The organism is Streptomyces sp. NPDC030296 (assembly GCF_055572815.1).
Map to the genome: position 1 here is coordinate 115,343 of NZ_JBVICQ010000012.1, position 113,223 is coordinate 228,565.

General features: G+C 71.1%; 100 protein-coding genes, 5 tRNA genes and 1 pseudogene (2 of these 106 only partly in view). 33 read left to right on the plus strand and 73 right to left on the minus strand.

Annotated elements, in window-relative coordinates:
• From ACZ4Z3_RS30905 to ACZ4Z3_RS30930, 6 genes and pseudogenes are all read left to right on the plus strand, one after another.
• Positions 1 to 449, plus strand: partial view of an aspartate aminotransferase family protein gene (locus tag ACZ4Z3_RS30905; protein ID WP_468504120.1) — the end only. The gene continues 916 nt to the left of window position 1, outside the view; 449 of the gene's 1,365 nt are visible here — the last part of the coding sequence; its start codon lies off the left edge, out of view; its stop codon occupies positions 447 to 449.
• A gap of 190 nt (positions 450 to 639) precedes the next feature.
• Positions 640 to 1,362: pseudogene (locus ACZ4Z3_RS30910) on the plus strand (ABC transporter ATP-binding protein); the annotation flags it as partial.
• Between the two features lie 380 nt (positions 1,363 to 1,742).
• On the plus strand, positions 1,743 to 3,026 hold the full coding sequence (locus ACZ4Z3_RS30915) for a hypothetical protein (RefSeq protein ID WP_468504121.1): 1,284 nt from the start codon (positions 1,743 to 1,745) through the stop codon (positions 3,024 to 3,026).
• Positions 3,027 to 3,175: 149 nt separating this feature from the next.
• Positions 3,176 to 3,583: a VOC family protein gene (locus ACZ4Z3_RS30920; RefSeq protein WP_468504122.1), complete on the plus strand. Its 408-nt coding sequence runs from the start codon at positions 3,176 to 3,178 to the stop codon at positions 3,581 to 3,583.
• A 55-nt stretch (positions 3,584 to 3,638) separates the two neighbouring features.
• Positions 3,639 to 4,763 (plus strand): LOG family protein, encoded by a 1,125-nt coding sequence (locus tag ACZ4Z3_RS30925; RefSeq protein WP_468504123.1) that lies wholly within the window; start codon positions 3,639 to 3,641, stop codon positions 4,761 to 4,763.
• Positions 4,764 to 5,025: 262 nt separating this feature from the next.
• Positions 5,026 to 5,676, plus strand: a complete 651-nt coding sequence (locus tag ACZ4Z3_RS30930; RefSeq protein WP_468504124.1) for an LAETG motif-containing sortase-dependent surface protein — start codon at positions 5,026 to 5,028, stop codon at positions 5,674 to 5,676.
• Positions 5,677 to 5,766: 90 nt separating this feature from the next.
• On the opposite strand, the gene ACZ4Z3_RS30935 is transcribed toward ACZ4Z3_RS30930, so the two are convergent.
• The 5 genes from ACZ4Z3_RS30935 to rlmN all read right to left on the minus strand — a co-directional run bounded on the left by ACZ4Z3_RS30935 (position 5,767) and on the right by rlmN (position 11,820).
• Positions 5,767 to 6,582 carry a maleylpyruvate isomerase family mycothiol-dependent enzyme gene (locus ACZ4Z3_RS30935; RefSeq protein ID WP_468504125.1) on the minus strand — a complete coding sequence of 272 codons (816 nt, stop codon included), beginning with the start codon at positions 6,580 to 6,582 and terminating at the stop codon, positions 5,767 to 5,769.
• 11 nt (positions 6,583 to 6,593) lie between these two features.
• Positions 6,594 to 7,628, minus strand: a complete 1,035-nt coding sequence (locus ACZ4Z3_RS30940; RefSeq protein ID WP_468504126.1) for an ABC transporter ATP-binding protein — start codon at positions 7,626 to 7,628, stop codon at positions 6,594 to 6,596.
• The gene (locus ACZ4Z3_RS30945; RefSeq protein WP_468504127.1) at positions 7,628 to 9,370 is read right to left on the minus strand and encodes an ABC transporter permease; all 1,743 of its coding nucleotides are present in this window, start codon (positions 9,368 to 9,370) and stop codon (positions 7,628 to 7,630) included. The genes ACZ4Z3_RS30940 and ACZ4Z3_RS30945 overlap by 1 nt, the downstream gene beginning before the upstream one ends.
• Positions 9,346 to 10,425, minus strand: coding sequence for a thiamine ABC transporter substrate-binding protein (locus tag ACZ4Z3_RS30950; RefSeq protein ID WP_468504128.1), 1,080 nt, complete (start codon positions 10,423 to 10,425; stop codon positions 9,346 to 9,348). The genes ACZ4Z3_RS30945 and ACZ4Z3_RS30950 overlap by 25 nt, the downstream gene beginning before the upstream one ends.
• Before the next feature lie 288 nt (positions 10,426 to 10,713).
• The gene (rlmN, locus tag ACZ4Z3_RS30955; protein WP_468504129.1) at positions 10,714 to 11,820 is read right to left on the minus strand and encodes a dual-specificity RNA methyltransferase RlmN; all 1,107 of its coding nucleotides are present in this window, start codon (positions 11,818 to 11,820) and stop codon (positions 10,714 to 10,716) included.
• 117 nt (positions 11,821 to 11,937) lie between these two features.
• On the opposite strand from rlmN, the gene ACZ4Z3_RS30960 reads away from it, so the two are divergent.
• Positions 11,938 to 12,378 carry a hypothetical protein gene (locus tag ACZ4Z3_RS30960; protein WP_468504130.1) on the plus strand — a complete coding sequence of 147 codons (441 nt, stop codon included), beginning with the start codon at positions 11,938 to 11,940 and terminating at the stop codon, positions 12,376 to 12,378.
• 181 nt (positions 12,379 to 12,559) lie between these two features.
• Positions 12,560 to 15,928, plus strand: coding sequence for a S8 family serine peptidase (locus ACZ4Z3_RS30965; protein WP_468504131.1), 3,369 nt, complete (start codon positions 12,560 to 12,562; stop codon positions 15,926 to 15,928).
• Positions 15,929 to 16,049: 121 nt separating this feature from the next.
• Here the strand turns inward: ACZ4Z3_RS30965 and ACZ4Z3_RS30970 are convergent, their stop codons facing one another.
• The 6 genes from ACZ4Z3_RS30970 to rpsB form a co-directional block, all read right to left on the minus strand.
• Positions 16,050 to 16,499 (minus strand): SRPBCC family protein, encoded by a 450-nt coding sequence (locus ACZ4Z3_RS30970; protein WP_468504132.1) that lies wholly within the window; start codon positions 16,497 to 16,499, stop codon positions 16,050 to 16,052.
• A 193-nt stretch (positions 16,500 to 16,692) separates the two neighbouring features.
• Positions 16,693 to 17,820: a phosphatidate cytidylyltransferase gene (locus tag ACZ4Z3_RS30975; protein WP_468504133.1), complete on the minus strand. Its 1,128-nt coding sequence runs from the start codon at positions 17,818 to 17,820 to the stop codon at positions 16,693 to 16,695.
• Positions 17,820 to 18,377: a ribosome recycling factor gene (gene frr / locus ACZ4Z3_RS30980; protein WP_159773483.1), complete on the minus strand. Its 558-nt coding sequence runs from the start codon at positions 18,375 to 18,377 to the stop codon at positions 17,820 to 17,822. The genes ACZ4Z3_RS30975 and frr overlap by 1 nt, the downstream gene beginning before the upstream one ends.
• Positions 18,378 to 18,532: 155 nt before the next feature.
• Positions 18,533 to 19,291 carry a UMP kinase gene (gene pyrH / locus ACZ4Z3_RS30985; protein WP_468504134.1) on the minus strand — a complete coding sequence of 253 codons (759 nt, stop codon included), beginning with the start codon at positions 19,289 to 19,291 and terminating at the stop codon, positions 18,533 to 18,535.
• 190 nt (positions 19,292 to 19,481) lie between these two features.
• Positions 19,482 to 20,318 (minus strand): translation elongation factor Ts, encoded by an 837-nt coding sequence (gene tsf / locus ACZ4Z3_RS30990; RefSeq protein ID WP_468504135.1) that lies wholly within the window; start codon positions 20,316 to 20,318, stop codon positions 19,482 to 19,484.
• A gap of 180 nt (positions 20,319 to 20,498) precedes the next feature.
• Positions 20,499 to 21,380 (minus strand): 30S ribosomal protein S2, encoded by an 882-nt coding sequence (gene rpsB / locus ACZ4Z3_RS30995; RefSeq protein WP_468504136.1) that lies wholly within the window; start codon positions 21,378 to 21,380, stop codon positions 20,499 to 20,501.
• An 861-nt stretch (positions 21,381 to 22,241) separates the two neighbouring features.
• Between rpsB and ACZ4Z3_RS31000 the strand changes: the two genes are divergently transcribed.
• Entirely contained in the window at positions 22,242 to 22,778 is a 537-nt protein-coding gene (locus ACZ4Z3_RS31000) for a peptidoglycan DD-metalloendopeptidase family protein (RefSeq protein ID WP_468504243.1), read from the plus strand.
• 464 nt (positions 22,779 to 23,242) lie between these two features.
• Here the strand turns inward: ACZ4Z3_RS31000 and ACZ4Z3_RS31005 are convergent, their stop codons facing one another.
• The 18 genes from ACZ4Z3_RS31005 to proS all read right to left on the minus strand — a co-directional run bounded on the left by ACZ4Z3_RS31005 (position 23,243) and on the right by proS (position 38,299).
• The gene (locus ACZ4Z3_RS31005) at positions 23,243 to 23,800 is read right to left on the minus strand and encodes a TetR/AcrR family transcriptional regulator (protein ID WP_468504244.1); all 558 of its coding nucleotides are present in this window, start codon (positions 23,798 to 23,800) and stop codon (positions 23,243 to 23,245) included.
• 180 nt (positions 23,801 to 23,980) lie between these two features.
• Positions 23,981 to 24,817 (minus strand): RNA polymerase sigma factor WhiG, encoded by an 837-nt coding sequence (whiG, locus tag ACZ4Z3_RS31010; protein WP_468504137.1) that lies wholly within the window; start codon positions 24,815 to 24,817, stop codon positions 23,981 to 23,983.
• 272 nt (positions 24,818 to 25,089) lie between these two features.
• On the minus strand, positions 25,090 to 26,250 hold the full coding sequence (gene dprA, locus ACZ4Z3_RS31015; protein ID WP_468504138.1) for a DNA-processing protein DprA: 1,161 nt from the start codon (positions 26,248 to 26,250) through the stop codon (positions 25,090 to 25,092).
• 34 nt (positions 26,251 to 26,284) lie between these two features.
• Positions 26,285 to 27,907 (minus strand): YifB family Mg chelatase-like AAA ATPase, encoded by a 1,623-nt coding sequence (locus ACZ4Z3_RS31020; RefSeq protein WP_468504139.1) that lies wholly within the window; start codon positions 27,905 to 27,907, stop codon positions 26,285 to 26,287.
• Entirely contained in the window at positions 27,907 to 28,272 is a 366-nt protein-coding gene (locus ACZ4Z3_RS31025; RefSeq protein WP_468504140.1) for a YraN family protein, read from the minus strand. Before ACZ4Z3_RS31025 ends, ACZ4Z3_RS31020 begins: the two co-directional genes overlap by 1 nt.
• 183 nt (positions 28,273 to 28,455) lie before the next feature.
• On the minus strand, positions 28,456 to 28,764 hold the full coding sequence (locus ACZ4Z3_RS31030) for a DUF2469 domain-containing protein (RefSeq protein WP_005311352.1): 309 nt from the start codon (positions 28,762 to 28,764) through the stop codon (positions 28,456 to 28,458).
• Positions 28,765 to 28,820: 56 nt separating this feature from the next.
• Entirely contained in the window at positions 28,821 to 29,306 is a 486-nt protein-coding gene (locus ACZ4Z3_RS31035) for an NUDIX hydrolase (protein ID WP_468504245.1), read from the minus strand.
• Positions 29,307 to 29,451: 145 nt separating this feature from the next.
• Positions 29,452 to 30,195: a signal peptidase I gene (gene lepB / locus ACZ4Z3_RS31040; protein WP_468504141.1), complete on the minus strand. Its 744-nt coding sequence runs from the start codon at positions 30,193 to 30,195 to the stop codon at positions 29,452 to 29,454.
• Positions 30,196 to 30,274: 79 nt separating this feature from the next.
• The gene (lepB, locus tag ACZ4Z3_RS31045; RefSeq protein WP_468504142.1) at positions 30,275 to 31,165 is read right to left on the minus strand and encodes a signal peptidase I; all 891 of its coding nucleotides are present in this window, start codon (positions 31,163 to 31,165) and stop codon (positions 30,275 to 30,277) included.
• Positions 31,131 to 32,249, minus strand: a complete 1,119-nt coding sequence (gene lepB, locus ACZ4Z3_RS31050; protein WP_468504143.1) for a signal peptidase I — start codon at positions 32,247 to 32,249, stop codon at positions 31,131 to 31,133. Before lepB (ACZ4Z3_RS31050) ends, lepB (ACZ4Z3_RS31045) begins: the two co-directional genes overlap by 35 nt.
• Complete coding sequence (gene lepB, locus ACZ4Z3_RS31055; RefSeq protein ID WP_468504144.1) at positions 32,242 to 32,988, minus strand: signal peptidase I; 747 nt, start codon at positions 32,986 to 32,988, stop codon at positions 32,242 to 32,244. Before lepB (ACZ4Z3_RS31055) ends, lepB (ACZ4Z3_RS31050) begins: the two co-directional genes overlap by 8 nt.
• 46 nt (positions 32,989 to 33,034) lie before the next feature.
• Positions 33,035 to 33,385: a 50S ribosomal protein L19 gene (gene rplS, locus ACZ4Z3_RS31060; protein WP_033526928.1), complete on the minus strand. Its 351-nt coding sequence runs from the start codon at positions 33,383 to 33,385 to the stop codon at positions 33,035 to 33,037.
• A 134-nt stretch (positions 33,386 to 33,519) separates the two neighbouring features.
• Positions 33,520 to 34,353, minus strand: a complete 834-nt coding sequence (gene trmD / locus ACZ4Z3_RS31065) for a tRNA (guanosine(37)-N1)-methyltransferase TrmD (protein WP_468504145.1) — start codon at positions 34,351 to 34,353, stop codon at positions 33,520 to 33,522.
• Positions 34,353 to 34,895, minus strand: coding sequence for a ribosome maturation factor RimM (rimM, locus tag ACZ4Z3_RS31070; protein ID WP_468504146.1), 543 nt, complete (start codon positions 34,893 to 34,895; stop codon positions 34,353 to 34,355). Before rimM ends, trmD begins: the two co-directional genes overlap by 1 nt.
• Positions 34,896 to 34,998: 103 nt before the next feature.
• Positions 34,999 to 35,238, minus strand: coding sequence for an RNA-binding protein (locus tag ACZ4Z3_RS31075; RefSeq protein ID WP_033526925.1), 240 nt, complete (start codon positions 35,236 to 35,238; stop codon positions 34,999 to 35,001).
• 2 nt (positions 35,239 to 35,240) lie between these two features.
• Positions 35,241 to 35,669 (minus strand): 30S ribosomal protein S16, encoded by a 429-nt coding sequence (rpsP, locus tag ACZ4Z3_RS31080; RefSeq protein WP_055517138.1) that lies wholly within the window; start codon positions 35,667 to 35,669, stop codon positions 35,241 to 35,243.
• Between the two features lie 358 nt (positions 35,670 to 36,027).
• Complete coding sequence (locus tag ACZ4Z3_RS31085) at positions 36,028 to 36,624, minus strand: hypothetical protein (RefSeq protein WP_055517136.1); 597 nt, start codon at positions 36,622 to 36,624, stop codon at positions 36,028 to 36,030.
• A 259-nt stretch (positions 36,625 to 36,883) separates the two neighbouring features.
• Positions 36,884 to 38,299, minus strand: coding sequence for a proline--tRNA ligase (proS, locus tag ACZ4Z3_RS31090; protein WP_468504147.1), 1,416 nt, complete (start codon positions 38,297 to 38,299; stop codon positions 36,884 to 36,886).
• Between the two features lie 202 nt (positions 38,300 to 38,501).
• Here proS and ACZ4Z3_RS31095 point away from each other — a divergent pair, with 202 nt between their 5' ends.
• Positions 38,502 to 39,362: an SAM-dependent methyltransferase gene (locus ACZ4Z3_RS31095; protein WP_468504148.1), complete on the plus strand. Its 861-nt coding sequence runs from the start codon at positions 38,502 to 38,504 to the stop codon at positions 39,360 to 39,362.
• Between the two features lie 372 nt (positions 39,363 to 39,734).
• Here ACZ4Z3_RS31095 and ffh read toward each other — a convergent pair whose 3' ends face one another.
• The 5 genes from ffh to nsdA all read right to left on the minus strand — a co-directional run bounded on the left by ffh (position 39,735) and on the right by nsdA (position 47,480).
• On the minus strand, positions 39,735 to 41,297 hold the full coding sequence (gene ffh, locus ACZ4Z3_RS31100; RefSeq protein WP_468504149.1) for a signal recognition particle protein: 1,563 nt from the start codon (positions 41,295 to 41,297) through the stop codon (positions 39,735 to 39,737).
• Positions 41,298 to 41,440: 143 nt separating this feature from the next.
• Positions 41,441 to 43,900: a [protein-PII] uridylyltransferase gene (locus tag ACZ4Z3_RS31105; RefSeq protein ID WP_468504150.1), complete on the minus strand. Its 2,460-nt coding sequence runs from the start codon at positions 43,898 to 43,900 to the stop codon at positions 41,441 to 41,443.
• Between the two features lie 26 nt (positions 43,901 to 43,926).
• Positions 43,927 to 44,265: a P-II family nitrogen regulator gene (locus ACZ4Z3_RS31110; RefSeq protein WP_003997576.1), complete on the minus strand. Its 339-nt coding sequence runs from the start codon at positions 44,263 to 44,265 to the stop codon at positions 43,927 to 43,929.
• Positions 44,262 to 45,557 carry an ammonium transporter gene (locus ACZ4Z3_RS31115; RefSeq protein ID WP_468504151.1) on the minus strand — a complete coding sequence of 432 codons (1,296 nt, stop codon included), beginning with the start codon at positions 45,555 to 45,557 and terminating at the stop codon, positions 44,262 to 44,264. Before ACZ4Z3_RS31115 ends, ACZ4Z3_RS31110 begins: the two co-directional genes overlap by 4 nt.
• Before the next feature lie 447 nt (positions 45,558 to 46,004).
• Complete coding sequence (gene nsdA, locus ACZ4Z3_RS31120; RefSeq protein WP_468504152.1) at positions 46,005 to 47,480, minus strand: transcriptional repressor NsdA; 1,476 nt, start codon at positions 47,478 to 47,480, stop codon at positions 46,005 to 46,007.
• A gap of 425 nt (positions 47,481 to 47,905) precedes the next feature.
• Between nsdA and ACZ4Z3_RS31125 the strand changes: the two genes are divergently transcribed.
• Positions 47,906 to 48,556: a bifunctional DNA primase/polymerase gene (locus ACZ4Z3_RS31125; RefSeq protein ID WP_468504153.1), complete on the plus strand. Its 651-nt coding sequence runs from the start codon at positions 47,906 to 47,908 to the stop codon at positions 48,554 to 48,556.
• A gap of 147 nt (positions 48,557 to 48,703) precedes the next feature.
• Here the strand turns inward: ACZ4Z3_RS31125 and ftsY are convergent, their stop codons facing one another.
• Positions 48,704 to 49,912 carry a signal recognition particle-docking protein FtsY gene (gene ftsY / locus ACZ4Z3_RS31130; protein ID WP_468504154.1) on the minus strand — a complete coding sequence of 403 codons (1,209 nt, stop codon included), beginning with the start codon at positions 49,910 to 49,912 and terminating at the stop codon, positions 48,704 to 48,706.
• A gap of 135 nt (positions 49,913 to 50,047) precedes the next feature.
• Here ftsY and ACZ4Z3_RS31135 point away from each other — a divergent pair, with 135 nt between their 5' ends.
• Positions 50,048 to 51,019 carry an LLM class flavin-dependent oxidoreductase gene (locus ACZ4Z3_RS31135; protein ID WP_468504155.1) on the plus strand — a complete coding sequence of 324 codons (972 nt, stop codon included), beginning with the start codon at positions 50,048 to 50,050 and terminating at the stop codon, positions 51,017 to 51,019.
• Positions 51,020 to 51,145: 126 nt separating this feature from the next.
• On the opposite strand, the gene ACZ4Z3_RS31140 is transcribed toward ACZ4Z3_RS31135, so the two are convergent.
• From ACZ4Z3_RS31140 to ACZ4Z3_RS31155, 4 genes are all read right to left on the minus strand, one after another.
• Entirely contained in the window at positions 51,146 to 52,564 is a 1,419-nt protein-coding gene (locus ACZ4Z3_RS31140) for a sugar porter family MFS transporter (RefSeq protein WP_468504156.1), read from the minus strand.
• A gap of 221 nt (positions 52,565 to 52,785) precedes the next feature.
• Positions 52,786 to 56,394, minus strand: coding sequence for a chromosome segregation protein SMC (gene smc, locus ACZ4Z3_RS31145; RefSeq protein WP_468504157.1), 3,609 nt, complete (start codon positions 56,392 to 56,394; stop codon positions 52,786 to 52,788).
• A gap of 238 nt (positions 56,395 to 56,632) precedes the next feature.
• Positions 56,633 to 56,836, minus strand: a complete 204-nt coding sequence (locus tag ACZ4Z3_RS31150) for a hypothetical protein (protein WP_009327638.1) — start codon at positions 56,834 to 56,836, stop codon at positions 56,633 to 56,635.
• A 399-nt stretch (positions 56,837 to 57,235) separates the two neighbouring features.
• Positions 57,236 to 57,517, minus strand: coding sequence for an acylphosphatase (locus ACZ4Z3_RS31155; protein WP_468504158.1), 282 nt, complete (start codon positions 57,515 to 57,517; stop codon positions 57,236 to 57,238).
• A 191-nt stretch (positions 57,518 to 57,708) separates the two neighbouring features.
• On the opposite strand from ACZ4Z3_RS31155, the gene ACZ4Z3_RS31160 reads away from it, so the two are divergent.
• Together ACZ4Z3_RS31160 and ACZ4Z3_RS31165 are read left to right on the plus strand one after the other, a co-directional pair.
• Positions 57,709 to 58,674 carry a CAP domain-containing protein gene (locus ACZ4Z3_RS31160; RefSeq protein WP_468504159.1) on the plus strand — a complete coding sequence of 322 codons (966 nt, stop codon included), beginning with the start codon at positions 57,709 to 57,711 and terminating at the stop codon, positions 58,672 to 58,674.
• Positions 58,675 to 58,787: 113 nt separating this feature from the next.
• Entirely contained in the window at positions 58,788 to 59,228 is a 441-nt protein-coding gene (locus ACZ4Z3_RS31165) for a winged helix-turn-helix transcriptional regulator (RefSeq protein ID WP_468504160.1), read from the plus strand.
• Here the strand turns inward: ACZ4Z3_RS31165 and mutM are convergent.
• The 8 genes from mutM to recG all read right to left on the minus strand — a co-directional run bounded on the left by mutM (position 59,201) and on the right by recG (position 66,768).
• Positions 59,201 to 60,061 carry a bifunctional DNA-formamidopyrimidine glycosylase/DNA-(apurinic or apyrimidinic site) lyase gene (gene mutM, locus ACZ4Z3_RS31170; protein ID WP_468504161.1) on the minus strand — a complete coding sequence of 287 codons (861 nt, stop codon included), beginning with the start codon at positions 60,059 to 60,061 and terminating at the stop codon, positions 59,201 to 59,203. The genes ACZ4Z3_RS31165 and mutM overlap by 28 nt on opposite strands.
• A gap of 245 nt (positions 60,062 to 60,306) precedes the next feature.
• Positions 60,307 to 61,149 carry a ribonuclease III gene (gene rnc, locus ACZ4Z3_RS31175; protein ID WP_468504162.1) on the minus strand — a complete coding sequence of 281 codons (843 nt, stop codon included), beginning with the start codon at positions 61,147 to 61,149 and terminating at the stop codon, positions 60,307 to 60,309.
• A 19-nt stretch (positions 61,150 to 61,168) separates the two neighbouring features.
• Positions 61,169 to 61,342 (minus strand): 50S ribosomal protein L32, encoded by a 174-nt coding sequence (gene rpmF, locus ACZ4Z3_RS31180; RefSeq protein ID WP_003951102.1) that lies wholly within the window; start codon positions 61,340 to 61,342, stop codon positions 61,169 to 61,171.
• Positions 61,343 to 61,344: 2 nt separating this feature from the next.
• Complete coding sequence (locus ACZ4Z3_RS31185) at positions 61,345 to 61,998, minus strand: YceD family protein (RefSeq protein WP_107464569.1); 654 nt, start codon at positions 61,996 to 61,998, stop codon at positions 61,345 to 61,347.
• 149 nt (positions 61,999 to 62,147) lie between these two features.
• A complete protein-coding gene (locus ACZ4Z3_RS31190; protein ID WP_468504246.1) occupies positions 62,148 to 63,245 on the minus strand; it encodes an ATP synthase F0 subunit B in 1,098 nt (365 codons plus the stop codon).
• A gap of 146 nt (positions 63,246 to 63,391) precedes the next feature.
• Entirely contained in the window at positions 63,392 to 63,871 is a 480-nt protein-coding gene (coaD, locus tag ACZ4Z3_RS31195) for a pantetheine-phosphate adenylyltransferase (protein WP_468504163.1), read from the minus strand.
• Positions 63,872 to 63,897: 26 nt separating this feature from the next.
• Positions 63,898 to 64,530: a 16S rRNA (guanine(966)-N(2))-methyltransferase RsmD gene (gene rsmD / locus ACZ4Z3_RS31200; protein WP_468504247.1), complete on the minus strand. Its 633-nt coding sequence runs from the start codon at positions 64,528 to 64,530 to the stop codon at positions 63,898 to 63,900.
• A gap of 24 nt (positions 64,531 to 64,554) precedes the next feature.
• The gene (gene recG, locus ACZ4Z3_RS31205; protein ID WP_468504164.1) at positions 64,555 to 66,768 is read right to left on the minus strand and encodes an ATP-dependent DNA helicase RecG; all 2,214 of its coding nucleotides are present in this window, start codon (positions 66,766 to 66,768) and stop codon (positions 64,555 to 64,557) included.
• 202 nt (positions 66,769 to 66,970) lie between these two features.
• Between recG and ACZ4Z3_RS31210 the strand changes: the two genes are divergently transcribed.
• The gene (locus ACZ4Z3_RS31210) at positions 66,971 to 68,815 is read left to right on the plus strand and encodes an HSP90 family protein (protein ID WP_468504165.1); all 1,845 of its coding nucleotides are present in this window, start codon (positions 66,971 to 66,973) and stop codon (positions 68,813 to 68,815) included.
• Between the two features lie 8 nt (positions 68,816 to 68,823).
• Positions 68,824 to 71,823: a tetratricopeptide repeat protein gene (locus ACZ4Z3_RS31215; RefSeq protein WP_468504248.1), complete on the plus strand. Its 3,000-nt coding sequence runs from the start codon at positions 68,824 to 68,826 to the stop codon at positions 71,821 to 71,823.
• A 203-nt stretch (positions 71,824 to 72,026) separates the two neighbouring features.
• On the opposite strand, the gene ACZ4Z3_RS31220 is transcribed toward ACZ4Z3_RS31215, so the two are convergent.
• Positions 72,027 to 73,745 (minus strand): DAK2 domain-containing protein, encoded by a 1,719-nt coding sequence (locus ACZ4Z3_RS31220; protein ID WP_468504249.1) that lies wholly within the window; start codon positions 73,743 to 73,745, stop codon positions 72,027 to 72,029.
• A gap of 298 nt (positions 73,746 to 74,043) precedes the next feature.
• On the opposite strand from ACZ4Z3_RS31220, the gene rpmB reads away from it, so the two are divergent.
• On the plus strand, positions 74,044 to 74,229 hold the full coding sequence (gene rpmB / locus ACZ4Z3_RS31225; protein WP_003993230.1) for a 50S ribosomal protein L28: 186 nt from the start codon (positions 74,044 to 74,046) through the stop codon (positions 74,227 to 74,229).
• A 190-nt stretch (positions 74,230 to 74,419) separates the two neighbouring features.
• Here rpmB and thiD read toward each other — a convergent pair whose 3' ends face one another.
• Together thiD and ACZ4Z3_RS31235 are read right to left on the minus strand one after the other, a co-directional pair.
• On the minus strand, positions 74,420 to 75,247 hold the full coding sequence (thiD, locus tag ACZ4Z3_RS31230; protein ID WP_468504166.1) for a bifunctional hydroxymethylpyrimidine kinase/phosphomethylpyrimidine kinase: 828 nt from the start codon (positions 75,245 to 75,247) through the stop codon (positions 74,420 to 74,422).
• Complete coding sequence (locus ACZ4Z3_RS31235; protein WP_468504167.1) at positions 75,244 to 76,209, minus strand: thiamine-phosphate kinase; 966 nt, start codon at positions 76,207 to 76,209, stop codon at positions 75,244 to 75,246. The genes thiD and ACZ4Z3_RS31235 overlap by 4 nt, the downstream gene beginning before the upstream one ends.
• Positions 76,210 to 76,427: 218 nt before the next feature.
• On the opposite strand from ACZ4Z3_RS31235, the gene ACZ4Z3_RS31240 reads away from it, so the two are divergent.
• Positions 76,428 to 76,661, plus strand: coding sequence for an Lrp/AsnC family transcriptional regulator (locus ACZ4Z3_RS31240; RefSeq protein WP_055512560.1), 234 nt, complete (start codon positions 76,428 to 76,430; stop codon positions 76,659 to 76,661).
• A gap of 366 nt (positions 76,662 to 77,027) precedes the next feature.
• On the opposite strand, the gene ACZ4Z3_RS31245 is transcribed toward ACZ4Z3_RS31240, so the two are convergent.
• The 3 genes from ACZ4Z3_RS31245 to ACZ4Z3_RS31255 are packed head-to-tail and all read right to left on the minus strand — an operon-like array spanning position 77,028 to position 80,064.
• On the minus strand, positions 77,028 to 78,185 hold the full coding sequence (locus tag ACZ4Z3_RS31245) for a D-alanine--D-alanine ligase family protein (RefSeq protein ID WP_055541930.1): 1,158 nt from the start codon (positions 78,183 to 78,185) through the stop codon (positions 77,028 to 77,030).
• Between the two features lie 59 nt (positions 78,186 to 78,244).
• Positions 78,245 to 79,255, minus strand: a complete 1,011-nt coding sequence (locus tag ACZ4Z3_RS31250) for an NAD(P)H-dependent glycerol-3-phosphate dehydrogenase (RefSeq protein WP_468504168.1) — start codon at positions 79,253 to 79,255, stop codon at positions 78,245 to 78,247.
• Entirely contained in the window at positions 79,252 to 80,064 is an 813-nt protein-coding gene (locus ACZ4Z3_RS31255) for a lysophospholipid acyltransferase family protein (RefSeq protein WP_468504169.1), read from the minus strand. Before ACZ4Z3_RS31255 ends, ACZ4Z3_RS31250 begins: the two co-directional genes overlap by 4 nt.
• Before the next feature lie 170 nt (positions 80,065 to 80,234).
• On the opposite strand from ACZ4Z3_RS31255, the gene cofC reads away from it, so the two are divergent.
• Positions 80,235 to 80,909, plus strand: coding sequence for a 2-phospho-L-lactate guanylyltransferase (gene cofC, locus ACZ4Z3_RS31260; protein ID WP_468504170.1), 675 nt, complete (start codon positions 80,235 to 80,237; stop codon positions 80,907 to 80,909).
• A 9-nt stretch (positions 80,910 to 80,918) separates the two neighbouring features.
• The gene (locus ACZ4Z3_RS31265; RefSeq protein ID WP_468504171.1) at positions 80,919 to 81,122 is read left to right on the plus strand and encodes a hypothetical protein; all 204 of its coding nucleotides are present in this window, start codon (positions 80,919 to 80,921) and stop codon (positions 81,120 to 81,122) included.
• Between the two features lie 137 nt (positions 81,123 to 81,259).
• Here the strand turns inward: ACZ4Z3_RS31265 and ACZ4Z3_RS31270 are convergent, their stop codons facing one another.
• From ACZ4Z3_RS31270 to leuC, 4 genes are all read right to left on the minus strand, one after another.
• Positions 81,260 to 81,910, minus strand: a complete 651-nt coding sequence (locus tag ACZ4Z3_RS31270) for an HU family DNA-binding protein (protein WP_055512546.1) — start codon at positions 81,908 to 81,910, stop codon at positions 81,260 to 81,262.
• Between the two features lie 137 nt (positions 81,911 to 82,047).
• Positions 82,048 to 82,278 (minus strand): SCO5555 family protein, encoded by a 231-nt coding sequence (locus tag ACZ4Z3_RS31275; RefSeq protein WP_468504172.1) that lies wholly within the window; start codon positions 82,276 to 82,278, stop codon positions 82,048 to 82,050.
• Positions 82,279 to 82,565: 287 nt separating this feature from the next.
• A complete protein-coding gene (leuD, locus tag ACZ4Z3_RS31280; RefSeq protein ID WP_468504173.1) occupies positions 82,566 to 83,159 on the minus strand; it encodes a 3-isopropylmalate dehydratase small subunit in 594 nt (197 codons plus the stop codon).
• Positions 83,160 to 83,164: 5 nt separating this feature from the next.
• Positions 83,165 to 84,589 (minus strand): 3-isopropylmalate dehydratase large subunit, encoded by a 1,425-nt coding sequence (leuC, locus tag ACZ4Z3_RS31285; protein ID WP_468504174.1) that lies wholly within the window; start codon positions 84,587 to 84,589, stop codon positions 83,165 to 83,167.
• A 198-nt stretch (positions 84,590 to 84,787) separates the two neighbouring features.
• On the opposite strand from leuC, the gene ndgR reads away from it, so the two are divergent.
• Complete coding sequence (gene ndgR, locus ACZ4Z3_RS31290; protein ID WP_009320373.1) at positions 84,788 to 85,504, plus strand: IclR family transcriptional regulator NdgR; 717 nt, start codon at positions 84,788 to 84,790, stop codon at positions 85,502 to 85,504.
• Between the two features lie 109 nt (positions 85,505 to 85,613).
• On the opposite strand, the gene ACZ4Z3_RS31295 is transcribed toward ndgR, so the two are convergent.
• Positions 85,614 to 86,120, minus strand: coding sequence for a DUF4188 domain-containing protein (locus tag ACZ4Z3_RS31295; protein WP_468504175.1), 507 nt, complete (start codon positions 86,118 to 86,120; stop codon positions 85,614 to 85,616).
• 81 nt (positions 86,121 to 86,201) lie between these two features.
• On the opposite strand from ACZ4Z3_RS31295, the gene ACZ4Z3_RS31300 reads away from it, so the two are divergent.
• Positions 86,202 to 86,846, plus strand: coding sequence for a MerR family transcriptional regulator (locus ACZ4Z3_RS31300; protein ID WP_468504176.1), 645 nt, complete (start codon positions 86,202 to 86,204; stop codon positions 86,844 to 86,846).
• 94 nt (positions 86,847 to 86,940) lie between these two features.
• Here the strand turns inward: ACZ4Z3_RS31300 and ACZ4Z3_RS31305 are convergent.
• The 9 genes from ACZ4Z3_RS31305 to ACZ4Z3_RS31345 form a co-directional block, all read right to left on the minus strand.
• Positions 86,941 to 87,013, minus strand: a tRNA-Glu gene (locus ACZ4Z3_RS31305).
• A gap of 43 nt (positions 87,014 to 87,056) precedes the next feature.
• Positions 87,057 to 87,128 (minus strand) — tRNA-Gln (locus ACZ4Z3_RS31310).
• A gap of 20 nt (positions 87,129 to 87,148) precedes the next feature.
• Positions 87,149 to 87,221: transfer RNA gene (locus ACZ4Z3_RS31315), tRNA-Glu, on the minus strand.
• Between the two features lie 62 nt (positions 87,222 to 87,283).
• Positions 87,284 to 87,356: transfer RNA gene (locus ACZ4Z3_RS31320), tRNA-Glu, on the minus strand.
• Between the two features lie 39 nt (positions 87,357 to 87,395).
• Positions 87,396 to 87,467, minus strand: a tRNA-Gln gene (locus tag ACZ4Z3_RS31325).
• A gap of 91 nt (positions 87,468 to 87,558) precedes the next feature.
• Positions 87,559 to 88,287 carry an HAD family hydrolase gene (locus ACZ4Z3_RS31330; protein ID WP_468504177.1) on the minus strand — a complete coding sequence of 243 codons (729 nt, stop codon included), beginning with the start codon at positions 88,285 to 88,287 and terminating at the stop codon, positions 87,559 to 87,561.
• Positions 88,288 to 88,380: 93 nt separating this feature from the next.
• Entirely contained in the window at positions 88,381 to 89,856 is a 1,476-nt protein-coding gene (gene gltX, locus ACZ4Z3_RS31335; protein WP_468504178.1) for a glutamate--tRNA ligase, read from the minus strand.
• Positions 89,849 to 90,640, minus strand: coding sequence for a fumarylacetoacetate hydrolase family protein (locus ACZ4Z3_RS31340; RefSeq protein ID WP_468504179.1), 792 nt, complete (start codon positions 90,638 to 90,640; stop codon positions 89,849 to 89,851). The genes gltX and ACZ4Z3_RS31340 overlap by 8 nt, the downstream gene beginning before the upstream one ends.
• A 249-nt stretch (positions 90,641 to 90,889) precedes the next feature.
• Complete coding sequence (locus ACZ4Z3_RS31345; RefSeq protein ID WP_107464597.1) at positions 90,890 to 91,069, minus strand: hypothetical protein; 180 nt, start codon at positions 91,067 to 91,069, stop codon at positions 90,890 to 90,892.
• A gap of 603 nt (positions 91,070 to 91,672) precedes the next feature.
• On the opposite strand from ACZ4Z3_RS31345, the gene ACZ4Z3_RS31350 reads away from it, so the two are divergent.
• From ACZ4Z3_RS31350 to ACZ4Z3_RS31390, 9 genes are all read left to right on the plus strand, one after another.
• Entirely contained in the window at positions 91,673 to 95,563 is a 3,891-nt protein-coding gene (locus ACZ4Z3_RS31350; RefSeq protein WP_468504180.1) for a sensor histidine kinase, read from the plus strand.
• A 9-nt stretch (positions 95,564 to 95,572) separates the two neighbouring features.
• Entirely contained in the window at positions 95,573 to 95,986 is a 414-nt protein-coding gene (locus ACZ4Z3_RS31355) for a roadblock/LC7 domain-containing protein (RefSeq protein WP_003973453.1), read from the plus strand.
• A gap of 111 nt (positions 95,987 to 96,097) precedes the next feature.
• Positions 96,098 to 96,496 carry a DUF742 domain-containing protein gene (locus tag ACZ4Z3_RS31360; RefSeq protein ID WP_009314205.1) on the plus strand — a complete coding sequence of 133 codons (399 nt, stop codon included), beginning with the start codon at positions 96,098 to 96,100 and terminating at the stop codon, positions 96,494 to 96,496.
• Complete coding sequence (locus ACZ4Z3_RS31365; protein ID WP_055714096.1) at positions 96,477 to 97,052, plus strand: GTP-binding protein; 576 nt, start codon at positions 96,477 to 96,479, stop codon at positions 97,050 to 97,052. Before ACZ4Z3_RS31360 ends, ACZ4Z3_RS31365 begins: the two co-directional genes overlap by 20 nt.
• 398 nt (positions 97,053 to 97,450) lie before the next feature.
• Positions 97,451 to 100,663, plus strand: a complete 3,213-nt coding sequence (locus tag ACZ4Z3_RS31370; RefSeq protein WP_468504181.1) for a sensor histidine kinase — start codon at positions 97,451 to 97,453, stop codon at positions 100,661 to 100,663.
• Positions 100,664 to 100,673: 10 nt separating this feature from the next.
• A complete protein-coding gene (locus ACZ4Z3_RS31375) occupies positions 100,674 to 101,087 on the plus strand; it encodes a roadblock/LC7 domain-containing protein (protein WP_004983065.1) in 414 nt (137 codons plus the stop codon).
• 98 nt (positions 101,088 to 101,185) lie between these two features.
• The gene (locus ACZ4Z3_RS31380) at positions 101,186 to 101,755 is read left to right on the plus strand and encodes a DUF742 domain-containing protein (protein WP_055515379.1); all 570 of its coding nucleotides are present in this window, start codon (positions 101,186 to 101,188) and stop codon (positions 101,753 to 101,755) included.
• A complete protein-coding gene (locus ACZ4Z3_RS31385; protein ID WP_009314218.1) occupies positions 101,736 to 102,317 on the plus strand; it encodes a GTP-binding protein in 582 nt (193 codons plus the stop codon). The genes ACZ4Z3_RS31380 and ACZ4Z3_RS31385 overlap by 20 nt, the downstream gene beginning before the upstream one ends.
• Positions 102,318 to 102,730: 413 nt before the next feature.
• Positions 102,731 to 102,868 (plus strand): hypothetical protein, encoded by a 138-nt coding sequence (locus ACZ4Z3_RS31390; RefSeq protein ID WP_468504182.1) that lies wholly within the window; start codon positions 102,731 to 102,733, stop codon positions 102,866 to 102,868.
• A 215-nt stretch (positions 102,869 to 103,083) separates the two neighbouring features.
• On the opposite strand, the gene ACZ4Z3_RS31395 is transcribed toward ACZ4Z3_RS31390, so the two are convergent.
• The 3 genes from ACZ4Z3_RS31395 to ACZ4Z3_RS31405 form a co-directional block, all read right to left on the minus strand.
• Positions 103,084 to 103,275 (minus strand): acyl-CoA carboxylase epsilon subunit, encoded by a 192-nt coding sequence (locus ACZ4Z3_RS31395; protein ID WP_468504183.1) that lies wholly within the window; start codon positions 103,273 to 103,275, stop codon positions 103,084 to 103,086.
• A gap of 57 nt (positions 103,276 to 103,332) precedes the next feature.
• Positions 103,333 to 104,916, minus strand: coding sequence for an acyl-CoA carboxylase subunit beta (locus ACZ4Z3_RS31400; RefSeq protein ID WP_055713146.1), 1,584 nt, complete (start codon positions 104,914 to 104,916; stop codon positions 103,333 to 103,335).
• A 143-nt stretch (positions 104,917 to 105,059) separates the two neighbouring features.
• A complete protein-coding gene (locus ACZ4Z3_RS31405; protein ID WP_468504184.1) occupies positions 105,060 to 107,465 on the minus strand; it encodes a polysaccharide lyase 8 family protein in 2,406 nt (801 codons plus the stop codon).
• A 153-nt stretch (positions 107,466 to 107,618) separates the two neighbouring features.
• Between ACZ4Z3_RS31405 and ACZ4Z3_RS31410 the strand changes: the two genes are divergently transcribed.
• Positions 107,619 to 108,239, plus strand: a complete 621-nt coding sequence (locus ACZ4Z3_RS31410) for a YceI family protein (RefSeq protein WP_468504185.1) — start codon at positions 107,619 to 107,621, stop codon at positions 108,237 to 108,239.
• 136 nt (positions 108,240 to 108,375) lie between these two features.
• On the opposite strand, the gene ACZ4Z3_RS31415 is transcribed toward ACZ4Z3_RS31410, so the two are convergent.
• On the minus strand, positions 108,376 to 108,987 hold the full coding sequence (locus ACZ4Z3_RS31415; RefSeq protein WP_468504186.1) for a YdeI/OmpD-associated family protein: 612 nt from the start codon (positions 108,985 to 108,987) through the stop codon (positions 108,376 to 108,378).
• Between the two features lie 243 nt (positions 108,988 to 109,230).
• Between ACZ4Z3_RS31415 and ACZ4Z3_RS31420 the strand changes: the two genes are divergently transcribed.
• Positions 109,231 to 110,016 carry a S1 family peptidase gene (locus ACZ4Z3_RS31420; RefSeq protein ID WP_468504187.1) on the plus strand — a complete coding sequence of 262 codons (786 nt, stop codon included), beginning with the start codon at positions 109,231 to 109,233 and terminating at the stop codon, positions 110,014 to 110,016.
• Between the two features lie 130 nt (positions 110,017 to 110,146).
• On the opposite strand, the gene ACZ4Z3_RS31425 is transcribed toward ACZ4Z3_RS31420, so the two are convergent.
• Complete coding sequence (locus ACZ4Z3_RS31425; RefSeq protein WP_468504188.1) at positions 110,147 to 111,523, minus strand: hypothetical protein; 1,377 nt, start codon at positions 111,521 to 111,523, stop codon at positions 110,147 to 110,149.
• Between the two features lie 160 nt (positions 111,524 to 111,683).
• Positions 111,684 to 113,223: the 3' portion of a citramalate synthase gene (gene cimA, locus ACZ4Z3_RS31430; protein ID WP_055515425.1), read on the minus strand. Its footprint extends 65 nt past the window's final position; only the last 1,540 of its 1,605 coding nucleotides appear in the window; its start codon lies off the right edge, out of view; the stop codon is at positions 111,684 to 111,686.

The following is a 113,223-nucleotide window of genomic DNA, read 5'->3' on the forward strand; positions in this document are numbered from 1 at the left end:
TCTACAAGGGCGACAACACCTTCCTGCACGGCTACACCTTCGGCGGCCACCCGGTCTCCGCGGCCGTCGGCCTCGCCAACCTCGACCTTTTCGAGCGCGAGGGGCTCAACCAGCACGTTCTCGACAACGAGGGGGCGTTCCGCTCGACGCTGGAGAAGCTCCACGACCTGCCGATCGTCGGCGACGTCCGCGGCAACGGCTACTTCTACGGAATCGAGCTGGTCAAGGACAAGACGACGAAGGAGAGCTTCGACGAGGCCGAGACCGAGCGGATCCTCTACGGCTTCCTGTCGAAGAAGCTGTTCGAGAACGGGCTGTACTGCCGCGCCGACGACAGGGGCGACCCGGTCGTCCAGCTCGCCCCGCCGCTGATCTCCGACCAGTCGACCTTCGACGAGATCGAGCAGATCCTGCGCGCCACGCTGACAGAGGCGTGGACCCTGCTGTAAACCGCCCTCCGGCGCCGCGCACGGCCCGGGATGCCCCCGTACGAGTGAGATGGGGGCGTCCCGGGCCGCGTGACGTCCGGCCCGGCCACCCCTCGTGCCTAGCGTGCCTGGTAACCGATCAGCCCTGCTTTCGTTCCCCCGGACGGGGACTCCCCACGGCAATCCCTGATCCGAACCGAGGTGTACGCCCATGGTGGCCCCGCCGGACAACGACGTGCTCTGGGCACGTGGTCTGACCTACGCGCACGACGGCTCGCCCGCGCTGCAAGGCGTGTCGATGGGCGTGCGGGAGGGCGAGATCCTCGCCGTGACCGGTCCGCGCGGCAGCGGCAAGACCACCCTCCTGCGCTGTCTGTCCGGCCAGCTGCGGCCCCAGCAGGGCGAGGTGTGGTTCAACAGCGTCCCGGTGCACACCATGGGGACGGTCTCGCGGGAGCGGCTGCGCCGAGACCGCTTCGGCTGGATCGACCCCGAGCCCGCGCTCGTCCCCGAGCTGAACGTCTGGGAGAACACCGCCCTGCCGCTGATGCTGCGCGGTACGGGCCGCCGGGCCGCCAAGGCCGCCGCCCTGGAGTGGCTGGAGCGCCTCGACATCCGCGACACGGCCCGCAAGCGGCCGCACGCCCTGCTGCAGTCCGAGCGCCAGCGGGTGGTCGTCGCCCGTGCCCTGGTCGCCGCGCCCACCGTGCTCTTCGCCGACGAGCCGACCGCCCCGCTGCACCGCGCCGAGCGCTCCCACGTCCTGCGCACGCTCACCGCGGCCGCCCGTTCCCACGCGATCACGGTCGTCCTCGCCACCCACGACGCGGAGACCGCCGCCCTCGCCGACCGCACGGTGACCCTGCTGGACGGCCGATGCGTCAAGACCGTCCACCTCCCGCCCACCACCGGCGCCGAACCGAGGCCGACCGCCCGCGGGGACGGTCGCACCACCACGCGCGAGGGCGGCCGCGCCGCCGCGCGGGACGACGGCCGCGCCCCCGCGCGAGAGGACGGCCGGGGCGCCGCGCGCGGTCAGGCGCGGTCCGCGGCGCGCGGTGACGTCCGGTCCGTCGCCGAGGGTGAGCGCCTCGCCACCACCGTGGGCAAGGCCCGGCACGCCGTCGGCGAGGGCAGCCGGCCCGCCTCCGAGGCCGAGCGGCCGACCGCCGGCCTGCCGGCCGATTCCGGAGCCGACCGGCCAACCGTCACCGCCGCCGCCCCCGAAGACGACGGACGAACCGCCGTCGCGCGGGACGGCGACTCCGGCAAAGGGGACCGCCCGTCCGCCGCCGAGGGAGGAGGCCGGGCCGCGTGCTCGCTCTCCGTCTAGCCCGCCGCGCCCACCCCGTCGTCCAGCTCCGTCGGCTGCTCGTCGCCGCGGCCTCCGGCGGCACGGGGTTCCTGCTGCTGTGCGCCCTCGGGTACGCCCTGGCCCACCCGCACGCCTCCTCCGGCTCGCTGCTCCGGCTGCTCTGGTGCCTCGCCCCCGCCGCCGCCACGATCCACTTCGCGGTGACGGTCGCCCGGACCGACCCCGGCACCCGGCCGCGCCCCGGCCTGTCCGCCATCGGCCTCGGCCCGGTCCGCCTCATGGCCGTCTCCGCCGTGACGACGGCCCTGTCCACCACCCTGGGCTCCCTGCTCGCCCTGCTCGTCTTCCTCCACCTGCGCGGCGACCTCGCCGGCATGCCCTTCGACGGCACCGCCGCCGACGTCCTCGGCGCCGGCCGCCCCCTGCCGCTGCCGGCCGCCCTCACCCTCCTCGCCCTGGTGCCGGTCGTGGCGTCCGTGACGACGGCACTGGTCCTGCGTCCCCGCGGCCCCCGGTCCCTGGCCGCGAACCTCCGGACGCGCTTCATGGCGTACGACGCCTTCGACGTCCGCCGCCGGGTGCGGGAACCGGCGGGCGCGACCAGGTTCGAGGAGGAGCCGGAGCCCGACGAGGAGACCTCCGCGACCGCCGAGCCGGACCAGCCGCCGGCCCCGCGCCCCGCGCCCGGCGGCCTTCCCTGGGGCGTCGCCGTCCTCGCCGTCGGCCTCACCGTCGAGACCTATGCCGGGCAGTCCGACGCCGGCTCCGCCCTCGCCCTCCCCGGAGGCTTCGCCGACAGCCCCGCCGGGGTGCTCGGCGGCTGGCTGCTGACCGCGCTGGGCCTGGCCCTCGCCGGCCCCGGGCTCACCCACCTCACCGGTCGGCTGCTCCAGGCCGTGCGGCCGGGGGCGCTCAGGCTGCTGTCCGGGCGGGTGCTGCAGGCTGAGGCCCGGCGGATCGGGCGGCCGCTCGGGGTGGTGTGCGCGGTGGCCTCCGGGGCGTACGCCATGGTGACGCTGTCCTCCGGCACGCGCCCCACGGTCGGTCCGCTGACCCTGCTGGGCGCGCTCGTCGTGGCCGGCTGCACCGTCCTCACCCTCGCCACGGCCGCCGTCGAGGCCCGCCGGGCGCACGCCGACACCACGGCCGCGCTGCTGCGGATGGGGGCGCCCGCCGCCCTGCCCCGCCGGGCGGCCCTGCTCCGCGCGGGTGCCCTGCTCGCCGTCTTCGGCCCGCTGACCTGGACGGTCGCGGAGCTGGCGGCACTCCCGCTGGCCTCCTGACCACCGGCCGGCGGTGGCAGCGAGGGCTCCGGAGAACTCGTACGAAAAAAATCCGCGACCGGCGATGAGTTTCACGGAGGGCCCCGGTCTACCCCCTCGAACGGACCGAGACCCACGACGGACCTACCGACGCTACGGGAGAGACCCGCATGTACCAGCAGATGATCTTCGTGAACCTGCCCGTGAACGACCTCGACGCCTCCAAGAAGTTCTTCACGGAGCTGGGGTACTCCATCAACCCGCAGTTCAGCGACGAGAACGCCGCCTCCGTCGTGATCAGCGACACCATCGTGGCGATGCTGCTCACCAAGCCGTTCTACGCGACCTTCACCAAGAAGGAGATCGCGGACGCCACCCGGACCAGCGAGGTGCTGCTGTGTCTGAGCGCCGAGAGCCGCGAGAAGGTGGACGAGTTGGTGGAGAAGGCGGTCGCCGCCGGCGGTACGGCCTCCGAGAAGATCCAGGAGATGGACTTCATGTACGGCCGCGCCTTCGACGACCTCGACGGCCACACCTGGGAGGTCGTGTGGATGAACCCCGACGTCATCCAGGGCTGAGTCCCGACGCCTCGAGGAAGCCTCCCGCCGGTACGCCCGCGCCTAGCATGGGCGGGTGCAGACGATGCCCGCCCATGCGGCCCACCACGACGACCGCGAGATCGAGACGATCGAGGAGTTCGACGCGACCGTCTCGGCCCGCGCCACCCTCTCCGGATACCGCGTCCAGGCCGTCGACCTGACGGACCGCACGCGCGAACTGCTCACCACCGACACGGCGGGCGCCGTCTTCCTCGGCTGCCCGATGCGCGAGGACGCGGCGGCGAAGATCCGCGCGGACGGCGCCCTGGTCTTCCCACCCATACCGGATCTGCCCTTCGACCCGTACCGGGGCCTGCTCTACTCCCCCGACGAGTTGTTCGCGTCCCTGGCGGACGGCGGCTACGAGGCGACGCCGGACGCCCGCTCCTACGCCTGGTTCCAGCGGACCAAGGCCGACCGGGACATCTTCGCCTCCACACTGCGCGCCGTCCACGACGACTCCGTCTCCGACGCGCTCGACGAACTCCTCGTCGGCGCACGGGTGGTGGGAGTGATGGGCGGCCACGCGATGGCCCGCGGCACCGCGGCGTACGAGGGTGCCGCCCGCCTCGGCCGGAGCCTCGCCCGCTCCGGTCTCACGGTCGCCACCGGCGGCGGCCCGGGCGCGATGGAGGCCGCCAACCTCGGCGCCTACGCCGCCCCGCACGACGACGCGATGCTCGCCGACGCCCTGCGACTGCTGGCGAAGGCACCGAAGTTCACGCCGTCGATCACCGACTGGGCGAGCGCCGCCTTCGAGGTGCGCACCCGCTGGCCCAAGGGCGGCACCTCCGTGGGCATCCCCACCTGGTTCTACGGCCACGAGCCGCCGAACCCGTTCGCCTCCCACATCGCCAAGTACTTCGCCAACGCCACCCGCGAGGACGGCCTCCTCGCCCGCTGCGACCACGGCGTCGTCTTCCTGCCCGGCGCCGCCGGCACCGTCCAGGAGATCTTCGACAACGCCACCCCCAACTACTACGAGTCCAGAGGCGAACCGACTCCCATGGTCCTCGTCGACCGGGTCCACTGGACGGAGAAGCTCCCCACCTGGCCCCTGCTCAGCTCCCTGGCCCGTGACCGCTCCATGGAGTCCCGGATCGCGCTGGTCGACCGGATCGAGGACGCCCCCGAGGCGCTGGAGCGGCTCCGCGGATGAGGGCGGACGGTGCGGCGAACCGGGAGTAAACGCATGGGCTGTTCATCAATGGGCAAAGCCAACGGCTCGGACACTTCTTCGGATTGACAGTACTTATGCCGCGCTTATAAACCTGTGAGGCACATGGGGAAGCCGCTTCACCGGCGGCGCCTCCGTCACCCCCACCCCCCTGTGCTCCCCGTGAAGGGCAAACGTGTCCGCATCTCCCCGAATCGCGCGAGCAGCGCGTTGTCTCGGTGTCGCCTCCGCTTCCGTCGCACTCATGTTCGGCGTCGCGGGCAACGCCATGGCCTGCACCATCAAGGACTTCTCCGCCGTGGCGGAGTGCGACGGCGGCAAGGGCGTCATCCGAGTGACCGACGTGGACCCGCTGGGCGTCCCGGCCGAGGTCACCGTCTACCTGGAGAACAACGGGGCCGACCTGCGCAAGGTGGGCACCCAGGTCATCGAGGGCTCCACGGCCGAGGGTGTGACCGTCACCTTCGACGAGAAGTGGAAGCCGAAGGCCGAGTACCGCATCCACATCGCGGCGGACACGTACGTCGACGAGGACCTGCCGATCCTGGTCGCGCCCGACGAGTCCTGCAAGAAGGCGGACGACACCTCGCCCGCCTCCTCCGAGAAGTCGGAGAAGCCCGGAAAGCCCGGAAAGCCCGAGAAGCCGGGGAAGCCCGCCGAGAAGGAGCCTGCCGAGGAGGGGAAGGCCCCCACGCCGTCCACCTCTGAGAGCGGCACGCCCGCCGGTTCGGGCGGCACCAACAACCTCCCCTCCCCCGAGGGTGACTCCCACCTCGCGGAGACCGGGGCCCACTCCAACACCGGTCCCATAGCCGGTGTCGCGGCGGTCCTGGTCGCCCTCGGCGTCAGTGCCGTGCTCTACAGCACGCGGCGCCGCGGGTCCTCCATGCGCTGACCGTCCTCGTACGGCCGTGCGGCCCGAGCTCCTCGGTGAGGGGCGCGGGCCGCACGCGTGTCGGGGGCCCGCGCGGCCCGCCCACACGGCTCACCCGAAGGTCGCCCGCTCCAGCCAGAAGTCCAGCAGCTCCCGGTCGCCCAGGACCTCCAGACGACCGCCGTCCGGGGGCAGCCGGCGGTAGAAGGCGAGCAGCACCTCGGTGAGCGGGCCGCGCAGCGCGACGGTCGCCTTCTCGTGGCCGTGCCGCCGGCGCACGCCCTCCTCGGTCAGTTCGACGAACCACTCGGCCCTCACGCCGGCGGGGGCGTCGGTGGCGTGGAGGTGGATGCTGCGGCCGGGCCCGCGCAGTTCGGCGGTCGCGTCGTGCGGCTGGGTCCGCTGGACGAACTCGACGATCTCCAGCCACTCGTCGATCGCGTCGGCGGCGATCTCCGGCGCCACCTCGAACGGCAGCGCGGCGGCGAGCGTCGCGTCGGCCCGGTGGACGACCAGTTCATGGGTCATCCGGCGGGCCCAGAACCCGGCGGTCCGCTCCCAGCCCCAGGACCACACCGGTGCCCCGGGGCCGGCCTCCCGCAGCGTGGCGAGGAGTTCCTCCCCCGTCCGAGCGAGCCAGGCGTCCAGCTCGGCAGGGTCCCCCTGCTTCTCGGGGCCGTCGTACAGCGGCACCCGTTCCTCGGGCACCTCCTCCTCCGCCCGCGTCCGTACGTTGAGTTCGACCCAGCGCAGGGAGCCGCCTGTGTGCCGGACGAGCTGTTCGAGCGACCAGTCGGGGCAGGTCGGCACGGTCGCCGAGAGGTCCGCGCCGGAGGTCACGACGTCCCTCAACTGCCGTAGCTGGTGCTCGATCTCGGCGCAGTAGCGGTCATGTCGGGCCTGGGGTTCACGGGTACACGGGGTCATGGAGGGGGACCCTATGCGGCCGGGTCACCGCCGAGCACGAGGATTTCGGCGGCGTCGAAGGCCACGCCCACCTGGTCGCCAGGGTCCGGCGCGTCCCGCAGCGCGCACGCCGCCTCCAGTCGTGGCGCGCCCTCGGGCTGGAGGTGCACGGCGACATGGGTGCCCCGGAAGGTGCGTGCGGCCACGGTGCAGCGCAGTCCGTCGGCGGCGTCGACCAGCCGTACCCCGGCGGGCCGCACCAGCAGCGCGCCCGGCCCCTGCGGCGAGCCCTCGGGCACCGGCACCTTCCCCCAGGGGGTGTCGGCGGCCTGGCCGGTCACGGTCGCGTCGACCACGTTGTCGAAGCCGAGGAAGCGGGCCACGAACTCGTCCGCCGGGCGCTGCCACACCGCAAGGGGCGTGCCGGACTGGGCGATCCGTCCGTCACGCATCACCACGACCCGGTCGGCCAGCGCGAACGCCTCCCCCTGGTCGTGCGTGACCGCCAGCACGGTCGTACCCAACTCGGCGAACAGTTCCCGGAGTTCGACGACGAGTCGTTCCCGCAGCGAGCGGTCCAGCTGGCCGAGGGGTTCGTCGAGCATGAGCAGCCGGGGGCGTGGTGCGAGGGCGCGGGCCAGCGCGACCCGTTGCTGCTCACCGCCGGACAGCTCCCCGACCCGGCGGCGCGCGGCGCCGGGCAGTCCGACCAGTTCCAGCAACTCCCGCACGCGGGCGGCGCGTTCGTCCTTGGTGGCGCCGTGCATCCGGGGCCCGAAGGCGACGTTGCCCGCGACGTCCCGCTGCGGGAACAGCTGGTGGTCCTGGAACATCAGGCCGACGCCGCGCTTGTGCGCCGGGACGCCCGACTGGTCGTGCCCGTCCAGCGACACCCGTCCGGCGTCGAGGGGCTGGAGCCCGGCGACCGCCCGGAGCAGGGTCGACTTCCCGCTGCCGCTCGGCCCCAGCACGCACACGATCTCGTGTTCGGCGACGCCCAGATCGATCCCGTCGAGCACGGGCCGCCCGTCGAACCGTACGGTCGCGCCCTCGATCCTCAGCAACATCAGAACTCCCCCGTGCGATCGGTGCGGAGGCGCTCCAGCACCAGCAGGGCCACCGCGCACACCACCATCAGAATCGTGGAAAGGGCCATGGCCTGGCCGTAGTTGAGGTCGCCCGGCCTGCCGAGCAGCCGGGCCACGGCCACCGGCAGGGTCGGGTTGTCGGCGCGCGCGATGAACACGGTCGCCCCGAACTCACCGAGTGAGACGGCGAAGGCGAACCCGGCCGCGATCAGCAGGGCCCGCCGTACGAGCGGCAGGTCGACCTCGCGCCACACCCGCCACGGCGACGCCCCGAGGACGGCCGCGGTCTCGCGCAGCCGTTCGTCCACCGCCCGCAGCACGGGCAGCATGGTCCGTACGACGAAGGGGACGCCGACCAGGGCCTGGGCGAGGGGCACCAGGATCCAGGAGCTGCGCAGATCGAGCGGTGGTTCGTCCAGCGCGATCAGGAAGCCGAAGCCGACGGTCACGGCGGACACCCCGAGCGGCAGCATGAGCAGCGCGTCGAAGCCCCGGACGAGGCGGTCGGTCATGGGGGTCTTCCCGTCGCCGCGGGGGCGGGTGCGCAGGGTGAGGGCGGCCGCCGCGAGCCCGCCCACGAGGACGGCGATGGCGGTCGCGGCGCACGCGTAGCTGAGCGAGTTGCCGATCGCCTCGATCGGCGCCACCAGGAAGATGCCGCTGTCGTCGCTGGTCAGCGCCTTGTAATAACCGAATCCCGGTGCGTCGAGCGACCGCTCGACGAGGACGCCCAGCGGCAGGAGGATCAGGACGACCACCGTGGCGAGGACCCCGGCCAGCAGCGCCCACTGCCCGGCTCCTCGGGGCCGCCGTGCCGTGAGCGAGGCGTCGACCAGCCGGAGCGTGGTCTCCCGCCGCCGCACGGTCCAGGCGTGCACGGCGAGGATCAGCCCGATCGCGAGGAACTGCACGAGCGTCAGCACGGCGGCCGTCGTCAGGTCGAAGATCTCGGAGGTCTGCCGGTAGATCTCCACTTCGAGCGTGGAGAAGGCCGGCCCGCCGAGGATCTGCACCACCCCGAACGAGGTGAAGGTGAAGAGGAAGACCATCAGGGCGGCGGCGGCCACGGCGGGCCCGAGCGCCGGCAGGGTCACCTTCCGCCAGGCGCCGAGCGGCGATGCCCCGAGCATCCGCGCGGCCTCCTCCTGCCGTGGGTCGAGCTGGGCCCACAGCCCGCCGACGGTCCGGACGACGACCGCATAGTTGAAGAACACGTGTGCGAGCAGAATCGCCCACACGGTGGTGTCCAGCCGTATGCCCCACAGCTCGTCGAGCAGCCCCCCGCGCCCGACCAGCGCCAGGAACGCCGTACCGACGACCACGGTCGGCAGCACGAACGGCACGGTCACGACCGCACGCAAGACGTCCTTGCCCCTGAAATCGAAGCGCGCGAACACATACGCGCCGGGGAGCGCGATCAGCAGGGTGAGCGCGGTCGAGACGAGCGCCTGCCAGGTGGTGAACCACAGCACGTGCCGGATCCCGGAGTCCCCGAGCACCTCCGCGATCCGCCCGAACTGCCAGCCCCCGCCACGCCCTTCGGTCTTCAGCCCCCGGACGACGATCGCGGCGACCGGGTAGGCGAAGAACACCCCGAAGAACGCGACGGGCAGGGCCATCAGCCCGAGCCGCGCCGCGCCGCCCCTGCGGGACCCCCGCCGGGGCGCGGCTTCCGCCGGCCCGGGAGGCTCCTTGGCTACTTCAGTACGAGCGAGGTCCATGACTTGACCCACTCGTCACGGTTCTCGGCGATCTTCGCCGGCGCCATGGTCTCCGGGTCCTTCGCGGCCGGTCCGTACTCGGCGAAGTCGGCGGGCACGGACGCGCCCTCGACCACCGGGTACACGAACATGTTGAGCGGCATGTCCTCCTGGAACCTCTTCGAGATCAGGAAGTCGATGAGCGCCTTGCCGCCCTCGGCGTTGCGCGCGTTGCTCAGCAGCCCGGCGAACTCGATCTGCCGGAAGCAGGTGCCGCCGGCGACGCCGGTGGGCGCGGTCTTCGGACGCGGCTTGGCGTAGATGACCTCGGCGGGCGGCGAGGAGGCGTACGACACGACGAGGGGCCGGTCGCCCCCCGCCTTCCTGCCGTCCGTCGACCCGGAGAACTCCTGGTAGTAGGCCTGCTCCCAGCCGTCGACCACCTTGACGCCATTGGCCTTGAGCTTCTTCCAGTAGCCCTCCCAGCCGTCGTCGCCGTACTTCGCGGCCGTGCCGAGGACGAAGCCGAGGCCGGGTGAGGAGGTGGAGGCGTTCTCGGTGACGAGGAGGTCCTTGTACTCGGGCTTGATCAGATCGTCGAACGTCTGTGGCGGCGCGATCTTCTTCTCGCTGAAGTACGCCTTGTCGTAGTTGACGCAGATGTCACCGGAGTCGATGGGCGTGACCCGGTGCCTGCCCTTGTCGAGCTGGTAGGCGGCGCCGACCTTGTCGAGGCCCTTCGCCTCGTACGGCTGGAAGAGGCCGTTGTCGAGGGCGCGGGACAGCAGGGTGTTGTCGACGCCGAAGAAGACGTCGCCCTGTGGGTTGTCCTTGGTCAGGATCGCCTGGTTGACGGCCTGGCCGGCGTCGCCGCTCTTGAGGACCTTGACCTTGTAGCCGGACTCCTTCTCGAACGCCTTCAGCACGTCCTTGGAGTAGCCGAAGGAGCCATGGCTGACGAGGGTGACGGTCTTGGAGCCGCCCGACCCGGCGTTATCGGACGACGACGAACCGCACGCGGACAGCGTGACGAGGCCGAGGCCGACGGCCGCGGCGACGAACGTTCTGATGTGCACTGATGTCCTCCTGGGGGTGACCAGGAAGAGACGCGGCCCTGCCCGGGGACCTCGGCGGGTTCCCGGGCAGGGCGCAACAGCTTGAGTGAAGACCGAACTTCCTACCCAGAATGACCTGGGCGAGGTTCAGAGGGTCTGCGGCCTGGATGCCGCACTCTCAGCGCTGTGGCGCTCCCCTGTCGGAATATGAAGATGTGTACGAAGGTCACACTACCCCGTGGCCGGATTCCGACTCCCCGGTGGTGGGCGTGAGCCGACGGCCACCACCTTTGCGTAAGCCGCTGTCGGCTACCGCTCGGTGGCCGCGAGCTGGCCGCAGGCCCCGTCGATCTCCTGGCCGCGGGTGTCCCGGATGGTCACCGGCACCCCGTGGGCGGCGATGGCCTCCACGAACGCCTTCTCGTCCTCGGGCCGCGACGCGGTCCACTTCGAGCCGGGCGTCGGGTTCAGCGGGATGAGGTTGACGTGCACCGGTCGGCCCTTGAGCAGCCGGCCCAGGCGGTCACCGCGCCATGCCTGGTCGTTGATGTCCCGGATCAGCGCGTATTCGATGGACAGCCGACGCCCGGACTTCGCGGTGTACTCCCATCCGGCGTCGAGGACCTCGCGCACCTTCCACCGGGTGTTGACCGGTACGAGGGTGTCGCGCAGCTCGTCGTCGGGGGCGTGCAGCGAGATGGCGAGCCGGCACTTGAAGCCCTCGTCGGCGAACCGGTGGATGGCCGGCACCAGCCCGACCGTCGACACGGTGATCCCGCGCTGCGACAGACCGAGCCCGTCCGGCTCCGGGTCGGTGAGCCGGCGGATGGCGCCGACGACGCGGTTGTAGTTGGCGAGCGGCTCGCCCATCCCCATGAAGACGATGTTGGAGAGCCGGGCGGGCCCCCCGGGGATCTCCCCGTCGCGCAGCGCCCGCATCCCGTCCACGATCTGGTGGACGATCTCGGCGGTGGACAGGTTCCGGTCGAGCCCGGCCTGCCCGGTGGCACAGAACGGGCAGTTCATGCCGCACCCCGCCTGCGAGCTGATGCACATGGTGACCCGGTCCGGGTACCGCATCAGCACCGACTCGACGAGCGTCCCGTCGAACAGCCGCCACAGCGTCTTGCGGGTGGTGTCCTGGTCGGTCGACAGATGCCGGACGACCGTCATCAGCTCCGGAAGCAGCGCCTCCTGGAGCTTGGTGCGCGCACCGGCGGGGATGTCGGTCCACTGCTCCGGGGCGTGCGCGTACCGCGCGAAGTAGTGCTGCGAGAGCTGCTTGGCACGAAACGGCTTCTCCCCGATCGCCGCCACCGCGTCCTTGCGCTCGGCGGGCGTGAGATCGGCAAGGTGCCGCGGCGGCTTCTTGGCTCCGCGGGGGGCGACGAAAGTGAGTTCTCCGGGCTTCGGCATAACCCACCCAGTGTCGCAGATCAAATTGTGTGACCCGGGACCGTGCGTCCCGCCTCAGTAGCACCACCCCCGCCGGTTCGGCATGCAGGGAGGGGCAACAAGGGAACACTGCCCACCATGGGCGTATGGGGGACGTTGTTCGCGACCGTTGTCGGTGCTGCGATCGCTCTTGTCGGGCAGCACCTCGTGAAGCGCGCTGAACACAGGGCTCGCATCTCGGAGCTGCTCTTGGAGCAATGCGCTCCGGTGGCCGCCTCATCCTCGGACTTCCACAACCGTGTCTGGGAGGAGCGGATCCTCAACATGGCTGGCCGCGTCAGTAGTCGGGACGTATCGGCTCACCAGCTGGCGTCAGCTCGGCTGCGCATCCTTTCGAAGGACCGCGCCCTGCTCTCAGCACTGCAGGAACTGAACAGCGCCGGTCAGCAGCTCGGCAGCTACTGGCGGCGAGGCACTGTGGACGAAGCCGAGTTCACCAGCCGTTGGAACCGGCACTGTACCGCCGCTGACCAATTCCTCGCCGCGAGCGCCGAGGCGGTCCATCGGCGCCTCACATAGTCCTGAGAAGACGACTCCCACGGCCCGGAGACGGCCCTGCGCCCGGCACGGCTCCGGCTCATCCCCTGCGCCATCCCCCTCGCACTGATGTGCCCTCACCGAGAACCGAACACCTGTTGTGCGCGTGATACCGGAGAACGCACACGGGAACGGGGGGACGCGAGTGGGATCCGTAGGACGCGTGAGGGCGGTGGCGCTGGCCGGTGTGATGGCCGGGGCCATGGTCACGGGGGCGGTGGCGGCGTCGGGAGCGCAGTCGGCGTTGGCATTAGGAGCGGAGGCGGCGCCCGCCGTCGGCGGCGTCAGGCAGGGCGGGGCCGGGACCACGGCCGGGGCGCGACCCGCCGCGACCGTCACCCTGATCACCGGTGATCGTGTGGCCGTCGGCTCCGACGGGCAGGTCGTCGGACTGACCCGAGGCAAGGGCCGCGAGAAGATCGGCTTCTCGGTCCGGCGTGAGGCAGGGCACACCTATGTCGTCCCGCAGGACGCCCTGCGCCCGATCGCCGACGGACTGCTCGACCGGCAGCTGTTCGACGTCGCGCAGCTGGTCGAGGACGGGTACGACGACGTCCACCGCGGCACCCTGCCGCTGATCATCGGATACCGGCGGGACGGTGCCAAGGCGAAACCGTCCGCCCCACCCCGCGACCGGTTCGCGGGCGTGGCCGTGCGGGAGCGCCGAGCGCTGCCGGCCGTCGACGGCGAGGCCTTCGAGGTGCCCAAGGCCGACGCCCCGGCGCTGTGGGCGGCCGTCACCGGCCACGCCCCGGCTCCTGCGGCAGGGGGTGCGGCGGCCCCCGAACGGACCCTCGCCCATGTCTGGCTGGACGCGAAGGTCCGGGCCACCCTCGCCGAGAGCGTGCCGCGGATCGGCGCGCCCACCATGTGGAAGTCCGGCTACACCGGCAAGGGCGTCAAAGTGGCGGTCCTGGACTCGGGTGTCGACCAGACCCACCCGGACCTCAAGGGCCTGGAGATCGCCCAGAAGAACTTCAGCGGGGCCCCCGACGTCAAGGACCGCTACGGACACGGCACCCACGTGGCCTCCATCGTCGCCGGGAGCGGCGCGAAGTCCGGCGGCCGCTACAAGGGCGTGGCACCCGACGTGAGGCTGCTCGACGGCAAGGTCCTGGCCGACGACGGCCTCGGCGACATCTCGGGCATCGTCGCCGGCATGCAGTGGGCCGTCGATCAGGGCGCACAGATCGTCAACATGAGCCTCGGCGGCGGCGACGACCCGGGTCTCGACCCGATGGAGGCCGCCGTCGCCCGGCTCTCCGGCAAGGCCCTGTTCGTGGTGTCCGCCGGCAACAAGGGCGGGGACGGACCCGGCACCATCCAGTCGCCCGGCAGCGCGCCCGCGGCGCTCACCGTCGGTGCCGTGGACAAGCAGGACCAGCTCGGCGACTTCTCCAGCCTCGGCCCGAACCGCGACGGCATACCCAAGCCGGACATCACCGGCCCCGGTGTCGAGATCACCGCCGCCCTGACCACGCAGAGCGAACAGCCCTCCGGTGAGGGATACGTCGCCCAGACCGGCACCTCCATGGCCGCCCCGCATGTCGCGGGCGCCGCCGCCCTGCTGCTCCAGCAGCACCCGGACTGGAGCGGAGCCCGGCTGAAGACGGTCCTGACCGGCTCGGCCAAGCCGAATCCGCGACTGCAGGCGCACCAGCAGGGCGCGGGCCGGGTGGACCTGGAGCGCGCCGCCACCGCCCTGGTCGCCGCCGAACCGGGCTCCCTCGGCTTCGGCCTGCAGTCCTGGCCGCACACCGACGACAAGCCGGTCGCCAAGACCCTCACCTACCGCAACCTCGGCACCCGTGCCGTCACCCTTAAGCTGACGGTCGCCACGACGAATCCGTCGGGCGGCCCCGCCCCCGCCGGCATGTTCGCCGTCAAGGACACCCAGCTCACCGTCCCGGCCGGCGGCACCGCGAAGACCACCGTCACCGCCGACACCCGCAAGGGCACCGTCGACGGTGTCTTCGGCGGCACGGTGCTGGCGTCGGGAGACGGCCAGGAGGTCCGCACCGGTCTGGTGGTGGAGCGCGAGGTGGAGTCGTACGACGTCACCGTGCGGCACATCGACGCCGACGGGGCGAACGCGCAGACGTACGCGACGGTGATCACCCGCCGTGACGGGGACGGCGGCTACGTGGAGCTGCCGAGCCGTCCGACCGGCACGGTGGTCCAGCGGCTGCGCAAGGGCTCCTACCACCTGGACAGCCTGGTCTTCGCCGAGGACAACGAGCTGGGCTTCTTCGTGCAGCCGGTGCTGGAGGTGACCAAGGACGTCAAGGTCACCCTCGACTCCCGCAAGGCGAAGCCGCTCGCCGTGAAGGCCCCGGACAAGGCCGCGAAGCTCGTCACCTCCGTCGTCAGCTACTACGACGAGGCCCTGGGCTCGGGCAACTTCTGGTACACCGACGGAGTGCCGCCGATCCGCACCGCCGCCCTCGGCCCGGCGTCCCCGACGCTGCGGGCCCAGTACAACGGTGTGTGGAGGAGGCCGGGCGCGGCCGGCAAGAACGTCGACTACCGGCTCGCCTTCAACCGCAAGGGCAGCTTCTTCACCGGCCTGAACCACACCGTCACCCGGGCCGAGGTCGCCGAGGTGAAGCTCGGCTTCGGCGCCTCCGTGACCGGGGCCAAGGGCCGCGTCGACATCAGGCCGCTGGACGAGCTCGGGAACAGCACGCCCGTCGAACCGCAGCAGCAGAAGCTGCCGCTGTCCACCACGCACTACCTCAGCACCGCCGGAGTGCGCTGGTCCTGGACGGCCACCCAGCTCGACGCGCGCGGCGAGCCGCGCATGATCTACCGGAAGGATCGGATCACCTACAAGCCAGGCTCCAGCCAGACGCTGAAGTTCAACACCGCGGTGGTCGGCCCCGATCTCCCGCCCGGTGGGCTCGACGGTCAGGGCGCCGAGCGGACCGGTGACACCATCAGCGCGATGATCCCGCTGTTCACCGACGGCGGCGGCAACCCGGGGTTCTCGGCCGTCACGGGCGGCACCGCCCGGCTGGAGTCCGGCGGCCGGATCCTCGGCGAGGGCCCGGCGACGGACATGCTGACCGCCGAGGTTCCCGCCGCGTCCGCCGCGTACCGTCTGACGGTCGAGGCGAAGCGCTCCACCGCGGACACCTCCACCAGCACCAAGGTCGCCGGGGTGTGGACGTTCACCTCGGCGCGGCCGGCCCCGAACCGGACGGTGACGCTGCCCCTGTCGGCGGTGCGTTTCACGCCGAAGCTGAGCCTGAGCGGGACCGCCCCGGCGGGCGGCACCCTCACGGTGCCGCTGAAGGTGAGAGGCGCGGCCGCCGTGGCCGGGCAGGTCACCGCGCTCACCGTGAAGGTCTCGTTCGACGGGGGCAAGACCTGGAAGACGCTGGCCGTGAAGACCGACGCGAAGGGGGCGCGCTCGGTCAGCGTGAAGCACCCGGCGAGCGCCAGGACCGTGTCCTTCCTGGTGGACCTGAAGGACAAGAGCGGCAACACCGTGCGCCAGACGATCACCGACGCCTACCGGCTCGCCGAGTGAGGTGACTCAAGTGAGGTAACTCAGGTGAGGTTACTCAGGGGCGGCGACCGTCGCCCCTGACACGGCCGCCCGCTCCGGCCCGCTTCCCGCACCACGGGAGCCGGGCCGGATCCGTCGGCGGCTACGCCGACGCGTGCTCCAGACGGTCCTTCAGATGCATCTCGTTGCGCGGCAGCTCCCTGCGGATCTGGGGCCGTACGACGAGGGGGACGAGGACCTTGCCGATGCCCCGGCCGTCGAAGCCGACCTCGACGGTGACCCGGGAGCGGCGGCCCTGGTCGAGCGGGGTGATCTCCCCGTGCACATGGGTGCGGACGGGACCGTCGATGCCCTCCAGGCTCCAGGCGCGCGGCGGCTCGTACTCGGTGAACTGCATGGTCATCGGAATGTTCCGGCGGCCGAAATGCCGGGTGACGCGCACCCGGGAGCCGACACCGACGGGGTCGGCGTCCAGCGGCTCGCTCGCGACCGCGCTCTCCTGCCACTCGGGCAGATGGGAGAGGTCGCTGACATACGCCCAGACGTCCTCAGGGCGGCAGTCGATGTCGATCGATTCACGGAAGTCGGACATGTTGCCCGCCCCCTTTCGGCGTGATCCCCCTGAGAAAATCCTCCCACTCGACCACGGCCAGGGCCACGGCTCGCCACGAGCGCAGGCGACGGACCCCGGTTCACCCGCTGAGCCGGACAAACGGCGACGGGCCCCCGCCCTGTCGTCCAGGTCGGGGGCCCGCGTGACACCGCGCACCCGTGGGGCGTTCCGGTCAGCCGGAGCCCACGAACAGCACCAGCAGCAGCCAGACCACCGGGGCCGTCGGCAGCAGCGAGTCCAGCCGGTCCATGATCCCGCCGTGGCCCGGCAGCAGTGTGCCCATGTCCTTGATGCCGAGGTCCCGCTTGATCATCGACTCGCCGAGGTCACCGAGGGTGGCGCTGGCGGCGACCGCGAGGCCCAGGAGCAGGCCCTGCCACCAGGTGCCACCGTCGATGACGAACTGCATGAGCAGCGCGCCCGCGACCATGGCGAAGGCGACCGCGCCGAGCAGTCCCTCACGGGTCTTGCCGGGGCTGATGCGGGGGGCGAGCTTGTGCTTGCCGAAGCGCCAGCCGACGGCGTACGCGCCCGTGTCGCTGACCACGGTCAGCACCAGGAACGTGAGGACCCGTTGCGGTCCGTCGTCCGCGGTGAGCATCAGCGCGACGAACGTGGCGAGGAACGGCACGTAGAACGCGGCGAAGACGCCCGCCGTGACGTCCTTCAGGTAGTTCCCCGGCGGTTCCGTCATTCGCCAGACGAGGACGGCGAGCGCGGTCAGCGCCATGGCCACCCACGCGCCCTCCGGTCCGCGCACATACCCGGCGACGACCATGGCGGCGCCGCCGACCGCGAGCGGCACGAGCGGCGCCTTGATGCCCTTGCGTTCCTGCAGGCGGGAGGTGAGTTCCCACAGGCCGACCACGACGGCGACCGCTATGACGCCGACGAAGACGGCCTTGACGATGAACAGCGACGCGACGATGACCACGCCGAGCCCGACACCGACCCCTATGGCGGCGCTCAGGTCACGGCCCGCGCTCTTCTTCTGCGGGGCGGGCTGAGGGGCGTCGGGCATGGGCTCCGGCTTCTGCGGCGCCTCCCCATGGGGGTGCGCCGACGGTGTCTCGTCACGGAACAGGGGACCGGCCTGTCGAGCGGCCCCCCGGTCGTCGTCCTGGTTCCCGCCATGCGCGGGTACGTCGGGCACGATGGGCATGGGCTGAGTCTGCATCGGATGCCGGTCCTCAGCCGCATCGTACGGGTGACCCGCCGGGGCATGCCCCTGGACAGGTCCCCGGTCGGTCGGCGCCCAGTACCCGGCTTGTGGCGGCGCCCCCCAGGAAGAGTCGTTCATCAGACCTCGAGGAGCTCGGCTTCCTTGTGCTTGAGCAGCTCGTCCACCTGGGCGACGTACTTCGCGGTGGTGTCGTCGAGCTCCTTCTCCGCACGGCGGCCCTCGTCCTCGCCGACCTCGCCGTCCTTGACGAGCTTGTCGATGGCGTCCTTGGCCTTGCGGCGCACGGAACGGATCGAGACCTTGGCGTCCTCGCCCTTGGTCTTGGCGACCTTGATGAACTCGCGGCGGCGCTCCTCGGTGAGCTCGGGGAACACCACACGGATGATGTTGCCGTCATTGCTGGGGTTGACGCCCAGGTCCGAGTCGCGGATCGCCTGCTCGATGTTGCGCAGCGCGCTCTTGTCGAACGGGGTCACCACGGCCATGCGCGGCTCCGGCACGGAGAACGAAGCCAGCTGGTTGATCGGCGTCAGCGCGCCGTAGTAGTCGGCCACGATCTTGTTGAACATCGCCGGGTGCGCACGACCGGTACGGATCGCGGCGAAGTCGTCCTTGGCGACGACGACGGCCTTCTCCATCTTCTCCTCGGCCTCGAGGAGGGTCTCTTCGATCACCACTTGCTCCTGCGTGTCTTGAGTAGGCCCGGCTGCTGTACTTGGTCACGTCGGCGGCCGGCTGCGTCGCGTCTTGTTCCTGCACGGTTCCCGACCGGTAGGACATTGTCCATCCCCCGGTCAGGCTCCGTCCCCCGGGCAGGGGAAGGACCCGGTCAGGCCCGGCTTCCCTGATCACCCACGAGAGTGCCGATCTTCTCACCCTTGACGGCCCGCGCGATATTGCCCTCCTTGAGAAGCTCGAACACGAGGATCGGGAGCTTGTTGTCGCGGCAGAGCGTGATGGCGGTGGCGTCCGCGACCTTGAGTTCGCGGGTGATGACCTCGCCGTAGCCGAGGGAGTCGAACTTCACCGCGTCGGGGTTGGTCTTGGGGTCGGAGTCGTATACCCCGTCCACGCCGTTCTTGCCCATCAGCAGCGCCTGGGCGTCGATCTCCAGGGCGCGCTGGGCGGCGGTGGTGTCGGTGGAGAAGTACGGCATGCCCATACCGGCGCCGAAGATGACCACGCGGCCCTTCTCCAGGTGGCGCACGGCGCGCAGCGGGATGTACGGCTCGGCGACCTGGCCCATGGTGATGGCGGTCTGGACCCGGCTGTCGATGCCCTCCTTCTCCAGGAAGTCCTGGAGGGCGAGGCAGTTCATGACCGTGCCGAGCATGCCCATGTAGTCGGAGCGGGCACGGTCCATGCCGCGCTGCTGGAGTTCGGCGCCGCGGAAGAAGTTGCCGCCGCCGATGACGACCGCGATCTCCGCGCCGTCGCGGACGACGGCCGCGATCTCCCGGGCGATCGCGTGCACCACGTCGGGGTCGACGCCGAGGCCACCGCCCCCGGAGAACGCCTCTCCGGACAGCTTCAGCAGAAACCGGCCGCTCAATTTGCCGTCGTCGCTCTTCTGGGGCTTGGTGGTCATGGAGATCTCGCCTCTTTACGTGTCGCACATACGAAGAAGGCCATTGCCGGTGGGGTGATGTTCGCATCCCATGCGCGGCAATGGCCTCCTCGTCAGATCTGCTGTCGTCCGTCGCACGCGCGCGTGCGACGGCGTACGCGAACGACTGCTTCCGACCCTATCGGGACCGGACGTCCGTCGCGGTACGGACTCAGATGCCGACCTTGATGCGCGTGAAGCGCTTCAGGGTGACACCGGCCTCGTCCAGAACCTTCTGGACGGACTTCTTGTTGTCGAGCGCGTACGGCTGACCGAGCAGCGTGGCGTCCTTGAAGAAGCCGTTGAGGCGACCCTCGACGATCTTCGGCAGGGCGGCCTCGGGCTTGCCCTCGGCGCGGGTGGTCTCCTCGGCGACGCGGCGCTCGGACTCGACGACCTCGGCCGGCACGTCCTCCTTGGAGAGGTACTTCGGCGCGAAGGCGGCGATGTGCTGGGCGACACCCTTGGCCAGGTCGGCGTCGGCCTTGTCCAGCTCGACCAGGACACCGATCTGCGGGGGCAGGTCGGGCATGGTGCGGTGCATGTAGGCGTAGACGAAACCGTCGGCGAACTGCGCGAAGCGGTCCAGGACGATCTTCTCGCCGAGGTTGGCGTTGGCCTCGTCCACGAACGCCTGGACGGTCTTGCCGGGCTCGATCTCGGAGGCGAGCAGGGCCTCGAGGTCCGCGGGGGAGGTCGCGGCGACGTGCGCGGCGATCGCGTTGGCGGCGGCCTGGAACTTGTCACCCTTGGCGACGAAGTCCGTCTCGCACTTCAGCTCGACGAGGACACCGGAGGTGTTGTCGTCGGCGATGAGGGAGACCACGGCGCCGTTCTCGGCGGAGCGGCCCTCGCGCTTGGCGACGCCCTTCTGGCCCTTGATGCGGAGCGCCTCGACGGCCTTGTCGACGTTGCCCTCGGCCTCGTCCAGCGCCTTCTTGCAGTCCATCATGCCGGCGCCGGTGAGCTCGCGGAGCTTCTTGACGTCGGCGGCGGTGTAGTTCGCCATGAGTCTGTGAGTCTTTCTCGAAGTCTGGGAGATCGGAGATCCGCGCGGTCCGGGATCCGCATCGGGATGTCGGTACCCATCCAGATGCAGATCGCCGACGCGGCGCTGACCTACGGGTGAACGGCGGGAGCGGAGTTCATGTCACCGCTCCCGCCGTCAACACGACGGACGCTGACCGGGTCAGGCCTGCTCGGCCTCGGCGGCCGGGGCCTCGGCGGCGGCCTCAGCGGGGGCCTCGGCCGGAGCCTCAGCCGGAGCCTCGGCGGCGGCCGGGGCCTCCTCCGCCTTCTTCTCGCCCTCGAGCAGGTCGCGCTCCCACTCGGCGAGGGGCTCGCCCGCGGCCTTCTCGCCCTTGTCACCGGTGGCGACGCCGGAACGGGCGATGAGGCCCTCGGCGACGGCGTCGGCGATCACACGGGTGAGCAGGGTGACGGAGCGGATCGCGTCGTCGTTGCCCGGGATCTTGTAGTCGACCTCGTCGGGGTCGCAGTTGGTGTCGAGGATGGCGACGACCGGGATGTTGAGCTTCCGGGCCTCGCCGACCGCGATGTGCTCCTTCTTGGTGTCCACGATCCAGACGGCGCTGGGCACCTTCTGCATCTCGCGGATACCGCCGAGGGTCTTCTCCAGCTTGGCCTTCTCACGCGAGAGGACCAAGAGCTCCTTCTTGGTCAGACCCGACGACGCGACGTCCTCGAAGTCGATCTGCTCGAGCTCCTTGAGGCGCTGCAGACGCTTGTAGACGGTCGAGAAGTTGGTGAGCATGCCGCCCAGCCAGCGCTGGTTGACGTAGGGCATGCCGACGCGGGTGGCCTGCTCGGCGATGGCCTCCTGCGCCTGCTTCTTCGTGCCGACGAACATGACCGTGCCGCCGTGGGCGACGGTCTCCTTGACGAACTCGTAGGCGCGGTCGATGTACGACAGCGACTGGAGCAGGTCGATGATGTAGATGCCGTTGCGCTCGGTGAAGATGAAGCGCTTCATCTTCGGGTTCCAGCGACGGGTCTGGTGACCGAAGTGGACGCCGCTCTCCAGCAGCTCCCGCATCGTGACGACGGCCATGGCCGTTCTCCTTGATTTTTCTCGGTTGTGCCGCGAACACCGGACGGCATTCGCGCCTGACGCCCGCGATGCGCCGTTGCCGCTGAGGACCGAGGGGCGCTGATACGGACCGCTGAGGGCCACGTACCGGGGCGTGCGAAGTCGACCCGGTGACCCGGATCGCCTTCAGAAGTGTACGGGACCCGCGAGGCGCCGGGTGACGCCGATGTCCACAACCGGCCAGTACTCCACAGTTCCCGGCCATGATCGCTCCACTCGGGCGACGCTTCAGGCATGTCCGACGAACGAATCGACCGAGAAACCCACCGGGAGCGTCCGAGCCGGGAGGGGTGGTCAAGGTGGCTGAGGTGGACGAGGCGGCTCGCGTGGGCGGGCTGGCTGAGGTGGCTGGTGTGGCCGCGGTGGCCCAGGTGGCCTGCCCCGCCGGGGTGGCCCAGGTGGCTTGCCCCGCCGGGGTGGCTGGAGTGGCTCGCACCGCCGGACAGGTACTCACGGCCGGGCGGGTCGTTACGGCCGCCACGGCGGGGAGGGACGGACCGGACGCGGTGGACGTGCTGGTCTGACCTGGACAGCCGGGCAGGATCGAGCCGCCGGTTGGGCCGACCGAGTCGGCCGGCGCGCTCAGGGGTGTTGGTGCGGGCACGCGGATCGAGGCGGTCCGGTCCGCTGGGCCGGGCGGTGGGGCCGGACGTGTGGGTACGGGCTGGCGAGTCAGTGCCTGCTGGGAGGTCGGCGGCGGCCGGGAGGTCCATGCCGCCGATGGGGTCTGCCCGATCGCGGGGGTCGGCGCGGTCGTGGGGTTCGGTGCGGTCGTGGTGTTCGGTGCGGTCGTGGGGGTCTGCGGGGCTGTTGGCCGTGCTCATGGCCATGGCGTGGACGTCGGCGCCGCACGCGGCTCCGGGTGCACCGGACCCCTCCGGTTCGGCGACCGGGGTGGACACGGTCGACCCGGTCCCGGCGATCGGCCGGGCATGGCCCGTGGGTCTGCGGCCTCCGGTGGTACGAGCGTGGGAGCCTCCGCCGACCACCTACGCCCGCGGTCACCGAGGCGTCGACCTGTCGGCCCCCGCCGGCTCGCCTGTCCGGGCCGTTGCCTCGGGCGTGGTGTCCTTCGCGGGCCGGGTGGCAGGCCGGGGCGTCATCTCGGTCGAGCTGGAGAACACGGGCGACCCTCCACTGCGGACCACCTATCAACCGGTCCGGGCATCCGTGCGAAGGGGCGACGAGGTGGCCCCGGGAGACATCCTCGGCACCCTGGAAGCCTCCCCCTCCCACTGCCCCACGGCCTGCCTCCACTGGGGCCTCCGCAGAGCCGACACCTACCTGAACCCCCTGTCCCTCCTCCCACCCTGGCTACTCCACCGAGGCCCGTCCCGACTGCTCCCGGTACCCGCGTAACGGCTCCCGCAGCTTCCGGCGCTCCGGTACGGGCCAGGACGGCCAACGCCACCAGGCCCCCGACGGCTGCCGGCGCGTGGCCGCGCTGACACCGAGGAGCGACTCGCTCACCGGCCACACCGCGGTGCCACGGGGGGCGGGCGGACCAGGCCAAGCCAGCCATGCGGCGCCTTGCCGCCAGGCCTGCCAGGCAGGGCGGCGCTGAGCAAGGCGGGACTGCCAGGCCAGGCGCCGCTCAGCAGGGCGGGGCGGCCAGGCCGAGCCGGCCAGATCAGGTCGGTTCGGGGCCAGGCCGGGCTCGGCAAGCGCGCATCATGCCCTCCACATGGGATGGGCCGCACCGCACCCGATGGCCAGCGGAAACCAGCCAGCAGCAGCCACCCTGCCCCCAGCCGTCACGCCCCACCGTCGCCGCCCGGCCCGCAAAGCCGGGCGGCACCCCGCACCGAAGGACGCCGACGTGGTCAGCCCCGGACGCCCCGCAGGACCATCGCGACCGCCGCGTCGGTGATGGCGGCCGGCTCCTCCGCCGCGCCCAGCTCGATCCGCCGCACAGCCGCGTCCACGACACCCTGGAGCAGCATCGCGGCCAGCCTGGGCTCCGCCTGTCCCAACGCCGCCAGCGCCTCGACGATCATCGCGATCAGCCCGCCGTGCGCGGCGCGGATCTTCTCCCGGGCACCCGCGTCCAGCTCGCTCGCCGAGATCGCCACCACGGCCCGGTGGCGCCGATCCCCGACCAGCTCCAACTGCTTGCGGACGTACGCCTCGACCTTCTCCTCGGGCAGGTCGACGGCCGCCATCGCCGCCTCGACCTCAGCCGACCAGAGAGGAAAGTCCACCTCGCACAGTTCCTCGACCACGGCTGCCCGGGACCGGAAGTACTCATAGACGGACGACCGCGCCAGCCCCGTGCGCTCGGCGAGGGCCGGGAACGTCAACGCCTCGGTCCCACCCTCGGACAACAGAGACCGAGCCGCGTCCAGCAGGGCGGCTCGCTGCATCGACCGGTGCTCGGCCACGGAGGCCGCTCGAATCCTTGGCACGTAAACCACTCTACGGACGGACCGCCTCCCACGGGAGTGCCTTCCCCCGACCGGCCGCCCCCATAGCCCCGACCGGCCGCCCCCATAGCCCCGACCGCCCCCCCTCACCCCGACCGCTCCGGTACCCCGCTGCCCCGACACCCCGGCGCCCCCGGCTCAACGGCCGAAACTCGCCAGCTTGGCCCGCAGCTGCAGCACCGACTTCGTGTGGATCTGGCTCACCCGGCTCTCCGTCACACCGAGCACGTTGCCGATCTCGGCGAGTGTGAGCCCCTCGTAGTAGTACAGCGTGACGACGGTCTTCTCCCGCTCGGGCAGCGTGTTGATGGCCCGTGCCAGAAACCTCCGCAGCTCCCGGTCCTCCGCCACCTCCACCGGGTTGTCCGCGGCGGTGTCCTCCAGCGTGTCCATCAGGCTCAGCCGGCCACCGCCCTCGCCCCCGACGTGCAGCAGCTCCTCCAGGGCCACCACGTTGGCCAGCGACAACTGGCTGAAGACGGAGTGGAGTTCGTCGACCGGAATACCCATCTCGGCGGCGACCTCGCCCTCGGAGGGGGTGCGTCTGAGGCGGGACTCCAGGGTGGCGTAGGCCCGCTCCACATTGCGCGCCTTCTGCCGCACGGAGCGCGGGATCCAGTCCAGCGCACGCAGTTCGTCGATCATCGCGCCCCGGATCCGGGTGATCGCGTACGTCTCGAACTTGATCTCCCGATCGATGTCGAACTTCTCGATCGCGTCGATGAGCCCGAAGACCCCGGAGGAGACGAAGTCCGCCTGCTCGACGTTGGCCGGCAGGCCGACACTCACCCGGCCCGCGACGTACTTCACCAGGGGTGAGTAGTGGAGGATCAGCTGCTCGCGCAGTCGTTCGTCGTTCGTCGTCTTGTACGTCCGCCACAACTCGTCGAGTGTCGAGGGGGCGGGCGGGCGCACGGTGCCGCGAGCGGCGGACGGTACCGCCGCCCGGTCAGACCCGGAGGTGTGCTGGGGCATTCGTCGCCTTGTGCCGTTCTGCTGTGAACTGGGGGTGCCTGGGTGAGCTGTCGGTCTGATGTCGAGATGCCTGTCTGAGTCGGAATCCTCGTGAGCGTAGCGTGACTGAGGAGTCGCAGTGCGCGAAGGTGGAGGGATCACCCGCACGCAGATACGTTCCGCTGGGAGCACCCCGAGGTCACGCCGGTCGCACTGCGTGACACAGGTGCCGGGCCCAACTGCCGGAAACCGCAAGGCTGTCGGCGTTCCCCCGGACGGCCGAACACGCACGGTCAACTTGGCCTCCGATCCGAAGAAACGGAGATCATCGCCTGGCGTGTCAACTTCCAGCTGTCGCCGTGTCGTTCGACGTAACCAAGTGCGCGGAGTTCGTACAGTCTCCCGATCGCGTCGTCCACGGTCGTCCCGGCGCCCCTGGCCACCGCGTCGGCTGTCGCCGCGCCCCGCCCCGGCAGCGCGGCGAGGACCTGTCGCGCACCGGGTTCGAGCAGGTCACGCGGGAGGACCGGGCCCCGTCTGGCGGGCGCCAGCTCGCCCATGTCGCCGACCAGCTCGACGATCTCCGCGGCGTCCGACACGAGCACGGCGTCGCCGCGCAGCAGCTCGTGCACCCCCGCCGACAGGGCCGAGGTCGCCGGTCCGGGCACGCCCATCGTGAACCTCCCCAGCCGCTGCGCGGCCCGCGCGGTGACCAGGGCGCCGCTGCGGTGGGCCGCCTCGACGACCACGGTGCCTCTGGTGAGGGCGGCGATGACCCTGTTCCGCAGGATGAAGCGGCTCTGGGTGGGATGCTCCCCCGGCGGCAGTTCCCCCACCACGAGCCCCTGTTCGGCGATCCTGTTGATCAACTGGGCATGGCCACGTGGATACGGCCGGTCCACCCCGCAGGCCAGCACGGCGACGGTGGCCCCGCCGACCCCGAGCGCGCCCCGGTGAGCGGCACCGTCGACGCCGTAGGCGCCACCGGACACCACCACCCAGCCTCGCTCGGCCAGCCCCGCCCCGAGGACGGCCGCCATGTGCGCCCCGTACTCCGTGCAGGCCCTGGCCCCGACGACGGCCACGGACCGCAGGGCCCACATCCGGGCATGTGCCGCCCCCCGCACCCAGAGCCCGACCGGCCTCCCGTCCCCCAGATCATCCAGCTGCCCGGGCCACTCCACGTCCCCGGGCACCAGAAACCTGACGCCGGCCGCTCGGGCCTGTGCGAGGTCTTCTTCCGGGTCGGCGCGTGCGGCGCGGGACCGCAGCCCCGCCCACCGCTTCTCCGACGCCCCCGGCAGCGCCCCACCGCCCTCGTAAAGCCGCCGCGCGGTCTCTCCTGCTCCCAGTTCCCGCAGCCACCGCCCGGCGAGCTCGTCCCCGGGTTCGATGACACGGGCGAGGAAGGCCCGATGGACCCGCTCGGCGTCCGGGGCACCGCCACCGGTCATGGCGCACCCACCCGCGCGTGGCGGTGCTCCGGCTTCATACCAGTGCTCCGATCGCCGTGGGCACCCCACGCGGAATGCCGGTGCGCAGTTGCAGAGCCAGGTTGACGTCCGCCGCATCGGGACGCTCGTGGCCGACGAGGTCCGAGATCGTCCAGGCGACCCGCAGAACCCGGTCCAGTCCCCGCGCCGTCAGCATGCCCCTCTCCAGGCTCCGCTCGGCCTCGTCCATGGCACCGGGCGCCGCATGCCACCTGCTGCGCAGCTCACGCCCGGGGATCTCGCTGTTCGTGCGCCACGGCGTGCCGGCCAGTCGCAGTGCGGCGCGTTCCCTGGCCGCGCGCACCCTGGCTGCCACCGTCGCCGTGGATTCGCCTCGGGCGCCTCGCTGGGTGAGCTCGGACCGGGTGACCCGGTCGATCTCGACACGCAGATCGACCCGGTCCAGCAGCGGCCCGGACAACCGGGCCTGATACCGCCGAATTGAGGCCGGCGGGCACTCGCACAGGTCGTCGGTCCGGGAGAAACGCCCGCACGGGCATGGATTGGCGGCGAGCACCATGAGGAACTTCGCCGGGAACCGGACGACCCCGGCACTGCGCGCGATCACGACGTGGCCCGCCTCCAACGGCTGGCGCAGGGCGTCCAGCACCTGACTGCTGAACTCGGGAGTCTCATCGAGGAAGAGCACCCCACGGTGGGCCAACGACACCGCGCCGGGCCGCGCGATGCCCTGGCCTCCCCCGACGAGGGCCTGCATCGTCGCCGAGTGGTGCGGCGCGCAGTAGGGCGCCGTATCGACCAGCGGCTTTCCCACCGGCAGCAGACCGGCGATCGAATGGACGGCCGTGACCTCCAAGGACTCCTCCCGGCCCAGTTCCGGCAGGATGGCCGGGAGCCGCTCCGCGAGCATCGTCTTCCCCGCGCCCGGTGGGCCTTCCAGGAAGAGGTGGTGTCCACCCGCTGCCGCCACCTCGACCGCGGTCCGCGCCGCGAGCTGCCCGACGACATCGGCCAGGTCATGGCCCTGGTCCTGTTGAGCGGCGCCCGCTGTGTGCATGCCGGTGGCGGCGCCCGTACCGGGCATGCGCAGCCCCGCCAGCAGGGGATCCGGACGTCCCTCGTCGGGCTCCTCGTCCGGCACGGGCTCATCGGCCAAGACGGCGATCAGTTGCCGCAAGGTGCGAACGCCCAGCACCGACACCCCGGGCACCAAGGACGCCTCCGCGGCGGAACACTCCGGCACGACCACTTGTTCGTACCCGGCCTCCGCGGCGGCCAGGACAGCCGGCAGGATGCCCCGCACCGGGCGAACCCTCCCGTCGAGGCCCAGCTCGCCGATCATCACGATGTCGGAGAGCACCCGGGGATCGATCCGCTCGGAGGCACCCAGGACCGCACAGGCGACCGCCAGGTCGAAGCCGCTGCCCGCCTTGGGCACCGACGCGGGACTGAGCCCCACCGTCAGCTTCTTCTGGGGCCACTCGGCGCCGGAGTTCACCACCGCCGCCCTGACCCGGTCCTTGCTCTCCGTCAGGCTCTTGTCCGGCAGGCCCACCAGCGTGAACGCCGCCACGCCCGGTTCGAGGTCCGCCTGGACCTCGACGACGACGCCCTCCACGCCCACGAGGGCCACGGAGCAGGCACGGGCGAATCCCATCAGGCCACCCCCCGCACGTGTTCCACGACGGGTGCGCCGCGGTGGGGCAGGACGACTCCCACGACGTCGATGCGGACGCCGCCCGGTGGGGCCCCTCCGTGTTCCTGGAGCCAGCGTTCGGCGAGGCCACGCAGGCGTTCCGCCTTGGTGGTCGTGACGGCCGCCATCGGGTGTTCGAAGGGGCCGGCCCTTCGGGTCTTGACCTCGCAGACGACCAGCGCGTCGCCCTCCCTGGCCACGATGTCGATCTCACCGGTCCTGCCGCAGCGCCAGTTGCGCTCCAGGACCGTCATCCCGGCCTGGGCCAGCCGCCGTGCGGCCAGCTCCTCGCCGTACCTGCCGAGTGCTCCTCGTGCGTTGCCCATGTCGGCACCACCTCCGGCGCCAACACTGAGGGCATCCCCACCCACTATTGGATCTTGGTGGAAAAGCCGACGATTGTGGACAACCTCGTCACCCACACGTATGACGACAGCACCAGCCGCCCAGCGACACCCGGCCCGGAGCCCAACCCCGCCCCGGCCCCGGCCCCGACATCGGCTCCGGACTCAGCTGCCCGGCAGCTCCAGATCGCTCTTGTTGAGCTCCTCGATGTTCACGTCCTTGAACGTGAGCACCCGCACCTGCTTCACGAACCGGGCCGGGCGATACATGTCCCACACCCAGGCGTCCGCCATGGACACCTCGAAGAACACCTCGCCCTGTACCGAGTGCACCTGCATCTCGTAGTCGTTGGTGAGGTAGAAGCGCCGCTCGGTCTCGATCACGTATTTGAACAGACCGACGACATCGCGGTACTCCCGGTAGAGCTTCAGCTCCATCTCGGTCTCGTACTTCTCGAGGTCCTCGGCGCTCATGGCATGTTCCCCTTCAGCCGTGCGATCCCACCATTGTGCGCCAGCCCCGCACGCCTCTAGACAATTTCGGTCTCGAGGACCACGGGCTGGGCCGGGGGACCCTCGTCGAGCAGCGTGCGCAGCAGTTCGGCGAGTCTGGTCGGGTACACAGTCTCATGCGTGCGGGTGAGTTCCCCGCACGTCCACCAGCGTGCTCCCGCGACACTGCGCCGTTCCAGCTCGGTCAGGCCCGCCGCGCCGGGCAGCGGCTGGTGCGCGACGGCCGTACGGGCCAGGAAGTACCACTCGTCCTGGTCCCAGCGGCGCCCGGCGAAGGGGAAGGAGCACCTCCGCCGCCAGAGGACCTGGCCGAGCTCCGCGTCCGTGATCCCGGTCTCCTCGGCGAGCTCCCGCAGCGCGGCCTCCTCCAGGGTCTCCGCGCCCTCGACGCCGCCGCCGGGGGTGAACCACCAGTCGTCCGACGGATCGTCCGGTTCATGCCCGTGCAGCAGGAGGATCCTTTCCAGCGGATCCAGCAGGATCACCCGGGCCACCTTGCGCAGCCCGCCCTCGTAGGTGTCCTCGGCCGCGTCCCCGGCATCCCGGTCGTCACCGCCGTAAGGGCTGTAGGAAGCCCCGTACGACGACACCGGCGGCTGCGCGTACGACGGCTTCGGTGACGCACCGTACGACGGCTCACGCGGCGGCTCAGCCGACACGGGCGGGCTCCGTCGGCGTGCGGTCACGGCCGCCCAGCCGCTTGGCCACGGGGCCGTAGGCCGCGCCGCCCAGGACGAGCAGCATGCCCACGACCAGCGCGGCGGTGATCAGCCGCAGCGGACCGGGAGAGGACAGCGCGCCCAGCGTCTCGAAGCCCGTGGGGCGGGCCAGCATGCCGTCCATCGGCCAGACGACGGCGTCCACGCGCGCGTCCACGTTGCCCCGCGGGACCGTGCCCTGGCCCGCCTCGGTGAGGTGGGCGGTGGAGTCCAGCGAGCCGCTGCGTTCGTCACCGAGGAGGAAGAGTCGGCCCTTGGGGACGGTGATCTCGGGGATGCCGGTCAGCTCGGCGTCCTGACCCTTCGGCAGATACCCCTCGTCGATCTTCTTGCCGTTGACGGTCAGCTTGCCGTCGGTGCAGCAGGCGACCGTGTCCCCGCCCACCGCGACGACCCGCTTGACCATGGGCGAGTTGCCCCAGGCCTCCTCCCGGAAGACCACGACGTCACCGCGCTGGACGTCGGCGCCGTCGACCCGCTGGGCCAGGATGCGGTCGCCGGAGGTGATGGTGGGCGACATGGAGTCGGTCGGCACCGTGTAGGGCTGGTAGACGACGGCACCCCACAGGAAGCCGCCGAGGAAGAGCACACAGCCGAGGGCCACGGCCAGCCCCGACAGCTTGCTGCCGAGCCGTCCGCGGCCCTCGTCCGTACGGCCTGTCGTCCCGCTCATGCCAGTGCTCCCCCAGTTCGGAGATCCGATCGCCCGGGCGCCGTGCGGAGCCACCGTGATCGGCGTCTGGGACGGCACCCTACCCGGCGGTACCCGTGCCAGAAACCCTCGGGCTCTCGGTCGCGAGGAGACGGCGTCGGCGCCACAGCACCAGCGGAACCGCGCCCGCGAGGCCGAGCGCGCCGGGCGCGGCGGCGCTCAGGTTCTGGTCGAAGGTGTCGGGAACCGGCAGCGTGGACCAGCGGGTCGGCGGCCAGGCGACCACGATGGCGCGGCCGACGACATTGTCCACCGGGACCATGCCCTTGTTCTTGTCGTTCTGGTGGTAACGGGAGTCCAGCGAGTTCTGCCGGTGGTCACCCATGACCCAGATTTTGCCCTCGGGTACCTTCACCTTGAACTGGCCGCCGGTGTCGTCGACGGTGCAGGGGGTGTTGCCCGGGTACACGTACGGCTCGTTCAGCGCCTTGCCGTTGACCTTCAGGGGGCCGGTGCCCTTGCACTCCACGGTGTCGCCGGCGACGCCGATGACCCGCTTGATGAGGTCCTTCTCCTCCGCGGACGGCATCAGGCCGATCCAGCCGAGGACCCGCTGAACGGGGTTGGGCTCCAGGGTGGGCTCACCCCTGAGCCAGCCGGCCGGGTCGTGGAAGACGACGACCTCGCCGCGCTCCGGCTCGGAACCGAACCAGGGGGTGAGCTTGTCGACCAGGACCCGGTCGCCCTCCTGGAGGGTGTTCTGCATCGAGTCCGACGGGATGGAGAACGCCTGGACCAGGAAGGTCTTGATCAGCAGCGCGAGGACCAGCGCGATCCCGATGAGGATCGGCAGTTCCTTCCAGAAGGAGCGCTGTTTCTTCTTGGGCGTACGGTTCTGCTCGCCGTCGTCCGTCGAGGTCCGGGTTTCTTCCCCGCCGTCCGCCCCGTCCGGGTGGTCACTCCCGTCGGACACGGAATCCTCGGAACCCACGGCGTTCTCCGCGGCCGGGGAAGCCGCCTCGTCGGACTGCTCGGGCCGCTCCTCGGAACCACCGTGTCCGGACCGTGCGCCGACCGCCAAATCCCCCACATCCACTCCTCACGCCGTACCGCCGCCCGCGCCACATCCGGTGCAGGCCCACCACTCCCATAACGAGCGGGAGTTCCGCAGGGGTCGGGAGGGGGATCAATCCGTTTCGATCCGCGGGGGCCACCCTATGCGAAGCGCCGAGGGCGATGGGCGACCCGCTCGGCACGGCGGAGAACGTGTCAGGCTCCTCCAACTGTCCCCAGTGCCCGACCGGCCAGGCGATGACCACGGCTCTGCCGACCACGGAATCCATGGGGACCGTACCGCTGAACTTGGCCGTCTTCGAGTCGTCAGCCTGGTGGGCGCGTGAATCGGCCGAGTTCTCGCGGTGGTCGCCCATCACCCAGAGGCGTCCCTGGGGCACGGTGACCTGGAACTCCTGTGTGGAGGGCTTGTTGCCCGGGTGGACGTAGGCCGTCTCGTCCAGCGGCATGCCGTTGACGGTGACGCGGCCCTGGAGATCGCAGCACTTGACGGTGTCGCCGCCGACCGCGACGACCCGCTTGATCAGGTCCTTCTCGTCGTCGGAGGGGAGCAGTCCGATGAACTGCAGGCCCTCCTTGATCTGCTTGATGACGATGGGGTCCTCGGTCGTGGCCGTGGTCTGCTCGTCCTCCAGCCAGCCGCCGGGGTCCTTGAAGACGACGACGTCACCCCGGACCGGCTTCGAACCGAACCACGGGGTGAGCTTGTCCACCAGGACGCGGTCGCCGATCTGGATCGTCTGCTCCATGGAGCCCGACGGGATCACGAACGCCTGGACGAGGAAGGTCTTCAGGACCAGCGCTATCAGGACGGCGACACCGACGAGGAGCGGGATCTCCTTGACCGCCGAGCGGCGCCTGCGCCGTTTGATCTTGCGGGCGAGCTTGCGCCGCTCGACCCGGCTCGGCCGGGCGGCACCGCCGGCTCGGCGGGTGCCGGTGGGCAGCAGATTGTCGGACGGGGCGCTGGCGGCACCGCGGGGCCTGCCACGGTTACCCATGCGCACCGCCGGCGGCGGGCACGCGCGCGTAGGCGTCGGGGCGGTGCAGACGCGTCCAGTGGTCCGCGGGCCAGGCGATCCAGTCGGCCCGGCCGATCACGGCGTCGAGGGGGATCATGCCGCCACCCGGGGAGCCCAGGTGGTCGCGGGAGTCGCTGGATTCGCCGCGGTGGTCGCCGAGGAGGAACAGGCGCCCCTCGGGTACGACCACGTCGAAGGGCACGCTCGACGGGCTGTCCCCCGGATACAGAAACGACGACTCGTCGACCGACCGGCCGTTCACCTCAAGCCTCCCCTCCTGGTCGCAGCAGACCACCCGATCTCCCCCCACGCCGACAACGCGCTTGATGTAGTCGGCGTTCCCGAAGTAGCCGGTGCCGTCGAAGACGACGACGTCACCTCGCCGCGGCTCAGAACCGAAACGGTACGCCAACTTATTTACGAGAACGCGGTCCCCGATCCTCAATGAACGCTCCATGGAGCTGCTGGGAATCTGGAACGGCTGCATCACGAAGTTGCTGAAGATCGTGAGAAAAAGCAGGCAGATCAGTACGGCAAGGGTGTATCGCCCACCCGGAACGGACTCGGCGGCCCGCCCCACCCATGCGAAACGCGACCGCCCCTCCGGCCGCTCCGTGTCCGAGGTCTCCTCGGAACCGGCCGGGACGGATGGCGTCCCGGCTTCGGAAGGGCGGGGGGAGCGGTCGCGCTCCTTGTACTGCTGTGCCTCGGTGTCCATCGGGGCCAGATCGTATCCGGCCCCTCTGTGACACGTGAGTGCGCGCTCAGTTGTCGCGCTTCTCCTTGATCTTCGCCGCCTTGCCGCGCAGCTCGCGCAGGTAGTACAGCTTGGCGCGACGGACGTCACCGCGGGTGACGAGCTCGATCTTCTCGACGATCGGGGTGTGCACCGGGAAGGTGCGCTCGACGCCGACGGAGAACGAGACCTTGCGGACCGTGAAGGTCTCGCGGACACCGGCGCCCTGGCGGCGGATCACAACGCCCTTGAACTGCTGCACACGGGAGCGGTTGCCCTCGATGACGCGGACGTGGACGTTGACGGTGTCACCCGGGCGGAAGGCCGGGATGTCGCTGCGCAGCGACGCGGAGTCGAGGGAGTCGAGCAGGTGAGACATTGCGTCTGCTTTCTTCGCCCATGCCACAGGTCATAGGCGGGAGCTAGGTTTTCCAAGAGGATGCTGTCCGTGTCGGGGCGGGCGTCGTGTCCCCCTGTGGCAGGGGCGCACGCCGGACGACGCACAACAGCGGCCTATTCTTCCACGCCCTCCAGCCGACGCCAAAATCGGCCGTGGGGCTCGCCCTCGGGGTCGGGGGCCCAGCCGAGGATGGAGAGCATCTCCCGGTCCTTCTTGTCGAAGGCCTTGGGGTCGCAGCGCTCGATGAGGTCGGGCCGGTTGGCCGTCGTGCGCCTCAGGGCTTCGTCCCGGCGCCAGCGCGCGATCTTGCCGTGGTGGCCGCTGAGCAGCACCTCGGGGATGTCCCGGCCGCGCCACTCGGGCGGCTTCGTGTAGACCGGCCCCTCCAGGAGGTTGGCCATGGCGCCGGGCGCGAAGGAGTCGTCCTGGTGGGACGCGGCGTTGCCGAGGACACCGGGCAGCAGACGGGCCACGGCCTCCGTGATGACGAGGACGGCCGCCTCGCCGCCGGCGAGCACGTAGTCGCCGATGGACACCTCGTACACGGGCATCCGGGTGGCGTACTCGTCGATGACACGGCGGTCGATGCCCTCGTAGCGGGCCGGGGTGAAGACCAGCCAGGGCCGCTCGGAGAGTTCGACGGCGAGGGTCTGGGTGAAGGGTCGGCCGCTCGGGGTGGGGACGATGAGGGCGGGCCGGCGGGCGCCGGTCTCGTAGCCGTCGGCGAGGACGGAGTCCAGCGCGTCGCCCCAGGGTTCGGTCTTCATGACCATGCCGGGGCCGCCGCCGTACGGCGTGTCGTCGACGGTGTTGTGCCGGTCGTACGTCCAGGAGCGCAGATCATGCACGTGCACATTCAGCTGTCCACGCGCGCGTGCCTTCCCGACGAGGGAGACGTTCAGGGGGGCGAGGTACTCGGGGAAGATCGTGACGATGTCGAGGCGCATCAGGCCTCGTCCCGCGACGACGCGATCTCCGCGCGGTCGTCGATCAGTCCGGCAGGCGGGTCGATGACCGCGCGCTGCTCCTCGAGGTCGATCTCGGTGACGATCTCCTCGACGAAGGGAATCATCACCTCGCTGCCGTCGGGCCGCTCGACGATGAAGAGGTCCTGGGAGGGCAGGTGCGAGACCTCGGTGATCCGGCCGACCTCGACCCCGTCCTTGGTGACCACGTCGAGGTCGATCAGCTGGTGGTCGTAGTACTCGTCCTCCTCCTCGGGGAGTTCCTCCGGGTCCACCTCGGCGATCAGGAGGGTGTTGCGCAGCGCCTCCGCCGCGTTGCGGTCCTTCACGCCCTCGAAGCGCAGCAGGAGGCGGCCGCTGTGCACCCGGCCGGTCTCGATGGTGAGGGGCCCCGTCGAGGCCGGGTCGGTGGCCAGTACGGCGCCGGGCGCGAGCCTCAGCTCCGGCTCGTCGGTACGTACTTCGACGGTGACCTCGCCCTTGATGCCGTGGGCGCGGCCGATCCGTGCGACTACCAGCTGCACTGTGCTTGATCTCCTGTCATCGGACGGTCCGGACGACCGTACGACGTCGGGCCGGGGACGGCTCGATGGCCTTCCCCGGCCCGAGCCGGTGCTGCGAATTGCGTCAGCGGACGTGGTCCACGTCGACGAGGTCGACGCGGACTCCGCGGCCGCCGATGGCACCCACGACGGTGCGCAGGGCGCGGGCGGTACGGCCGTTGCGGCCGATCACCTTGCCGAGGTCATCGGGGTGGACCCGGACCTCGAGGACGCGCCCGCGACGCAGGTTGCGCGAGGCGACCTGTACGTCGTCGGGGTAGTCGACGATGCCCTTGACGAGGTGCTCGAGAGCCTCCTCGAGCATGCTCAGGCCTCGGTCGACTCAGACGAAGAAGACTCGGCCGCGGCCTCGTCCTTCTTCTCAGCCTTCTTCTTCTGGGTGATCGCCTCACCCTTGCCCTCGTCGTCGCCGCCGAGGGCCTCGAACGACGGGCGCGTGGACTTCGGCTCGGCGACGAGGAGCGGCGCCGGGGCGGGCTCGCCCTTGAACTTCTGCCAGTCGCCGGTCTTCTTCAGGATGGCGAGCACGGGCTCGGTCGGCTGCGCGCCGACACCCAGCCAGTAGGCGACGCGGTCCGCGTCGACCTCGATGACCGAGGGGTTGTACGTCGGGTGGTACTTGCCGATCTCCTCGATCGCACGACCGTCACGACGGGTACGGGAGTCGGCGACGACGATGCGGTAGTGAGGCGAACGGATCTTGCCCAGACGCTTCAGCTTGATCTTGACTGCCACGGGAGTGGGTTCTCCTGGATTTGACGTGGTTGGGCACGGCGAGAATGCCGCGTGGGGTTGCGGTACCCGAGTGCCCGATGGACGCGTCAGCCGGAGGAGAGAGGGGTCCTGTGCGGCTGTCGAGTACAGCTAGCCATTGTGCCACACCCCGCGGGTCGCGCTTGCCGCGAGGGGGCGCGTGCGGCCATGCCCAAGCGGCACCCCGCGCCAGGGGTGCGTCGCGCTCACCGGCGCGTGGAGGGTGCCGCCGGGACGGCACCCTCCACTCCCGACTCGACGTGAGGCTCGCTGTACGACTCGACGTACGACTCACTGGTACGGCCGCCACGAGCAGCCGTCTGTTCAGTTCGTCGTCGCGTCACGCCGCGCCCACGACCTCCGGGATCCGGAAGGGCTTTCCGCAGCCGCCGCAGACGATGGGGGCCTGGGCGAGTACGGAGGGGACGACCCGGACGTTGCGTCCGCAGTCGCAGACCGCCTTGACCCGGACGCCTCCGCCGGAGGAGCCGTGGCGGGCGGCCGGGCCCCGGAAGCTGCGGGCCGTGTCGGCGGAGGTGGCCGCCGTGTGGGCCTTCAGGGCGCGCTGCAGTCTCTCGATGGTCGGGCGGTAGCGACGCTTCGCCTCGGGGTTGAGGGTGACCAGCGAGAAGCCGCTGCTGGGATGCGGTTCCTCGGGGTGGTCGAGACCCAGTTCCTCGGCGATCGCGAGGAATCTCCGGTTGTGGTAGCGGCCGGCGCGGGAGGTGTCGCGGACCCCGCGGGCGGCGGCGATGCCGTGGACTGCCTCATGGAGCAGTCGCTCGAAGGAGAGTTCGTGCCCGCATGCGGACGACGACTCCCCGATCAGGGACTCGGGGGCGGCAAGATCCGGCAGCTCGGGGTGGTACCGCTGAATGTCGGCCCACGCCTGCGCCAGTTCTGCGGCGAGAACGGGTGGTGTCTGTGTCGTGCTCACGTAATGACAACGAGCCTGAGTGCCCCTGTGTTCCGATTCCGGGGCATCCCAAATAATTTGCACGTACCCGTCAGTTGCCGCTAGTGCGTCCCGACGAGGGCGGGTGCGCTGATCTGCGGAGAAGCCTCGCAGCTCCACGCAAGGCGGTACGTAGTGACACGTAGCCCCGGCGCGTAGACAAGGTCCGCGCGCCGGGGCACCTGTGGTCGTCAGATGCGCAAGGGGCGTTTCGGTCGCTCTCGCGACGGAACGGATCGCTCTAGTAAGCGCGCGCCACGACCGCGACGTTACCGGGTGCGTCGTAGGAGTCGGGCACCGACCCGTCCTCGGCGACCAGACACCGTACGCTCGCGGCGTGCTCCGCCAGCTCGGCCTCGCCCTTCTCGCCGAGCACGGCCCAGGGGATGCGCGCCCAGCCGCCCGCGCCGGCCGCCTCGATGGCCTGGCCGATCGTCGACACCTCGGTCGTCCGGGACTCCCGGCGCTCGCGCGACTGCCTCAGGAGCAGCGCCTGGTCCTCCTCGAAGATCGTGGGCAACAGCCCCGCGAGGGAGTCGATCGCAACCGCTTCCTTGCCGCCGGGGATGCGGCGGGCGAGCATGGCGGTGCCGTTCTCCAGGTCGCGGGGGCCTACCTCGATGCGAACGGGGACGCCCTTCAGCTCCCAGTCGACGGCGCGGCGGCCGAACGGGACGTCCGTGCGGTCGTCCACGTGGACGCGTACGCCCGCGGCCTTCAGCCGGTCGCCGATCTCGCGGACCTTGGCCAGAACCGCGTCGTCGCCCTTGATCGCGAGGACGACGGCCTGAGTGTGGGCGAGGCGCGGCGGGACCCGTAGGCCGTTGTCGTCGCCGTGCATCATCACCAGGGCGCCGATCATGCGGGTGGTGGAGCCCCAAGAGGTCTGCCAGACGAGCTCCTGCCTGCCCTCCTTCGACAGGTACTGGGTGGTGAAGGCCTTGGCGAAGTTCTGGCCCAACTCATGGCTGGTGGCCATCTGGAGGGCCTTGCCGTCGCCCATCATGCCTTCGAGGGTGAGGGTGTTGATGGCGCCCGCGAAGCGCTCCTTGACGGTCTTGCGGCCGGGGACGACGTCCATCGCGAGGACATTCACCATGAAGTCCTCGTAGACCTCCCGATGGATGTGCGCGGCGAAGTCGCGCGCCTCCTCGTACGTCGCGTGCGCCGTGTGGCCCTCCTGCCAGAGGAATTCGCTGGTGCGCAGGAACAGCCGGGGCCGCAGTTCCCAACGGACCACGTTGGCCCACTGGTTGATCAGCAGGGGAAGGTCGCGGTAGCTCTGGATCCACTTCGAGAAGTAGTCGTTGATGATCATCTCGGAGGTGGGGCGGACCACCGCGGGCTCCTCGAGCTCCTTGCCGCCGCCGTGCGTCACCACCGCCAGTTCGGGCGCGAAACCCTCGACGTGCTCGGCCTCCCTGGTCAGGTACGACTGCGGGATCAGGAGGGGGAAGTACGCGTTCTGCGTGCCCGTCTCCTTGATCCGGGCGTCCATCTCCTGCTGCATCCGCTCCCAGATCCCGTACCCGTACGGTCGGATGACCATGGTGCCGCGCACCGGGCCGTTGTCGGCCAGCTCCGCCTTGGAGATCAGATCCTGGTACCAGCGCGGGAAGTCGTCCGCCCGGGGGGTGAGAACGGGTGCTTTAGCCATGTCGCGATCGTACGGGCCCACGTTGCGGGGATGTGAATTCTTTTATCCACGCGTAGACAGTCCGCAAACCGGTGTCCGCGACCCCTGGACGGCACGCCAGGTGCGGAGTTATCTGGCATACGGGGGGAGTGCGAGCGCACTGTCACGGGGGCCCTGAAAACGGGCACAGAGACGACTCTCGGCGGATTGGGGCGCTTTCGATATGACACCTACGCTCGTGCGGCAGCAACTGCCTCGCCCGGGGACCACATCCCGTGTGGACCAGTGTGCACGCGCGCGTGACTGGGCCGAGATCCAGGAACGGATGCTGGTCCCGCTCTACGAGGCGGTCTACCGCCGGCTCGACGTGGGCACCGGCACCCGGCTGCTGGGCCTCGGCTGCGGGTCGGGGCTCGCACTGCTGATGGCGGCGTCGCGGGGCGCCGCGGTCACCGGGGTCGACGGCTCGTCGCCCGAGAGAACGGCTCTCGCGCGGGAGCGGCTGCTGCCGGAGGGACGGGGCGCACACGCGCGTGCCGACGCCCGCGTCGTGGAGGGCGCTCCCGAGGACGCGGCCGGGGCCTGCGGTGCTCCCTCGTACAACGTGGTGACCGCCTTCGAGCCGATCGGCTGTCTGGCCGGGGACTCCGAGGGCCTGGGCGAGCTGCTCGCCCGCGCGACCCCGCTCGCCGGGCGGGGCACCCCCGTGGTGCTCGTGGGATGGGGCCCTCCCGAGCGCTGCGCCACGTCCACGGTGCTCCGCGTCGCCACCAGGCTCACCGACCCGCTGCGCGGCACCACCGGCTGGCGCCTGGCGCTGCGGGACGATCTGGAGGAGGTCGCCCACCGGGCCGGCCTCCGGCCGGACGGCTCCGGCCGCGTGGCCTGCCCCTTCGGGTACGCGAACGTGGACAACGCGGTGCGGGGGCTGCTGTCCACGGGGCTGTTCGACGCGGCGATCGCGGCCACGGACCCGGTCCAGGTGAACAAGGAACTGACCGAGGCCCTGCACCCGTACCGCCGCCAGGACGGCACGGTGTGGATGCCGAACGTGTTCCGCTACCTGATCGCGCGGACGCCCTGAGAGGCGGGAACGGCCCCGACATGGGTGCGCTGAGAAGGTCTTCGACACTTTCGGCCGATGCGCGTGTGAATGGTGTGGAGAAAGCGGGACGGGGTGCCTCTCACTTCGCGAAGTGGAGCACCATCCTCATAGCCTGACGCACCGTCCGGCCGAAACACGCACTCGGACCGACAACCACGAATGTGCCGTCCACGCACGGCACGGGCGCCGCGCGCCCGGCCACACCCCCCGGCCGACCGCGCGGCGCCCGCCGCCACACCTGACACGCCACTGGGGGCGCCCTCCGCTCGGAGGGCGCCCCCAGTGGCGTACGCGCGCCCGGGACCGTACACGGCCGCGAACGCGGGCGGAGCGGTCGAACGCGGGCGACCGTCAGCCCATGAACTTCTTGAACTCGTCCGGCAGTTCGAAGTCCTGCCCGGCCTGCTGGCCCGGCAGACCGAAGGCACCGCCCGCAGCGCCGCCCTGGGCGGCGGCCGCCCGGCGGGCCGCCTCTTCCTGCTCCTGCTGCTTGCGCTTCATCGGGTTGCCGGAGCGCTGCTTGCCCTTGGCCCTCTTGGGCTGCTTCTTGGACCGGCCGGGGCCGCCGCCCATGCCGGGGATGCCCGGCATCCCGGGCATGCCGCCGCCCTGGGCCATGCGGGACATCATCTTGCGGGCCTCGAAGAACCGCTCGACCAGGTTCTTCACCGCGCTGACCTCGACACCGGAACCCTTGGCGATGCGGGCCCGGCGGGAGCCGTTGATGATCGTCGGGTCCTGGCGCTCACCCGGGGTCATCGACTTGATGATCGCGGCGGTGCGGTCGACGTCGCGCTCGTCGATGCTGTTGATCTGGTCCTTGATCTGTCCCATGCCGGGCAGCATGCCGAGCAGCTTGCTGATGCTGCCCATCTTCCTGACCTGCTCCATCTGGGCCAGGAAGTCGTCGAGGGTGAAGTCCTGACCCTTCTTGGACGCCAGCTTGGAGGCCATCTTGGCGGCCTCTTCCTGGCTGAAGGTCTTCTCCGCCTGCTCGATCAGGGTGAGCAGGTCACCCATGTCGAGGATGCGGGAGGCCATCCGGTCCGGGTGGAACTGGTCGAAGTCGTCGAGCTTCTCGCCGTTCGACGCGAACATGATCGGCTTGCCGGTGACCTGGCGGATCGACAGGGCGGCACCACCGCGGGCGTCACCATCGAGCTTGGAGAGCACCACACCGTCGAAGCCGACGCCGTCGCGGAAGGCCTCGGCGGTGTTGACCGCGTCCTGACCGATCATCGCGTCGACGACGAAGAGGATCTCGTCCGGGGATACGGCGTCCCTGATGTCCGCCGCCTGCTGCATCATCTCCTGGTCGATGCCGAGGCGACCGGCGGTGTCGACGACCACGATGTCGTGGACCTTCGACTTCGCGAACTCGATGGAGTCCTTGGCGACCTTGACCGGGTCACCCACGCCGTTGCCCGGCTCGGGGGCGTAGACCGCCACACCCGCGCGCTCGGCGACGACGCTCAACTGGTTCACCGCGTTCGGCCGCTGGAGGTCGCAGGCGACCAGCAGCGGGGAGTGGCCCTGCTCCTTCAGCCACCTGCCGAGCTTGCCCGCGAGGGTCGTCTTACCGGCACCCTGGAGACCAGCGAGCATGATCACGGTCGGCGGGTTCTTGGCGAAGCGGAGGCGGCGGGTCTCGCCGCCGAGGATCCCGACCAGCTCCTCGTTGACGATCTTGAGGACCTGCTGGGCGGGGTTGAGCGCCTTGGAGACCTCGGCGCCGAGCGCCCGCTCCTTGACGTTCTTGATGAAGCCCCGGACGACCGGCAGCGCCACGTCCGCCTCGAGGAGCGCGATGCGGATCTCGCGTGCCGTGGCGTCGATGTCCGCCTCGGAGAGGCGCCCCTTGCCGCGCAGGTTCTTGAAAGTCGCTGAGAGGCGATCGGAGAGCGTATCGAACACGGCGGTGTCGGTCCTCGGAGTCGGGGGCAGTCTGACGTGCCCTCCAGGGTATCTGTCTGGGTGTGGTCGGGTCTCCACCCCTGTGGACAACCGTGCCCGGCCCGGGGGTCACGGAGCAGGTCGCGGCCCCGTGACCCCGTGGTTCAGCCGCGCAGCGTCTCCTCCAGTTTCCGCGCCACGGAGACCGCGTCGTCACCCGGCAGGGGGGCGCCGTCGCGGCCGGTGACATAGAAGGCGTCCACCGCGTTGGCGCCGAGCGTGCTGACGTGGGCGCTGCGCACCCGCACGCGCGCGTCCTCCAGCGCCCGCCCGATACGGTGGAGCAGACCGGGGGCGTCCTGGGCACGGACCTCGATGACCGTCGCGTGCCGGGAGGCGGCCGCGGCCACCGTGACGCGGGGCGGAGGCGCGACCACGCCCCGGCGCCGGGGATAGGCGGCGTCGCGCTCGGCGAGCCGTCCCGCGATGTCCAGCGAGCCCTCCAGGGCCCGGACGAGGTCGGCGCGGAGCCGGGCCGCCTGGGGCAGCGAGCCGTACTCGGCGGCGACCCGCCAGTTCAGCAGCAGGACGGAGCCCTCGACGCCGTCGGGCAGGTCGAGCGCCCTGAGCTCCGCCGTGCGCACCGTGAGCCGGTGCATGGCGAGGACACCGGCGACGGCGGGCAGGACGCCCGGCTGGTCGGGCACGGCGATGAGGAGCTCCACGCCGAGCGGCTCCGGGTCGGCCTTCTCGTCCTTGTCGTCGTTGTCCTCCGCGGGCCCCTCGGTCTGCGCGCGCAGCGACAGCACGGGTCCGCCGGTGCGGAACGCCTCGACGGCGAGCCGCTCCTGCTCCGCGGTGGGCGCGGCGGGCTCCGGCTCCTCCGGGACGTCCCCGGCGAACAGCGCGGCGACCCGCTGGACCAGGTCGGACACGAGCGAGGCCCGCCATGACGACCATGCGGCCGGCCCGGTCGCCAGGGCGTCCGACTCGGTGAGGGCGTGCAGCAGTTCGAGGGTGCCCGGCGACCCGACGGCCTCGGCCACGGACCGCACGGTGGCCGGGTCCTCCAGGTCACGCCGGGTGGCGGTGTCGACGAGCAGCAGGTGGTGGCGGACGAGGGTGGCGAGCACGGCCACGTCCTCGCGGTCGAAGCCGATCCTGGTCGCCACGTCCTTGGCGATGATCTCCCCGGCCACGGAGTGGTCGCCGGGCCAGCCCTTGCCGATGTCGTGCAGCAGCGCCGCGACGAGGAGGAGGTCGGGCCGGTGGACCCGGCGGGTCAGCGCGGAGGCGCGGACGGCGGTCTCGATGAGGTGCCGGTCGACGGTCCAGATGTGGACGGCGTTGCGCTGCGGGCGGCAGCGGACGCGCTCCCAGTCGGGCAGCAGGCGAGTGATGAGCCCCTCGGCCTCCAGGGCCTCCCAGACGTCGACGGTCGGCCGCCCGGATCCCAGCAGGGTGACGAGTTGCTCCCTGGCCTCGGCGGGCCAGGGCGTGGGCAGCGGGCGGGCGGCGGCCGCGAGCCGCCGTACGGCGTGCAGGGACAGCGGCAGTCCGGCCTGGGCCGCGGCGGCCGCGGCGCGCAGGGGCAGCACCGGGTCGCGTTCGGGCCGGGCGGCGCGCGCGAGCACGACCTCGCCGTCCTGTTCGACCACGCCCTCGGCCAGCGGTGACCGCTCGGCGACCGGCTTGCCCCCGCCGAGCATGGCGCGCAGCCGGGGCCGCACGGCGCGCGAACGCAGCACGCGCCCTACTTCACGCCAGGTGACATCGCTGGCGTACGAGATGACCCGCGCCGCCTCGTACACCTGGCGCAGCAGGGTGTCGGCGTCCAGCAGCCCGAGGTCGGCCGCGACCTGGTCCTGCTCCTGGAGCGCGAGCCGGTCGGTGGCGCGCCCGGTGGTGAGGTGCAGCGCGTCCCGTACGTCGAGGAGGCGGCGCCGGGCGTCGGCGAGCCCTTCGCGCGGGGCGTCGGCGAGCCAGGAGGCGGCGACCGCGCGGAGGGCGGTGGCGTCGCGCAGCCCGCCGCGCGCCTCTTTCAGGTCGGGTTCGAGGAGGTACTGCAGCTCCCCCTGCCGCTCGGCGCGCTCGGCGCACAGCTCCTGGAGCTCGGGGAGGCGTTTGGGTGCCTGGTTGCGCCAGTCGGCGAGGACGGCGGTGCGCAGTCCGGCGGTGAGTCCGAGGTCACCGGCGAGGTGCCGGGCGTCCAGCAGCCCCAGCTGCACCTTGAGGTCCTCGGCGGCGGTCTTGCGGGCCTCGGCGGGGGTGCGCACCGAGTGGTCGAGGGCGAGCCCCAGGTCCCAGACCGGGTACCAGATGCGGTCGGCGAGGGCGGCCACGGCCTTGTCGTCGGAGCCGTCGTGCAGGAGCAGCAGATCGAGGTCGCTGCGGGGGGACAGCTCACCGCGCCCGTATCCGCCGACGGCGACGAGGGAGGCGCCGCGCAGCTCGCCGGCGCCCGCGCCGAAGAGTCCGGCGAGCCAGTCGTCGGTCAGCTCGGCGAGGGCGGCACGGCGCGGCGGCCCGGACCGCGCCTCCTCCTGGAGGAGGCGCAGCCGGGCCGCCGCGTAGCCGCTGGGTCCCGAGTCCTCTGCATCCGTACGTACGTCCGTACTCGTCACCCAGCGACTCCTGTTCTTCTGTGCGGTCAGAGCGCGTCCGGGCCGCGCTCGCCCGTCCGGACCCGTACGGCCGTCTCGACCGGGAGGGACCAGACCTTGCCGTCACCGATCTTGCCGGTGCGGGCGGCCTTGACGATGACGTCGATCAACTGCTCGGCGTCGTCGTCCTCGGCCAGTACCTCGATCCGGATCTTGGGAACCAGGTCCACCGTGTACTCGGCGCCGCGGTACACCTCTGTGTGCCCCCGCTGCCGACCGTACCCACTGGCCTCGGTGACCGTAAGTCCGTGCACCCCGAAGGCCTGCAGCGCTTCCTTGATCTCGTCGAGCCGGTGGGGCTTGACGACGGCGGTGATCAGCTTCATGCCTCGACCTTCTTGCTCTGGGTGGCGGCGGCGACGGTGCTCGTGGCGCCGGAGGTGATGTGCGAACCGGCGGCCGAGCTGAAGTCGTACGCGGTCTCGGCGTGCTGCGTCTGGTCGACGCCGGTGATCTCGTCCTCCTCGGAGGCGCGGAAGCCGATCGTCTTCTGGATGGCGAAGGCGATGATCAGCGTCACCACGAAGGTGTAGCCCATGACGGAGAAGGCGCCCGTGGCCTGCTTGCCGAACTGGTCGAGGCCGCCCACGCCGCCGGTGGCCAGGAAGCCGACCATCAGGGTGCCGATGACACCGCCGACCAGGTGGACGCCGACGACGTCGAGGGAGTCGTCGTAGCCGAGCTTGTACTTGAGACTGACGGCCCAGGAGCAGACGGCACCGGCGACGACACCGATGAGGATGGCGCCGAAGGCGTTGACGTGACCGCCGGACGGGGTGATCGCGACGAGGCCGGCGACGGCGCCGGAGCAGGCACCGAGGGTGGTGAACGCGCCGTGACGGATGCGCTCGTAGATCAGCCAGCCGATGATGGCCGCGGCGGTCGCGATCTGCGTGTTGATCGCCATGCGGGCGGTGGTGCCGTCGACGCCGAGCCACGAACCGGCGTTGAAGCCGAACCAGCCGAACCACAGCAGGGCGGTGCCGATCAGGACCAGCGGCAGGCTGTGCGGCCGCATCGGGTCCTTCTTGAAGCCGATCCGCTTGCCCACGACGAGGACCGCGGCGAGCGCGCCGATACCGGCGTTGATGTGGACCGCGGTACCACCGGCGAAGTCGATGACACCCATGTCGAAGAGCCAGCCGCCGGGCGCCCAGACCCAGTGCGCGACCGGGAAGTACGCCAGGGTGACCCAGAGCGCGACGAAGACCATCCAGGCGCTGAACTTGACGCGGTCGGCGAGGGCGCCGCTCATCAGGGCCGGGGTGATCACCGCGAACAGCATCTGGAAGAGGATGAACGAGAACGCGGCGATCTTGTGCGGTTCACCCTTGGCGTTGGTGACGAAGCTGTCGGCCGTGCTCGTGATGTCGATGCCCTTGAGGCCGATGGCGTCGAAGTTGCCGATGACGTGGCCGACGTCACCGCTGAAGGCGAGCGAGTAGCCGAACAACACCCACAGGATGCTGACGATGCCCAGCGTGATGAAGGACATCATCAGCATGTTCAGCACGCTCTTGGCCCGGACCATGCCGCCGTAGAAGAGCGCGAGGCCCGGCGTCATCACCATGACGAGCGCCGCGCTGATCAATACGAATCCGGTATCTGTGCCGTTCAATGCCGGTATCTCCTCATGGTCGGAACGGCCCGTGCGGATGCTGAAGCCTGGGGGAGCTCTCGGGGAGGGCCGACTGTGCTGAGGAGACTGACGCAGCACCGTTTCACGGGGAGATTGGAATTGTTTCCCCCACGTGACGAACCCGCATGTCGCGTTACGGGCGGGTGAAACGTGGGTCACGGCGGATTGGGACCGCGCGGGGCCCGGCCCCTGTGGGCGGGTCCGCGGGCACCGGCTTCGTATCCGATGGAACTGCGGTGGGCCGCGCGGGGGACGACGCACCCACCGCGGCAGGGACGCGACGGTGCGTCGGCTTCGCGTGTGTCGTACACGGGACCGGCCACGGCGGCCATCCGGTGACCTGGCATGGGGGAGCCGAGTCGGGCAGTAGGGATGACCGGCCGCGGCCGGAGTCGGGGGCCCTCGGGGTCGGTGGGCCGGGCCGGGTCAGACCGCTTCGGCGGTCTCCGGGAGGTGCACGGCGAGCTGGTCGGTGAGCTCGACGACCTCGGCCAGATCGCCGAAATCGCGTACGGCCGTGTCCACGGTCTTGCGGATACGGGTGTTGAGGCGCTCCGAGCGGACCTTCCGGGCGACCGTCATGGCCTGCTGAGCCAGTTCGGCGCCCTGTTCGGGCTCGCGCTGCAGCAGATGGACCGTGGCCATGCCGATCAGGTTCAGCGCGTACGACCGCTGGTGGCCGGTGTCCGTCGCGAAGAGTTCGACCGCGCGGCGCATCACGGGCTCGGCCAGGGACGCGTACGTGGGGCTGCGGCCGGCGACATAGGCGAGGTCGCGGTAGGAGTGGGAGTTCTCGCCGTGCAGTTCGGCCTCGTTGAAGAAGCGGATCCAGTCGGGGTCCGGGTCGTCCCATTCCTCGGCGTCGGCGAAGGTGTCCTCGGCCATCCGGACGGCCCTCTTGCACTTGCCGGGCTGCCCCATGTTGGCGTAAGCGCGGGCTTCCATCGCATACAGCATCGCCTGGGTGCGCGGGCTCGCGCAGTCGCGGCTGCCGTACTGGGCGAGGTGGATCAGTTCGAGCGCGTCGTCGGGCCGGCCGAGGTGGATCATCTGGCGGCTCATGCTGGAGAGGACGTACGAGCCGAGGGGCTTGTCGCCCGCTTCCTTCGCCGCGTGCAGGGCGAGGACGAAGTACTTCTGGGCGGTGGGCTGGAGGCCGATGTCGTAGCTCATCCAACCGGCCAGCTCCGCCAGCTCGGCGGCGACCTTGAACAGACGCCGGTTGGTGGCCTCGGGCTGGGGCTCCTGGAGCAGGTCGGTCACCTCGTGCAACTGGCCGACGACCGCCTTGCGGCGCAGACCGCCCCCGCACTGGGCGTCCCACTGCCGGAACATCACCGTGGTGGACTCCAGGAGATCCAGCTCGGGTTTGGACAGTCGGCCGCCGCGGCGCGCGGCGGCGGAGGGTTCGGGCTCCGAGCGGGGCGCGGGCAGCGTGGGCACGAGCCAGCGCTGCATCGGCTCGATGAGGGCCGGGCCCGCGGACAGGGCCAGTGAGTTCCCGAGGAAGCCACGCCGCGCCAGCATCAGGTCGCTGCGCGAGAACTCACTGATCAGCGCCACGGTCTGCGGGCCCGTCCAGGGCAGATCGACGCCGGACACGGATGGCGCCTGGTGCGCGGCGCGCAGCCCCAGGTCCTCGACGGCGACGACGCAGCCGAAGCGTTCGGAGAACAGCTCGGACAGGATCCGCGGGATCGGCTCGCGCGGGTTCTCCCCGTCGAGCCAGCGCCGTACGCGCGAGGTGTCGGTGGAGATGTGGTTGGCCCCGAGCTGGCGGGCGCGGCGGTTCACCTGACGGGCGAGTTCCCCCTTGGACCAGCCGCTGCGGACGAACCACGAGCCCAGCAGTTCGTTCGGGCGCTTCTCAGCGTTCGTGCCGCTTCCGCCGTTGCCGCCCACTGGAACGCCCCCATCCCTGAAACCACTTGTGCGCTGTGTGCGCCAAGCCCTACCAGAATGCCGGTTACCGCGCCGTACGTCCGTCCGTTGTCACCCGTCGAACGGAAAGACGACTTGCCTCCGGCATACCCACGAGCGCGTGCATCCCCAGGATCTGTGCACTCAAAGTAATCCCACGATCACGCGTCCGGCCACGGCGATTCCAGAAACGCCACCATTCGCCACCCCTTCGAATGAACTAACGGTCCCCCGTACGCGATTCACTTGACACATGACGGCCAGGGGTCGGCGGAGCGATGCATTCAAGGGCGCGCGCTCCGATCGCACCACCTGGGGTGCCGCAGTGCGCCGCCCCAGTGGAGACGTAGCGTCACGACCCGCCTCCGTCGCGTAACCACCGGCGCGCTGGACCCGTTGGAGGGGGCATGGGCTTCACGATCGGCGGCATTCGCGAGTTGCGATCTGGGCGGCGCGGCCGTTCCTCGGACTGCACGGCGGTGGCCGAGTTCACCGGCCTCTGGGGGTGGGACGTCGCCCCCGGCGCTCGGGCGGTCTCGGGCGCCTGTTCCTGCGGCAGGACGACCTGTGACGCGCCCGGCGCGCACCCCCTCGACTTCGCTCCCCCGGTGCCCGCCGGCGCCACGCTCGACGAGGTGAGCGAAGCCTGGGCCGAGCACCCCGGCGCCTCGATCATGCTGCCGGTTGGCCGCTCGTTCGACGTGATCGAGGTCGCCGAGTCCGCCGGGCGGCACGCGCTGGTCCGGCTCGAACGCATGGGCCTGCCGCTCGGCCCGGTGATCGCCACCCCCGAGGGCCGCGCCCACTTCCTCGTCGCGCCCGGGGCGGCCGCCGAGCTGCCGGTACTGCTCTACCGCATGGGCTGGGACGACCCGTCCGCCCTCGACCTGCGCGGTCTCGGCCCGGGCGCCCACATCACCGCCCCGCCGTCCGACCGCGGTGGCCTCGGCCCGGTCCGCTGGCTCCGCTCCCCCGCCCTCGACTCGGCGACGAGGCCACCGGCCGCGCGGCTGCTGCTGGGCATCCTGGCGTATGTGGCTCACCGGTCGCGGGCGTAGCCCGCTCGATATCCGGCCCGCTCGATATCCGGCCCGCTCGATGTCCGGCCGCCGCCCTCGTCATACGGCGAAGCGCCCGTCCCCCACTGGACCTGGGGGCGGGCGCTTTCGTCATGAGGGCCTGCGGACACCCGCAGGCGATGGTGGTCAGTCGCCGATCAGGGCGTCGACGAACGCCTCCGGCTCGAACGGCGCCAGATCGTCCGCGCCCTCTCCCAGGCCGACGAGCTTGACGGGGACGCCCAGCTCCCGCTGGACCGCGATGACGATGCCGCCCTTGGCGGTGCCGTCCAGCTTGGTGAGGACGATGCCGGTGATGTCGACGACCTCGGCGAAGACGCGGGCCTGGACCAGGCCGTTCTGACCGGTGGTGGCGTCGAGGACGAGCAGGATCTCGTCGAGCGGGGCGTGCTTCTCGACGACCCGCTTGACCTTGCCGAGCTCGTCCATGAGGCCGGTCTTGGTGTGCAGCCGGCCGGCGGTGTCGATCAGGACGACGTCGGCGCCCTCCTCGATGCCCTCCTTGACGGCGTCGAAGGCGATGGAGGCCGGGTCGCCGCCCTCCGGACCGCGCACCGTCCGGGCCCCGACGCGCTCGCCCCAGGTCTGGAGCTGGTCGGCGGCGGCGGCGCGGAAGGTGTCGGCGGCACCGAGGACGACGTTCTTGCCGTCGGCGACGAGGACCCGGGCCAGCTTGCCTGTCGTGGTGGTCTTGCCGGTGCCGTTGACGCCGACGACCATCACGATGCCCGGCGTGTCGAGCGGCGAGTCGGTGTTGACCGCGCGGTCGAACTCGGGGACGAGGATCGTGAGCAGTTCCTCGCGCAGCAGGGAGCGCAGCTCGGCCGGGGTCCGGGTGCCGAGCACCCTGACGCGCTCACGCAGCCGCTCGACCAGCTCCTGGGTGGGCTGGACGCCGACGTCGGCGGTGAGGAGGGTGTCCTCGATCTCCTCCCAGGTCTCGTCGTCGAGGTGCTCGCGCGACAGCAGGGTGAGCAGCCCCTTGCCGAGCGCGTTCTGCGAGCGGGAGAGCCGGGCGCGCAGCCGTACCAGACGGCCGGCGGTCGGCTCCGGGACCTCGATCGGGGGGACTTCGACGACCGGGGGTTCCTCGACGGCGACGGGCGCCGTCGCCGAGGCGTCCGGGAGGTCCACCTCCTCGATCGTCCGGCGCGGTTCGTCGCGCGGGGTCTCGGCCTCGTCGCCGACGTGCGGCTCGGCCGGGGGCGCGGTGATGTCGGGTGTCGTGGGGGGCGCCGGGGGCAGCGGCTTCTTCCTGCGGCTGCCGACGACGAGCCCGCCCAGCACGCCGAGCACGACCACGGCGATGACTACAGCAAGGATGAGGATTTCCATAACGGGACCAGTATGCGCGACCACCCCCCGCCGCGTTCGATCGCCGTACGGGGCCACACCGGCCCGCCACACCCCTGGATACCTGACGAGGCGTCAGCTAACGTCCGCCTCCACATCCGTCCGAAGGGGGTCCCCATGCCCGTCACGGTCGTCCGTTTCAATCTGGTCGGGCCCGGCGCCACGCCCGCCGCGCTGGGGGCGCGCTACCGGGCCGCCGTGGAGATGGCGGCGTACGCCGACGAGCGGGGCATCAGCACCGTGCAGACGGAGGAGCACCACGGGGTCGAGAACAACTGGCTGCCGGCGCCGTTCGTGTTCGCGGGCGCGGTGTTCGGGGCGACGCGGCGGATCGCGGTGACCGTGTCGGCGGCGATCGGCCCGCTCCACGACCCGCTGCGGCTGGCCGAGGAGATCGCCGTCCTGGACCTGGTGAGCGGCGGGCGGTTGGTGACGGTGGCCGGGATCGGGTACCGGCCGGAGGAGTACGCCCAGTTCGACGTGGACTGGAAGCGCAGGGGGGAGCTCCAGGACGAGGTGCTGGAGACCCTGCTGCAGGCATGGACCGGCGAGCCCTTCACCTATCGGGGGCGCACCGTCCGCGTCACCCCTCGGCCGGCCACCGAGCCGCATCCGCTGCTGCTGGTCGGCGGCTCGTCGAAGGCGGCGGCCCGGCGGGCGGCCCGGCTCGGGTTGCCCTTCTTCCCGAGCGCGCACCTGCCGGAACTGGAGGCGTACTACAAGGAGCGGCTCGTGGAGTACGGCACCGAGGGCTGGACGATGATGCCCGCGGCCGAGACTCCGCTGCTGCACGTGGCGGAGGACCCGGACCGGGCGTGGGCCGAGTACGGCGGGCACTTCCTGCACGAGGCCCGGACGTACGCCTCGTGGCAGTCGGCCGGGATCCGGTCGGCCGTGCGGTCGGGGGCGACGACGGTGGACGAGCTGCGCGCCGAGGGCGTGTACCGGATCGTCACGCCGGACGCGTGCGTGGCGCTGGGCCTCGACACCTACGTCCTGCATCCGCTCGCGGGCGGGATGCCGGTGGACGAGGGGTGGCGTGGGCTGCGGCTGTTCGCCGAGCGGGTGCTGCCCCGGCTGGGCGGCTGACGGTCACGCCGGTGCTGACACGCCGTCGCCCCGGTCCGCTCAGTGATCGGGCCGGGGCGACGGCGGGGTACGAGGAGCGGGGCAGCGGGGACTTGGCCCTGCTCCTCGGGTTCGGGGGCCTGCGTCTCAGCCCATCTCCTCCAGCGACTTGCCCTTCGTCTCCTTCACGAACTTCAGGACGAACGGGATGGAGAGCGCGGCGAAGACCGTGTAGATCACGTAGGTCAGGGAGAGGTTCCAGTCGGCCAGGGACGGGAAGCTCGCGGTGATGGCCCAGTTGGCGATCCACTGCGCGGAGGCGGCCACGCCCAGGGCGGCGGCGCGGATCTTGTTCGGGAACATCTCGCCGAGCATGACCCAGACGACCACACCCCAGGACAGGGCGAAGAACAGGACGAAGACATGGGCGGCGATCAGGGCGACCCAGCCCTGGGCGGCCGGGAGCCTGCCGTCGACGAGGTCGTAGGAGAAGGCCCAGGCCTCCAGCGCGAGGCCGAGGACCATGCCGACGGAGCCGATGAGGGCGAGCGGCTTGCGGCCGACGCGGTCCACGAAGATCATCGCGATGACCGTGCCGACGATGTTGATGATCGACGTCGTGAAGGAGTAGAAGAACGACTCGGTCGGGTCGACGCCCACGGACTGCCACAGCGTCGCGGAGTAGTAGAAGGCGACGTTGATGCCGACGAACTGCTGGAACACCGACAGGCCGATGCCGATCCACACGATCGGCTTGAACAGGAGGCTGCCGCCGAGCAGGTCCTTGAAGGACGACTTGTGCTCACGGCGCATGGCCGACTCGATCTCGGCGACCCGTGCGTCCAGGTCGGCTCCGTCGCCCTCGACCTCGGTGAGCACCTCACGGGCGCGCTCGTGCTTGCCGACGGAGATCAGGAAGCGGGGGGACTCGGGGATGGCGAAGGAGAGCAGTCCGTAGAGGACGGCCGGCACGACCATGACGCCGAGCATGACCTGCCAGGCCTCCAGGCCCAGCAGCTGACCGCGCTGGTCGCCGTCGGCAGCGTTGAGGATTCCCCAGTTGACCAGCTGCGACACGGCGATGCCCACGACGATCGCGGCCTGCTGGAACGAGCCGAGCCGGCCACGGTAGGCGGCGGGCGCGACCTCGGCGATGTAGGCGGGGCCGATCACGGAGGCCATGCCGATGGCGAAGCCGCCCACGACGCGCCAGAAGGCGAGGTCCCACAGCGCGAAGGGCAGTGCGGAGCCGACGGCGCTGACCGTGAAGAGGGCCGCCGCGATCTGCATGCAGCGGATCCGGCCGATGCGGTCGGCTATGCGGCCGGCGGTGGCCGCGCCGATGGCGCAGCCGATCAGCGCGACGGCGATCACCTGGGCCAGGGCTGTGGAGCCGATGTCGTAGCGGTCCCTGATGGCTTCGACGGCGCCGTTGATCACGGCGCTGTCGTAGCCGAAGAGGAAACCGCCCATGGCGGCCGCCGCCGCGATGAAGATCACGTGCGAGAGATGCTCGGGATGGGCTGCCCGGGCTCCTGTCGACGACGCCTGCGCTGTGCTGGTCACGTGGGGGGACCTTCCGCTCTGAAGGTAAAAACAACGCTGCAGAGACTATGCGTTCATGTTTCGAAGTCAAGAGGGGGTCGAGTGAAAGCGTTTGCTCACTTAATGGGCTACAGGTGCGAAGATTGAGTTCAAGTATTGAAGAAATGGCAACCGAGGCAGCAGAGTTAGGGGCCCGAGGCAACCACGGGCTCGGACCCCCGTCTACCCCGAGTCGACAAGCGTTAACGCAGCCGCTGGCTGATGACCTTCGACACACCGTCGCCCTGCATCGACACGCCGTACAGCGCGTCGGCGACCTCCATCGTCCGCTTCTGGTGCGTGATCACGATGAGCTGGGACGCCTCCTGCAGCTCCTGCATGATGCGGATCAGCCGCTGGAGGTTGGTGTCGTCGAGCGCCGCCTCGACCTCGTCCATCACATAGAACGGACTGGGCCGCGCCTTGAAGATCGACACCAGCATGGCGACGGCGGTCAGCGAGCGCTCGCCGCCGGAGAGCAGCGACAGCCGCTTGACCTTCTTGCCGGGCGGGCGGGCCTCGACGTCGACGCCGGTGGTGAGCATGTTGTCGGGGTCGGTGAGGATCAGCCGCCCCTCGCCACCGGGGAAGAGCCGGCTGAAGACGCCCTCGAACTCCCGCGCGGTGTCCCAGTAGGCCTCCGTGAAGACCTGCTCGACCCGCTCGTCGACCTCCTTCACCACCTGGAGCAGATCGGCGCGGGTCTTCTTCAGGTCGTCCAGCTGCTCACTGAGGAACTTGTGCCGTTCCTCCAGGGCGGCGAACTCCTCCAGCGCCAGCGGATTGACCTTGCCGAGCTGCTGGTACGCCCGCTCGGCCGCCCGGAGCCGCTTCTCCTGCTCGGCGCGGTGGAACGTCCTCGGCTGGTTGCGGGGATGCTCCGGGTCCTCGGGGAGCACCTCGCCCTCGGCGGGCGGTGACGGCGGTACGAGCTGGTCGGGACCGTACTCCGCGACCAGGCCTTCAGGTTCGACGCCCAGCTCCTCCAGCGCCTTGGTCTCCAGCTGCTCTATCCGCAGCCGCTTCTCCGCGCCGAGCACCTCGCCCCGGTGCACCGAGTCCGTCAGCTTGTCCAGCTCGGCCTTGAGGTCGCGCCCCTCGGTGCGCGCCCGTGCCAGCTCCTGCTCCCGGCGCGCCTTGGCGGCGTCGGCGGCGGCACGTTCCTGCTCGGCGCGGACCAGGGAGACCTCGACGTGCGCGAGCAGCTGCCGGGCACCGGAGGCGACGGCCTCGGCCACGGCCGCCTCGTGCCGCAGCCGCGCCCTGCGCTGCTCGGCCCTGGCCCGCGCCTCCCGTTCGGCGCGCGCGGCCCGGTCCAGCGAGTCGGCGCGTCCGGCCAGCCCCTTGACCCGCTCCTCGTGCGTACGCACCTGGAGCCGGGCCTCCATCTCGGTCTGCCGCGCGTTGGCCCCGTCCGCCGCGAGCCGGTCCCGTACGGAGGTGTCGGGCTCCTCCTCGACCGGCATCTCCTCGGCCACGGCCAGCCGCTCCGCCAGCTCCTCGGCTTCCTCGACGGCCCTGTCGAGCGCCTCCTGGGCCCGCGCGGCCGCGGCGGTGGACCGCTCGGCCTCCCCCGCGGCGCCCCGCGCCTGCCCGGCGAGCCGCCCGAGCTGCTGGGCGACCGCCGACTTCTCCCGCTCGGCCGCCCGGCGCCGCTCCCCCAGTTCCTCCACGCGCGCGGCCCGCTCCCGGCGCAGTTCGACCGCGGCCTGCTGGGCCTCGGCCAGTTCCTCGCACCGTACGGCCAGCTCCTCCAGCTCCGCCGCCGCCTCGTCGACGGAGGCCTGCACCTCAAGGAGACTGGGCGCGCCCGCGGAGCCGCCGTGCGCGAAGTGGGCGCCCAGCAGGTCGCCCTCGGCGGTGACGGCGGTGAGGTCGGGGCGGGCGTAGACGAGGTCCTCGGCATCCTCAAGGGTGCCGACCACGACGATGCCGTGGAGCAGGCGGCGTACGGCGGGCATGAGGTCGGAGGGGCATCGGACGAGGTCGGTGGCGAAGTGGCCGGAGGGGGGTGCCGCGAGGGGACGGCCGTGGTCCACGGGTGTGCCGGGGCCGGTCGGGCCGTCGCTCCTCGGGCCCGCGGAATCCTCCGGTGCTCCCGCCAGCAGCAGGGAGGCGCGGCCCGCGTCCTGTTTGCGGAGCAGCCGGATGGCCTCGGCGGCCGCCAAGGGGCTGGTCACGGCGATGGCGTCGGCCGCCGCGCCGAACGCGGCCGCCAGGGCGACCTCGTGGCCGGGCGTCACGGTCAGCAGTTCCGCGGCCGGGCCCAGCAGGCCGCCGAGCCGGTCCTTCGCGGCGAGCAGGGCGCCCGTGCCGTCCTTGCGACGCAGGCCCAGGGCGAGGGCCTCGTGGCGGGCCTGGGTGGCGGCGCGGCGGCGCTCGGCGGCGGTGGTCGCCTCGCGGGCGGCGGTGAGGGCGGACTCCGCCTCGGCGAGGGCGCGTCTGGCCGCCTCGTGCTGCTCGGCGAGTTCGGTGTCGTCGGCGTCGAGGCCGTCGACCTCGGCCTTCAGCGCCTCGTACTCCTCCTGGGCGGCTACGGCCCGTTCCTGCGCCTCGTCGCGGGCGGCGGCGAGACGGTCGATCTCGGCCCGCGCGGAGGCGGCGCGGGAGCGGGCGGCGTTGACCTGGCCGCCCAGGCGGGCGAGGCTCTCGCGGCGGTCGGCGATGGAGCGGGCGACGTCCTTCAGCCGCCGTTCCTCGAGGGCCAGTTCCCGCTCCAGGTCGGCCCGGTGGGCGACCGTGTCCTCCAGGGCCCGCTCGGCGGCTTCGAGGGCCGCTTCGAGTTCGGCCTCCTGCTCCCGGATCCGGGCGGCCTCGCGCTCCATGTCCTCGGGGTCGCGGCCGCGACGCTCCTCGGGCGGGGCGGAGGTGGCGCTCTTGACGCGGGCGTCGGCGAGGGAGATCGTGCCGCGCACCCGCTCGGCGAGCTGGGAGAGCTCGTACCAGGTCTCCTGGGCCCGCTGGAGGCGCGGGGTGAGCCGGCGCACCTCGTCCTCCAGGACCGCCTCCCGCTGGAGCGCCTTCTTCAGCTCCGTCTCGGCGGCCTCCTTGCGCTGCTTGAGCGCGGCCTCGTCGGCGATCTCGTTGCGGAGCGCCTGGCGCAGCCGGACGAGGTCGTCGGCGAGGAGGCGGAGGCGCGCGTCGCGGAGGTCGGCCTGGATGACGGCGGCGCGGCGGGCGACGGCGGCCTGGCGGCCGAGGGGCTTGAGCTGGCGGCGGAGTTCGTCGGTGAGGTCCTGGACGCGGGCCAGGTTGGCCTGCATGGCGTCCAGCTTCCGCAGCGCCTTCTCCTTGCGCTTGCGGTGCTTGAGGACTCCGGCGGCCTCCTCGATGAAGGCGCGGCGGCCCATGGGGTCGGCGTGCAGCACCGAGTCGAGCTGGCCCTGGCCGACGATGACGTGCATCTCGCGGCCGATGCCGGAGTCGGACAGCAGTTCCTGGATGTCGAGGAGCCGGCAGGTGTCGCCGTTGATCTGGTACTCGCTGCCGCCGTTGCGGAACATGATCCGCGTGATGGTGACCTCGGAGTACTCGATGGGGAGGGCACCGTCGGAGTTGTCGATGGTCAGGGACACCTCGGCGCGGCCGAGCGGGGGCCGCCCGGTGGTGCCGGCGAAGATGACGTCCTCCATCTTGCCGCCGCGCAGCGACTTCGCGCCCTGCTCGCCCATGACCCAGCTGAGGGCGTCCACCACGTTGGACTTGCCCGAACCGTTCGGCCCGACGACGCACGTGATGCCCGGCTCGAACCGGAGCGTGGTGGCCGAGGCGAACGACTTGAACCCGCGGAGGGTCAGGGCCTTGAGGTGCACGGCGCTGGACTTTACCTCCCGGCCTTGTCCCACTCCATGAGCGCGCGGTTTCGCCCATGAACACGCAGGGCACATCAGACGTTAAGAGGGTGGGTGAACTTTGAAGCGCGGGGAAGCGCGGGGGAAGAAAGAAGGGACGCCTCAGGAAGGCGTCCCTTGCAGATCTGACAACTTAGCGGTTGATACGGGCAGCCCAACCACTGCTGTCGTAGTGGTGCGATGCGGTGCGATGCAGTGATCAGGTGAGCGCAGGCTCCGCCTGGTGTGCGTCGATGCTCTCCATAAGCGAGTCGTGAGAAGCGGCAGCCGTCAGCGCGTCGTTCTCCGCCTGGATCCGTACGAGCTCGGATTCCAGGTCCTGGACACGCTGCTGGAGCCGTCGCATCTCGGCGAGGAGTCGCGGGTCGGAGCCGCCGACGTAACCGAGAAGCGCCTTTGCCATGATGGATGGTCCTCCACACTGAGTGACCGACCGAAGCGGTGTGGGTCGTGAGGGAATCGCACCCGTGGTGCTTGGCACTGTTGAGTTTTTGCTGCCGTTCTCCATGCCAAACAGCTAAGGTGCGCGGGGCTTTCAGCGTCTCACCAAAAAGTTTGACGGTCAACACGATCACGCCCCGTATTGGCGGGCAACCCGGTGGCGCGCGGCCCTGAGCGGGCGGCGCTGCGACGGTTCCGGGGCCTCTCCTGGCCATGGGGGCGAGGGGATCATCCTTGTCGCGGAGCTTGCCATGACGGCACCTTCTTGGCAACCACCTGCACATTTCTGTTCTGTACATGCACCTGGCATATGCCTGTGGCGCACCCTGCCCCTCGCCTTCACCGCGCTTCGCGGTCGGTCTCAGCGGATGGCGAAGCCGTCATAGCCACCGCGGGGTGTGTCCCAGATCTCGGTGACGCCGTCCACGCGCCCGGGCGTGTCGTCACTCTGGAGCCACTCCAACAGCCCTTGACACGCCCCCCGGGGCCCCTCGGCGACCACCTGCACCCGCCCGTCGGCCAAATTGAGAGCAAAACCACTCAGGCCCCCGATCTCCAGGGCCCTGGCCCGGGTGAACCAGCGGAAACCCACACCTTGTACCTGTCCGCGCACCCACGCGACCAGTCGCACATCCTCGCTCATGAGTGCACGCTAACGGGCCAATGTCTCCTGGGTCTCACCCTCCCCTGGCGCCATGCTGTACCGTCCCCACCCAATGAATCTCATATGAAACTCACCCCTTCGTGTGAGATTCGTGAAGACGACGATCACAACGTTGACAGCACCCCCCAACGTTGACGCAGCGACACCGCAAGGACGAGGAAGGCCAGAACATGGGACGCCACCGACGCTCCGCCGCCGGCCGCGCCGCCAGGGGCCGCGCCACCGGGGTCACGAACACGGGCTTCGCCACCGAGGAGCCGCACTACGGGCCCGAGAACCTGTACGGGTTCGCCGAGTTCCTGGAGGCCGACGCCCAGGCCGCGTCGCGCGGAGGCGGTTCGCGTCGTCGTAAGAAGAAGGCCGTGACGCCCGTGAAGACGGGCCTGCTCGGCGTCTCCGCGGCCGTCGCGATCGGCACCGCAGCGGTGGCGACCGGGATCCTGCCGGGCGGCGACAAGTACACCGTCAGCGGCGGCAGCAGCCCCGACGCCGTGGTGCCCGCCGGGTCGCCAACGGGCGTGCCCGCCCAGCAGGGCGGCACGGACGGCGCCGCGCAGCACCGCGAGGACCAGTCCACGAGCCGCGACGCCGAGCGTGAGGCCTCGCCTTCGGCGACGCCGGCCCCGTCGAAGACGCCGTCCGAGAAGCCCGAGAAGAAGCCGGAGAAGGACGCGGGCTCCGAGAAGACCAAGGAGCCGTCCGCCAAGCCCCCCAAGCAGAAGGAGGAGAAGACCACTCCTCCGGGGCAGATCTCCGCGGCGACCCAGGCCGAGGCGGCCGTCCTCCAGCTGGTGAACGAGGAGCGGGCGAAGGCCGGCTGCGACCCGGTCGCGGCGGACAGCTCGCTGGCGAAGCTGGCCGAGGTGTTCAGCGAGGACATGGCCCTGCGCGGCTTCTTCGACCACACCGACCCCGACGGCAAGGACCCCTGGGACCGCGCCGCCGCCCTCGGGATCACCGGCCTCGGCGGCGAGAACATAGCCCGCGGCCAGGCCACCGCCGAAGCGGTCATGGAGGCCTGGATGAACAGCCCCGGCCACCGCGCGAACATCCTGAACTGCGACTTCAAGACGCTGGGCGTGGGAGTGCACCTGGGCGACGGCGGGCCGTGGTGGACGCAGGACTTCGGCTACTGAGCCGACCCGCGAGGGCTTCCGGGCCCCGCATCCTGACTCCACGCACCGAGCAGGCGCTAACCATGAGTTAGTGCAACCTTATGGTTAGCGCTGCTTCGGAGTATTCTCGGGGTATGGAATCAGCCGCGCAGACCGCCGTGACCCCCGCGCAGGCCTCCGCGGACGCGGACGACCGGGACTTCGACGCCCTGGCTTTCGACGTCTTCGCCAGGAACTGTCCCTCCCGAGGCACGCTGGAGCATGTCACCGGCCGCTGGGGCGCGCTCACGCTGGGCGCGCTGCACGAGGGGTCGCTGCGCTTCAACGAGCTGCGGCGGCGCGTCGACGGCGTCAGCGAGAAGATGCTCTCCCAGACCCTGCACGCGCTGGAGCGCGACGGGCTGGTGCACCGTGAGGCCCAGCCCACGAACCCGCCGCGCGTCGACTACACCCTCACTCCGCTCGGCCATGAGGTCTCCGAGCGGCTGCTCTCCCTCATCGGGTGCGTGGAGGAGCGCATGGAGGACGTGCTGAGGGCTCGGGCGCGCTACGACGAGGCGCGCGGGGCCCGCTGACACGTCGGGCAGAAGTAGCTGGAGCGGTTCATCCAGGGCCGCCGCCGCATCGGTGTGGCACAGCGGCGGCAGGGCAGCCCCTCACGCCCGTACGCGTCCAGGGAACGGTCGAAGTACCCCGACTCGCCGTTGACGTTGACGTAGAGGCTGTCGAAGCTCGTGCCGCCCACCGAGAGGGCCGCGTTCATCACGTCCCGTACGTGGCCGAGGAGTTCGGTGGTGCGGGGGCGGGTGAAACCGGCGGTCGGGCGTTCGTAGTGGATCCGCGCGCGCCACAGCGCCTCGTCGGCGTAGATGTTGCCGACGCCGCTGATCAACGACTGGTCGAGCAGGGCCCGTTTGATGGTGGTGCGCCTGCGGCGCAGCGCCTGGTGGAACGCCTCCGCGTCGAACAGCGGGTCCAGGGGGTCGCGGGCGATGTGCGCGATGACGTCCGGCAGGCCGTCGGGGGCGGTGTCGTGCAACGACAGGCCGCCGAAAGTGCGTTGGTCGACGAAGCGGAGTTCGGTGCCCAGGTCGTCGGCGAAGCGGACCCGGATCCTCAGGTGCTTCTCGTCGGCCGCGTCGTGCGGCTGCACGAGCAGTTGGCCGCTCATGCCGAGGTGGGCGAGGACGGCGGTCCCGGTCTCCGCCACGGGCAGCCACAGATACTTGCCGCGCCGGCTCGGCTCACCGATGCGGTGCCCCTTGAGCCGGTGCGCGAAGTCCTCCGGGCCGGCCAGATGCCGCCGGATCGCCCGCGGGTGCAGCACCTCGACGTCGGCGACGGTGCGCTGGGCGACCCACCGCTGCAGCCCCCTCCGGACGACCTCGACCTCGGGCAGTTCTGGCACGGGGTCCTCCGGAGGTTGAGCCGAGAGAGGGTGGGTTGTTGCCGTGGGGCGGCTGCGGGTGCTTTGTGGTTGCTCGCGCAGTTCCCCGCGCCCTAAAAACCAGGGGGCACCCGAGGCTTTCAGGGGCGCGGGGAACTGCGCGACCAGCCCAAAGACGGGTCGCGGCCGACGACGTACGGAAGCCGCCCCCTCACCCCCCAGCGGGGGTACGGGGGCGGCAGCCCCCGAAGAGGGGGCACCGAACGTCAGGCCGACGCGGTGTCCGAGGGCGCGCCCTCGGACTCGGCGGCCCGCGCGGCGGCCTCCGCGGCCTCCGCGGCCTCCGTCGCCTCGGCCGCCGCCTTCGCCCGCTCGTCCGCCGCGGCGCGGATCGCACGCCAGGCGGACTCGGCCGCCTGCTGCTCCGCTTCCTTCTTGCTGCGGCCGGTGCCGGTGCCGTACGAGACGCCTCCGACGCGGGCGGCAGCGGTGAAGGTCTTCTCGTGGTCGGGGCCGGTCTCCGTGACCAGGTACTCGGGTACGCCGAGCCCCTCGGTCGCGGTGAGCTCCTGGAGACTGGTCTTCCAGTCCAGGCCGGCACCGAGGTTCGAGGACTTCTCGATCAGCGGGTCGAACAGGCGGTGCACCAGCTCCGCCGCCGAGTCCAGTCCCTGGTCGAGGTAGACCGCACCGATCACCGCTTCGAGGGTGTCGGCGAGGATGGACGCCTTGTCCCGGCCGCCTGTGCCCTCTTCACCGCGGCCGAGCCGGATGAAGGAGCCGAGGTCGAGCCCACGGCCCACCTCCGCCAGCGCACGAGAGTTGACCACCGCGGCCCGCAACTTGGCCAGCTGGCCTTCGGGCAGGTCGGGGTGGGTGCGGTACAGCGTGTCGGTGACCACGAGGCCGAGGACGGAGTCACCGAGGAACTCCAGCCGCTCGTTGGTGGGCAGACCGCCGTTCTCGTACGCGTACGAACGGTGGGTGAGTGCGCGCACCAGAAGGGCGGACTCGAGCTTGTAGCCGAGCCGCCCTTCCAGAAGCGTGTGGGACGAGGCTGTGGTGTCCGCCTTTTTCTTGGCGGTGGTGTCCGCCTTGGCGTCAGACATGGAGCCTCTCACCAGCCGCTCAGACCTCGAGGACCTGGCGCTTGTTGTAGGTGCCGCAAGACGGGCACGCGATGTGCTGCTGCTTGGGCTCGTGGCAGCGCTCACACGCAACCAGGGTGGGGACCGCAGCCTTCCACTGCGACCGGCGGTGGCGCGTGTTGCTGCGCGACATCTTCCGCTTCGGAACAGCCACGGCTACTTCTCCTGCTTCTCGTCGGCGCGTGCTGACTGAGGCGCGCCGCCGCTCATCTCGTCCTTCTCGCCATCTTCGAGTGAACCGGCGAGTCCCTGCAGTGCCGCCCAACGGATGTCGACGGCGTCATGGTGGTGGTCCGGGTCGTCCGCGAGCCGCGCTCCGCATTCGGAGCACAGGCCGGGGCAGTCGTCCTGGCACACCGGCTGCATCGGCAGTGCGAGCACCACCGCGTCCCGCAGCACGGGCTCGAGGTCGAACAGGCCGTCCTCGAGGAAGAGCCTGTCCTCGTCGTCCTCGGCGTCGGTGTCGGGCTCCGCGATCACGCGGCCCCGCTCGTCGGCGTCGGGGTACGAGAACATCTCCTGGAAGTCCGCTTCGAGCTCCAGCTCCAGCGGCTCCAGACACCTTACGCACTCCCCCTGGGCCTTGGCACGGGCGGTGCCTGTGACGAGCACCCCTTCCATGACCGACTCCAGGCGGAGTTCGAGCTCCACCGGGGCACCTTCCGGCACTCCGATGACGCTCTTGATCCCCAGATCCTTGGGAGCGTCGACCGAACGCGTCAGGCGCTGCATCGCACCCGGCCGCCGGCCCAGCTCGTGCGTGTCGAACACGAGGGGGTTGCGGTGGTCGAGACGGGCGTTCAGAGCCATGTCAACTTTCGATCTTCGAATCCGGGGGAGGGCACCGCCCCGGTGTTCCGGGCAGCGCACGATCGCGGGCGTCTTCTGCGGACAGCATGAACGCACGCGCGACCGAACAGCCAGGATACTGGACCTTTCGCTATCGGCCCAATCCGCTGTCAGCGGCCCTGCTCATAGCGCCGCAGCTGCTCCGCGGTGATCATCGTGGTGTCGAAGAGACTCGTCTCGTCGAGCGCGTTCGCCGGGGGCTGCGCGTACCCCTGGTGACCCTGCTGGTCCTGGTGCTGCTGCTGATCCAGCTGCTGGCCCAGGTGCTGCTCGTTCGGGTCGTACGCGGGCTGCTGCGGGTAGCCCACGGCGTACGGGTCGGCCTGCTGGTAGCCGTACGGGTCCGCCGCCTGCTGGGGCTGGGCGTACTGCTGCTGGTAGCCGTCGTACGGGCCCTGGTGGTAGGCCGTCGCCCCGTACGCGTCCTGCTGCGGGGCGTAGGGCGACTGTTCCGGGACCTCGCGGGACCGGTCGGCGGGGTTCTGGGAGAGGGCGGCCAGCTCGGCCAGGTAGTCGGCGTCGCTGGTGGGCCTCGGGGAGGTGCCGTCGTCGTTCAGGGCGAGGGCGCCGAGGTCGTCGGTGGCGATCCGGCCGTGGAGCTTCTGGCGGCCGCGGCCGACGGCCTCCAGGGTCTTGGCGAGGACGGCCTCGAAGGCGCCGAGCTTGGCGTCGACGTAGGCGTCCGCGTCGCGGCGGAGCGTCTCGGGGTCGTGGCTGCGCTCGGGGGCGTCCTCGTCCTCGTAGCCCTGCTCGTCCAGGCCGGGGCCGGTGCCGAGGAGCTTCTCGCGGCCGCGGCCGACCGAGCCGAGGGTCTTGGTGAGGACGACCTCGAAGTTGGCGAGCTTGGAGTCGACGTAGTCGTCGGCCTCGGCGCGGATGTCCTCGGCCTCCTGGCGGGCTTCGGTGAGGATGCGGTCGGCCTCGTTCTGGGAGCGGCGGGCGACCTCGGTGTCGGAGATCAGGGAGCCGCGCTCGGCGTGGGCCGACTCGATGATCCGTTCGGCCTCCTGGCGGGCCCGCTCGACCATGTGGTCGCGGTCCCCGATCAACTCCTGCGCCTGGGCGAGGGAGTCGGGCAGGGCCGCGCGCAGCTCATCGAGCAGCGAGAGCAGTTCGGCCCGGTTGACCACGCATGAGGCCGACATGGGCATGGATCGGGCGCCGGAGACCACCGAGACGATCTCGTCGAGCTTCTTCTGCACGTCCACCGTGTGGTCCACCGTGTGCTCGCCACTCTCTACAGCTGTGTTGGAGACGGTCGGATCGACTGTACGGCCAGTGGAGGACCACCGGACACCAGGTGGCGTGACCGGTCCCGCGCGGGTCCCGCTAGCGGGTCCCGCGACGGGGTGCCCTAGTCGCGGCGCAGGCGTTCGGTCAGGGCTTGGAGTACGACGGGGGGCACCAGGTGGGAGACGTCGCCGCCCCAGGTGGCGACCTCCTTGACCAGCGAGGACGACAGGAAGCTGTAGGTGGGGTTGGTGGGAACGAAGAGGGTCTCGATGCCCGAGAGACCGATGTTCATCTGGGCCATCTGGAGCTCGTAGTCGAAGTCGCTGACGGCGCGCAGGCCCTTGACGATGGCGGGGATGTCGCGCTGCTTGCAGAAGTCGACGAGGAGACCGTGGAAGGCCTCGACCCGTACGTTCGCGTACTCGGCGGTGACCTCGCGGATGAGGTCGATCCGCTCCTCCACCTCGAACAGGCCCTTCTTCGACTTGTTGATCATCACCGCGACATAGACCTCGTCGTACAGCTTGGAGGCGCGGCCAATGATGTCGAGGTGTCCATTGGTGATGGGGTCGAACGACCCGGGACAGACGGCGCGGCGCACTTGGGATCCCTCGCTCTCCGGTCCGGTCATCGTGCGTCTTCGCACGTAGAGGCGGCGCGACCGTACCAAAACGTTCCCTCGCCGTAACGACGGGCCCGGAGCGCTTCGAAACCGGTCGGCCAGGCGAATTCACCGCCTCTGGTGCTGCGCTCCACGGTGACGAGCGCTTCCTCGGCGAGCCAGCCTCCCGTACGGAGTGTGAGCAGGATCTCCCGAAGATCGTCGTCCGGGACAGCGTACGGGGGGTCGAGGAAGACGATGTCGTACGGCTCCCGGGGCGCCGGGCCCTGGATGATCTGTTCCGCTCTGCCCGACCTCACCTCGGCGCCGGGGAGGCCGAGCGCTCTGACGTTGTCGCGGACCGTCCGGACCGCGCGGGCGTCGGCCTCGACGAGGAGGGTGTGGGCGGCGCCGCGGGAGAGGGCCTCCAGGCCCACGGCTCCGGAGCCGGCGTAGAGGTCGAGGACGCGTTCGCCGTCGAGGGGGCCGCCGAGGAGGGCCTGCCAGGTGGAGAAGAGGCCCTCGCGTGCGCGATCGGAGGTGGGGCGGGTGCCGTTCCCTGGCGGGACGGCCAGGCGGCGTCCGCCGGCTGCGCCGGCGATCACGCGGGTCATCTTGGGTCCTTGGAAGAGGGGGCGGCTACGACTCCAGTCTGTCAGGCGGGGAGGCACGGGCGCCCCTCCTCAGCCCTTCTCCAGGTACTGCTCCCTCTCCTCGTCCAGGAGAGCGTCCAGGGCTGTTCTCAGGCCCGGGAAGGACTCCAGCTCCGGGTCGGCGGCGACCACCGACGCCGCCTCCTCCCTCGCCGCCGCGATGATCTCCTCGTCGTCGATGACGGTGAGCATGCGCAGGCTGGTGCGGGCGCCGGACTGGGCCTGGCCGAGGACGTCGCCCTCGCGGCGCTGTTCGAGGTCGATGCGGGAGAGTTCGAAGCCGTCGAGGGTGGAGGCGACGGCGCCCAGGCGCTGGCGGGCGGCGGCGGCCTCGGGCATCTCCGTGACCAGGAGGCAGAGACCGGGGGCGGAACCCCGGCCGACGCGGCCGCGGAGCTGGTGGAGCTGCGAGACGCCGAAGCGGTCGGCGTCCATGATGACCATCGCCGTCGCGTTCGGGACGTTCACGCCGACCTCGATGACCGTGGTCGCCACCAGGACCTTGGTCTCACCGGCGGCGAAGCGGCGCATGACCGCGTCCTTGTCGTCCGGGTGCATTCGGCCGTGCAGGACCTCGACCCGGAGGCCGCGCAGGGGGCCCTGGGCGAGCTGGTCGGCGATGTCGAGGACGGCGAGCGGCGGCCGCTTCTCGGCCTCGTCCTCGGGGGACTTCTTGCTCTTCCCGGGGCCGGTCTGTTCGTCGATGTCGTCGCCGATGCGGGGGCAGACGACGTAGGCCTGGTGGCCGTTCTCCACCTCCTCGCGGACCCGCTCCCAGGCGCGGGCGAGGAAGTGCGGCTTGTCGGCGGCGGGGACGACATGGCTGGCGATCGGCGAGCGGCCCGCGGGGAGTTGGTCGAGGACCGAGGTCTCCAGATCACCGAAGACGGTCATGGCGACCGTGCGCGGGATGGGGGTGGCCGTCATGACGAGGAGGTGCGGCGGCTGCTTGCCCTTGCCGCGCAGGGCGTCGCGCTGCTCCACGCCGAAGCGGTGCTGTTCGTCGACGACGACCAGGCCCAGGTCGTGGAACTGCACCTTGTCCTCGATCAGCGCGTGGGTGCCGATGACGATGCCGGCCTCGCCGGTCACCAGGTCGAGGAGCGCCTGACGGCGGGCCGCGGCGCCCATCGAGCCGGTGAGCAGCACCACCTTGGTGGCGTGCTCGGCGCCGCCCAGCATGCCGCCCTCGGCGAGCTCGCCCATCATCTCCGTCACCGACCGGTGGTGCTGCTGGGCGAGCACCTCGGTCGGCGCGAGCATGGCCGCCTGCCCACCGGCGTCCACCACGGCGAGCATGGCGCGCAGGGCGACCAGCGTCTTCCCGGAGCCCACCTCTCCCTGGAGCAGGCGGTGCATCGGGTGTTCGGTGGCGAGGTCGTCGAAGATCTCCCGGGAGACCTTCTGCTGGCCCTCGGTCAGGGTGAACGGGAGGCGGGCGTCGAAGGCGGTGAGGAGGCCGTCCGGGGTGGGGCGGCGGGCCACGGCGGGGAGTTGTGCGTCGGTGTGCCGGCGGCGGGCGAGGGCGACCTGGAGGACGAAGGCCTCGTCCCACTTGAGGCGGTCCCGGGCGCCCTCGATGTCCGCCCTGGTGTGGGGGCGGTGGATCTTCAGCAGGGCCTCGGGGAGGGGGACCAGGCCCCGGCCCGCGCGCAGGGCGTCGGGGAGGGGGTCCACGGCCTCCTGGGCGCTCGGCAGGACCGTCTGCACCGCCTTGGCGATCTTCCAGGACTCCAGCTTGGCGGTGGCCGGATAGATCGGGATGAGGGCGCCGGCCCAGCTGTCGACCGTCTCCGACACGTCTTCGCCGCGCAGCAGTTCGTACGCGGGGTGAGCCAGCTGGAGGCGGCGGTTGAAGACGGAGACCTTGCCGGCGAAGAGGGCGCGGGTGCCGGGGAGGAGCTCCTTGTGGGGTTTGTGCACGCCGTTGCCGAAGAAGACCAGCTGGAGGCGGCCGCTGCCGTCGGTGATGGTGACTTCGAGGCGCTGGCCCTTGCCGCGGGGGGCTTTGGCGGAGGCGAAGGTGTGCAGGCGGGCGTCGGCGACCTGGGCGACCACCGTGACGTGCTCGTCCATGGGCAGGTCGGCGAGGTGGGTGAGCTGCCCGCGCTCCTCGTACCTGCGGGGATAGTGGTGCAGCAGGTCTCCGACGGTGTGCAGGCCGAGGTGCTCGGCCATCACCTTCGCGGTGGCGGCGCCGAGCGTGTTCTTGAGCGGTTCTTCGAGCGCGGGCACGAGATCCATTGCACACCACGGCACTGACAATCCCGTATACGTCCTTGAAATCCGCTGGTCAGGCGGGTCGTTCGCGCCTAGGATGGCGCACTCCCGGGCCTGTAAGCGAAGGCCCGTGCCGCCTCCCGTCCGCGGTCACCGTCTCGCGGGACCGCCCTACCCCGCGCCGTCGCCCGACCCCCACCCCACCGGCGCTGCGACGATGGACTCAATGACCTCACAGTCATCCCAGGCATCCCAGACCCCTCAGTCACCTCACACGTTCCAGGTCGATCTGCGTGGCCTGGTGGATCTGCTCTCGCACCACCTCTATTCCAGTCCGAAGGTCTACCTGCGCGAGCTGCTGCAGAACGCGGTGGACGCGATCACCGCGCGGCGGGCCGAGGAGTCCGACGCGCCCGCCCGGGTGCGGCTGTTCGCCGAGGGCTCCGCGCTGCGGGTGGAGGACTCCGGCGTGGGTCTCACCGAGTCCGACGTGCACAGCCTCCTCGCGACGATCGGCCGCAGCTCCAAGCGGGCCGACGGGCTGCAGGAGGTCCGCTCGGACTTCCTCGGGCAGTTCGGCATCGGGTTGCTGGCGTGCTTCGTGGTCGCCGAGCGCATCCGGGTCGTCAGCCGCAGCGCCCGTACACCGGACGCGGCGCCCGTGGAGTGGACGGCGACCGACGACGGCTCGTACACGGTGCGGACGCTGCCGGACGAGGCGCGCCCCGAGCCGGGGACGACCGTGCATCTGGTCGCGCGGCCGGGCGCGGCGGAGTGGCTCTCGCACGCGCGCGTGCTGTCGCTGGCGCGGGACTTCGGCTCGCTGCTGCCGTACGACGTCCGGGTCGGCGAGGAGGCGGTGACGGATCTGCCGGCGCCCTGGGACCGCCCGTACCCCTCCCCCGCCACCCGGCGGGTGGCCCTCGCACGGCACTGCCACGACCTGTTCGGGTTCACCCCGTTGGACGCGATCGAGCTGGACGTGCCGCTGGCCGGGGTCCGGGGCGTGGCGTACGTGCTGCCGTCGGCGGTCAGCCCGGCGCAGCGGGTGGGCCACCGGGTGCATCTGAAGGGCATGCTGCTCACGGAGCGGGCCGAACAGCTGCTGCCGGAGTGGGCGTTCTTCGTGCGCTGTGTGCTCGACACGGACAGTCTGCGGCCCACGGCGTCCCGTGAGTCGCTGTACGAGGACGAGACCCTCGCGGCCGTCCGGGAGGCGCTGGGCGAGCGGATCCGCGGGTGGCTGACCGGTCTCGCCGCGGGTGATCCGGAGCGGCTGGCGGCCTTCCTGTCGGTGCACTACCTGGGGGTGAAGTCCCTGGCGCGGCACGACAAGGAGATGCTGCGCACGATGCTGCCGTGGCTGCCCTTCGAGACCACCGACGGGCGGCTGTCCCTGGAGGAATTCGCGCAGCGGCACCCGGTGGTGCACTTCACGCGGACGGTGGAGGAGTACCGCCAGGTCGCGCCGATCGCCTCCGCGCAGGGCGTCGGGGTGATCAACGGCGGTTACACGTACGACAGCGAGCTGGTCGAGGCGCTGCCGTCGGTGCGCCCGGGCACGATGGTCGCCGAGTTGGACGCCGACACGGTGACCGCTCATCTGGACGCGCCCGACCCGGACGAGGAGCTGGCGCTGGCGGGCTTCCTGTCGGCCGCGCGGGCGAAGCTCGACCCCCTGGGCTGCGATGTCGTGCTGCGGGCGTTCCATCCGCTGTCGGTGCCCGCGCTGCACCTGGACGACCGTTCCTCCCGGCACGAGCAGGCCCGCGCGGAGGCCGAGGAGCAGGCCGACGACCTGTGGGCGGGCATCCTCGGCTCGCTGCGCGGCAGCGCCCCGCGCGCGCGGCTGGTGCTGAACCACCTCAACCCGCTCATCCGGCGGATCGGCGCCCTGCGCGACCCCGAGCTGATCGGGACCGCCACCGAGTCGCTGTACGGGCAGGCCCTGCTGATGGCGCAGCGACCGCTCAGGCCGGCGGACTCGGCGCTCCTGAACCGCGCGTTCATAGGCCTCCTGGAGTGGGCCACGCACAGCGAGACCGGGCCCGGGGAGGCCGGCCGACCGTGAAGGACGTCATGGACTTCGACGAACTGCGCCGGGCCATGGCGGAGAACTACGAGCAGCCGGAGGGCCCCGCACGCAACGCGCGCGCGGAGCGGCTGCTCGCCGAGGCCGAGAAGCTGAACATCCCGCTCGCCGTGATCGAGGCGCTCGGGCACCAGCTGAAGGTCTACAACTACAGCTCCGAGAAGGACAAGATGTTCGTCCCCTTCGCGCGTCTGCTGCGCATGTGGGACGAGCGCCCCGAGGACTTCGACGAGTACGAGGTCCACTCGCTGCACTGGGTGTTCAAGTGGATGTCGGCCGGCATGCTCAACCAGCCGCATGTGCCGCTCGCCTCGATCGAGAAGTGGCTCGGCGAGATGGAGCACCGCTACCGGCTCGCCGGGCACTCGGAACGGGCCGTGCGCAGCGCCGAGTTCAGTGTGGCCGCGCACGTCGGTGATCTGGCGCGGGCCGAGCGGGCGTACGAGGCGTGGCTGGCGGCCGACCGGGACAGCATGGCCGACTGCCACGCGTGCGAGCTGCACGGCCAGGGCTGGTGGCAGGCACGGCAGCGGCGGGACGCCGAGGCGCTGCGGCTGTGGGCGCCGGTCCTGGAGGGCGAGTACACCTGCGCCCACGAGCCGCACACCGTTCTGGCGTCCTCCCTGCTGCCGCTGCTGCGGCTGGGCCGCCTGGACGAGGCGCGCGCCCACCATCTGCGGGGTTTCCGGCTGGTGCGGGCCATGGAGAGCATGCGCGGCGCGTACGCGGACCACGTGGAGTTCTGCGCCCTGACCGGCAACGAGGCGCGCGGTCTTGAGCTGCTCGCCGAGCGTCCGGCGTACTTCACGGACTCCGGGGACCCGCGCAGCAAGGTGGACTTCACGGCCGTGGTGGCGCTCCTCATGGACCGCCTGGTCAGCCGTGGTCTCGCCGATCAGACGGTCCCGGGTCCCGCCGGCCGCACCTGGACCGCCGCCGAACTGGCCGCGCACGCGCGTGTGGAGGCACTGTCCCTGGCCGCCCGGTTCGACGAGCGCAACGGCACGGCGTACGTCAGCACCCATGTCCGGGAGCGCATGGACCAGCCGCCGCTGGTGGAGCGGCTGCCGCTGGGTGTGCGGGCGCCCCGCACCGTCCCGGCGCCCCGGCAGCCCCTGGCCGTGGAGCGCGTCGTGGCGGCACCGGCGCCGGAGGACCTGCCCGCGCTCCTCGCCGAGGCACGCCGGCTCTCCGAGTCCCTGCACCCGGACTCCGTGGGCGCGTGGGCCGCGGTCGCGCGGGCCGCCGAGGCGGACGGCGCGGAACTGGGCGCCCATGACCGGGCGGAGATCGTCGACCACAGGGCGATCGGCCTCGGACCCGAGGGGCGCACCCTGTTCGAGCACGCGGCCGAGCTGTACGAGGAGGCCGGTGACCCTGGGGAGGCGCTCGCGGCACGCGCGCGTGGAGCGACGGTCCACGCCCTGAACGGGCACACCGAGGAAGCGCTGGAGCTGCTCTCCGAGCCGTACGAGAAGGTCCTCGCGCTCCACGCGGGCGGCGCCACCGGGCTTCGGCAGACGGCGTCCGTGCTGGTGGGACGGGCCCGGATACTGATGCAGCGGCTGGAGGAGGCGGGCCCGGACGAGAGCGCGGTGACCGCCGCCGAGGCCGCCGTGCGGGAGCTTGCGGAGTTCGTCGAGCCGCACCGTGAGCAGGACGTGCGGCTGGCCTCGCGGGCCGCGGAGGCGCGGGCCATGCTCGGGGAGCTGGCCGAGCGCGGCGGGGACGCGGAGACGGCCGCCGCGCTGTTCGAGGAGGCCGCGGAGCGGTATGTGTCGGCCGGGGCGCCCTGGTTCGCGGTGCAGTACGAGGCCCGGCTGGCCGGACTCGCGCAGCAGCTCGGGGACCTGGAGCGGGCCGAGCGGGCGGCCCGCGCGGCGCTGGAGCACGGCGGTAGGGATCTGGAGCCGATGGGCCACGCCCAGCTCCACGTCCAGCTGGCGGAGCTCCTCGGTGCCGCCGACCGGGTCGAGCCGGGCGCCGCGCACGCGCTGGAGGCGGCGCACTGGGCCGACGAGGCCGGTGAGAGCCGGACGCTCGGCTCCTGGGCCCGGCATCTGCTCGGCGGGTTCCTGCTGCGGCAGGGGCGGTGGGCGGAGGCCGCGGAGGTGCTGGAGTCGGCCCTGGTGGACCTGACCGCCGAGGTCCACGGGGACGGGGCCGTCGCCCAGACCCTGTGGTGGCTCGGCGACTGCCACACCGAGATGGGCGAGCACCGTGAGGCGGCCGACCGGTGGCTGCGGGCCGCCGACATCACCCGGCACTGGCCCGAGCAGCGCGACCACGCCGTGCTCGCGCACCTCGCCGCGGAGGCCCTCGCCCGTGCCGGTCTTCCCGCCGAGGCGGACCGGGCGTACGAGCGGGCGGGCGCCCTGTGGGGAGAGCTCGGCAACGTCCACGGGTATGTGCGGGCGCTGCGGGCGCGGGCCTGGTACGCGGCACAGGACGGTGCGGGGCTCGACGCCGCCCGGGAGTTGATGGCTGACGCGGTGGCCGGGTGCGAGGCGGCCCTGTCGGACGTGACCGGTGAGGAGAACCGGCGGCGGATCCGCGCGGAACTCGGCGAGACCTACCGGCAGTTCGGCGACCTGCTCGCCCGGTCCGTCGCGGAGGACGCCGAACTCGCCGCGTACCGGGCGGTGTTCGAGGAGGCGCTCACGCTCGTCGAGCGGGCGGTGGCGGTGTACGGGTCCCTGGGGGCCGACTTCCTCGACGCGCGGACCGGCGCGGAACTCGCGGCCGGGTGGCTGGAGGTGGACCTTCGACGGGCGGCCGACGCGGCGGGGAGGGCGCGGGGTGTGCTGGCCGCGTACGGCGGCGGTGGGGGCGGAGTCGGGGGTGCCGACGGTGACGGTGGCGGTGGCGGCGAAAGCCGTGGGGCTGAAGGCCGTGGAGCCGGAGGGCGGGAGGACGAGACGGCGGTCGCGCGTCGGGCGGAGGCGGAGCGGATGTTGGGGCTGGTGGAGGGTCTGGGGGACGGGTAGGGCTCAGCGGGGTGGGGGCGGGCGTCACGGGTCTCGCCCCCGCCGCCCTACCCGTCCCTCTCGTGGTTTCCCGCGCAGTTCCCCGCGCCCCGGAAGGACGGGCGGTTCCCGCCGTCCCCGAGGCGGCGTCCTCCGTGAACGCCTCCCCCGAGACGACGCCCCTCCGTGGCTGGGCGACCGCCCCGCACTGCGCCCCGCCGGAGCTACTCGACGCCGATCAGCAGGAGTGTGCCCTGGTGGCCGCCTCTGTAGACCACCGTGTCCACGCCCAGGTGGGACTCGCGGAGGCGGGTTTCCACGTGGTCGGCGATGTCTGTGGGGGCCTCGTCGCCCAGGACCAGGGTGACCATTTCGCCGCCGGCGGCGAGCATGCGGTCGACGACCCTCGTGGCGGTGGCGGTGACGTCGTCGCCGATGACGGCCACGTCGCCGTCGATGAGGCCGAGGACGTCGCCGGCCTGGCAGATGCCGGCCATGGTCCAGGACTGGCGCTCGGCGATGACGACCTCGGCGTAGCGCGTGGCGCCCGCCGCGGAGGTCATGGAGACGACGTCCTCGTCGAAGCGGCGGCCCGGTTCGTGGACGGCGAGGGCCGCGATGCCCTGGACGGCCGACCGGGTCGGGATCAGCGCCACCCGTACGCCCTCGGCGCGGGCCTGTTCCGCCGCCGCGGCCGCCGTGTGCCGCAGCTCCGCGTCGTTGGGCAGGAGCACCACCTCGCGCGCGTGGGCCCGCCGTACCGCCTCCAGCAGCTCCCCGCTGGCGGGCGGCTCCCCGGGGCGGGCCAGCACCGTGGTCGCGCCCGCCTCCGTGTACAGCCCCGCCAGGCCCTCCCCCGGTACGACGGCCACGACGGCGCGCTGGGCCCGCTCGCGCGGCTGCCGTCCGGCCCCGCCGGCCACATGCGCGTCCTCGGCCCCGAAGTGCGTGATCCGGATCCGGTACGGCCGCCCGGCCTCGACCCCCGCCTCCACGGCCGCACCCGCGTCGTCGACGTGCACATGGACGTTCCACAGGCCGTCCCCGCCGACCACGACGAGCGAGTCGCCCAGCCCGTCCAGCCTGGCGCGCAACCGGGCCACCGCCTCGTCGTCCGCCTCCAGGAGGTAGATCACCTCGAAGGCGGGCCCACCGGCCCCCGGCCGGTCGTCGGCGCACACGTCCGGCCCCACGCCCTCCGCGTCACGCACGGCATCGGCACCGCCGACGCCCTCGTCGCCGGGGGCGGCGTAGGCGTGCGCCCTCGGGGCCTCCCCCGTGAACGTCTCCACCAGCGCGGCCAGCACCGCCACCAGGCCGCGTCCGCCCGCGTCCACGACGCCCGCGCGGGCCAGCGCCGCCAGTTGCCCGGGGGTGGCCAGCAGGGCCGTACCGGCGCCCTCGTACGCGGCGCGGGCTACCGAGCCGCAGTCCCCCTCCGCGGCCACCACCGCGTCGGCGGCCGCGGAGGCCACCGTGAGGACGGTGCCCTCCACGGGGTGCGCGACGGCCCCCCGCGCGGAGTCGGCGGCGTGGCGGAGAGCGAGACGGAGCCCGTGGCCGTCTGTGTGAGAGGCCTCACTGCCGTCCGCGAGCACCTGGGCCATCCCGCGCAGGAGCTGCGCGAGGATCGTCCCGGAGTTTCCCCGGGCGCCTATGAGCGCGCCGTGCGCCATGGCCCGCGCGGCCTCGGCGAGCGTGGGCTGTCCGGCGGCGGGCGAGCCGGGCGCCGCGCCCGTCTCGTGGCCCGCGAACACCGCCTCCACGGCGGCCGCCGCCGACTCCATCGTCAGGTAGAGGTTGGTCCCGGTGTCGCCGTCGGCCACCGGGTAGACGTTGATCGCGTCGATCTCCTCACGGGCCCGCCCCAGTGCGGCCAGCGCGAGGCCGCACCAGGTGCGCACCGCGAGAGCATCGAAGAATGTCTGCGGCACCTGCGGCACCTGCGCCTCCCTGAGCTGCTTGGCTGCTGGACGGGCGCCGGGGGAACGCCGCACGCCGCACGCAGCGTAGACCCGCAGCCGTGACCGCCGGTAAGAGGGCCGGGGCGAGGCCTCGACCAGCCATGGTAGTTTCGTTGTACGGACGCAGTCGTTGTATGCTGCTCCGGTTGCCCGATCCAGATCACCGATCCAGACCGGGCCTTCCCCCTGGCAACGCCACTCAGATCCCGGTCTCGGGATCGTGATCCCGGCATGCCGGGATCAACCGTAAGTGCATCTGAAGTCTTTGGAGTGACCCGTGGCTGCCAACTGCGACGTCTGCGGCAAGGGGCCGGGCTTCGGCAACAACATCTCGCACTCGCACCGCCGTACGTCCCGCCGCTGGAACCCGAACATCCAGCGTGTGCGTACCGTGGTGGGCGGGACGCCGAAGCGCGTGAACGCTTGCACCTCGTGCATCAAGGCCGGCAAGGTCTCGCGCTGACGCTCAGCTAGCGCGCGGCCACCTGCTGGTTCGCTGCACAGAGCCGGTCCACCGACGGTGGGCCGGCTTTTTGCCGTGCCCGCTCGCAGGACCGATCCCAGTGGCAGGGGGCCGAACCGCAGGCACATCGGCTACTGGCGACCCGGCCTTCTCCCCTCGGGCTCACTGATCGGGCTCACTGCAACGTCGGTCACCCGCGTCCGACCGCCGGACCACCCCGCCTGAGCGCCCACCCGTGATCCACAGGCCCGATGCCGCCGCCGAGGGCGAACCCGGCGGCGATCGCCCCGGTGACGTACTCCTTGGCCGCCGCCACGGCCTCCGGCACGGTCAGCCCCCGCGCGAGACACGCGGCGATCGCGGAGGCCAGCGTGCAGCCCGTGCCGTGCGTGTGCCGGTTGTCGTACCTCGGCGCCCGCAGCCAGTGCTTCTCGCAGCCGTCGGTGAGCAGGTCGACGGCGTCCCCCGAGAGGTGCCCGCCCTTGATCACCACCCACCGTGGCCCGTACGCCAGCACGGCCTCCGCGGCCTCGCGCATCCCGGCCTCCGACTCGACGCGCACCCCGGTGAGTTGGGTGACCTCGTCGAGGTTGGGGGTGGCGACGGTCGCCGTGGGCAGCAGCCGCTCACGGACGGAGTCCAGGGCCGTCGCGGCGAGCAGCGGGTCGCCGTGCTTGGAGACGCCGACCGGGTCGACCACCACGGGCGCGTCCGTGGCGGCGAGCAACTCGGCGACGGTCTCGACGAGTTCGGCGGAGGCGAGCATGCCGGTCTTGACGGCCTCGACGCCGATGTCGTCGACGACACTGCGGTACTGGGCGCGGACGGCCTCCACCGGCAGTTCCCAAGCGCCCTGCACACCGAGGGAGTTCTGCGCGGTGACCGCCGTGACGACGCTCATGCCGTGCACACCGAGCGCCAGCATGGTCTTGAGGTCGGCCTGGATGCCGGCCCCGCCCCCGGAGTCGGAGCCGGCGACCGTGAGCACCCTGGGCGGAGCGCCCGCCGACCCGGTCATGACTCCATGTCCGCGAAGTGGTCCCAGCCGCCCTTGCTGGTCCAGGGCGCCCCGTCCACGGTGACCTGCGGCAGCGCCGACGGGTTGAGGACCTCGCCGATCACCTTCCAGCGGGCCGGCAGCTTCACGTCCGGCGGGAACGTCGCCACGATGGCGTGGTCCTCACCGCCGGTGAGCACCCACTGGATGGGGTCGACGCCTACGGCCTGCCCGATGTCGTTCATCTGGGACGGGATATCGATCGCGCCGGAGCGGATGTCGATCCGGCAGTTGCTGGCCTCGGCGATGTGCCCGAGGTCCGCGATCAGCCCGTCGCTCACGTCGCACATCGCGGTCGCGCCCAGGTCGGCGGCGGCGGGACCCGCGTGGTACGGCGGCTCGGGGCGCCGGTGGGCCTCCACGAAGGCGCGCGGCGAGCGGAAGCCGCGGGAGAGGACCGCGTGCCCGGCGGCGGACCAGCCGAGCCAGCCGGTGACGGCCACGACATCGCCGGGCTGCGCCCCGCCCCTGGTCACGGGCTCGTGATTGCGGAGATCACCGAGCGCGGTGATGGAGATCATGATGGTGTCGCCGCGGACGACGTCCCCGCCCACGACGGCCGCCCCGGCGACCTGGCACTCGTCGCGCAGGCCGTCCATCAGCTCGGTCGCCCAGGTCACCGGGAGGTCGACGGGCGCGACCAGGCCGAGGAGCAGCGCGGTGGGCACGGCGCCCATGGCGGCGATGTCCGCGAGGTTCTGGGCGGCCGCCTTGCGCCCGACGTCGTACGCCGTGGACCAGTCGCGGCGGAAGTGCCGCCCCTCCAGCAGGAGGTCGGTGCTCGCCACGACCCGGCGGTCCGGCGCGGCCACCACAGCGGCGTCGTCGCCGGGGCCGACCCGGACCGCCGGGGTGGTGGTGAGCCGGGAGGTGAGCTCCCTGATGAGCCCGAACTCCCCCAGCTCTCCCACGGTGCCCTTCATCGTCGTATCGCCCCTTCTTGTGCCGCTTCCAGTGTCACTCGCGCCCGGTCGCGAGCGGTCCTCGCCCTCGGTACGGTCGAATCGACCGTCAACTTCCGCGCCCCCCGCGCCCCGGTGTGCGCGCCGCGGCATGTGCGGGTCTCCCCGCGACGCGCGACTACGCGATACCGTGGCGTTCCTTTTCCCCACATGATCCTCGTGGCCGCCCTGGAGGTTCCGTGGTACAGGCGTACATCCTGATCCAGACGGAGGTCGGCAAAGCGTCGACCGTCGCCGACACGATCAGCAAGATCCCTGGGGTCATCCAGGCCGAGGACGTGACGGGTCCCTATGACGTCATCGTCCGCGCCCAGGCCGACACCGTGGATGATCTCGGCCGGCTGGTGGTCGCCAAGGTCCAGCAAGTGGACGGCATCACCCGCACGCTGACCTGCCCGGTCGTGCACCTGTAGCCCCCGTCTGCCCTCGGCCGGCGTGCTCCTCACGGCACCGGCGCTCCGTTGTCTCGGGCTGCCCGTCCCGGTCGTGTCGTTGATCGCCGTCGTGGGCTGCTCCTCAGCAGACGACGGCGGATCAGCGGTGGTTCCCGGCCCGGACGCGACCGTCACGAAGCTGTGCCGGAACCTGGACGGGGCGTCGCCGCGGAAGGTGGACGGTCTCGGCCGCCGGGACCCCGAGCCCGCTCCGCCGCTGACGGCGGGCCGGGCAGCCCGGCGATCATACTGCGCCGCGGTGTTCACCGGCCGCCCTGGACGGCGTACCCGCGATCAAGGGGGCGATCCCCCGGGGGGATCGCCCCCTCGGGGGTGCCGCGTGCGTCAGCGAAGGCCGGTCGGCCTGCGCAGTGCCGCCTGGATCAGGCGGTCCACCAGCTCCGGGTACGCGATGCCGCTCGCCTGCCACATCGCCGGGTACATCGAGATCGGCGTGAATCCGGGGAGCGTGTTGATCTCGTTGATGACGAAGTGGCCGTCCTCCGTGAGGAAGAAGTCGGCGCGGACCAGGCCCTCGCAGGAGGCGGCCTCGAAGGCGTCGACGGCGAGGCGCCGGACCTCGGCGGTCTCCTCCTCCGTCAGCGGCGCCGGGACGATACCCGGCGTCGAGTCGATGTACTTGGCCTCGAAGTCGTAGTACGCGTGCGTCTCGGGCGGCGGGATCTCGGCGGGCACGGAGGCGCGGGGGCCGTCCTCGAACTCCAGGACGCCGCACTCGATCTCGCGGCCTCGCAGCGCGGCCTCGACGAGGATCTTCGGGTCGTGGCTCTGGGCCTCGGCGATCGCCTCGTCCAGGCCGGCCAGGTCGTCGACCTTGGTGATGCCGATGGAGGAGCCCGCGCGGGCCGGCTTCACGAAGAGCGGCCAGCCGTGCTCACCGGCGAAGTCGACGATCTTCTTGCGTGCGGCGGACTCGTCGAGCTGCCACTCGCGCGGCCTGATCACCACGTACGGGCCGACCCGCAGCCCGAAGGAGGTGAACACCCGCTTCATGTACTCCTTGTCCTGACCGACGGCCGAGGCGAGGACGCCCGAGCCGACGTACGGGACGCCGGACAGCTCCAGCAGCCCCTGGAGGGTGCCGTCCTCGCCGTACGGGCCGTGCAGGACGGGGAAGACGACGTCGACCTCGCCGAGCGCCTTGGGCACCGAACCGGGCTCGCTGTAGACGACCTCGCGGTTGGCCGGGTCGACGGGGAGCACCACGCCGCCCTCCTGGGACTCGGCGAGTTCCTCGACGGTCGGCGTGCGGCGGTCGGTGATCGCCATGCGCTCCGGCTCGTCGGCGGTGAGCGCCCAACGGCCGTCCCGGGTGATGCCGATCGGCAGGACGTCGTACTTCGTCCGGTCGATGGCACGCAGGACGGCGCCGGCCGTGACCACGGAGATCCCGTGTTCCGAGCTGCGGCCGCCGAAGACGACGGCCACGCGCGGCTTGCGGGACGGCTGCTCAGGGCTCTGGGGGAGGTTCTCGGTGCTCATATCGCGATGAGAGTACCCGTTGGTAGTGCGGCCGTCAGCGCCCGCACGGCCGGTATCGCTCAGCGTCGCTCCGACTTGGCGGAGCGCGACATCAGCTCCTTGAGGGCGACCACGGGAGGCTTGCCCTCGTGCACGATGTCGACGACCGTCTCCGTGATGGGCATGTCGACGCCGTGCCGGCGCGCCAAGTCCGCCACGGACTCACAGGACTTGACGCCCTCGGCGGTCTGCTTGGTGACCGCGATGGTCTCCTGGAGGGTCATGCCCTTGCCGAGGTTGGTGCCGAAGGTGTGGTTGCGGGAGAGCGGCGAAGAGCAGGTCGCCACCAGGTCGCCGAGGCCCGCGAGCCCTGAGAAGGTCAGCGGATCGGCGCCCATGGCCAGGCCCAGTCGGGTGGTCTCGGCGAGGCCGCGGGTGATCAGCGACCCCTTGGCGTTGTCGCCGAGGCCCATGCCGTCCGCGATGCCGACGGCGAGGCCGATGACGTTCTTGACGGCACCGCCCAGTTCGCAGCCGACGACGTCGGTGTTGGTGTACGGGCGGAAGTACGGGGTGTGGCAGGCGGCCTGGAGCCGCTGCGCGACGGCCTCGTCGGTGCAGGCGACCACGGAGGCGGCCGGCATGCGGGAAGCGATCTCCCGTGCCAGATTGGGTCCGGTGACGACGGCGATCCGGTCCTGCCCGACCTTGGCGACGTCCTCGATGACCTCGCTCATCCGCATGGCGGAACCGAGTTCGACGCCCTTCATGAGCGAGACGAGGACGGTGTCGGGGGCCAGCAGCGGCACCCATTCGGCGAGATTGGCGCGCAGCGTCTGGGAGGGGACGGACAGCACGGTGAAGTCGGCGCCGGCGGCGGCCTCGGCCGGGTCGGTGGTCGCGCGCACGTTCCTCGGGAGTTCCAGGCCCGGCAGATAGTCCACGTTGATCCGGGTGGAGTTGACGGCGTCCGCGACCTCCGGACGGCGCGCCCACAGCGTGACCTCGCACCCCGCGTCGGCGAGCACCATGCCGAAGGCCGTGCCCCACGAACCGGCGCTGAACACGGCCGCCTTGACCGGCTTGCTCACTTGCCCTGCCCCTCTTCCTGTGGTTCCTGTTCCCGCAGAGCTCCATTGTGCTGACCGGGCAGCTGGTGCTCGACCGCCGCCGCGGTCCGGCGCCGCTGCTCGATGCGCTCCCGCTTCGGGTCGTAGGGCGTCTCGGGCGCCTTCTCGCCGCGGATCTCCTCCAGCTGGCGGGTGATGGCGGCCATGATGACCTCCGTGGCGTCCTTCAGCAGGTCGGGGGTCATCTCCTTGTCGTAGAAGCGGGAGAGGTCGACGGGCGGGCCCGCGAGCACGTGGTGGGTCTTGCGCGGCAGGAGGTGGGGCTTCTTGGCGTACGGCGGCAGCAGTTCGTTGGCGCCCCACTGCGCCACGGGGATCACCGGGCACTTGGTCTGGAGGGCGACCCGCGCGGCGCCGGTCTTGCCGGTCATGGGCCACTGGTCGGGGTCCCGGGTGATGGTGCCCTCCGGGTAGAAGGCGACGCACTCGCCGCGCTCCACGGCGTCGATCGCGGCGCGGAAGGCGCTCAGCGCGTCCGTGGTCTCGCGGTAGACGGGGATCTGTCCGGTGCCGCGCATCGCGGCGCCCACGAATCCCTTCTTGAAAAGACCGCTCTTCGCGAGGAATCGCGGAACGCGGCCGCTGTTGTACTGAAAGTGCGCGTACGCGAAGGGGTCCACGTGCGAATTGTGGTTCACCGCGGTGATAAATCCACCGTCGGCAGGAATGTTCTCCATTCCGCGCCAGTCCCGCTTGATCAGAATCACCAGCGGCGGTTTGCACAGGACCGCGGCGAAGCGGTACCAGAAGCCGATTCTGCGGCGGGACACTCGGACACCTTCCTCTAGGGGGCCAGGGGGGCCAGGGGGCTCCTCGCCCGGGGAGCCGCACAAGTGTCGCCCCGGACCGCCGGTCTGTCGAGAACACCGTACGCCCCACCCTGCGGACTTCCGTTGCCCCCAGGTGACAATGGCGGCGACAAGAGAGGGACGGAACACCCGTGCAGTGGACCCTGGCCGTACCCCTGAAACCCTTGGCGCGGGCCAAGAGCAGGCTCTCGGACACCGCCGACGACGGCGTGCGCCCCGGCCTGGCCCTCGCCTTCGCGCAGGACACGGTGGCCGCGGCGCTGGCCTGTGCGGCGGTGCACGATGTGGTGGTCGTCACGGACGATCCACTGGCCGGACGTGAGCTGGCGGCGCTCGGCGCCCGGATCGTCCCCGACGATCCCGCGGCCGATCCGTCCGCCGACCCGGCCGCCGACCCGGCGGACGGTCTGAACGCGGCGCTGCGGCACGCGGCGGCCCTCGCGCGCGCCGCCCGGCCGTACGCCCCGGTGGCCACGCTGAACGCCGATCTGCCGGCGCTGCGCCCCGACGAACTCGCCCGCGTCCTGGACGCCGCCGCCGCGTTCCCGCGGGCGTTCCTCGCGGACGCCGCCGGCACCGGGACCACGCTGCTCGCCGCCGCTCCCGGCCGGGCGCTGCGCCCTGCGTTCGGCCCCGGCTCCCGGCTCGGCCACCGCCGCTCCGGCGCCGCGGAGCTCGTGCTCGACGACGTCGACTCGGTGCGTCAGGACGTCGACACCGGGGACGACCTCCGCGCCGCCCTCCGTCTCGGGGTGGGGCCCCGTACGGCCGCCGCGGCCGCGCGCCTGCTGATACGCGGCCAGTAGGCTGCGTCCATGCAGGCCACCGCGTACACCTACGACGCCGCCACCCGCTCGGGCCAGGTCCTCCTGGACGACGGCACCCCCGTGCCCTTCGACGCCCTGGCCTTCGACGCGGGGGGCCTGCGCCTCCTCCGCCCCGGCCAGCGCGTCCGCATCGAGACGGAGGGTACGGGCGACGCCCTCCGCGTCACGTTGATCACGTTGCAGACCTTCTGAGGCGGGCCGGTCACGAGCTGCGCCGAAAGGGACCGGGGAACCGGGAATTCTCAACGAACCCTTACCCCGAGAACGCCGCGGGCCGGGCTCCGACTAGGAGCCCGGCCCGGCGCGTGTGAGTATCCAGCGCCCTCCCGCTAACGGGCGGCAGTCTTCTTCGCCGTGGTCTTTCGAGCCGACGACTTCTTGGCCGGAGCCTTCTTCGCGGTGGCCTTCTTGGCCGGGGCCTTCGCCGCGGTGGTCTTCTTCGCCGCGGTCGACTTCGCGGCCGTGGTCTTCTTCGCCGCGGTCGACTTCGTCGCCGTCGTCTTCTTCGCGGTGGTCTTCTTCGCCGTCGTCTTCTTGGCCGCCGCCGTGGTCTTCTTGGCGGGCGTCGTCTTACGGGCCGTGGTGGCCTTCTTCGCGGTCGTCGTCTTCTTCGCGGCCGCCTTCTTGACCGTCGCCGAGGCGCCGCCGCTCAGGCTGCCCTTGGGGGCCTTCTTGACGGCGACCTCGCCGCCGCGGGGCAGCTTCTTGGAGCCGCTCACCAGGTCCTTGAAGCCCTGACCTGCACGGAAGCGAGGCACGGAGGTCTTCTTCACCCGAACCCGCTCACCCGTCTGCGGGTTGCGGGCGTAACGGGCGGGACGCTCGACCTTCTCGAACGAACCGAAGCCGGTGACCGAGACCCTCTCACCCGCGACCGTCGCCCGGACGATCGCGTCCAGGACGGCGTCGACCGCGTCGGCGGCCTGCTGACGGCCACCGAGCTTGTCCGCAATCGCTTCTACGAGCTGCGCCTTGTTCACGTCTTCCCCTTCGGAGACATCGCCAGAACGAAAGTGTTCAAGCTTTTCGCACGTTAGGCAGATATATACCGCAAATCAAACACGAAACGGGCTTATCACCCTTGTGCCGCAACGAACTCGGCTGTCACGGAGTCGCTTCAGCGTTCCCCGGTGGGCATTCGCCCCTCGTCGAGGTCCACCTTGAAGCTCTCCAGACGCCTTGCCGCGTCGGCGAGATCGTGCTTGGCCACGGCCGTAATGACCAGCAGCTTCCGGGTCAGCGCCATCCGTACGCCCTCCGGGACTTGCAGTGCGCGCACCCTTGCGTGCGCTTCCTTGAGTTGGCCCGCGACCGCCGTATAGAGCTCGAGTTGGCCGTCGTGTTCCATGCACAGATTGTGCCATCTGGGGCGAGTTGTCGCCTGCCCAGGGGGCAACTGCCGTCTCCCGGGGGCCTGGAGAGCACCCCCATCCAATGCCGCACGATGATGCGCGTACCCCGGTAATCGCCTTTGTAACTAGGGGAGTTGAAACCTTTCTGCACCCCACTTCCAAGGTGCGTTACTCCAAACATGGCTGTACCCCCAACCGTGCACGATTGGGGGTACAGAGGGGTGTGGCGGTGGCTGGAATCCGTCGTGTGCGGGCCTCCCCGGGGGGTGGTCCGCGTGGCGGATCAGACCGGCAGCGTCCGCGGCTTGTACGACGGCCGCTTGGCCTCGTACGCGGCGATGTCGGCCTCGTTCTGGAGGGTGATGGAGATGTCGTCCAGCCCGTTCAGCAGCCGCCAGCGGGAGTTCTCGTCCAGCTCGAAGGAGGCGGTGATGCCCTCGGCACGCACCTGTCGGGTCTCCAGGTCGACCGTCACCTCGGCCTGGGGGTCCTTCTCGGTGAGCTCCCACAGCGAGTCCACGATCTTCTGCTCCAGCACGACCGTGAGCAGGCCGTTCTTGAGCGAGTTGCCGCGGAAGATATCGGCGAACCGGGAGGAGATCACGGCCTTGAAGCCGTAGTTCTGCAGCGCCCACACCGCGTGCTCACGGGAGGAGCCGGTGCCGAAGTCGGGGCCGGCGACCAGGACCGTGGCGCCCTCGCGCTCCGGCTGGTTGAGGATGAAGGTCTCGTCCTTGCGCCAGGCCTCGAACAGCCCGTCCTCGAAGCCGTCCCTGGTCACCTTCTTGAGCCAGTGGGCGGGGATGATCTGGTCGGTGTCGACGTTGCTGCGGCGCAGCGGGACGGCCCGGCCGGTGTGGGTGGTGAATGCTTCCATGACTCTCAGACTCCAGCGGGCGCGGGGGCGTCGGACAGGTCGGCGGGCGAGGCCAGGTGGCCCAGCACGGCGGTCGCGGCGGCGACCTGCGGCGAGACCAGGTGCGTACGGCCGCCCTTGCCCTGCCGGCCCTCGAAGTTGCGGTTGGAGGTGGACGCGGAGCGCTCACCGGGGGCCAGCTGGTCCGGGTTCATGCCCAGGCACATGGAGCAGCCCGCGTGCCGCCACTCGGCGCCGGCCTCCTTGAAGACGACGTCCAGGCCCTCGGAGACGGCCTGGAGACCGACCCGAGCGGAGCCGGGGACGACCAGCATCCGTACGCCGTCGGCGACTTTGCGGCCCTTGACCAGCTCGGCGGCGGCGCGCAGGTCCTCGATGCGGCCGTTGGTGCAGGAACCTACGAAGACGGTGTCCACCTTGATGGAGCGCAGCGGCTGTCCGGCCTCCAACCCCATGTACTCCAGGGCCTTTTCGGCGGCCAGGCGCTCCGAAGCGTCTTCGTACGAAGCCGGATCGGGGACCTCCGCCGAAAGCGGCGCGCCCTGGCCGGGGTTGGTGCCCCAGGTGACGAACGGCGAGAGCTCGGCGGCGTCGATCACGACCTCGGCGTCGAACTCCGCGTCGTCGTCCGTCCTGAGGGTCTTCCAGTACGCGACGGCCGCGTCCCAGTCCTCGCCCTTGGGGGCGTGCGGACGGCCCTCCAGGTAGTCGAACGTGGTCTGGTCGGGGGCGATCATGCCCGCGCGGGCACCGGCCTCGATCGACATGTTGCAGATGGTCATGCGGGCCTCCATCGAGAGCTTCTCGATGGCGGAGCCGCGGTACTCCAGGACATAGCCCTGGCCGCCACCCGTGCCGATCCTGGCGATGATCGCGAGGATCAGGTCCTTGGCGGTGACGCCGTCGGGCAGCTCGCCGTCGACCGTGATGGCCATGGTCTTCGGGCGGGCCATGGGCAGCGTCTGGGTGGCCAGCACATGCTCCACCTGGGAGGTGCCGATGCCGAACGCCAGACCGCCGAAGGCGCCGTGCGTGGAGGTGTGGGAGTCGCCGCAGACGACCGTCATACCGGGCTGGGTCAGACCCAGCTGCGGGCCCACGACGTGGACGACACCCTGCTCGACGTCGCCCAGCGGGTGCAGCCGCACCCCGAACTCGGCGGCGTTGTTCCGCAGCGTCTCCAGCTGGACGCGGGAGACGGGGTCCGCGATGGGCTTGTCGATGTCGAGGGTGGGGGTGTTGTGGTCCTCGGTCGCGATGGTCAGGTCGAGACGGCGGACCTTCCGCCCGCTCTTGCGGAGACCGTCGAAGGCCTGGGGGCTGGTCACCTCGTGCAGCAGGTGCAAGTCGATGAAGAGGAGGTCGGGCTCGCCCTCGGCGCGCCGGACGACGTGGTCGTCCCAGACCTTCTCCGCGAGTGTCCTACCCATCGCTTTCCCTCCGGTCGACGCCTCAGCGTGTCGACCCAACTAGATCTCGGAGGTGGCGAGCGCGTGCGCATCCCCTCGTCGCACGTGCCTGCCGCCGGGCTCGTCGGTCCGCGAGCCGCTGTTGTTCTGCTTCCAGAGTGGCAAGGTCCACGTGAAATTGAACTTGCGTTTCACAGAGTGAGACGCGAGTATCGTTGCATGGACAACAGTAGCGGCGTCGGCGTTCTGGACAAGGCGGCCCTGGTCCTGAGCGCTCTGGAGTCCGGTCCGGCCACCCTCGCGGGTCTGGTCGGGGCCACCGGACTCGCACGGCCCACGGCCCACCGCCTGGCCGTGGCTCTGGAACACCACCGCATGGTGGCACGGGACATGCAGGGCCGTTTCATCCTCGGCCCGAGGCTGGCCGAGCTGGCCGCGGCCGCCGGTGAGGACCGCCTGCTCGCCACGGCGGGCCCGGTGCTCACGCATCTCAGGGATGTGACGGGCGAGAGCGCCCAGCTCTACCGCCGCCAGGGCGACATGCGCATCTGCGTCGCCGCGGCGGAGCGGCTGTCCGGCCTGCGGGACACGGTGCCGGTCGGTTCGACGCTCACGATGAAGGCCGGCTCCTCGGCGCAGATCCTCATGGCCTGGGAGGAGCCCGAGCGCCTCCACCGCGGCCTCCAGGGCGCCCGTTTCACCGCGACCGCCCTCTCCGGGGTGCGTCGCCGCGGCTGGGCCCAGTCGATCGGCGAGCGCGAGCCGGGCGTGGCCTCGGTCTCGGCCCCGGTCCGCGGCCCTTCCAACCGCGTGGTCGCCGCGGTCTCGGTCTCCGGGCCGATCGAGCGTCTGACCCGCCACCCCGGCCGTATGCACGCCCAAGCGGTGATCGACGCCGCGGCCCGCCTCTCCGAAGCCCTGCGCCGCTCGGGCTGACCCTCCCCCCGTACGAGACCACGGAAAAGGCCTGCCTCAACGCCGCGGCAGGCCTTTTCTCGTGCGGTCGGCCGGCCCCTGCAGACGGTCGACCCCGGTGCGCCCCTCGTCAGGCATCCACCCGCCGGTGGGCGAACCGCTCCTTCGCGGACCGGCCCCGCTTCTCGACCGGCAGCACCCCCGTGGCCGCCGCGAGACCGAAGGCCGGCATGTCCGCGTAGATCGACTCGTACGACCCCTCCGGCACCACGTACGTCTCGTGCCAGAGCCCCACGTGTCCGCGGCCCTTCCCCTTGCGCTCCCTGCGGTTCATCGCCGCCCACGCCACGCGGTGGAACGCGTCGGGCGCGTGCGCGTAGCCGTAGAGCTTCTCCTTGGACTCCCAGTACTGGACGACGTAGTACGTGCGCGGCGAGGCCGTGAGCAGGACGGCGTTCAGCAGCCCCCGGCCCGGGTCCCCGCGCAGCTCGCGCAGCATCCGGGGCATCGCGGCCAGCACCGGCATCCAGTGGTGGACGGCCCAGAAGTGGTTGATGCGCACGCCGATGAGCAGGACCACCACATCACCCTCGGCGGCAGCGGTGGTCCGTCCGGCGACGACCGTCTTTCCCGACATGACTCCCCCTCGTTGGTGAGCGGCACTATCCGACCACTCATGCTTGGATAGTGACACTTTCCAAAGAAGGGCGCAAGAGAGATGCGGCTGGCGGAGTTGAGCGCACGCAGCGGGGTGTCCACCGCGACGATCAAGTACTACCTGCGCGAAGGGCTGTTGGCGCCGGGCCGCCAGCTGAACGCGACGACGGCGGAGTACGACGAGACGCATCTGCGCCGGCTGCGGCTGGTGCGGGCGTTGATCCAGGTGGGGCGGGTACCGGTGGCGAGCGCCCGGGAGGTGCTCAAGCACGTGGACGACGAGTCGCTGGGCCGCACCATCCGCCTCGGCGCGGCGCTGTGGGCGCTCCCCCAGGCCCCCGACCCGGACGAGGAGGACCCGGCCACGGCCGCCGCGACGGCGGAGGTGGACCGGCTGCTGCGGACGCTGGGCTGGGACGCGGCGCGGGAGATCGGCCCGCTCTCCCCCGTGCGCCGTTCCCTGGTGGCGCTGGTGGCCACGCAGATCCGGCTGGGTTATCCGTGCGACGCCGAAATGATGGCCCCTTACGCCGAGTTGATGCACCGGGCGGCGGCGCGGGACCTGGACCGCATGGAGTCGTACGAGTCCGACACGGAGATGGTCGAGTCGGCGGTCTCGTCGGCGGTGCTGTTCGAGCCGGTGCTGCGGGCGCTGCACCGGCTGGCCCAGGAGGAGGAGTCGGCGCGGCGGTACGGCCTCGAATAGGCGGGGCACCGCGGGCGGACGGCACCGCCGGGTCCGCGGTCGCGCGTGCGCGTACGACGAAGGCCCTCCGCCGAAGCGGAGGGCCTTCATGATGTACCCCCGACCGGATTCGAACCGGCGCTACCGCCTTGAGAGGGCGGCGTGCTAGGCCGCTACACAACGGGGGCGTGGAGCCTGCAGGCGTTGAGTACTACATGCCGCAGGTCCGAGCTGGTCTACCTGGACTCGAACCAAGACTAACTGAACCAGAATCAGTCGTGCTGCCAATTACACCATAGACCAATGTGGTTTAGACCAGTCAGTACCCCCGACCGGATTCGAACCGGCGCTACCGCCTTGAGAGGGCGGCGTGCTAGGCCGCTACACAACGGGGGCCCTAGCGATCCTGCGTCGAGGTGAGAGGGTGCGACCCGAACTCTCCTCGCGGGAAGGATCTGTACCCCCGACCGGATTCGAACCGGCGCTACTGCCTTGAGAGGGCAGCGTGCTAGGCCGCTACACAACGGGGGCTTGCGGATGTGATCCGCTGGCGCAGATGAGCTCTGCGAGCTGGCCTACCTGGACTCGAACCAAGACTAACTGAACCAGAATCAGTCGTGCTGCCAATTACACCATAGGCCACTGGAACGCAAGCCCCTGAGGGGATCTTGTTCTAGTTTACGCTTCCGGTTTCCGGCCTTTCGGCCCGCTCCCCGGCGGCGCAGAAAGAACATTACCCGAAGGTGGACGGCGCTCCAAAACGAGTATCGGAGCCGAGGATCGCGGGGAGTTCGGCGAGGGTGGCGATGCGGTGCGGTCCGACCGGCGGGTCGACGGTCGCGTAGAGGCCGCCGCGGTCGATCCAGACCGACAGCAGGCCCGCCTCGGCGGCGCCCTGTCCGTCGATCTCCGGGTGGTCGCCGACGTAGGCGACCTCGCCGGGAGGCAGGTCCAGGGACTCGCACGCGGCGTGGAAGGCCTCGGCGGCCGGCTTGTGGACGCCCAGCTGCTCGGCGCACAGGACCGTCTCGAAGCGGTCCCACACCCCGAGGGCGCGCAGCTTGCGCTCCTGCACGGGGAGACTGGAGTTGGAGAGCACCGCGTGCCGGTGGGTCGTGGCGAGCGCGTCCAGGACGGGCAGGACGTCCGGGAAGAGCGCCCAGGCCCGCTCGTAGTGGACGATGTAGCGCTCGAACCAGGCGTCGGCCTCGGCGTCGGTCAGCGCTCTGCCGTGGAAGTCGCGCACCCGGTCGCGCCGGGTGGCCTCCCAGTCGCCCTCACCCGCCGCGTACCGCCGCCAGTGCAGGCTCGTGAGTTCGCGCCAGCGGTCGAGAGCCTCGTCGACGGAGCCGTAACGGCGCAGCCCCTCGGCCGCCAGATGCGCCCGCATCCCGGCGCGGTCGGCAGTGGTGTAGTCGAAGAGGGTGTCGTCGACGTCCCAGACCACGGCCTTGATGTTCATGGTCCGACGGTAGCCCGAGGCCGGCCGTCCTGTCCGGCGGATGACGAAGGGGCGGCACCCGGAACTCCGGGTGCCGCCCCTTGCGTACGGGCGCTACGCCGCCAGCTTGGCCAGGGCCGCGTCGATGCGGGCCAGGGTCTTCTCCTTGCCCAGGATCTCCAGGGACTCGAAGAGGGGCAGGCCGACCGTGCGGCCGGTGACGGCTACGCGGACGGGGGCCTGGGCCTTGCCGAGCTTGAGGCCGTGGGCCTCGCCGGCGGCCAGGACGGCCTCCTTGAGGGACTCGGCCGAGGTCCAGTCGGCGGCCTCCAGCTTCTCCTTCGCGGTGCGCAGCAGCGCGTCGGAGCCCTCCTTCATCGCCTTCGTCCAGGACGCCTCGTCCTCGACCGGCTCCGGCAGGAACAGGAAGTCGACGTTGTCGGTGATCTCCGAGAGGACCTTCAGCCGGGTCTGCGCGTGCGGGGCGACCGCCTGCCACTTGGCCTCGTCGAAGTCCTCCGGGGCCCAGGGGGCGAAGGGGGCCCTCAGCCAGGGGGCGCAGCGCTCGGTGAAGTCCGTCACGCTCAGCATGCGGATGTGGTCCGCGTTGATCGCCTCGGCCTTCTTCAGATCGAAGCGGGCCGGGTTGGGGTTCACGTCCGCGACGTCGAAGGCGGCGACCATCTCATCGATCGTGAAGATGTCCTTGTCCGCGGAGAGCGACCAGCCGAGGAGGGAGAGGTAGTTCAGCAGGCCCTCAGGGAGGAAGCCGCGCTCCCGGTAGAGGTTCAGGCTGGACTGCGGGTCGCGCTTGGAGAGCTTCTTGTTGCCCTCGCCCATCACGTACGGCAGGTGGCCGAAGGAGGGGATCTCCTTGGCGACGCCCAGGTCGATCAGCGCCTTGTAGAGCGCGATCTGACGCGGCGTCGAGGAGAGCAGGTCCTCGCCGCGCAGGACGTGGGTGATCTCCATCAGGGCGTCGTCGACCGGGTTGACCAGCGTGTACAGCGGGGCGCCGTTCGCGCGGACGATCCCGTAGTCCGGGACGTTCTCCGGGGTGAAGGTCAGCTCGCCGCGGACCAGGTCGGTGAAGGTGATCGTCTCGTCGGGCATCCGGAAGCGGACGATCGGCTCGCGGCCCTCCGCCTCGTACTGGGCCTTCTGCTCGGGCGTGACCTCGCGGCACTTGCCGTCATAGCCGGAGGGCCGGCCCGCGGCGCGGGCGGCCTCACGGCGCTCCTCCAGCTCGGAGGCGGTGCAGTAGCAGTAGTAGGCGTGGCCGGCGTCCTTGAGCTTCTCGGCCACCTCCTTGTACGTCTCCATGCGCTGCGACTGGCGGTACGGCGCGTGCGGGCCGCCGACCTCGGGGCCCTCGTCCCAGGTGAAGCCCAGCCAGCGCAGCGAGTCCAGGAGCTGCTCGTAGGACTCCTCGGAGTCGCGGGCCGCGTCGGTGTCCTCGATGCGGAAGACGAACGTGCCGCCGGTGTGGCGGGCGAACGCCCAGTTGAAGAGGGCCGTGCGGACCAGACCCACATGGGGGTTGCCGGTCGGGGACGGACAGAAACGTACGCGGACGGAGCCGTTAGCCACGCTTGATCACCTTGTTGGTGAGAGTGCCGATGCCTTCGATGGTGACGGCGACCTCGTCGCCGACGTTGAGGGGGCCGACCCCTGCCGGGGTGCCCGTGAGGATGACGTCACCCGGGAGCAGCGTCATGGCCTCGGTGATGTTGACGATCAGGTCCTCGATGGAGTGGATCATCTCGCTCGTACGGCCGAGCTGGCGTTGAGCACCGTTCACCGTGAGCTGGATGGTCAGGTCCGAGGGGTCCAGTTCGGTCTCGACCCAGGGGCCGAGCGGGCAGGACGTGTCGAAGCCCTTGGCCCGGGCCCACTGCTTCTCGCGCCGCTGGACGTCACGGGCGGTGATGTCGTTGGCGCAGGTGTAGCCGAAGATCACGTCCTTGACGCGTTCGCGCGGGACCTCGCGGCACATCCGGCCGATGACCACGGCGAGCTCGGCCTCGTGGTGGAGCTCCTGCGAGAAGGACGGGTACTGGATCTCGTCGCCGGGACCGATCACCGAGGTGGCCGGCTTGAAGAAGGCGAACGGGGCGTCGGGGACCTCGTTGCCGAGTTCCCGGGCGTGCTCGGCGTAGTTGCGGCCGAAGGCCACGACCTTGTTGGGGAGCACCGGCGGCAGCAGCCTGACCCGTGTCCTCGAATCGGGGGCCAGCGGGACCTTCGTGCCGGAGAGCTCGAAGTCCGTGAACGGGATGCCCTTGATGATGTCGAGGACGAGCTCGTCCGGCTTGTCGCCCTCGACCGCTCCGAAGGCTACGTTCCCGTCGATGGAGAACCTTGCGATGCGCACGGGATCCTCGTGCCCCTTTGACTGAGCTGGCTGAGTCTGACGCTCCAGGCTAACGCGGCAAGGGGGACCCGCCTCGCGCATTGACGGGCGCGGTCGGCCGTATCCATGGGAAAGGGCGCCCTGGTCGTGGTGCCGGGCGCCCTTTGTCCGCGTACCTGACGGAGCGGACTTCCCCTTTCACGGGGTTCACCGGGTTCACGGGATCCGTCTTGAGCACATGGCGGATTCCGTGCGTACTTGAGCCTGCAACTACTCAGCGGACTGGACGGGAACCTTCATCAGGACCGTCCGACGGGGGTTCGCGGTCTGGGAGGGGAGGTCGACGGAGTGCTCCTGCTCCGGCGTGCGCAGGTCCTCGGCGTCGGCGAGGTGGGCCAGCGTGGTGCGCCGGGGGTTGGCTATCGTGCGGAACATCATCGTCGTCTTCACTGTTGTCCAGGACCTCGTCGTGAGCGGGCGCCGGGCCGGGCCGCAAGGGCCGCCCCACAAGCGCGGGTTGTCGGATTCGCCATCCCTGTAAAGCGTCAGGCTAAACATCCGATTCCCGGGGCAGGGCGTGAAGAAGGCATGATCACCGTGTGAGTTTGCTCACCTACTCATCGGCAAATCAGACAATCCGGATTCTCCCTCCACCCTGACAAACCGGACATCAGCCAACTGAATCAGGCATTCCGCTCCTGATCATGGCGACTGGGACACCCCTCGAGCACCCCCATATCGCGGGAGTTTGCCCGCTTTGCTGCGAATCGGCCTCCACATCCGGTGACTCACCCCTCACGCGGTGTCACTGTGAACAGACCGTTATCCGTTGGCCTTGTTGCAGATCCGGCACTGTGCTGGAATTCCACGGACCGCCGCAGGATCGTGCCGGCGCGCAGGGGCGCAACGCAGCGCCGGGCGGCGGCGGAAGGGGGAGCCAGCGCCGGTCACTCACGACCACAAACAGGGGACGTAATTCAGGGCGCCCCCAAGACGCCGACACCGTCCCGCCGTTCATTCGGCGGGGCGCCTGGTCCAGAGGTTGCGACGCTAGTGCAGGGACGTTTCAAGAGGGATGGCAGCGCTTCGGCGGAGCCGGAGCCACACAACGGAACCGGTAACGGTTCCTCCCCCCAGCACGCCCAGAACCCGGGTCCGGCGGAGATCGGCGACGGCGGTGAGCGCTCCGGGCGCACCGGCGCGTCCGCTCCTCCCGCGCCCGGCAAGCCCAAGGGCGACACGGCCGGTGTGACCGGTCCCGGATCACGAGTAGCCCTGCGCAACTGGCGCATCTCCACTCGCCTCGTCTCGCTGCTCGCCCTCCCCGTGGTGGCGGCGACCTCGCTGGGCGCTCTGCGCATCGGCGACAACGTGGACGACATCCAGCAGCTCGACAACATGCGGCTGCTGACCGACATGACCAAGCAGGCGACCGAGCTCGCCGACGCGCTGCAGAACGAGCGCGACCTCTCCGCCGGTCCCCTCGCGCAGGGTCTCGACGCCAGCGACTTCACGGTCAAGGGCGCACGCGAGAAGACGGACCAGGCCCGCCTCCAGTTCGCCGACGCGACCCAGGAGGCCGACAGCTCGAGCACCGCCCAGAACCTTCCCGGTGTCCGCGACAGCCTCGTGCGCGTCGTGCGTGAGCTGAACAACCTCAACAGCATCCGCAACAAGGCCTACGCCGACCCGAAGAACTCCACCCAGACGGTCGAGGCCTACCACCGTCTGATCATCCAGCTGCTGGAACTCTCCCAGGACATGGCGGAGGCCACCAGCAACCCGGACATGATCAAGCGCACCCGCGCCCTGGCCGCGTTCTCGTCGGCCAAGGAGTACGCGTCCGTGCAGCGCGCGGTCATCGCCGCGGCCCTGCCGGTGAACAAGGACACGTTCGGCAACCTCTCCGAGAACGACCGCCTCTACGCGAGCTCGGCGCTGGCGAACGAGGAGTCCGACCGCACCGCCTTCGCCGACATCTACGGCGACGGCGCCGAGGTGCTCACCAAGCCGATCGACGACGCCAGCCCCACCATCGAGGCCTCCGACCTCTACGCGGACCGAGTGCTCGCCAGCGCCGGCGGTCTGCGCGGCCAGGACAAGCGGTCGTACAAGGACTGGACCGACGACTCCGGCACCAAGATCGAGCGTATGGAGAAGATCGAGGGCTCGCTCCTCGAGGAGATGGAGCAGACCGCTCGCACGCTCCGTGCGGACGCCGAGCAAGAGGCGATCATCTCCGGTGCGCTCATCCTGCTCGTCCTCGGTGTCTCCCTGGTCGGCGCGTTCGTCGTGGCCCGCTCCATGATCCGCTCGCTGCGCAGGCTGCAGGACACGGCGACCAAGGTCGCCCAGGACCGCCTGCCCGAGCTGGTCAAGCAGCTGTCGGAGTCGGACCCGCAGGACGTCGACACCTCCGTCGAGTCCGTCGGTGTGCACTCGCGGGACGAGATCGGCCAGGTGGCCGCGGCCTTCGACGACGTGCACCGCGAGGCGGTCCGCCTCGCCGCCGAGCAGGCCCTCCTCCGGGGCAACGTCAACGCGATGTTCACCAACCTCTCGCGCCGCTCCCAGGGCCTCATCCAGCGTCAGCTCTCGCTCATCTCCGAACTGGAGTCCCGCGAGGCCGACCCGGACCAGCTGTCCTCGCTGTTCAAGCTCGACCACCTCGCCACCCGCATGCGCCGTAACGGTGAGAACCTCCTCGTCCTCGCCGGTGAGGAGCCCGGCCGCCGCTGGACCCGCCCGGTCCCGCTGGTCGACGTGCTCCGCGCCGCCGCCTCCGAGGTGGAGCAGTACGAGCGCATCGAGCTGGCCGCCGTGCCGACCACCGAGGTGGCCGGCCGCGTGGTCAACGACCTCGTGCACCTCCTCGCCGAGCTGCTCGAGAACGCGACCTCCTTCTCCTCGCCGCAGACCAAGGTCAAGGTCACCGGTCACGCGCTGCCCGACGGGCGGGTGCTGATCGAGATCCACGACACCGGTATCGGCCTCTCCCCCGAGGACCTCGCGGCGATCAACGAGCGCCTCGCCTCGCCGCCCACCGTGGACGTGTCGGTCTCCCGCCGCATGGGTCTGTTCGTGGTCGGTCGTCTGTCGCAGCGCCACGGCATACGCATCCAGCTCCGGCCCTCCGACTCGGGCGGCACGACCGCGCTGGTCATGCTTCCGGTGGACGTCGCGCAGGGCAACAAGAAGCCGGCTCCCGGCAAGCCCGGCCAGGGTGCCCCCTCCACCGGTGGCCCCGCCGCCGCGCAGGCCGCGGCCGGTGCCGCCGCCGCGCGCCGCCAGGCCGGCCAGTCGGGTCCGCAGCTCGGCGGTGGCCCCTCCGGTGGCGGTCTGCTCGGCGGCGCCCCGCAGCGCGGCCAGGTCGGCGCCGGTCAGGGCCCGCGCGCGGCGCTGCCCGGCAACCCCAGCGGTCCGGGCAACCCCGGTGGTCAGCGTGGGCCGCAGGGCGGTCCGCCCATGCCTCCGCAGGGCGGTCGGCCGGCTCCGGCGGGCGCCGGTGCCGGTGCGTTCGGCGGCGGTCAGGCCCCGGGTGCCCCGCAGGGCCTCCAGGCCGCCGGGACCGGTGGTCCCGACATCAGGAACTTCGAGAACTTCAACGACTCCGGGCGCCAGGGCGGCTTCGCCGGCGGCGGCTCGGGTCTGCGTCCGGGCGGCAGTTTCGGTGACGGCGGCGCTCCGCGTCAGGGTGGCGCCGGTGACAGCGGTCCCGGTGCCGTGCCCCCGAAGCAGGGCAAGGAGCGTCCCGGCAGGCGCCGGCCGCAGCTGCCCGGCCGTGGTGGCCCGCGCGCCGAGCTGCCCGGCGGCAACGCCCCGCGCACGCCGAGCTGGAGCGACGAGAACGCCCAGCCGCCGGTGCCGCGCGCCTCGCTGGACGCCCCGCGCGGCCACGACGAGCAGCCGGACGTGACGGCACCGATGCCGCGGGTCGACCCGAACCAGGGTCCGGCCTCGACCTCGCAGTTCCCGCGCCCCGACTACGACGCCCCGGCCGCCGGGCAGAACGGCACCGGATCCTTCGTGCGCCCCGACGTGTTCGGCGGGGCCGGCGCCCCGCAGGCGTCGGGCGGTCCGTCCCGCGGCGGCGCCGAGGACCCCTCGTCCACCGGCCGGTTCGCCACGGCGGGCTACGACGGCTCCGGCACGGGTCAGTTCCCGGTCCCCGGCCGCCCGAACCCGCAGAACAACGGCCAGTACGGCGCCCCGGACCGGCCGAACGGCCAGGACACCGGTCAGTTCGGCGTCCTCGGACGGCAGAACGGCCAGGGTCCCGGGCAGTACGACCCGTCCGGTCGGCAGAACCCGCAGGACACCGGTCAGTTCGAGCGTCCGCAGGTCAACGGTGAGAGCTTCGGCGGGCCCCGCCAGCCGCAGCGTCCCCCGATGCCCCAGCAGCGCCCCGCCCGCCAGGAGCCGGAGGCGCTGCCGCCGGCCCCGGGCCCCGGCGACGGCCGTACCCCGCTGTACGACACGCTGGAGACCAACTGGTTCCACGGTCAGGGCGGTCAGAGCGGACAGCACGGCCAGGGTGGGCAGCAGCCGCAGCGGCAGCCGGGCAACGGCGTAGCCCCGCAGCGCCCCGTCCAGGCCCCCGAGCCCCCGGCCGCTCCGCAGCGGTCGGCGGCCCCCGCCGCGCCGGCGTCCACCGCCTGGCGCAGCACCCCCAATGACGACCTGGTACGCCAGGCCGAACGCGTCCGTCAGCCGTCGGCGGGCGGGGTCACCACCTCCGGCCTGCCTCGTCGAGTCCCGCGCGCGAACCTCGTGCCGGGCACGGCTCAGCAGCAGCAGCACCAAAGCGGTCCGCAGGTCTCACGTGCGCCTGACGACGTACGCGGCCGACTGACCAATCTCCGTCGGGGTATCGCGCAGGGTCGTCAGGTCGGCAACGGCCAGACCGGCAGCTTCCCGAACCCCACTCACCAGCAGGAGCGTTAGTTGAGCCAGATGAGCCAGGCGGCACAGAACCTCAACTGGTTGATCACCAACTTCGTGGACAACACCCCCGGGGTGTCCCACACCGTCGTCGTGTCCGCCGACGGTCTCCTCCTGGCGATGTCGGAAGGCTTCCCGCGCGACCGCGCCGACCAGCTCGCCGCCGTCGCCTCCGGGCTCACGTCGCTCACGGCCGGGGCGTCCCGGATCTTCGAGGGCGGGAACGTGGCCCAGACGGTCGTGGAGATGGAGCGCGGCTTCCTCTTCCTCATGTCCGTCTCGGACGGCTCCTCCTTGGCCGTCCTGGCCCACCCCGAGTGCGACATCGGCCTCGTCGGCTACGAGATGGCGCTGCTCGTCGATCGTGCGGGCGCGGTGCTCACACCCGACCTGCGCGCCGAACTCCAAGGCAGTCTGCTCCACTGACGCCTGCGGATCCACAGAACTCACCACATCACCGTCCGGCCGACACAGTCCCCCCACCGGCCCCCGTCAGACGGCACGACTGACCGACTTGCTGTCCCGCTCGGAGGATCAATGACCCCGCCCACCGCTCCTCACGATCCGTACGCAGAGCCGTACGGAGATGAGGGCGACCAGCCGCTGGTTCGGCCGTACGCCATGACCGGTGGCCGGACGCGGCCGCGTTACCAGCTCGCCCTCGAGGCGCTGATCAGCACGACGGCAGACCCCGCGCACCTGATGGGGCTGCTTCCCGAGCACCAGCGGATCTGCCACCTGTGCCACGAGGTCAAGTCGGTGGCCGAGGTGTCGGCCCTGTTGTCCATGCCGCTCGGTGTGGCACGGATCCTCGTCGCGGACCTCGCGGAGGCCGGACTCGTCGCGATCCACCAGCCCGGTGGCGACGAGAACGCCGGTGGCGCGCCGGACGTGACTCTGCTGGAAAGGGTGCTCAGTGGACTTCGCAAGCTCTGAACAGGGTCGGGCCACCACCTCCGCGAAGATCGTGGTGGCCGGTGGCTTCGGCGTCGGCAAGACCACGTTCGTGGGTGCCGTCTCCGAGATCAACCCGCTGCGCACCGAGGCCGTCATGACCTCCGCGTCCGCGGGTATCGACGATCTGACCCACACCGGGGACAAGACCACCACCACGGTGGCCATGGACTTCGGCCGTATCACGCTCGACCAGGACCTGATCCTGTACCTGTTCGGCACGCCCGGCCAGGACCGCTTCTGGTTCATGTGGGACGACCTGGTCCGCGGCGCCATCGGCGCCGTGGTCCTGGTGGACACCCGTCGTCTCGCCGACTGCTTCCCCGCGGTCGACTACTTCGAGAACAGCGGGCTGCCGTTCGTCATCGCGCTCAACGGATTCGACGGCCAGCAGCCGTACACCCCGGACGAGGTGCGCGAGGCGCTGCAGATCGGGCCCGACACCCCGATCATCACGACCGACGCCCGGCACCGCGCGGACGCCAAGAGTGCGCTGATCACGCTCGTCGAGCACGCCCTCATGGCCCGTCTGCGCTAGGGACACGCGCGGAAAAGACCACACCCGGGCTCAAAATACTGATCAAGTCCACAACTTCATACGGCAGTTGTCGTATATACACCGATGCCGGCTGTGTCGTTTGACACGGTCGGCGTCGGTGTTCATAACGTTTCGACAGAGAAATAGGGTGGTACGACCACGCGTCGCGGTCGATCGGTACCGCTGCGCTCACAATGGCCCCGCTTTTTGCCGGGGCTCGCTCTGTATGACCGTTTTATCTGGGACTTACATCACGCGGAATCGTTGCCTTCCAGTGTTTGGAACTGCGCAACGTGACGTGCTGGAATGCCTGAACTGCCCAATAGTCAAAGACGTACTAGGGCGTGGAGTCACCCGCGGCACGACGTAGGTGCCGGCGCCGAGAGGTTGTTGGTCGAGTGAGGCGAAGCAAGAAAGGTCCCGAGCCGTCGGCGCGGGGCAACTTCACCCCGCCGCCGCGCGGAGCGGCACCCGCACAAGTGACCGGACCGGAGCCGACGGCAGCTCCCGCGCCCAGCGGAAGCCGTCTCTCCCCTCGCAACTGGCGGGTGCCCACCCGTCTGAACGCGATCCTGCTCATCCCCGTGCTGGTCGGCCTCGTCATGGGCGGCTTCCAGGTCAAGGGGTCGATCAACACCTGGCAGGAGGCCCGCGACGCCGAGAAGGTGGCCAAGATCGTGGCCGCCGCCGGCACGTACGCCGAGGCCCTGCTCAATGAGCGCGACCTCTCCGCCGAGCCGCTGCTCCAGGGCAAGCGCGACAGCGACATCGTCAAGGACGCCCGCGCCTTCACCGACGAGAAGGCCGACGCCTTCCACACCGAGGTCGAGGGGATGCCCGACGGCCAGGGCCTGGAGCGCCGTCTCCGTCTGGTCGAGGAGGCCGAGCCGCAGCTCGACAAGATCCGGCAGACCGCGTTCACCCGCGCCGCCGACCCGGTGCAGACCGAAGAGGGCTACGTCGCCGTCGAGCACCTGCTGATGGAGTTCTCCAACGAGCTCGGTCTCGGCACCGGTAACGTCACCGCCTACGGCCGTACCGTCTACGCGATCGCCCTCGCCAAGGGCGCCGCCTCCCTCCAGCGCGCCATCGGCATGCACCTGCTGATCCGCCCCAGCGAGGACGAGGCGACCTTCCGCCGGCAGGTCACCGCGTTCACCTCGTACGCCTACCTCGAGAACGTCGCCATCCAGGAGTACGTCTCCGGTGGTACCGAGGCGGACGCCGCCCGGCTCCAGCAGGTCCTCGAGCAGAAGGAGGAGGAGGGCAAGAAGCAGGTCACCGACGCCGCGGCCGCCGCCAAGGCCAAGGGGCAGAACTTCACCCCGCCGCCCTCCTCCATGCTGAAGATGATCGAGGCGATAGGCAGCGGGCGGTCGCCCGACGAGCTGAAGGCCCTCGGCGTCACCCCTGCCACGTGGATGGCCGCCTCCACCCTCAAGTTCGAGGGGTACAGCGAGGTCGAGACCGAGCTGATCAACCGCGCGGTGGACGAGGCCGGCACGATCGCCTCCGACGCCCAGCGCGACGCCTACATCAACGGCGCGATCGTCGTGGTCGCCCTGCTCGCCGCGTTCATCATCGCCGGGATCATGGCCCGCCAGATGAGCCGCTCGATGCGCCAGCTGCGCAACGCCGCCTTCGGCATCGCCGAGCAGCGCCTGCCGATGCTGGTCGACCAGCTCTCGCGTACCGACCCCGGCCGGGTGGACACGCGGGTGGCGCCGATCCCGATCACCACCACGGACGAGATCGGCGAGGTCGCCCGCGCGTTCGACCAGGTCCACCGCGAGGCCGTCCGGCTCGCCGCCGAGCAGGCCCTGCTGCGGGGCAACATCAACGCGATCTTCACCAACCTCTCGCGCCGCAACCAGTCGCTGATCGAGGGCCAGCTGACCCTCATCACCGACCTGGAGAACAACGAGGCCGACCCCGACCAGCTGGAGAACCTCTTCAAGCTGGACCACCTGGCCACCCGTATGCGCCGCAACGGCGAGAACCTCCTGGTCCTCGCCGGCGAGGAACCCGGCCGCCGCTGGGACCAGCCCGTCCCCCTCATCGACGTGCTGCGCGCCGCCTCCTCCGAGGTGGAGCAGTACGAGCGCATCGAACTGTCCGGTGTCCCCGAGGCCGAGATCCACGGCCGTGCCGTCACCGACCTCGTGCACCTGCTGGCCGAGCTGCTGGAGAACGCCACCACGTTCTCCTCCCCGCAGACCAAGGTCCGCGTCACCGCGACCCGTCTGCCCGACGGCCGCGTGATGATCGAGATCCACGACAAGGGCATCGGCCTCACCGCCGAGGACTTCGCGGACATCAACCACAAGCTGGCCAACCCGCCGACCGTGGACGCCGCGATCTCCCAGCGCATGGGCCTGTTCGTGGTCGGCCGCCTCTCCGACCGCCACGGCATCCGCGTCCAGCTCCGCCCCTCCGGCGAGCAGGCCGGCACGACCTCGCTGGTCATGCTCCCGGACGTCATCACCCACGGTGGCGGTGGCGAGCAGCAGCCGCAGGTGGACCAGTTCACGGTCTCCCAGATCATCCCGGAGCAGCACGCGTTCCAGCAGCAGCAGAGCGCCCCGATGCGCACCGCCGCGGAGCTGGGCTTCGACGACAGCCGCTACGAGATACCCAACGACATCCGCGAGCTGGACCCGGTGGGCCGCTCCCTGATGCGTGAGGAGCGCCGTGCGGCCCTGGAGGCCCAGACGCACGGCCAGAACCCGGCCATCGAGCCGCCGCGCTACGGCGACGACTTCCAGGCACCCGAGCCGTCCTACGACAACGGCGCCACGGCCTATGTGGACCAGCAGCGGGCCTACGACCAGCAGACGGCGTACGAGGAGCCGCAGCAGCCGTCGTACGACGAGGCGTACTTCGGCCAGGGCGGCGCCGTACAGAACGGCGACGGGCAGCAGCGGGGCGGGAACGACACGTTCTCCGCGACCGGCGGTTACCCGGAGCCCGCCTATGCGGAGCCCGCGCAGGAGGAGCAGGCCCCGGCGGCCCCGGAGACCTACTCGGGCTTCGAGGAGTCGTCCTATCAGGACGACTGGCCGCAGCAGCAGGACTACCAGAGCCCCTATAGCTCCGAGTACGCTCCGGAACCGGAATCTTCGCAGGCCGCTGACGTGAAGGAGCCGGACCGCGTAGGCTTCGACCGTCCGGGATCCACTCCCTCCGCCGGCCACGCGCTGACCGACGCCGGCCTCCCCCGTCGCGGGTCCACCGCGAGCATGGGCGGCACGAGCGCGGGCGCCGTGAACGGACGACAGGATGTGTCCCAGGACCAGCCGACGACCGGGGGGCCGAACGGCGACTGGCGCTCGGCCAACGACGAGCGTTGGCAGCAGGCGTCCCAGTTGAAGAAGCCGAAGGCGGGCGGGGTCACCTCCTCCGGCCTGCCGCGGCGGGTGCCCAAGGCCAATCTGGTCGAGGGGGCCGCCACGGCGACCCCGCAGGGAGGTCCACAGATCTCCCGCGCCCCCGAGGACGTCCGGGGCAGGCTGAGCAACCTGCGCCGGGGTGTCCAGCGAGGGCGCAACGCAGGCAGTGAAACGAACGGCCAGGGCTTCGGTCCTGACAGCACCTACAACCAGGAGCGTTAGTGTGAGCCCGATGAGCCAGGCGGCACAGAACCTGAACTGGTTGATCACCAACTTCGTGGACAACACCCCCGGGGTGTCCCACACGGTGGTGGTCTCCGCCGACGGACTCCTTCTGGCGATGTCCGAAGGGTTTCCGCGCGACCGAGCCGACCAGTTGGCGGCCGTCGCGTCGGGTCTGACCTCTCTGACCGCGGGTGCCTCCCGCATTTTCGAAGGTGGCAGCGTCAATCAGACGGTTGTGGAGATGGAGCGGGGATTCCTGTTCATCATGTCCATTTCCGACGGTTCCTCGCTCGCCGTTCTCGCACATCCGGAAGCCGACATCGGCCTCATCGGGTACGAGATGGCCCTTCTGGTGGACCGTGCCGGCACGGTCCTGACGCCCGATCTTCGTGCGGAGCTCCAGGGCAGCCTGCTCAACTAACAGTGAGACGGTGCGTTTTGGCGTCCCGGGGCCGTAAGGTTTCGGGACGCGGCTTCCAATGAGCCATGGATGCCAGCACAGTCGGAGGAGGAGAGAACGTGGCAACACCCCCAGGCGGTTCATCGTCGGGCAACTGGTCCTACCCTGGCCAGGGGCCGGGCCAGGGTGACCAGAATCGGTACAACTTCCCCTCCGCACCGAGCCGCCAGCAGCCGTACGCACCGCAGGGCCCCGGCCCTTCGCCGTACGACCAGCCGCCTGCGCCGCGCATCCAGCCGGTACAGCCGCAGCGCCGCAGCCCCGAGCCGTCTCCCGCGGGAGGGGCGAGCAACCCCCTGGTGCGCCCGTACGCCATGACGGGCGGCCGCACCAGGCCGCGCTACCAGCTCGCCATCGAGGCGCTGGTGCACACCACCGCGCAGCCGCACCAGATGCAGGGCCAGCTGCCCGAGCATCAGCGGATCTGCAACCTCTGCCGGGAGATCAAGTCGGTGGCCGAGATCTCGGCCCTGCTGACGATCCCTCTCGGCGTGGCCAGGATCCTCGTCGCCGACTTGGCGGAGGCGGGCCTGGTCGCCATCCATCAGCCCGGCGGCGACGAGAACGCCGGCGGCCAGCCAGACGTGACACTGCTCGAAAGGGTGCTCAGTGGACTTCGCAAGCTCTAGCGGCGGTCCTTCCCGCTCCACCACCTCAGCGAAGATCGTGGTGGCGGGTGGCTTCGGCGTGGGCAAGACCACGTTCGTCGGGGCCGTCTCGGAGATCAACCCGCTGCGTACCGAGGCCGTGATGACGTCCGCTTCCGCGGGCATCGACGACCTCACCCACACCGGAGACAAGACGACGACCACCGTCGCCATGGACTTCGGCCGTATCACCCTGGACCAGGACCTGATCCTGTACCTGTTCGGCACGCCCGGCCAGGACCGTTTCTGGTTCATGTGGGACGACCTGGTCCGTGGCGCCATCGGCGCGATCGTGCTCGTCGACACCCGGCGGCTGGCCGACTGCTTCCCGGCGGTCGACTACTTCGAGAACAGCGGGCTGCCGTTCGTCATCGCCCTGAACGGCTTCGACGGCCAGCAGCCGTACAACCCGGACGAGGTCCGTGAGGCGCTGCAGATCGGGCCCGACACGCCGATCATCACGACCGACGCGCGGCACCGGGCCGACGCGAAGTCGGCGCTGATCACTCTGGTCGAGCACGCGCTGATGGCGCGCCTGCGGTAGGTCCGCGACGCTCAGCCGTACGAAGGGGTCCCTCTTGAGAGAGGGGCCCCTTTCGTGTTGCCGGGGTTTCCGCCCGTCGCCGTGGGGGCGGGTCAGGTCGGCGGCTGCGGGTTCGTCGTGGTCTCCCGCGCAGTTCCCCGCGCCCCTTGGTGGTGTGCTGCGGCGGTTGTGAGGACCTCCCTGATCGAGCCCATGCCGTGGCGGTCCTCCGTGCTGGAGAGGGCTGCCGCCTCCGGGAGGAGGGAGCGGAGGTCCACTCCGGTCTCGGCAGCCCGCCGGATCAGGCCGTGGAGGGTGACCAGTTCGTCCCTCGTGTCGTGGCCCAGGTCCCGGGCCGAGAGCAGGAGCAGCTCCCGGCGGAAGGACTCCGGGGTGCGGGCGGGCGGCAGGCCCGTGGCCCAGGTGAAGGAGTCGTGGCGGCGCAGGAGGGCACGGACCGCGGCACGGGTCGGCTCGTCGGTGCGTGCGTAGAGATCGAGGAGGTCGGACAGAGCTGTCTCGGCCTCTTCTCGGACGCCGGCCTCGTCGAGGGGGTGCGGGCCTTCTCGTAGGCGGGTCTCCCGGGCCGGGTCGGTGGGGTCACGGGGCGGTGGGCGATCGGTCTCAGTAGCGCGTCGACTCGCGCCACGGTCTCCTCCAGGTCGGCCGGTACGCCCATGCCCTCTCCTCCTTGCCGGTTCGTCCGGTCACCCTACGCAACGCGAAGGCCCCGGCCGCTCCCCATGTGGGGGGCGCCGGGGCCTTCGGGCGGTCGAGGGCCGCGAGGTCACCGCCAGCTGTGCGGGGCCCGGAAGCCGGACTCGCGCTCCAGGCGGCGCCAGCCGGCGCGGGCGCGGCCGCGGTGGGCCGGGGTCTCGGCGGGCCGGGCGGCCGCGCGGGCGAGGAGCAGCGCGGTGATCGCGGCCACTTCCTCGGGTTCGGCGTGGCCCTTCTCGACGCGAATATCAGGAAGCTTCATGGAAGTCAGTCTCCGTGGATGAGGTTTCCGCAGGGGTACGGCGAAGGAACCGGCGGATTACTGCGGCGGGTTGCCGTGCTTGCGGGAGGGCAGGTCGGCGTGCTTCGTGTGGAGCATCGCCAGGGAGCGGATGAGCACGGAGCGGGTGTCCGCGGGATCGATGACGTCGTCCACGAGGCCGCGCTCGGCCGCGTAGTACGGGTGCATCAGCTCGGCCTTGTACTCCTTGACCATGCGGACACGCATCGCCTCGGGGTCCTCGGCGTCGGCGATCTGCCGGCGGAAGATGACGTTGGCGGCACCCTCGGCGCCCATCACCGCGATCTCGTTGGTGGGCCACGCGTAGGTGAGGTCGGCACCGATGGACTGGCTGTCCATGACGATGTACGCACCTCCGTAGGCCTTCCGAAGGATCAGGGAGATCCTCGGCACGGTCGCGTTGCAGTAGGCGTACAGGAGCTTCGCGCCGTGGCGGATGATTCCACCGTGCTCCTGGTCTACACCAGGTAGGAAGCCGGGGACGTCCAGAAGAGTGACGATCGGGATGTTGAAGGCGTCGCACATCTGCACGAAGCGCGCGGCCTTCTCGCTGGCCTCGATGTCGAGGACGCCCGCGAGGGTCTGCGGCTGGTTGGCGACGATGCCGACCACCTGGCCGTCGAGCCGGCCGAGGGCGCAGATGATGTTGCGGGCCCAGCGCTCGTGGACCTCCAGGTAGTCGCCGTCGTCGACGATCTCCTCGATGACCTTGGCCATGTCGTAGGGCCGGTTGCCGTCCGCGGGGACCAGGTCGAGGAGGACGTCGCTGCGGCGGTCCACCGGGTCGGAGGCCTCCACGCGCGGGGGGTTCTCACGGTTGTTCTGCGGGAGCATCGCCAGGAGGTAGCGCACCTCGGCGATGCACGTCTCCTCGTCGTCGTACGCGAAGTGCGCGACACCGCTGGTCTCGGCGTGCACGTCCGCGCCGCCCAGGCCGTTCTGGGTGATCTCCTCGCCGGTGACGGCCTTGACGACGTCCGGGCCGGTGATGAACATCTGCGAGGTCTCGCGGACCATGAACACGAAGTCGGTCAGGGCGGGGCTGTAGGCCGCGCCGCCCGCGCAGGGGCCGAGCATCACGCTGATCTGCGGGATGACACCGGACGCCTTGGTGTTGCGCTGGAAGATGCCGCCATAGCCGGCGAGGGCGGAGACGCCCTCCTGGATCCGGGCGCCGGCGCCGTCGTTGAGGGAGACCAGCGGGGCACCGGCCGCGATGGCCATGTCCATGATCTTGTGGATCTTGGTGGCGTGGGCCTCGCCGAGGGCGCCGCCGAAGATACGGAAGTCATGGGCGTAGACGAAGACCGTGCGGCCCTCCACCGTGCCCCAGCCGGTGACGACACCGTCGGTGTACGGCTTCTTGGCCTCCAGACCGAAGCCGGAGGCCCGGTGCCGGCGCAGCTGCTCGACCTCGTTGAAGGAGCCCGGGTCCAGCAGCAGCTCGATGCGCTCCCGCGAGGTCAGCTTGCCCTTGGCGTGCTGCGCCTCGGTCGCCTTCTCGCTCGGGCCGGCGATCGCCTGCGCACGAATCTCGTGCAGTTCGGCCACTCGCCCACGCGCGTCCGTCGGCTCACCCAGCGCCTCATCCAAAACGGTCATGTAGTGACCTTACGAAGTCGAACAAGAAAACCGGGCCGTTGACTCCGTACAGTCTCCGGCGCGTTTTCCTGGTACCCCTGAACAGAACTGTTCCGGCATGCAGCCGACCCGACTGCTCAGGGGGTGTGCGGCTTGTCGGGGTCTCACAAAGGCGCGTGGTCGCCTCGGGCGAGAGTCAGGTCACAGGTGTGGGTGGCGCAGGCGGTGCCGGGGCTCACGCGGAGCCGTACACGGCGCTCTGTCGCCTCCAGCACCTCGACGGAGGGGTCGGTCCGCGCCACCGAGCGGACCGGGCCGTTCCAGGTGATCTCGACGGGCTCGCCGGTGCGCGGTGGTTCGCTCACGCAGAGGGTAGCGGTGCGGCCCCGGCGGCGGACGAGGACGCTCGCGCCGGCCGAGGCGGTGAGCGGTCCGGCCCGGCCGGCCGTCCAGAAGTTCGCCGCCGTCACGCCGAGCCGTGCGATGTGGACCGCCTGGCACGCGCTGTCGTTGGCGAGGACCGACAACCACCGCCGGTCGGCGGCACGGGCGGCGACGGCGCGGCGGGACGCCCCGGGCATGAGGACGTAGACGTAGGCCGCGTCGGTGGGGTCGGTTCCGTGGTCCAGCCACAGGGTCTGCCAGCGCCGGGTGCGGCGTTCGGTGGTGCCGCCGGTGTTGATGTCGGACCAGGCGCCGGTGCGGTCCTCACGGAGGGTGCGCAGGTCCGCCCGGGCGCGGCCGGGCAGGACCCAGCCGCCGTGGCCCGCCAGGTGGGCCCAGTCCGGGCCCTGGACGAGGGGGTGGTGCCCGCTGTCGTCGGGGTGGCCCAGGTTGCGGTTGTCGACGACGGTCTCGACCGGGACGCCGTCCGCGCAGCTGATCCCCGCGCCGAGGCAGATGACGCAGTCGTCGACGCAGAACCACGACTTGTGGGCCCGGAGGGTGGAGCCCAGCCCCTTGAGGTGCTGGCCGATCGCCGCGTACGCGCCGTCCGTGGTCCCGCCGACCCACCGTACGGCGGGCTTGGGCGCGCCCCACTCGCCGCCCTCCTTGTCGGCGAGGCGCTTGGTGGAGACGGTCGTGCCGGGGAGCCGGTACCAGTCGACGGTCGGCCAGAACCAGTCGGTGTACTGATCGGACCGGGCGCCGCGCCCCCTGGGCCACCACAGGGTCATCCCGGCTCCGGTGTGCCAGCCGCGCGGGTTCTCGCCGTTGCCGCACTCGTAGTGCGCGATGCGACCGGAGGCCAGGGACAGGGCGGCCACGAAGCCGGGGCGGCGGTGGACGGCACGGTCCATGGCGGCGAAGAGGCGGTGCCCGACGGGGTCGGGGGCGGGCGGTGCCGGGGACGCCGCGACGGCGTGGAGCCGAGCCAGGTCGGCGACGCCGAACTGGGGGGCGGTGAGGATCGGTGTCACCGTGTCGCGTTGGATCCACCCCTTGACCCGCCCGTGCCACCGCTCACGCTCGGCCGTGCCGGCGCCCAGCGCGAGAAGGGCGATCGCCGCGATGAGCGCCTGTCCGTGGAAGTGGTCGCCCCGCAGGACGTGCCGGTCGTCGCTCCTGAGGTGGCCGCGACTGATGGCCCGGCCGTTGACGGTGTCCATGACCAGGCCGTCGTGGATGAGGGGGGCGTACGCCCGCTCGACACTGTCGAGGACGAGCTGCCGACGGGGGTCGGTGACCTGCCAGGAGGACCCGGCCAGCAGGGCGAACAGGCGCCCCAGCCCGTCGAGCATCACCTGCCCGTAGGTCCCCGAGTAGGCGACCCAGGTGTGCTGCACGAAGGAGCCGTCGGCGTAGAGGCCGTCCCCCTGGGTGACGTACGGGAAGACCGGCGAGAGGGCGTCCCGGGCGAGGGCGATCTTCCCGGGGGCCCGGCCGAGGATGCCGCGCAGGGCGACGGAGCGGCAGAGGTCGACGCGGTTGGCGCCGGTGGAGGTGCCGGTGTAGTCGTGCAGCATCGCGTCGGGGACGAAGTGGTCGACCGCCGCGCAGGCGGCGTCCCGCCGGGCGGGCGTCAGCTCGTCGTGGAGGGCGGCGACGATGTCCGTCAGGAGGCGGGGGCTGCCGATCTGCCACTCCCACCAGTTGCCGTAGCGGATGGTCGAGGGGTGGTAGACGGTCTCGGAGAGGTGGTCGAGGCCGCGGGTGATGTCCGCGAGGAGGGTGGCGTCGCCGGTCGAGGCGGTGCCGGGCTGGACGTACGCCTGGGTCATCGTCCACAGCCGCGCGTAGCTCCGGGTGATGCCGGAGGGCGGGTCGAAGGGGCACTCGGGCCAGAGGGAGCGGGGTGCGGGCGCCATGGTCGCCCGGAAACCGCGGGCCAGCTCGCCGGTCTCACGGAGGCGGGAGGCGTAGGGCTCGGTGGTGGGGTCGTAGCCGGCGCCGAGGGCGATGGTGAGCCAGCGGTGGCGGAGCGCCTCGAACTCGTCCGGCTCGTCCGGCTCGTCCGGCTCGTGCGGCTCGTCCGGCTCGTGCGGCTCGTGCGGCTCGTGCGCGAGGGTGGGGGTGGGGGTCGCCGCCAGGGTCGCGGCGAGCAGGAACGTACGACGCGTGGGGGTCATGCCCATGCCGTATCACCTACGAGAGTGGAGATCAACGCTGTGTAACCTGACGATCACCCGCTCGACAAGGTTGAAAGTTGAACGGAATAGGTCTACGGTGGACCGTGTTCAGTTCGTTGAACATTGAACGACATCACCTCCAAGGAGCACGTCATGAGCATCTTCGGCCGCAAGAACGACACCACCGCCTCCGCGACGGCCGTGGCGACCGCCTCCCCGGTGAACCCCGAGCTGGCCGCGCTGACCGGCGACTACACGATCGACGCGTCCCACACCACGCTCGGCTTCGTCGCTCGGCACGCCATGGTCACCAACGTCAAGGGCAGCTTCCTCGACTTCTCGGGCTCGCTGCACCTCGACGGCACGGACCCGTCCCGCTCGACCGCCTCCCTCGACGTCGCGATGGACAGCATCGACACCGGCAACGCCGACCGGGACGGCCACCTCAAGAGCGCGGACTTCTTCAAGACGGACGAGTTCCCGACGATGACCTTCCGCTCGACCTCCGCGGAGGCTCTCGGCGGCGACGACTACCGCATCACCGGCGATCTCTCCATCCTCGGCACCACCAAGCCGCTCACCATCGACCTGGAGTTCAACGGCGCCGCCAAGGACCCCTTCGGCAACGAGCGCGTCGGCTTCGAGGGCAAGGCGGAGATCCTGCGCTCCGAGTGGGGCCTCACCTGGAACGCCGCGCTGGAGACGGGCGGCGTGCTGGTCTCCGACAAGATCAAGCTGCGCTTCGACATCTCGGCGATCCGCAACGCCGAGTGACCCGGGCGAGCGGAAGCGGGACGGACCGGCCGACGACCCACCAGGGAGCGGCCGGTCCTCACTGCGTTCGTGCGACCCACCGGGGGGGCGGCCGGCCCTCGCTCCGGCCGTGCGACCCACCGGGGAGCGGCCGTTCTCACTCCGGTCGGCCCGCTTCCAGCTTCTCCAGTGCCGCCCCCAGCCGGGCGGCGCGTGTACGGGGCGTACGGGCCTTGAGCAGGCCCAGGACGACGAGATACCGGTCGGTCCTCCCGAGCCGGTCGAACGCCTGTCGGGCGCGAGGTCGGTGCGCGAGGGCCGCTTCCAGATCCTCCGGTACGACCGCCTCCTTCTGGGACGCGTACGCCGAGGCCCAGCGTCCGTCCGCCTTCGCGGCGTCGACCTCCGCGAGACCGCCGGGTCGCATCCGGCCCTCGGCGGTCAGTTCCTCCACCCGGCGCACGTTCACCATCGACCAGTCGCCGCGCGGCCTGCGCGGTGTGATCCGCTGCAGATAGTGGGCCTCGTCGAACCGGCGCCGGTGCCCGGTGATCCAGCCGTGGCAGAGGGCGACGTCATTGACCTCCCCGGCACCGACGGACGGGATCCCGCTCCCCTTCTTGGCGATCTTCACCCACAGACCGGGGTGCGGCGCGGGATGAGCGGCCAGCCACGCGTCGAGCCGGTCGACGTCCTCGAACCCCGGCGCGTCCGCGGGCACCTGGGTTTCGACGGGAGCGGGGACCTCGGCGCTGTCGTGAGTGACCATGAGGCCACGCTAGGCGGCCTGTAGGTCAGCTCCTGTCCTACAGGCGGACGCCACAGGAAACCAGGTGGCTGGTTCGGACCTCTTGTGTGAGGGGTTGCGGCGTTCTCATAATCCAGCAACAGAAATTGATTTGAGCATGCCAGCATACGGCGCTCCCCGGCGCCTGATTTGGCATGCTCTCGTCAAATCTGTGTTCGGTTGCACGAGTCCCCGCATGCTCGACCCCCCACGGAAGGCATCACCTTGAAGCGACTCATCACCGCCCTGAAGAGATGCGCCGCCGTCGGCGCCGCCGCGCTCGCGATCGCCAGCCTCCAGCCGGTCTCGGCGGCCCAGGCCGCCCCGTCACCGGTCGTCGGCGGCACACGTGCGGCACAGGGCGAGTTCCCGTTCATGGTCCGGTTGTCGATGGGCTGTGGCGGCGCGCTGTACACGCAGCAGATCGTCCTCACCGCCGCGCACTGTGTCGGCGCGACCGGGAACAACACGAGCATCACCGCCACCGCCGGTGTGGTGGACCTCCAGAGCACCAGCGGGCGGGTCCAGGTCCGCTCCACGAAGGTGTACCGCGCCCCCGGCTACAACGGCACCGGCAAGGACTGGGCGCTCATCAAGCTCGCCCAGCCGATCAACCTGCCGACCCTGAAGATCGCCACCAACACCCAGTACAACACCGGAGACTTCACCGTCGCCGGCTGGGGAGCGGCCCGTGAGGGCGGCGCCCAGCAGCGCTACATGCTCAAGGCGACGGTCCCGTTCGTCAGTGACGCGACCTGCCGTGCCTACGGCGGCCTCTACAGCGACCTCGTCGCCGCTGAGGAGATCTGCGCCGGGTTCGCCTCGGGCGGCGTCGACACCTGCCAGGGCGACTCGGGCGGCCCGATGTTCCGCCGCGACAACGCCGGCGCCTGGATCCAGGTCGGCATCGTCAGCTGGGGCGAGGGCTGCGCCCGGCCCAACGCCCCGGGTGTCTACTCCGAGGTCTCGACCTTCGCCTCCCAGATAGCGTCGGCCGCCGCCACGCTCTGACCGGCACCCCGGCATCCCGGCACCCCCGGGGATCACTCCGTACGACGCCCACGGGCCCGGCGCCTGCGCGCCGGGCCCGTGCTCGCACTTGTACTCGTACTCGTACTCGTACTGGTCAATCGTCCGTGGCTCAGAAGCCGCCGCCGAAGTCTCCTCCGCCGAAGTCGCCGCCCCCTCCGAAGTCACCGCCGCCGAAGCCGCCGGAGAAGTCGTCCGTGTCGAAGTCGCCGCCGGAGACGTCACCACCGCCGTAGCCGCCGTCCGCGCCGAAGTCTCCGTAGCCGGCGCCGTAGACGGCCGCGTAGGAGGGAGTGGCCATCATGCTGCCGAGCATCGTGCCGACGAGGAGGCCGGGGAGGATGCCGCCGCCGAAGTAGCCGCCCGCCCAGGGGCCGTAGGCGGGGCCCGCGTCCCAGTAGGGGCGGCGGGCGCCGGAGACCGTCTCCACCTCGCGGACCATGGGCTCCTGGCCGTCCGCCAGTCGGGCCTCGTCCGCCGCGCACACCGGGACCTCGCGGGACGCGCCGCCCAGTGGTGGGGTCCACAGGATGTCGGCGACCGACGGGCCGTGGCGGGGGTCGAAGAAACAGGGGGCACGGCGTTCGGGCAGCGGACGGCCCTCCCGGCGGGCGGCCAGCAGGGCGAGGGAGAAGCGGCCGTCCTCCAGGGCCTGGGTGACCGCGCGCACGTCCTCGGGGCGGGTGGCCGCCGCCATCAGCGATTTCGCCTGCTCGTAGGCGTCGAGGGCCCGCTCGTAGTCGGCGCGCATCGCGTCGTCCGCGCCCGCCTCGGCGGGGTGGAAGTCCAGCCGGTCGAGTTCCTCGCCGAAGGCGGTGATGTCCTCGTCGACCACCACGCGCAGCTTCTCCAGGGCCGCGCGGCGCTCCGCCTCCTCCCGGCGGCGCCGCCGGCGGACCAGGGCGTACGCGCCGACACCGCCCGCCGCCACCACCGCGCCGGCGGCGGCCAGGGCGCCGACGTCCACGCCCTCGTCGCCTCCGCCGCCGCTCCAACTCGACGGGGCCGTGCCGCCCGGGTTGCTGCGCAGGGCGTCGTCCACGAAGTCGTTGAGCTGGGCCTTGGCGTCCCCCGCGCCCTGTGCCGCGGCAACCAGGTTGGACACGGTCCGCGGGCTCAGGACGCTCGCGTCGGCCCTCGCGTCGAAGCGGTCGCCGAGGCGGATGGCGTACAGGCCGGTGACGCCGGTCTCCGTGCGGAGGTTCCTGAAGAGGTCCTGGGTGGGGTGGCCGGCCGGGAGGACCGCCACGAAGACCGGCTCGTCCGCGTCGACGATCTTGTCGGCGAGCGCTTCGGCGTCCGACGCGGCGAGCAGATCGGAGGCGGCCGGGTCGACGTAGACGGGGCTCTCGCGCAGGGCCGCGGCCACCGTCGAGAGGTCGGTGGCCGCGCGGGCGCCCGGCGCGCCGACCGCCAGCACCGCCAGGGCGGCGGCGATGAGCGGCACGATCAGGAGACGGGCCCAAGGCAGGACCGGTGCGCCCTTCATACCTTCGAAGCTACCTCGGTCACCGGCAAAACGGACGATCCGGACCGCCCGGAACCGGAACCGGGGGTTCGGCTCCCGCCGGGCAGAGCCCCGGCCGACGGGGGACGGGCGAGGGCCGCGCCCCGTCCCGCCGGGCGCGGCCCATCGGCCTGTCGGGTGGTCACTCCGCGGGTTCGACCCCGGCCCGGAGCAGGCCGTACGTGTAGGCGTCCTCCAGGGCCTGCCACGAGGCGGCGATGACGTTCTCGGCGACGCCCACCGTGGACCACTCGCCGGCGCCGTCGGTGGTGGAGATCAGTACGCGGGTCGTGGAGTTGGTGCCGTGCTTGCCCTCCAGGATGCGGACCTTGTAGTCGACCAGCTCCATCTTGGCGAGCTGGGGGTAGATCCGCTCCAGGGCGACGCGCAGGGCGCGGTCGAGGGCGTTGACCGGGCCGTTGCCCTCGGCGGTGGCGACGATGCGCTCGCTCTTGGCCCACAGTTTGACGGTGGCCTCGTTGGCGTGGCTGCCGTCGGGGCGGTCCTCCACGATCGCGCGCCAGGACTCGGTGCTGAAGTAGCGCAGCGGCTTGCCGGCCACCTCCTCACGGAGCAGCAGCTCGAACGACGCGTCCGCCGCCTCGTACGTGTAGCCCTTGAGCTCGCGCTCCTTGACCCGCTCCACGACCCGGCCGATCAGCTCCCGGTCACCGCCGAGGTCGACGCCCAGCTCCTTGCCCTTGAGCTCGATGGAGGCGCGGCCCGCCATGTCGGAGACCAGCATCCGCATGGTGTTGCCGACCTGCTCGGGGTCGATGTGCTGGTACAGGTCGGGGTCGACCTTGATGGCGGAGGCGTGCAGGCCCGCCTTGTGCGCGAAGGCGGAGACACCCACGTACGGCTGATGCGTGGAGGGCGTCAGGTTGACGACCTCGGCGATCGCGTGGGAGATGCGGGTCATCTCGCGCAGGGCGCCGTCGGGGAGGACCTTCTTGCCGTACTTCAGCTCAAGGGCCGCGACGACCGGGAAGAGGTTGGAGTTGCCGACGCGTTCGCCGTAGCCGTTGGCCGTGCACTGGACGTGGGTGGCGCCCGCGTCGACGGCGGCGAGGGTGTTGGCGACCGCGCAGCCGGTGTCGTCCTGGGCGTGGATGCCGAGCCGGGCGCCGGTGTCGGCGAGGACGGTGGAGACGACGGCCTGGACCTGGGCGGGCAGCATGCCGCCGTTGGTGTCGCAGAGGATGACGACGTCGGCGCCGGCCTCGGCGGCGGTGCGGACGACGGACTTGGCGTACTCGGGGTTGGCGCGGTAGCCGTCGAAGAAGTGCTCGCAGTCGACGAAGACCCGGCGGCCCTGCTCCCGGAGGTGGGAGACGGTGTCGCGGACCATCTCCAGGTTCTCCTCCAGGGTGGTGCGCAGCGCCAGCTCCACATGGCGGTCGTGGGACTTGGCGACGAGGGTGATCACCGGGGCGCCGGAGTCGAGGAGCGCCTTGACCTGCGGGTCCTCGCTCGCTCTGCCGCCGGCGCGGCGGGTGGCGCCGAACGCGACGAGCTGGGCGTGCTTGAAGTCGATCTCCTTCAGGGCGCGGGCGAAGAACTCGGTGTCCCGCGGGTTGGCGCCCGGCCAGCCGCCCTCGATGAAGCCCACTCCGAAGTCGTCCAGGTGCCGAGCGATGGCCAGCTTGTCGGCGACGGTGAGATTGATGCCCTCGCGCTGG

What these genes read in the sequence shown, in the direction of transcription:
- ACZ4Z3_RS30920 (WP_468504122.1), top strand. Translation starts at nt 3,176, where the DNA reads ATGTACCAGCAGATGATCTTCGTGAACCTGCCCGTGAACGACCTCGAC.
- ACZ4Z3_RS30930 (WP_468504124.1), top strand. Translation starts at nt 5,026, where the DNA reads ATGTTCGGCGTCGCGGGCAACGCCATGGCCTGCACCATCAAGGACTTC.
- ACZ4Z3_RS30935 (WP_468504125.1), bottom strand. Translation starts at nt 6,582, where the DNA reads ATGACCCCGTGTACCCGTGAACCCCAGGCCCGACATGACCGCTACTGC.
- ACZ4Z3_RS30940 (WP_468504126.1), bottom strand. Translation starts at nt 7,628, where the DNA reads ATGTTGCTGAGGATCGAGGGCGCGACCGTACGGTTCGACGGGCGGCCC.
- ACZ4Z3_RS30945 (WP_468504127.1), bottom strand. Translation starts at nt 9,370, where the DNA reads ATGGACCTCGCTCGTACTGAAGTAGCCAAGGAGCCTCCCGGGCCGGCG.
- rlmN (WP_468504129.1), bottom strand. Translation starts at nt 11,820, where the DNA reads ATGCCGAAGCCCGGAGAACTCACTTTCGTCGCCCCCCGCGGAGCCAAG.
- ACZ4Z3_RS30960 (WP_468504130.1), top strand. Translation starts at nt 11,938, where the DNA reads ATGGGCGTATGGGGGACGTTGTTCGCGACCGTTGTCGGTGCTGCGATC.
- ACZ4Z3_RS30970 (WP_468504132.1), bottom strand. Translation starts at nt 16,499, where the DNA reads ATGTCCGACTTCCGTGAATCGATCGACATCGACTGCCGCCCTGAGGAC.
- ACZ4Z3_RS30975 (WP_468504133.1), bottom strand. Translation starts at nt 17,820, where the DNA reads ATGAACGACTCTTCCTGGGGGGCGCCGCCACAAGCCGGGTACTGGGCG.
- pyrH (WP_468504134.1), bottom strand. Translation starts at nt 19,291, where the DNA reads ATGACCACCAAGCCCCAGAAGAGCGACGACGGCAAATTGAGCGGCCGG.
- tsf (WP_468504135.1), bottom strand. Translation starts at nt 20,318, where the DNA reads ATGGCGAACTACACCGCCGCCGACGTCAAGAAGCTCCGCGAGCTCACC.
- rpsB (WP_468504136.1), bottom strand. Translation starts at nt 21,380, where the DNA reads ATGGCCGTCGTCACGATGCGGGAGCTGCTGGAGAGCGGCGTCCACTTC.
- ACZ4Z3_RS31000 (WP_468504243.1), top strand. Translation starts at nt 22,242, where the DNA reads ATGGCCATGGCGTGGACGTCGGCGCCGCACGCGGCTCCGGGTGCACCG.
- whiG (WP_468504137.1), bottom strand. Translation starts at nt 24,817, where the DNA reads ATGCCCCAGCACACCTCCGGGTCTGACCGGGCGGCGGTACCGTCCGCC.
- dprA (WP_468504138.1), bottom strand. Translation starts at nt 26,250, where the DNA reads ATGACCGGTGGCGGTGCCCCGGACGCCGAGCGGGTCCATCGGGCCTTC.
- ACZ4Z3_RS31020 (WP_468504139.1), bottom strand. Translation starts at nt 27,907, where the DNA reads ATGGGATTCGCCCGTGCCTGCTCCGTGGCCCTCGTGGGCGTGGAGGGC.
- ACZ4Z3_RS31025 (WP_468504140.1), bottom strand. Translation starts at nt 28,272, where the DNA reads ATGGGCAACGCACGAGGAGCACTCGGCAGGTACGGCGAGGAGCTGGCC.
- ACZ4Z3_RS31030 (WP_005311352.1), bottom strand. Translation starts at nt 28,764, where the DNA reads ATGAGCGCCGAGGACCTCGAGAAGTACGAGACCGAGATGGAGCTGAAG.
- lepB (WP_468504141.1), bottom strand. Translation starts at nt 30,195, where the DNA reads ATGAGCGGGACGACAGGCCGTACGGACGAGGGCCGCGGACGGCTCGGC.
- lepB (WP_468504143.1), bottom strand. Translation starts at nt 32,249, where the DNA reads ATGGGTAACCGTGGCAGGCCCCGCGGTGCCGCCAGCGCCCCGTCCGAC.
- lepB (WP_468504144.1), bottom strand. Translation starts at nt 32,988, where the DNA reads ATGGACACCGAGGCACAGCAGTACAAGGAGCGCGACCGCTCCCCCCGC.
- rplS (WP_033526928.1), bottom strand. Translation starts at nt 33,385, where the DNA reads ATGTCTCACCTGCTCGACTCCCTCGACTCCGCGTCGCTGCGCAGCGAC.
- trmD (WP_468504145.1), bottom strand. Translation starts at nt 34,353, where the DNA reads ATGCGCCTCGACATCGTCACGATCTTCCCCGAGTACCTCGCCCCCCTG.
- ACZ4Z3_RS31075 (WP_033526925.1), bottom strand. Translation starts at nt 35,238, where the DNA reads ATGCTCGAGGAGGCTCTCGAGCACCTCGTCAAGGGCATCGTCGACTAC.
- proS (WP_468504147.1), bottom strand. Translation starts at nt 38,299, where the DNA reads ATGGCTAAAGCACCCGTTCTCACCCCCCGGGCGGACGACTTCCCGCGC.
- ACZ4Z3_RS31095 (WP_468504148.1), top strand. Translation starts at nt 38,502, where the DNA reads ATGACACCTACGCTCGTGCGGCAGCAACTGCCTCGCCCGGGGACCACA.
- ACZ4Z3_RS31110 (WP_003997576.1), bottom strand. Translation starts at nt 44,265, where the DNA reads ATGAAGCTGATCACCGCCGTCGTCAAGCCCCACCGGCTCGACGAGATC.
- ACZ4Z3_RS31125 (WP_468504153.1), top strand. Translation starts at nt 47,906, where the DNA reads ATGGGCTTCACGATCGGCGGCATTCGCGAGTTGCGATCTGGGCGGCGC.
- ftsY (WP_468504154.1), bottom strand. Translation starts at nt 49,912, where the DNA reads ATGGAAATCCTCATCCTTGCTGTAGTCATCGCCGTGGTCGTGCTCGGC.
- ACZ4Z3_RS31135 (WP_468504155.1), top strand. Translation starts at nt 50,048, where the DNA reads ATGCCCGTCACGGTCGTCCGTTTCAATCTGGTCGGGCCCGGCGCCACG.
- ACZ4Z3_RS31150 (WP_009327638.1), bottom strand. Translation starts at nt 56,836, where the DNA reads ATGGCAAAGGCGCTTCTCGGTTACGTCGGCGGCTCCGACCCGCGACTC.
- ACZ4Z3_RS31155 (WP_468504158.1), bottom strand. Translation starts at nt 57,517, where the DNA reads ATGAGCGAGGATGTGCGACTGGTCGCGTGGGTGCGCGGACAGGTACAA.
- ACZ4Z3_RS31160 (WP_468504159.1), top strand. Translation starts at nt 57,709, where the DNA reads ATGGGACGCCACCGACGCTCCGCCGCCGGCCGCGCCGCCAGGGGCCGC.
- ACZ4Z3_RS31165 (WP_468504160.1), top strand. Translation starts at nt 58,788, where the DNA reads ATGGAATCAGCCGCGCAGACCGCCGTGACCCCCGCGCAGGCCTCCGCG.
- rnc (WP_468504162.1), bottom strand. Translation starts at nt 61,149, where the DNA reads ATGTCTGACGCCAAGGCGGACACCACCGCCAAGAAAAAGGCGGACACC.
- ACZ4Z3_RS31185 (WP_107464569.1), bottom strand. Translation starts at nt 61,998, where the DNA reads ATGGCTCTGAACGCCCGTCTCGACCACCGCAACCCCCTCGTGTTCGAC.
- recG (WP_468504164.1), bottom strand. Translation starts at nt 66,768, where the DNA reads ATGGATCTCGTGCCCGCGCTCGAAGAACCGCTCAAGAACACGCTCGGC.
- ACZ4Z3_RS31210 (WP_468504165.1), top strand. Translation starts at nt 66,971, where the DNA reads ATGACCTCACAGTCATCCCAGGCATCCCAGACCCCTCAGTCACCTCAC.
- ACZ4Z3_RS31215 (WP_468504248.1), top strand. Translation starts at nt 68,824, where the DNA reads ATGGACTTCGACGAACTGCGCCGGGCCATGGCGGAGAACTACGAGCAG.
- thiD (WP_468504166.1), bottom strand. Translation starts at nt 75,247, where the DNA reads ATGACCGGGTCGGCGGGCGCTCCGCCCAGGGTGCTCACGGTCGCCGGC.
- ACZ4Z3_RS31235 (WP_468504167.1), bottom strand. Translation starts at nt 76,209, where the DNA reads ATGAAGGGCACCGTGGGAGAGCTGGGGGAGTTCGGGCTCATCAGGGAG.
- ACZ4Z3_RS31245 (WP_055541930.1), bottom strand. Translation starts at nt 78,185, where the DNA reads ATGAGCACCGAGAACCTCCCCCAGAGCCCTGAGCAGCCGTCCCGCAAG.
- ACZ4Z3_RS31265 (WP_468504171.1), top strand. Translation starts at nt 80,919, where the DNA reads ATGCAGGCCACCGCGTACACCTACGACGCCGCCACCCGCTCGGGCCAG.
- ACZ4Z3_RS31275 (WP_468504172.1), bottom strand. Translation starts at nt 82,278, where the DNA reads ATGGAACACGACGGCCAACTCGAGCTCTATACGGCGGTCGCGGGCCAA.
- leuD (WP_468504173.1), bottom strand. Translation starts at nt 83,159, where the DNA reads ATGGAAGCATTCACCACCCACACCGGCCGGGCCGTCCCGCTGCGCCGC.
- leuC (WP_468504174.1), bottom strand. Translation starts at nt 84,589, where the DNA reads ATGGGTAGGACACTCGCGGAGAAGGTCTGGGACGACCACGTCGTCCGG.
- ndgR (WP_009320373.1), top strand. Translation starts at nt 84,788, where the DNA reads ATGGACAACAGTAGCGGCGTCGGCGTTCTGGACAAGGCGGCCCTGGTC.
- ACZ4Z3_RS31295 (WP_468504175.1), bottom strand. Translation starts at nt 86,120, where the DNA reads ATGTCGGGAAAGACGGTCGTCGCCGGACGGACCACCGCTGCCGCCGAG.
- ACZ4Z3_RS31300 (WP_468504176.1), top strand. Translation starts at nt 86,202, where the DNA reads ATGCGGCTGGCGGAGTTGAGCGCACGCAGCGGGGTGTCCACCGCGACG.
- ACZ4Z3_RS31330 (WP_468504177.1), bottom strand. Translation starts at nt 88,287, where the DNA reads ATGAACATCAAGGCCGTGGTCTGGGACGTCGACGACACCCTCTTCGAC.
- ACZ4Z3_RS31355 (WP_003973453.1), top strand. Translation starts at nt 95,573, where the DNA reads ATGAGCCAGGCGGCACAGAACCTCAACTGGTTGATCACCAACTTCGTG.
- ACZ4Z3_RS31360 (WP_009314205.1), top strand. Translation starts at nt 96,098, where the DNA reads ATGACCCCGCCCACCGCTCCTCACGATCCGTACGCAGAGCCGTACGGA.
- ACZ4Z3_RS31375 (WP_004983065.1), top strand. Translation starts at nt 100,674, where the DNA reads ATGAGCCAGGCGGCACAGAACCTGAACTGGTTGATCACCAACTTCGTG.
- ACZ4Z3_RS31395 (WP_468504183.1), bottom strand. Translation starts at nt 103,275, where the DNA reads ATGAAGCTTCCTGATATTCGCGTCGAGAAGGGCCACGCCGAACCCGAG.
- ACZ4Z3_RS31400 (WP_055713146.1), bottom strand. Translation starts at nt 104,916, where the DNA reads ATGACCGTTTTGGATGAGGCGCTGGGTGAGCCGACGGACGCGCGTGGG.
- ACZ4Z3_RS31405 (WP_468504184.1), bottom strand. Translation starts at nt 107,465, where the DNA reads ATGACCCCCACGCGTCGTACGTTCCTGCTCGCCGCGACCCTGGCGGCG.
- ACZ4Z3_RS31410 (WP_468504185.1), top strand. Translation starts at nt 107,619, where the DNA reads ATGAGCATCTTCGGCCGCAAGAACGACACCACCGCCTCCGCGACGGCC.
- ACZ4Z3_RS31415 (WP_468504186.1), bottom strand. Translation starts at nt 108,987, where the DNA reads ATGGTCACTCACGACAGCGCCGAGGTCCCCGCTCCCGTCGAAACCCAG.
- ACZ4Z3_RS31425 (WP_468504188.1), bottom strand. Translation starts at nt 111,523, where the DNA reads ATGAAGGGCGCACCGGTCCTGCCTTGGGCCCGTCTCCTGATCGTGCCG.